Source organism: Actinomadura sp. WMMA1423 (assembly GCF_006547145.1).
Classification (GTDB): domain Bacteria; phylum Actinomycetota; class Actinomycetes; order Streptosporangiales; family Streptosporangiaceae; genus Spirillospora.
In genome coordinates this window covers 5,293,165-5,400,821 of record NZ_CP041244.1, presented here as the reverse complement: position 1 = coordinate 5,400,821, position 107,657 = coordinate 5,293,165, and the positions used below count along the sequence as shown (strand labels likewise).

The 107,657-nt window shown below is 71.8% G+C and carries 119 protein-coding genes, 2 tRNA genes, 1 other RNA gene and 2 pseudogenes (2 of these 124 only partly in view); 61 read left to right on the top strand and 63 right to left on the bottom strand.

Annotated features, from left to right (window positions below; all coding sequences use genetic code 11):
* The 5 genes from FKD65_RS46320 to FKD65_RS46315 all read left to right on the top strand — a co-directional run.
* Window positions 1-428: the 3' portion of an AAA family ATPase gene (locus FKD65_RS46320; protein ID WP_141579812.1), read on the top strand. The gene continues 2,323 nt to the left of window position 1, outside the view; the window shows 428 of its 2,751 coding nt (coding positions 2,324-2,751); its start codon lies beyond the left edge, outside the window; it ends in the stop codon at window positions 426-428.
* 150 nt (window positions 429-578) lie between these two features.
* Window positions 579-2,693: an MMPL family transporter gene (locus tag FKD65_RS25125; RefSeq protein WP_141579811.1), complete on the top strand. Its 2,115-nt coding sequence runs from the start codon at window positions 579-581 to the stop codon at window positions 2,691-2,693.
* Between the two features lie 119 nt (window positions 2,694-2,812).
* Window positions 2,813-3,484: a triacylglycerol lipase gene (locus FKD65_RS25120; RefSeq protein ID WP_240809589.1), complete on the top strand. Its 672-nt coding sequence runs from the start codon at window positions 2,813-2,815 to the stop codon at window positions 3,482-3,484.
* Between the two features lie 122 nt (window positions 3,485-3,606).
* Window positions 3,607-4,386 carry an N-acetylmuramoyl-L-alanine amidase gene (locus FKD65_RS25115; RefSeq protein ID WP_141579809.1) on the top strand — a complete coding sequence of 260 codons (780 nt, stop codon included), beginning with the start codon at window positions 3,607-3,609 and terminating at the stop codon, window positions 4,384-4,386.
* An 82-nt stretch (window positions 4,387-4,468) separates the two neighbouring features.
* Window positions 4,469-4,597 (top strand): hypothetical protein, encoded by a 129-nt coding sequence (locus tag FKD65_RS46315; RefSeq protein ID WP_302931549.1) that lies wholly within the window; start codon window positions 4,469-4,471, stop codon window positions 4,595-4,597.
* A 23-nt stretch (window positions 4,598-4,620) separates the two neighbouring features.
* Here the strand turns inward: FKD65_RS46315 and FKD65_RS25110 are convergent, their stop codons facing one another.
* The gene (locus tag FKD65_RS25110; RefSeq protein ID WP_141579808.1) at window positions 4,621-5,484 is read right to left on the bottom strand and encodes an alpha/beta fold hydrolase; all 864 of its coding nucleotides are present in this window, start codon (window positions 5,482-5,484) and stop codon (window positions 4,621-4,623) included.
* Window positions 5,485-5,541: 57 nt separating this feature from the next.
* Here FKD65_RS25110 and FKD65_RS25105 point away from each other — a divergent pair, with 57 nt between their 5' ends.
* The 3 genes from FKD65_RS25105 (at window position 5,542) to FKD65_RS25095 (ending at window position 10,929) form a co-directional block, all read left to right on the top strand.
* Window positions 5,542-7,491, top strand: a complete 1,950-nt coding sequence (locus tag FKD65_RS25105; protein ID WP_141579807.1) for an AfsR/SARP family transcriptional regulator — start codon at window positions 5,542-5,544, stop codon at window positions 7,489-7,491.
* A 196-nt stretch (window positions 7,492-7,687) separates the two neighbouring features.
* Complete coding sequence (locus FKD65_RS25100) at window positions 7,688-9,145, top strand: methionine--tRNA ligase (protein WP_141579806.1); 1,458 nt, start codon at window positions 7,688-7,690, stop codon at window positions 9,143-9,145.
* A gap of 125 nt (window positions 9,146-9,270) precedes the next feature.
* Window positions 9,271-10,929, top strand: a complete 1,659-nt coding sequence (locus FKD65_RS25095) for a catalase (RefSeq protein ID WP_141579805.1) — start codon at window positions 9,271-9,273, stop codon at window positions 10,927-10,929.
* Window positions 10,930-11,083: 154 nt separating this feature from the next.
* Here FKD65_RS25095 and FKD65_RS25090 read toward each other — a convergent pair whose 3' ends face one another.
* Both FKD65_RS25090 and FKD65_RS25085 read right to left on the bottom strand, forming a co-directional pair.
* Entirely contained in the window at window positions 11,084-11,536 is a 453-nt protein-coding gene (locus FKD65_RS25090) for a hypothetical protein (protein ID WP_141579804.1), read from the bottom strand.
* Between the two features lie 136 nt (window positions 11,537-11,672).
* Window positions 11,673-12,818: a pyridoxal-phosphate dependent enzyme gene (locus FKD65_RS25085; protein ID WP_141579803.1), complete on the bottom strand. Its 1,146-nt coding sequence runs from the start codon at window positions 12,816-12,818 to the stop codon at window positions 11,673-11,675.
* Between the two features lie 89 nt (window positions 12,819-12,907).
* On the opposite strand from FKD65_RS25085, the gene FKD65_RS25080 reads away from it, so the two are divergent.
* The 3 genes from FKD65_RS25080 to FKD65_RS44405 all read left to right on the top strand — a co-directional run bounded on the left by FKD65_RS25080 (window position 12,908) and on the right by FKD65_RS44405 (window position 14,420).
* Window positions 12,908-13,798 (top strand): LysR family transcriptional regulator, encoded by an 891-nt coding sequence (locus FKD65_RS25080; protein ID WP_141579802.1) that lies wholly within the window; start codon window positions 12,908-12,910, stop codon window positions 13,796-13,798.
* 175 nt (window positions 13,799-13,973) lie between these two features.
* Window positions 13,974-14,261 (top strand): hypothetical protein, encoded by a 288-nt coding sequence (locus FKD65_RS25075; RefSeq protein ID WP_141579801.1) that lies wholly within the window; start codon window positions 13,974-13,976, stop codon window positions 14,259-14,261.
* 15 nt (window positions 14,262-14,276) lie between these two features.
* Complete coding sequence (locus FKD65_RS44405) at window positions 14,277-14,420, top strand: hypothetical protein (RefSeq protein WP_168221177.1); 144 nt, start codon at window positions 14,277-14,279, stop codon at window positions 14,418-14,420.
* Between the two features lie 62 nt (window positions 14,421-14,482).
* On the opposite strand, the gene FKD65_RS25070 is transcribed toward FKD65_RS44405, so the two are convergent.
* Window positions 14,483-14,716, bottom strand: a complete 234-nt coding sequence (locus FKD65_RS25070) for a hypothetical protein (protein WP_141579800.1) — start codon at window positions 14,714-14,716, stop codon at window positions 14,483-14,485.
* A gap of 125 nt (window positions 14,717-14,841) precedes the next feature.
* On the opposite strand from FKD65_RS25070, the gene FKD65_RS25065 reads away from it, so the two are divergent.
* Both FKD65_RS25065 and FKD65_RS25060 read left to right on the top strand, forming a co-directional pair.
* On the top strand, window positions 14,842-15,615 hold the full coding sequence (locus FKD65_RS25065) for a MerR family transcriptional regulator (protein ID WP_240809588.1): 774 nt from the start codon (window positions 14,842-14,844) through the stop codon (window positions 15,613-15,615).
* 68 nt (window positions 15,616-15,683) lie between these two features.
* Window positions 15,684-16,583, top strand: a complete 900-nt coding sequence (locus FKD65_RS25060; RefSeq protein WP_141579799.1) for a serine hydrolase — start codon at window positions 15,684-15,686, stop codon at window positions 16,581-16,583.
* 19 nt (window positions 16,584-16,602) lie between these two features.
* Here the strand turns inward: FKD65_RS25060 and FKD65_RS25055 are convergent, their stop codons facing one another.
* Complete coding sequence (locus tag FKD65_RS25055; RefSeq protein WP_141579798.1) at window positions 16,603-17,088, bottom strand: MarR family winged helix-turn-helix transcriptional regulator; 486 nt, start codon at window positions 17,086-17,088, stop codon at window positions 16,603-16,605.
* A 61-nt stretch (window positions 17,089-17,149) separates the two neighbouring features.
* On the opposite strand from FKD65_RS25055, the gene FKD65_RS25050 reads away from it, so the two are divergent.
* The 3 genes from FKD65_RS25050 to FKD65_RS25040 all read left to right on the top strand — a co-directional run bounded on the left by FKD65_RS25050 (window position 17,150) and on the right by FKD65_RS25040 (window position 20,608).
* A complete protein-coding gene (locus FKD65_RS25050) occupies window positions 17,150-17,530 on the top strand; it encodes a hypothetical protein (RefSeq protein WP_168221176.1) in 381 nt (126 codons plus the stop codon).
* 447 nt (window positions 17,531-17,977) lie between these two features.
* The gene (locus FKD65_RS25045) at window positions 17,978-19,741 is read left to right on the top strand and encodes a prolyl oligopeptidase family serine peptidase (RefSeq protein ID WP_141579796.1); all 1,764 of its coding nucleotides are present in this window, start codon (window positions 17,978-17,980) and stop codon (window positions 19,739-19,741) included.
* Between the two features lie 126 nt (window positions 19,742-19,867).
* Window positions 19,868-20,608 (top strand): hypothetical protein, encoded by a 741-nt coding sequence (locus FKD65_RS25040; RefSeq protein ID WP_141579795.1) that lies wholly within the window; start codon window positions 19,868-19,870, stop codon window positions 20,606-20,608.
* Here FKD65_RS25040 and FKD65_RS25035 read toward each other — a convergent pair.
* Entirely contained in the window at window positions 20,586-21,254 is a 669-nt protein-coding gene (locus FKD65_RS25035; RefSeq protein ID WP_141579794.1) for a TetR/AcrR family transcriptional regulator, read from the bottom strand. The two genes, FKD65_RS25040 and FKD65_RS25035, sit on opposite strands and share 23 nt — an antisense overlap.
* A 92-nt stretch (window positions 21,255-21,346) precedes the next feature.
* On the opposite strand from FKD65_RS25035, the gene FKD65_RS25030 reads away from it, so the two are divergent.
* Window positions 21,347-21,766 (top strand): nuclear transport factor 2 family protein, encoded by a 420-nt coding sequence (locus FKD65_RS25030; protein WP_141579793.1) that lies wholly within the window; start codon window positions 21,347-21,349, stop codon window positions 21,764-21,766.
* On the opposite strand, the gene FKD65_RS25025 is transcribed toward FKD65_RS25030, so the two are convergent.
* Window positions 21,756-22,844, bottom strand: a complete 1,089-nt coding sequence (locus tag FKD65_RS25025) for an aspartate-semialdehyde dehydrogenase (RefSeq protein WP_141579792.1) — start codon at window positions 22,842-22,844, stop codon at window positions 21,756-21,758. The genes FKD65_RS25030 and FKD65_RS25025 overlap by 11 nt on opposite strands.
* 185 nt (window positions 22,845-23,029) lie before the next feature.
* The gene (locus FKD65_RS25020; RefSeq protein WP_141579791.1) at window positions 23,030-24,304 is read right to left on the bottom strand and encodes an aspartate kinase; all 1,275 of its coding nucleotides are present in this window, start codon (window positions 24,302-24,304) and stop codon (window positions 23,030-23,032) included.
* 395 nt (window positions 24,305-24,699) lie between these two features.
* Here FKD65_RS25020 and FKD65_RS25015 point away from each other — a divergent pair, with 395 nt between their 5' ends.
* Window positions 24,700-25,488 (top strand): hypothetical protein, encoded by a 789-nt coding sequence (locus FKD65_RS25015; protein ID WP_141579790.1) that lies wholly within the window; start codon window positions 24,700-24,702, stop codon window positions 25,486-25,488.
* A 150-nt stretch (window positions 25,489-25,638) separates the two neighbouring features.
* Here FKD65_RS25015 and FKD65_RS25010 read toward each other — a convergent pair whose 3' ends face one another.
* A complete protein-coding gene (locus FKD65_RS25010; RefSeq protein WP_141579789.1) occupies window positions 25,639-26,808 on the bottom strand; it encodes an NAD(P)/FAD-dependent oxidoreductase in 1,170 nt (389 codons plus the stop codon).
* 112 nt (window positions 26,809-26,920) lie between these two features.
* Here FKD65_RS25010 and FKD65_RS25005 point away from each other — a divergent pair, with 112 nt between their 5' ends.
* From FKD65_RS25005 to FKD65_RS24990, 4 genes are all read left to right on the top strand, one after another.
* The gene (locus tag FKD65_RS25005) at window positions 26,921-27,481 is read left to right on the top strand and encodes a TetR family transcriptional regulator (RefSeq protein WP_205718247.1); all 561 of its coding nucleotides are present in this window, start codon (window positions 26,921-26,923) and stop codon (window positions 27,479-27,481) included.
* An 86-nt stretch (window positions 27,482-27,567) separates the two neighbouring features.
* Window positions 27,568-28,113, top strand: coding sequence for an RNA polymerase sigma factor (locus FKD65_RS25000; RefSeq protein ID WP_168221175.1), 546 nt, complete (start codon window positions 27,568-27,570; stop codon window positions 28,111-28,113).
* A complete protein-coding gene (locus tag FKD65_RS24995) occupies window positions 28,110-29,075 on the top strand; it encodes a CU044_5270 family protein (protein WP_141579787.1) in 966 nt (321 codons plus the stop codon). The genes FKD65_RS25000 and FKD65_RS24995 overlap by 4 nt, the downstream gene beginning before the upstream one ends.
* A 408-nt stretch (window positions 29,076-29,483) precedes the next feature.
* Window positions 29,484-29,795: a hypothetical protein gene (locus FKD65_RS24990; protein WP_141579786.1), complete on the top strand. Its 312-nt coding sequence runs from the start codon at window positions 29,484-29,486 to the stop codon at window positions 29,793-29,795.
* Window positions 29,796-29,927: 132 nt separating this feature from the next.
* Here the strand turns inward: FKD65_RS24990 and FKD65_RS24985 are convergent, their stop codons facing one another.
* The 5 genes from FKD65_RS24985 to ffs form a co-directional block, all read right to left on the bottom strand.
* Window positions 29,928-30,485: a DUF5063 domain-containing protein gene (locus FKD65_RS24985; protein ID WP_141579785.1), complete on the bottom strand. Its 558-nt coding sequence runs from the start codon at window positions 30,483-30,485 to the stop codon at window positions 29,928-29,930.
* Window positions 30,478-31,077 (bottom strand): recombination mediator RecR, encoded by a 600-nt coding sequence (gene recR, locus FKD65_RS24980; protein WP_141579784.1) that lies wholly within the window; start codon window positions 31,075-31,077, stop codon window positions 30,478-30,480. Before recR ends, FKD65_RS24985 begins: the two co-directional genes overlap by 8 nt.
* A 43-nt stretch (window positions 31,078-31,120) precedes the next feature.
* Window positions 31,121-31,492, bottom strand: a complete 372-nt coding sequence (locus tag FKD65_RS24975; protein WP_141579783.1) for a YbaB/EbfC family nucleoid-associated protein — start codon at window positions 31,490-31,492, stop codon at window positions 31,121-31,123.
* Between the two features lie 161 nt (window positions 31,493-31,653).
* Complete coding sequence (locus FKD65_RS24970; protein WP_141579782.1) at window positions 31,654-33,990, bottom strand: DNA polymerase III subunit gamma and tau; 2,337 nt, start codon at window positions 33,988-33,990, stop codon at window positions 31,654-31,656.
* A gap of 86 nt (window positions 33,991-34,076) precedes the next feature.
* Window positions 34,077-34,172: signal recognition particle sRNA small type (gene ffs, locus FKD65_RS24965), an RNA gene on the bottom strand.
* 61 nt (window positions 34,173-34,233) lie between these two features.
* Between ffs and FKD65_RS24960 the strand changes: the two genes are divergently transcribed.
* Together FKD65_RS24960 and FKD65_RS24955 are read left to right on the top strand one after the other, a co-directional pair.
* Window positions 34,234-34,578 (top strand): DUF952 domain-containing protein, encoded by a 345-nt coding sequence (locus FKD65_RS24960; protein ID WP_141579781.1) that lies wholly within the window; start codon window positions 34,234-34,236, stop codon window positions 34,576-34,578.
* Window positions 34,579-34,588: 10 nt separating this feature from the next.
* Window positions 34,589-34,676: transfer RNA gene (locus FKD65_RS24955), tRNA-Ser, on the top strand.
* Window positions 34,677-34,729: 53 nt separating this feature from the next.
* On the opposite strand, the gene FKD65_RS24950 is transcribed toward FKD65_RS24955, so the two are convergent.
* Window positions 34,730-35,182, bottom strand: a complete 453-nt coding sequence (locus FKD65_RS24950) for an Lrp/AsnC family transcriptional regulator (protein WP_240809587.1) — start codon at window positions 35,180-35,182, stop codon at window positions 34,730-34,732.
* A gap of 653 nt (window positions 35,183-35,835) precedes the next feature.
* Here FKD65_RS24950 and FKD65_RS24940 point away from each other — a divergent pair.
* Window positions 35,836-36,144 (top strand): type II toxin-antitoxin system VapB family antitoxin, encoded by a 309-nt coding sequence (locus FKD65_RS24940; protein ID WP_141579780.1) that lies wholly within the window; start codon window positions 35,836-35,838, stop codon window positions 36,142-36,144.
* Here the strand turns inward: FKD65_RS24940 and FKD65_RS24935 are convergent, their stop codons facing one another.
* The 7 genes and pseudogenes from FKD65_RS24935 to upp form a co-directional block, all read right to left on the bottom strand.
* Complete coding sequence (locus FKD65_RS24935; protein WP_141579779.1) at window positions 36,145-37,398, bottom strand: MFS transporter; 1,254 nt, start codon at window positions 37,396-37,398, stop codon at window positions 36,145-36,147.
* A gap of 140 nt (window positions 37,399-37,538) precedes the next feature.
* The gene (locus tag FKD65_RS24930; RefSeq protein ID WP_141579778.1) at window positions 37,539-38,237 is read right to left on the bottom strand and encodes a FadR/GntR family transcriptional regulator; all 699 of its coding nucleotides are present in this window, start codon (window positions 38,235-38,237) and stop codon (window positions 37,539-37,541) included.
* A gap of 206 nt (window positions 38,238-38,443) precedes the next feature.
* Complete coding sequence (locus tag FKD65_RS24925; protein ID WP_141579777.1) at window positions 38,444-39,886, bottom strand: helix-turn-helix domain-containing protein; 1,443 nt, start codon at window positions 39,884-39,886, stop codon at window positions 38,444-38,446.
* Between the two features lie 693 nt (window positions 39,887-40,579).
* Window positions 40,580-41,089: pseudogene (locus FKD65_RS24920) on the bottom strand (PH domain-containing protein); the annotation flags it as partial.
* A gap of 9 nt (window positions 41,090-41,098) precedes the next feature.
* Window positions 41,099-41,257 carry a hypothetical protein gene (locus FKD65_RS44400; protein WP_168221174.1) on the bottom strand — a complete coding sequence of 53 codons (159 nt, stop codon included), beginning with the start codon at window positions 41,255-41,257 and terminating at the stop codon, window positions 41,099-41,101.
* A 101-nt stretch (window positions 41,258-41,358) separates the two neighbouring features.
* On the bottom strand, window positions 41,359-41,619 hold the full coding sequence (locus tag FKD65_RS24915; protein WP_141579775.1) for a hypothetical protein: 261 nt from the start codon (window positions 41,617-41,619) through the stop codon (window positions 41,359-41,361).
* Window positions 41,620-41,795: 176 nt separating this feature from the next.
* Window positions 41,796-42,434, bottom strand: a complete 639-nt coding sequence (upp, locus tag FKD65_RS24910; protein WP_141579774.1) for a uracil phosphoribosyltransferase — start codon at window positions 42,432-42,434, stop codon at window positions 41,796-41,798.
* Between the two features lie 77 nt (window positions 42,435-42,511).
* On the opposite strand from upp, the gene FKD65_RS24905 reads away from it, so the two are divergent.
* Window positions 42,512-42,841, top strand: a complete 330-nt coding sequence (locus tag FKD65_RS24905; protein ID WP_141579773.1) for a hypothetical protein — start codon at window positions 42,512-42,514, stop codon at window positions 42,839-42,841.
* A gap of 155 nt (window positions 42,842-42,996) precedes the next feature.
* The gene (locus FKD65_RS24900; protein ID WP_141579772.1) at window positions 42,997-43,482 is read left to right on the top strand and encodes a tRNA adenosine deaminase-associated protein; all 486 of its coding nucleotides are present in this window, start codon (window positions 42,997-42,999) and stop codon (window positions 43,480-43,482) included.
* Window positions 43,483-43,505: 23 nt separating this feature from the next.
* Here FKD65_RS24900 and FKD65_RS24895 read toward each other — a convergent pair whose 3' ends face one another.
* Window positions 43,506-44,825: an alkaline phosphatase family protein gene (locus tag FKD65_RS24895; protein WP_141579771.1), complete on the bottom strand. Its 1,320-nt coding sequence runs from the start codon at window positions 44,823-44,825 to the stop codon at window positions 43,506-43,508.
* A 184-nt stretch (window positions 44,826-45,009) separates the two neighbouring features.
* Between FKD65_RS24895 and FKD65_RS45045 the strand changes: the two genes are divergently transcribed.
* The 3 genes from FKD65_RS45045 to FKD65_RS24880 all read left to right on the top strand — a co-directional run bounded on the left by FKD65_RS45045 (window position 45,010) and on the right by FKD65_RS24880 (window position 46,020).
* Window positions 45,010-45,447, top strand: a complete 438-nt coding sequence (locus tag FKD65_RS45045) for a hypothetical protein (RefSeq protein WP_205718246.1) — start codon at window positions 45,010-45,012, stop codon at window positions 45,445-45,447.
* A gap of 37 nt (window positions 45,448-45,484) precedes the next feature.
* Window positions 45,485-45,922 (top strand): tRNA adenosine(34) deaminase TadA, encoded by a 438-nt coding sequence (gene tadA, locus FKD65_RS24885; protein WP_205718898.1) that lies wholly within the window; start codon window positions 45,485-45,487, stop codon window positions 45,920-45,922.
* 10 nt (window positions 45,923-45,932) lie between these two features.
* Window positions 45,933-46,020 (top strand) — tRNA-Ser (locus FKD65_RS24880).
* A 184-nt stretch (window positions 46,021-46,204) separates the two neighbouring features.
* Here the strand turns inward: FKD65_RS24880 and FKD65_RS24875 are convergent.
* The 3 genes from FKD65_RS24875 to FKD65_RS24865 all read right to left on the bottom strand — a co-directional run bounded on the left by FKD65_RS24875 (window position 46,205) and on the right by FKD65_RS24865 (window position 49,684).
* Window positions 46,205-47,773: a serine/threonine-protein kinase gene (locus FKD65_RS24875; protein WP_168221173.1), complete on the bottom strand. Its 1,569-nt coding sequence runs from the start codon at window positions 47,771-47,773 to the stop codon at window positions 46,205-46,207.
* 367 nt (window positions 47,774-48,140) lie between these two features.
* The gene (locus FKD65_RS24870; RefSeq protein WP_141579767.1) at window positions 48,141-49,019 is read right to left on the bottom strand and encodes an EamA family transporter; all 879 of its coding nucleotides are present in this window, start codon (window positions 49,017-49,019) and stop codon (window positions 48,141-48,143) included.
* Entirely contained in the window at window positions 49,019-49,684 is a 666-nt protein-coding gene (locus FKD65_RS24865) for a B3/4 domain-containing protein (RefSeq protein WP_141579766.1), read from the bottom strand. Before FKD65_RS24865 ends, FKD65_RS24870 begins: the two co-directional genes overlap by 1 nt.
* A gap of 171 nt (window positions 49,685-49,855) precedes the next feature.
* On the opposite strand from FKD65_RS24865, the gene FKD65_RS24860 reads away from it, so the two are divergent.
* On the top strand, window positions 49,856-50,419 hold the full coding sequence (locus FKD65_RS24860; protein WP_141579765.1) for a helix-turn-helix domain-containing protein: 564 nt from the start codon (window positions 49,856-49,858) through the stop codon (window positions 50,417-50,419).
* Between the two features lie 199 nt (window positions 50,420-50,618).
* Here the strand turns inward: FKD65_RS24860 and FKD65_RS24855 are convergent, their stop codons facing one another.
* Window positions 50,619-51,077: a helix-turn-helix domain-containing protein gene (locus FKD65_RS24855; RefSeq protein WP_141579764.1), complete on the bottom strand. Its 459-nt coding sequence runs from the start codon at window positions 51,075-51,077 to the stop codon at window positions 50,619-50,621.
* Window positions 51,078-51,163: 86 nt separating this feature from the next.
* On the opposite strand from FKD65_RS24855, the gene FKD65_RS24850 reads away from it, so the two are divergent.
* On the top strand, window positions 51,164-52,399 hold the full coding sequence (locus tag FKD65_RS24850; protein ID WP_141579763.1) for an MFS transporter: 1,236 nt from the start codon (window positions 51,164-51,166) through the stop codon (window positions 52,397-52,399).
* A 355-nt stretch (window positions 52,400-52,754) separates the two neighbouring features.
* Here the strand turns inward: FKD65_RS24850 and dnaN are convergent, their stop codons facing one another.
* From dnaN to FKD65_RS24835, 3 genes are all read right to left on the bottom strand, one after another.
* Complete coding sequence (dnaN, locus tag FKD65_RS24845; protein WP_141579762.1) at window positions 52,755-53,903, bottom strand: DNA polymerase III subunit beta; 1,149 nt, start codon at window positions 53,901-53,903, stop codon at window positions 52,755-52,757.
* A gap of 76 nt (window positions 53,904-53,979) precedes the next feature.
* Window positions 53,980-54,489 carry a methylated-DNA--[protein]-cysteine S-methyltransferase gene (locus tag FKD65_RS24840; RefSeq protein ID WP_141579761.1) on the bottom strand — a complete coding sequence of 170 codons (510 nt, stop codon included), beginning with the start codon at window positions 54,487-54,489 and terminating at the stop codon, window positions 53,980-53,982.
* Between the two features lie 10 nt (window positions 54,490-54,499).
* On the bottom strand, window positions 54,500-55,972 hold the full coding sequence (locus FKD65_RS24835) for an AlkA N-terminal domain-containing protein (protein WP_141587054.1): 1,473 nt from the start codon (window positions 55,970-55,972) through the stop codon (window positions 54,500-54,502).
* Window positions 55,973-56,150: 178 nt separating this feature from the next.
* Between FKD65_RS24835 and FKD65_RS24830 the strand changes: the two genes are divergently transcribed.
* Window positions 56,151-56,513, top strand: coding sequence for a nuclear transport factor 2 family protein (locus tag FKD65_RS24830; protein WP_141579760.1), 363 nt, complete (start codon window positions 56,151-56,153; stop codon window positions 56,511-56,513).
* Between the two features lie 90 nt (window positions 56,514-56,603).
* Here FKD65_RS24830 and FKD65_RS24825 read toward each other — a convergent pair whose 3' ends face one another.
* Window positions 56,604-57,359: an SDR family NAD(P)-dependent oxidoreductase gene (locus FKD65_RS24825; protein WP_141579759.1), complete on the bottom strand. Its 756-nt coding sequence runs from the start codon at window positions 57,357-57,359 to the stop codon at window positions 56,604-56,606.
* 8 nt (window positions 57,360-57,367) lie between these two features.
* The gene (locus FKD65_RS24820) at window positions 57,368-58,756 is read right to left on the bottom strand and encodes an MFS transporter (protein WP_141579758.1); all 1,389 of its coding nucleotides are present in this window, start codon (window positions 58,754-58,756) and stop codon (window positions 57,368-57,370) included.
* A 245-nt stretch (window positions 58,757-59,001) separates the two neighbouring features.
* Between FKD65_RS24820 and FKD65_RS24815 the strand changes: the two genes are divergently transcribed.
* Window positions 59,002-59,652, top strand: coding sequence for a DUF4097 family beta strand repeat-containing protein (locus FKD65_RS24815; RefSeq protein ID WP_205718245.1), 651 nt, complete (start codon window positions 59,002-59,004; stop codon window positions 59,650-59,652).
* 11 nt (window positions 59,653-59,663) lie between these two features.
* Here the strand turns inward: FKD65_RS24815 and FKD65_RS24810 are convergent, their stop codons facing one another.
* Window positions 59,664-61,310, bottom strand: a complete 1,647-nt coding sequence (locus FKD65_RS24810) for a serine/threonine-protein kinase (RefSeq protein WP_141579756.1) — start codon at window positions 61,308-61,310, stop codon at window positions 59,664-59,666.
* Window positions 61,311-61,385: 75 nt separating this feature from the next.
* Here FKD65_RS24810 and FKD65_RS24805 point away from each other — a divergent pair, with 75 nt between their 5' ends.
* Window positions 61,386-62,243, top strand: a complete 858-nt coding sequence (locus FKD65_RS24805; RefSeq protein WP_205718244.1) for a helix-turn-helix domain-containing protein — start codon at window positions 61,386-61,388, stop codon at window positions 62,241-62,243.
* Window positions 62,244-62,277: 34 nt separating this feature from the next.
* Here FKD65_RS24805 and FKD65_RS24800 read toward each other — a convergent pair whose 3' ends face one another.
* On the bottom strand, window positions 62,278-62,649 hold the full coding sequence (locus tag FKD65_RS24800) for a YrdB family protein (RefSeq protein WP_240809586.1): 372 nt from the start codon (window positions 62,647-62,649) through the stop codon (window positions 62,278-62,280).
* Between the two features lie 17 nt (window positions 62,650-62,666).
* Here FKD65_RS24800 and FKD65_RS24795 point away from each other — a divergent pair, with 17 nt between their 5' ends.
* Window positions 62,667-63,788, top strand: coding sequence for a class I SAM-dependent methyltransferase (locus FKD65_RS24795; RefSeq protein WP_240809585.1), 1,122 nt, complete (start codon window positions 62,667-62,669; stop codon window positions 63,786-63,788).
* A gap of 6 nt (window positions 63,789-63,794) precedes the next feature.
* On the opposite strand, the gene FKD65_RS24790 is transcribed toward FKD65_RS24795, so the two are convergent.
* Window positions 63,795-64,649: a helix-turn-helix transcriptional regulator gene (locus FKD65_RS24790; RefSeq protein ID WP_141579753.1), complete on the bottom strand. Its 855-nt coding sequence runs from the start codon at window positions 64,647-64,649 to the stop codon at window positions 63,795-63,797.
* Between the two features lie 148 nt (window positions 64,650-64,797).
* Between FKD65_RS24790 and FKD65_RS24785 the strand changes: the two genes are divergently transcribed.
* The 3 genes and pseudogenes from FKD65_RS24785 to FKD65_RS24780 all read left to right on the top strand — a co-directional run bounded on the left by FKD65_RS24785 (window position 64,798) and on the right by FKD65_RS24780 (window position 66,459).
* Window positions 64,798-65,574 carry an alpha/beta fold hydrolase gene (locus tag FKD65_RS24785; protein WP_141579752.1) on the top strand — a complete coding sequence of 259 codons (777 nt, stop codon included), beginning with the start codon at window positions 64,798-64,800 and terminating at the stop codon, window positions 65,572-65,574.
* An 83-nt stretch (window positions 65,575-65,657) separates the two neighbouring features.
* Window positions 65,658-65,762, top strand: a pseudogene (locus FKD65_RS46110) (short-chain dehydrogenase); the annotation flags it as partial.
* Between the two features lie 109 nt (window positions 65,763-65,871).
* A complete protein-coding gene (locus tag FKD65_RS24780; protein ID WP_254714466.1) occupies window positions 65,872-66,459 on the top strand; it encodes an SDR family NAD(P)-dependent oxidoreductase in 588 nt (195 codons plus the stop codon).
* On the opposite strand, the gene FKD65_RS24775 is transcribed toward FKD65_RS24780, so the two are convergent.
* Window positions 66,446-67,570, bottom strand: coding sequence for an epoxide hydrolase family protein (locus FKD65_RS24775; RefSeq protein WP_141579751.1), 1,125 nt, complete (start codon window positions 67,568-67,570; stop codon window positions 66,446-66,448). The genes FKD65_RS24780 and FKD65_RS24775 overlap by 14 nt on opposite strands.
* Window positions 67,563-67,946: a nuclear transport factor 2 family protein gene (locus FKD65_RS24770; RefSeq protein ID WP_141579750.1), complete on the bottom strand. Its 384-nt coding sequence runs from the start codon at window positions 67,944-67,946 to the stop codon at window positions 67,563-67,565. The genes FKD65_RS24775 and FKD65_RS24770 overlap by 8 nt, the downstream gene beginning before the upstream one ends.
* A gap of 87 nt (window positions 67,947-68,033) precedes the next feature.
* Between FKD65_RS24770 and FKD65_RS24765 the strand changes: the two genes are divergently transcribed.
* Window positions 68,034-68,498 carry a MarR family transcriptional regulator gene (locus tag FKD65_RS24765; RefSeq protein WP_141579749.1) on the top strand — a complete coding sequence of 155 codons (465 nt, stop codon included), beginning with the start codon at window positions 68,034-68,036 and terminating at the stop codon, window positions 68,496-68,498.
* Between the two features lie 62 nt (window positions 68,499-68,560).
* Window positions 68,561-69,079 (top strand): GNAT family N-acetyltransferase, encoded by a 519-nt coding sequence (locus tag FKD65_RS24760; RefSeq protein WP_205718243.1) that lies wholly within the window; start codon window positions 68,561-68,563, stop codon window positions 69,077-69,079.
* A gap of 14 nt (window positions 69,080-69,093) precedes the next feature.
* Here FKD65_RS24760 and FKD65_RS24755 read toward each other — a convergent pair whose 3' ends face one another.
* From FKD65_RS24755 to FKD65_RS44395, 3 genes are read right to left on the bottom strand one after another with little or no spacing between them, the layout of a single operon-like run.
* Window positions 69,094-69,435 carry a DUF6247 family protein gene (locus FKD65_RS24755; RefSeq protein WP_141579748.1) on the bottom strand — a complete coding sequence of 114 codons (342 nt, stop codon included), beginning with the start codon at window positions 69,433-69,435 and terminating at the stop codon, window positions 69,094-69,096.
* A complete protein-coding gene (locus FKD65_RS24750; protein WP_141579747.1) occupies window positions 69,432-69,659 on the bottom strand; it encodes a hypothetical protein in 228 nt (75 codons plus the stop codon). The genes FKD65_RS24755 and FKD65_RS24750 overlap by 4 nt, the downstream gene beginning before the upstream one ends.
* Complete coding sequence (locus tag FKD65_RS44395) at window positions 69,641-69,994, bottom strand: ATP-binding protein (RefSeq protein ID WP_168221172.1); 354 nt, start codon at window positions 69,992-69,994, stop codon at window positions 69,641-69,643. The genes FKD65_RS24750 and FKD65_RS44395 overlap by 19 nt, the downstream gene beginning before the upstream one ends.
* Before the next feature lie 157 nt (window positions 69,995-70,151).
* Between FKD65_RS44395 and FKD65_RS24740 the strand changes: the two genes are divergently transcribed.
* The 3 genes from FKD65_RS24740 to FKD65_RS24730 are packed head-to-tail and all read left to right on the top strand — an operon-like array spanning window position 70,152 to window position 71,365.
* Complete coding sequence (locus FKD65_RS24740; protein ID WP_141579745.1) at window positions 70,152-71,009, top strand: helix-turn-helix transcriptional regulator; 858 nt, start codon at window positions 70,152-70,154, stop codon at window positions 71,007-71,009.
* Window positions 70,957-71,133 (top strand): DUF397 domain-containing protein, encoded by a 177-nt coding sequence (locus FKD65_RS24735; RefSeq protein WP_141579744.1) that lies wholly within the window; start codon window positions 70,957-70,959, stop codon window positions 71,131-71,133. Before FKD65_RS24740 ends, FKD65_RS24735 begins: the two co-directional genes overlap by 53 nt.
* A gap of 46 nt (window positions 71,134-71,179) precedes the next feature.
* Window positions 71,180-71,365, top strand: coding sequence for a DUF397 domain-containing protein (locus FKD65_RS24730; RefSeq protein WP_141579743.1), 186 nt, complete (start codon window positions 71,180-71,182; stop codon window positions 71,363-71,365).
* A 95-nt stretch (window positions 71,366-71,460) separates the two neighbouring features.
* On the opposite strand, the gene FKD65_RS24725 is transcribed toward FKD65_RS24730, so the two are convergent.
* The 6 genes from FKD65_RS24725 to FKD65_RS24700 all read right to left on the bottom strand — a co-directional run bounded on the left by FKD65_RS24725 (window position 71,461) and on the right by FKD65_RS24700 (window position 77,694).
* Window positions 71,461-71,925, bottom strand: coding sequence for a tetratricopeptide repeat protein (locus FKD65_RS24725; protein WP_141579742.1), 465 nt, complete (start codon window positions 71,923-71,925; stop codon window positions 71,461-71,463).
* Between the two features lie 376 nt (window positions 71,926-72,301).
* Entirely contained in the window at window positions 72,302-73,387 is a 1,086-nt protein-coding gene (locus FKD65_RS24720; protein WP_141579741.1) for a hypothetical protein, read from the bottom strand.
* 263 nt (window positions 73,388-73,650) lie between these two features.
* Window positions 73,651-75,009 carry an alkaline phosphatase gene (gene phoA, locus FKD65_RS24715; protein ID WP_141579740.1) on the bottom strand — a complete coding sequence of 453 codons (1,359 nt, stop codon included), beginning with the start codon at window positions 75,007-75,009 and terminating at the stop codon, window positions 73,651-73,653.
* Window positions 75,010-75,314: 305 nt separating this feature from the next.
* Entirely contained in the window at window positions 75,315-76,145 is an 831-nt protein-coding gene (locus FKD65_RS24710; protein ID WP_141579739.1) for a hypothetical protein, read from the bottom strand.
* Window positions 76,142-76,645, bottom strand: a complete 504-nt coding sequence (locus FKD65_RS24705; protein WP_240809584.1) for a SigE family RNA polymerase sigma factor — start codon at window positions 76,643-76,645, stop codon at window positions 76,142-76,144. Before FKD65_RS24705 ends, FKD65_RS24710 begins: the two co-directional genes overlap by 4 nt.
* 101 nt (window positions 76,646-76,746) lie before the next feature.
* Window positions 76,747-77,694: a helix-turn-helix domain-containing protein gene (locus FKD65_RS24700; protein WP_240809583.1), complete on the bottom strand. Its 948-nt coding sequence runs from the start codon at window positions 77,692-77,694 to the stop codon at window positions 76,747-76,749.
* A 76-nt stretch (window positions 77,695-77,770) separates the two neighbouring features.
* Between FKD65_RS24700 and FKD65_RS24695 the strand changes: the two genes are divergently transcribed.
* Complete coding sequence (locus FKD65_RS24695; RefSeq protein ID WP_141579736.1) at window positions 77,771-78,160, top strand: cupin domain-containing protein; 390 nt, start codon at window positions 77,771-77,773, stop codon at window positions 78,158-78,160.
* A gap of 58 nt (window positions 78,161-78,218) precedes the next feature.
* Window positions 78,219-79,055 carry a class I SAM-dependent methyltransferase gene (locus tag FKD65_RS24690; RefSeq protein ID WP_205718241.1) on the top strand — a complete coding sequence of 279 codons (837 nt, stop codon included), beginning with the start codon at window positions 78,219-78,221 and terminating at the stop codon, window positions 79,053-79,055.
* 208 nt (window positions 79,056-79,263) lie between these two features.
* On the opposite strand, the gene FKD65_RS24685 is transcribed toward FKD65_RS24690, so the two are convergent.
* Window positions 79,264-80,172, bottom strand: a complete 909-nt coding sequence (locus FKD65_RS24685; RefSeq protein ID WP_141579735.1) for a LysR family transcriptional regulator — start codon at window positions 80,170-80,172, stop codon at window positions 79,264-79,266.
* A gap of 106 nt (window positions 80,173-80,278) precedes the next feature.
* Here FKD65_RS24685 and FKD65_RS24680 point away from each other — a divergent pair, with 106 nt between their 5' ends.
* Both FKD65_RS24680 and FKD65_RS24675 read left to right on the top strand, forming a co-directional pair.
* Window positions 80,279-80,662 (top strand): hypothetical protein, encoded by a 384-nt coding sequence (locus FKD65_RS24680; protein WP_141579734.1) that lies wholly within the window; start codon window positions 80,279-80,281, stop codon window positions 80,660-80,662.
* A gap of 237 nt (window positions 80,663-80,899) precedes the next feature.
* Window positions 80,900-81,331, top strand: coding sequence for a hypothetical protein (locus tag FKD65_RS24675; RefSeq protein WP_141579733.1), 432 nt, complete (start codon window positions 80,900-80,902; stop codon window positions 81,329-81,331).
* On the opposite strand, the gene FKD65_RS24670 is transcribed toward FKD65_RS24675, so the two are convergent.
* Together FKD65_RS24670 and FKD65_RS24665 are read right to left on the bottom strand one after the other, a co-directional pair.
* The gene (locus FKD65_RS24670; RefSeq protein ID WP_141579732.1) at window positions 81,328-81,753 is read right to left on the bottom strand and encodes an MmcQ/YjbR family DNA-binding protein; all 426 of its coding nucleotides are present in this window, start codon (window positions 81,751-81,753) and stop codon (window positions 81,328-81,330) included. The genes FKD65_RS24675 and FKD65_RS24670 overlap by 4 nt on opposite strands.
* A gap of 44 nt (window positions 81,754-81,797) precedes the next feature.
* Entirely contained in the window at window positions 81,798-82,190 is a 393-nt protein-coding gene (locus FKD65_RS24665) for a nuclear transport factor 2 family protein (protein ID WP_141579731.1), read from the bottom strand.
* Window positions 82,191-82,309: 119 nt separating this feature from the next.
* On the opposite strand from FKD65_RS24665, the gene FKD65_RS24660 reads away from it, so the two are divergent.
* Window positions 82,310-82,924 (top strand): PadR family transcriptional regulator, encoded by a 615-nt coding sequence (locus FKD65_RS24660; protein WP_168221171.1) that lies wholly within the window; start codon window positions 82,310-82,312, stop codon window positions 82,922-82,924.
* A 20-nt stretch (window positions 82,925-82,944) separates the two neighbouring features.
* Here FKD65_RS24660 and FKD65_RS24655 read toward each other — a convergent pair whose 3' ends face one another.
* Complete coding sequence (locus FKD65_RS24655) at window positions 82,945-83,589, bottom strand: TetR/AcrR family transcriptional regulator (RefSeq protein WP_141579730.1); 645 nt, start codon at window positions 83,587-83,589, stop codon at window positions 82,945-82,947.
* A gap of 80 nt (window positions 83,590-83,669) precedes the next feature.
* On the opposite strand from FKD65_RS24655, the gene FKD65_RS24650 reads away from it, so the two are divergent.
* The 3 genes from FKD65_RS24650 to FKD65_RS24640 all read left to right on the top strand — a co-directional run bounded on the left by FKD65_RS24650 (window position 83,670) and on the right by FKD65_RS24640 (window position 85,736).
* Window positions 83,670-84,557, top strand: coding sequence for an alpha/beta fold hydrolase (locus tag FKD65_RS24650; RefSeq protein ID WP_141579729.1), 888 nt, complete (start codon window positions 83,670-83,672; stop codon window positions 84,555-84,557).
* A gap of 272 nt (window positions 84,558-84,829) precedes the next feature.
* The gene (locus FKD65_RS24645; protein ID WP_141579728.1) at window positions 84,830-85,165 is read left to right on the top strand and encodes a hypothetical protein; all 336 of its coding nucleotides are present in this window, start codon (window positions 84,830-84,832) and stop codon (window positions 85,163-85,165) included.
* Entirely contained in the window at window positions 85,155-85,736 is a 582-nt protein-coding gene (locus FKD65_RS24640) for a carboxymuconolactone decarboxylase family protein (protein ID WP_141579727.1), read from the top strand. The genes FKD65_RS24645 and FKD65_RS24640 overlap by 11 nt, the downstream gene beginning before the upstream one ends.
* Before the next feature lie 18 nt (window positions 85,737-85,754).
* Here FKD65_RS24640 and FKD65_RS24635 read toward each other — a convergent pair whose 3' ends face one another.
* Window positions 85,755-86,156: a MerR family transcriptional regulator gene (locus FKD65_RS24635; RefSeq protein ID WP_141579726.1), complete on the bottom strand. Its 402-nt coding sequence runs from the start codon at window positions 86,154-86,156 to the stop codon at window positions 85,755-85,757.
* Window positions 86,157-86,205: 49 nt separating this feature from the next.
* On the opposite strand from FKD65_RS24635, the gene FKD65_RS24630 reads away from it, so the two are divergent.
* Entirely contained in the window at window positions 86,206-87,084 is an 879-nt protein-coding gene (locus FKD65_RS24630) for an NAD(P)-dependent oxidoreductase (protein WP_141579725.1), read from the top strand.
* Between the two features lie 109 nt (window positions 87,085-87,193).
* On the opposite strand, the gene dnaB is transcribed toward FKD65_RS24630, so the two are convergent.
* On the bottom strand, window positions 87,194-89,902 hold the full coding sequence (gene dnaB / locus FKD65_RS24625; protein WP_141579724.1) for a replicative DNA helicase: 2,709 nt from the start codon (window positions 89,900-89,902) through the stop codon (window positions 87,194-87,196).
* A 338-nt stretch (window positions 89,903-90,240) separates the two neighbouring features.
* On the opposite strand from dnaB, the gene FKD65_RS24620 reads away from it, so the two are divergent.
* The 3 genes from FKD65_RS24620 (at window position 90,241) to FKD65_RS24610 (ending at window position 93,031) form a co-directional block, all read left to right on the top strand.
* Window positions 90,241-91,566 carry an MATE family efflux transporter gene (locus FKD65_RS24620; RefSeq protein WP_141579723.1) on the top strand — a complete coding sequence of 442 codons (1,326 nt, stop codon included), beginning with the start codon at window positions 90,241-90,243 and terminating at the stop codon, window positions 91,564-91,566.
* Between the two features lie 313 nt (window positions 91,567-91,879).
* Window positions 91,880-92,083 carry a hypothetical protein gene (locus FKD65_RS24615; protein ID WP_141579722.1) on the top strand — a complete coding sequence of 68 codons (204 nt, stop codon included), beginning with the start codon at window positions 91,880-91,882 and terminating at the stop codon, window positions 92,081-92,083.
* A 759-nt stretch (window positions 92,084-92,842) separates the two neighbouring features.
* Window positions 92,843-93,031 carry a hypothetical protein gene (locus tag FKD65_RS24610; RefSeq protein WP_052357975.1) on the top strand — a complete coding sequence of 63 codons (189 nt, stop codon included), beginning with the start codon at window positions 92,843-92,845 and terminating at the stop codon, window positions 93,029-93,031.
* A 181-nt stretch (window positions 93,032-93,212) separates the two neighbouring features.
* On the opposite strand, the gene FKD65_RS24605 is transcribed toward FKD65_RS24610, so the two are convergent.
* The 7 genes from FKD65_RS24605 to FKD65_RS44390 form a co-directional block, all read right to left on the bottom strand.
* Window positions 93,213-94,100 carry a peptidoglycan recognition family protein gene (locus FKD65_RS24605; protein ID WP_240809582.1) on the bottom strand — a complete coding sequence of 296 codons (888 nt, stop codon included), beginning with the start codon at window positions 94,098-94,100 and terminating at the stop codon, window positions 93,213-93,215.
* 338 nt (window positions 94,101-94,438) lie between these two features.
* A complete protein-coding gene (locus FKD65_RS24600; RefSeq protein WP_141579721.1) occupies window positions 94,439-94,963 on the bottom strand; it encodes an ATP-binding protein in 525 nt (174 codons plus the stop codon).
* A gap of 337 nt (window positions 94,964-95,300) precedes the next feature.
* Window positions 95,301-95,747, bottom strand: coding sequence for a 50S ribosomal protein L9 (gene rplI, locus FKD65_RS24595; protein ID WP_141579720.1), 447 nt, complete (start codon window positions 95,745-95,747; stop codon window positions 95,301-95,303).
* Between the two features lie 18 nt (window positions 95,748-95,765).
* Window positions 95,766-96,002, bottom strand: a complete 237-nt coding sequence (gene rpsR, locus FKD65_RS24590; protein ID WP_019631633.1) for a 30S ribosomal protein S18 — start codon at window positions 96,000-96,002, stop codon at window positions 95,766-95,768.
* 76 nt (window positions 96,003-96,078) lie between these two features.
* Window positions 96,079-96,660, bottom strand: a complete 582-nt coding sequence (locus FKD65_RS24585) for a single-stranded DNA-binding protein (protein WP_141579719.1) — start codon at window positions 96,658-96,660, stop codon at window positions 96,079-96,081.
* Between the two features lie 37 nt (window positions 96,661-96,697).
* Window positions 96,698-96,988: a 30S ribosomal protein S6 gene (gene rpsF / locus FKD65_RS24580; RefSeq protein ID WP_141579718.1), complete on the bottom strand. Its 291-nt coding sequence runs from the start codon at window positions 96,986-96,988 to the stop codon at window positions 96,698-96,700.
* Between the two features lie 403 nt (window positions 96,989-97,391).
* Window positions 97,392-97,556, bottom strand: a complete 165-nt coding sequence (locus FKD65_RS44390; RefSeq protein WP_168221170.1) for a hypothetical protein — start codon at window positions 97,554-97,556, stop codon at window positions 97,392-97,394.
* A 219-nt stretch (window positions 97,557-97,775) separates the two neighbouring features.
* Between FKD65_RS44390 and FKD65_RS24575 the strand changes: the two genes are divergently transcribed.
* From FKD65_RS24575 to FKD65_RS24565, 3 genes are all read left to right on the top strand, one after another.
* Complete coding sequence (locus FKD65_RS24575; protein ID WP_141579717.1) at window positions 97,776-98,087, top strand: hypothetical protein; 312 nt, start codon at window positions 97,776-97,778, stop codon at window positions 98,085-98,087.
* A 55-nt stretch (window positions 98,088-98,142) separates the two neighbouring features.
* Window positions 98,143-98,910 carry a deoxyribonuclease IV gene (locus FKD65_RS24570; RefSeq protein ID WP_141579716.1) on the top strand — a complete coding sequence of 256 codons (768 nt, stop codon included), beginning with the start codon at window positions 98,143-98,145 and terminating at the stop codon, window positions 98,908-98,910.
* Window positions 98,911-99,093: 183 nt separating this feature from the next.
* Window positions 99,094-99,483, top strand: coding sequence for a DUF4190 domain-containing protein (locus FKD65_RS24565; RefSeq protein ID WP_141579715.1), 390 nt, complete (start codon window positions 99,094-99,096; stop codon window positions 99,481-99,483).
* A gap of 4 nt (window positions 99,484-99,487) precedes the next feature.
* On the opposite strand, the gene FKD65_RS24560 is transcribed toward FKD65_RS24565, so the two are convergent.
* On the bottom strand, window positions 99,488-99,955 hold the full coding sequence (locus FKD65_RS24560; protein WP_168221169.1) for a barstar family protein: 468 nt from the start codon (window positions 99,953-99,955) through the stop codon (window positions 99,488-99,490).
* A gap of 435 nt (window positions 99,956-100,390) precedes the next feature.
* Between FKD65_RS24560 and FKD65_RS24555 the strand changes: the two genes are divergently transcribed.
* Window positions 100,391-100,855: a hypothetical protein gene (locus tag FKD65_RS24555; RefSeq protein WP_141579713.1), complete on the top strand. Its 465-nt coding sequence runs from the start codon at window positions 100,391-100,393 to the stop codon at window positions 100,853-100,855.
* A 161-nt stretch (window positions 100,856-101,016) separates the two neighbouring features.
* Window positions 101,017-101,961 (top strand): MerR family transcriptional regulator, encoded by a 945-nt coding sequence (locus FKD65_RS24550; RefSeq protein WP_141579712.1) that lies wholly within the window; start codon window positions 101,017-101,019, stop codon window positions 101,959-101,961.
* Window positions 101,962-102,003: 42 nt separating this feature from the next.
* Here the strand turns inward: FKD65_RS24550 and FKD65_RS24545 are convergent, their stop codons facing one another.
* From FKD65_RS24545 to FKD65_RS24535, 3 genes are all read right to left on the bottom strand, one after another.
* Entirely contained in the window at window positions 102,004-103,413 is a 1,410-nt protein-coding gene (locus FKD65_RS24545) for a glycosyltransferase family 87 protein (RefSeq protein WP_141579711.1), read from the bottom strand.
* Window positions 103,414-103,536: 123 nt separating this feature from the next.
* Window positions 103,537-106,158: a transglycosylase domain-containing protein gene (locus tag FKD65_RS24540; RefSeq protein WP_302931548.1), complete on the bottom strand. Its 2,622-nt coding sequence runs from the start codon at window positions 106,156-106,158 to the stop codon at window positions 103,537-103,539.
* A 286-nt stretch (window positions 106,159-106,444) separates the two neighbouring features.
* Window positions 106,445-107,657, bottom strand: the final stretch of a protein-coding gene (locus FKD65_RS24535; protein ID WP_168221168.1) for a transglycosylase domain-containing protein. Its footprint extends 1,295 nt past the window's final position; the window shows 1,213 of its 2,508 coding nt (coding positions 1,296-2,508); its start codon lies beyond the right edge, outside the window — the gene reads right to left on this strand; its stop codon occupies window positions 106,445-106,447.

Here is a 107,657-nt window from a genome sequence, read left to right as displayed (position 1 = left end):
AGCTGCTCGGGCGGACGGGTGTGCGCGGCGAGTTGGCCCGCGCCCACCTCCTGTACGGCGAGTGGCTGCGCCGCGAGCGCCGCAGGCGGGACGCGCGCGAGGAGCTCAGGACCGCCCACGAGTCGTTCACCGTGATGGGGATGGAGGCCTTCGCCAAGCGGGCGGCCCGCGAGCTGGTGGCCACGGGTGAGAGCGTCCGCAGGCGCCCCGGTGAGGCCGCGAGCGAGCTCACGCCGCAGGAGGCGCAGATCGTCCGGCTCGTCCGGGAGGGCCTGACCAATCCGGAGATCGGGGCCCGGCTGTTCATCAGCCCGCGCACCGTCGAGTGGCACCTGCGCAAGACGTTCGGAAAGCTCGGCATCACCTCGCGCAAGCAGCTCCAGCGCGGCTCCGCCCCGGGCGGCCTCCTGGTCGAGGGCGAGCGCTGACGGGCGCCCCCTCCGAGGTCATGGGACGTGCAGCGATCGTCCAAGAACGCGCCGGTCACGACTAGCGCGCGAGGGGGGCGGCATGACTGCGGGTAGGTCCGTCGGCTTTCTGGGGGTTCTTTGGCTTCGGCTGCGCCGGTCGGCTCTGCGATGGCCCGCCTCGGGGCGTTCTGCGCGCGACACCCGGTGTGGGTGCTCGTGGCCTGGCTCGTGGTGGTGGTCGGGGCACTGGGCGGGCAGAAGGCCGTGCACGCCAAGTACGACGACGAGGTCAGCCTGCCGGAGACCCCGTCGGCCATCGGGGCGCACCTGCTCAGGACGACCGATCCGGCGGCCGCGTGGCCGACCGGGAAGGTCGTGTTCCACGTCGGCTCCGGCACGCTCGCCGACCACCGGGGGCCGATCGCCCGGACCATCGCCGATCTGAAGGCGCTGCCGCACGTCATCACCGCGTCGGGCCTCGTGACCAGCGCGGACGGCCGCACCGCCTACACGGTCGTGTCCTTCGACGTGGACCTGACGACCCTCGGGAACCCCTACACCCGCCGGCTGGACCAGGCCACCGAGCCCGCCCGCGCGGACGGTGTCGGTGTCGCGTACGGCGGCGGTCTGGACCAGGTCGTCCGGCCGCCGCCCGACCAGACCATAGGCGAGGTGGTCGGGTTCGGCTCCGCCCTGCTGGTCCTGCTCTTCATGTTCGGCAGCGTCCTAGCCGCCCTCCTGCCGGTCGGCAGCGCGCTCGTCGGGGTGGGGGCGGGCATCGGCATCCTCGGCATGATCGCGGGCGTGGTCACGTTCGGGACCTCGGCGTCGGGGCTGGCGATCATGATCGCGCTGGGCGTCGGGATCGACTACGCGCTGTTCCTGACCACGCGGTTCCGGCAGGACCTGATGGACGGCGGGAGCCCCCGGGAGGCGGCCGTGCGCGCCACCGCGACCGCCGGGCACGCGGTGCTGGTCGCGGCGATCACCGTGGCGGTGGCGCTGCTCAGCCTGTACGCGGCCGGGCTGACCTTCATCGGCAAGCTCGGCTTCGCGGGGGCCGTCGGGGTCGCCGTCGCGTCCGCCGCGGCCCTGACGCTGACCCCGGCCGCGCTGACGCTGCTCGGGCACCGCATCGACCGGTTCCGGGTGCGGCGACCCGTCGCCGAGTCCTCCGGCATGCGGGACGGCTGGCTCCGCTACGCCACCCTCGTCTCGCGGCACCCGTGGCCCTTCCTGGTCGCGGGGGCCGGGCTGCTGGCGCTGATGGCGGTGCCGCTGTTCTCGATCCGGCTGGGGCACGTCGACGAGGGGGCCGACCCGGTCGGCAGCACGACCCGCACGGCCTACGACTGGATCGCCGGCGCGAGCGGGCCGGGGTTCGGGCCCGGCGCGAACGGCACCTTCACCGTCGTGGTCGACGGGCGCCGCGCGACCGCGTCCACCGGGCAGATCACCGGGGACCTCGACCGCGCCCTCCGGGACACGCGGGGGGTCGCCTCCTTCACCCCGCCCGCGCCGGGCCTGGCCGGGAGGATCCTGGTCACGACCGTAACGCCGGCCACCGGTCCGCAGACCTCGGCGACCGGCGAGCTGTACACGGCGCTGACCGAGCGCACGCTGCCGGACGCCCTCGCCGGCACGGGCGCCAAGGCCTACGTCACCGGCGCCCTCGCGGGCCAGTTCGACTTCCGCGACACCGTCGAGGCCCGGTTGCCGATCATCATCGGGATCGTGCTCGTCGCGGCGTTCCTGCTGCTGATGGTCGTGTTCCGGAGCCTGCTGGTGCCGCTCAAGGCCGTCCTGCTCAACCTGCTCACGACCGCGGCGTCCTACGGCGCGCTGGTCGCGGCGTTCCAGTGGGGGTGGGGGGACGGGCTGCTCGGCCTGCCCGGGCCCGTGCCGATCGAGTCCTTCGTGCCGATGATGATGTTCGCCATCGTCTTCGGGCTGTCCATGGACTACGAGATCTTCCTGCTCTCCCGCATCGCGGAGGCGTGGAGGGTCTCCCGCGACAACACCGAGTCCGTCGGCGCGGGCCTCGCCATCACCGGGCGCGTCATCTCCAGCGCCGCGCTGATCATGACGCTGGTGTTCCTGGGCTTCACCGTGACGCCCGACGTGACCATCAAGATGCTCGCCGTGGGCCTGGCGTTCAGCGTCATCCTGGACGCGACGATCGTGCGGCTCGTGCTCGTCCCGTCGCTGATGGTCCTGGTGGGCGACGCCAACTGGTGGCTCCCCCGCCCCCTGGCCCGCTTCCTGCCGAACCTGGGCGCCTGACCGCGCCCCGGTGTCCGGCCCCGGCGCGGCCTGAGCGAAGGCCGGTGATTTCGCCGATGCCCGCCGGAACGGCGGGGTTCAGACTCCGGGCGATGGCTCGTCCCACCCCTGGAGGTTCCATGCGAAGGCTTCTCGGTTCCCTCGCCGCGTTGATCGCGGCGCTGGCGGCGTTCGGAGCCGGTCTCGCGCCGGCGCAGGCGGCTGGGCCGCGGCCGGTGGTGTTCGTGCACGGGTACACCGGCAACGCGTCCAACTGGGTCACCGCGATGTCGGTGTTCCGGGCCGCGGGCTACAGCAGCGACCAGCTGTTCGCCTACGAGTACAACTCCTACGGCGACAACAAGCAGAACGCGGCGGGGCTCGCGTCGTACGTGAACCAGGTGAAGTCGCGGACCGGGGCCTCCCAGGTCGACATCGTCAACCACTCCATGGGCGGCCTGGTCAGCCAGTACTACCTGAAGGTCCTGAACGGGAACCCGAACGTGGCGCACCTGGCGTCGATCGCGGGCGCCAACCACGGGACGACGTACGCCACCGCCTGCACGGTCTTCGAGACGTGCCGGCAGATGCTCCCCGGTTCGACGTTCATCCAGCAGATCAGCGCGGGGGACGAGACGCCCGGTAGCACGCAGTACGCCACCTGGTACTCGCCCTGCGACGGCATCATCATCCCCTACACCAGCACCCGCCTTGACGGCGCGAACAACCACTACGTGGCCTGCCAGACCCACCTCGGCTACCTGGCCGACGCGGTGGTCCTCGGCGTGATCGCCCAGTTCACCAAGAGCTGAGCACCGGCGCTGGTACCGGACAGAACGGGCGGGAGGGACGACCTCCCGCCCGTTCCGTTTAGCGCCACGGCGACGGGTGCAGGAAGTCCGGTGGAAGGCCGGAGTCGAGCGGAGGCGGACCTGTGGAGAAGCATGCGTGGAGGCCGCTGGCCGCCGGGCTGGTGTGCTTGGGACTGGTCACCTGCCACGGCTCGGCCGCCGCGAGCGGCGGGACCGCGCCGTCCGCGAAGGGCGGCTCCGGCGGGCTCGGGCTCCGCGGAAAGGTCATCGTGCTCGATCCCGGGCACAACGGGGGGAACGCGGCCCATCCGGAAGCGATCAACAGGAAGGTCTGGGTCGGGAACGGCTACAAGCCCTGCAACACGACCGGCACCGCCACCGGGAGCGGTTATGCCGAGCACGCCTTCACCTGGGACGTGTCGACCCGGCTGGCGAAGGCACTGAGGGCCAAGGGCGCCAAGGTGCGGTTGACGCGCGACGGGGACGCCGGGGTCGGGCCCTGCGTGAACGAGCGCGCGGCGATCGGGAACCGCGCCCGCGCCGACGCGGTGCTGTCGATCCACGGCGACGGGGCGCCGTCGTCCAAGCACGGGTTCCACGTCATCCTGCCGCTGCCCGTGGGCGAGAACAAAGGGATCGTCGGCCCGTCCGCCCGCCTGGGAACGGCGATCCGCGACGCCTACCGGGCAGGGACGGGCATACCCTTCGCGAATTACCTCGGCGAGGACGGCCTCGACCGGCGGAGCGATCTCGGCGGGCTGAACATGTCCACCGTCCCGGCCGTGTTCATCGAGTGCGGGAACATGAAGAACGCGGGGGACGCGGCCAGGATGTCGAGTGCCGCGTTCAGGCAGCGCATGGCCGAGTCCCTGGCGAGGGGCTTCGAGAAGTACCTCCGCTGAGTTTGCCCGCCGCTGGGATTGTCCGGGACGCCTCCGGCTAGGTCAGTCACGACGAAGCACACCGGACGAACGGACGATCGCCATGAGCCGAAGGCGTGGACGGAGCGCGTCGCCGCTCAACTGGGAACTCCTGCTGGGGCTGGTCGCGACCGGTTTCATCATCTACCTGTGGGTGTGGGCGGCGACGCAGGGCGGCCCGCCCTTCTGGTAGCGGCCGCCCGCACGTCTCGCCGTCTAGCGGTCCAGGAGCGCCCTGAGGTGTTTCGCCACCTCCGCGGGTGCCTCCTCCGCCATGAAGTGGCCGCAGGTGACGGTCTCGTGCCGGAGGTCGCCGGCCCAGGCCCCCCACACCCCGGCGGCGTCGTAGCCCAGGGCCGCGCCCCAGTCCTGCTGGAGGACGGTGACGGGCATCCGCAGGCGGTTCCCAGCGTCGCGGTCCGCCTGGTCGTGGTCAACGTCGACGCCCGCGGACGCGCGGTAGTCGGCGACGATCGAGGGGATCGCGGCGCGGCAGGCGTCCAGGTACGCGGCGCGGACGTCGGGCGGGATCGCGGAGGGGTCGTTCGCCCACATGTCGAGGAAGTGGCCGAAGAAGGCGTCCGGAGCCCCGGCGATCAACTGCTCGGGCAGGCCGGGCGGCTGCGCCATCAGGTACAGGTGGAAGCCCACGGCGGCCGAGACGCCGTGCATGACGTCCCACATGTCCAGGGTCGGCAGGACGTCCAGGCAGGCCAGACGGGTGATCGTCTCGGGGTGGTCGAGGCCGGCGCGGAACGCGACGAGCGCGCCGCGGTCGTGCCCGGCGAGGGCGAAGCGGTCGTGGCCGAGGGCCCGGGCCAGGGCGACGATGTCGGCGGCCATGGTCCGCTTGGAGTAGCCGTCGGACGGTTTGTCGCTCTCGCCGTACCCCCGCAGGTCGGGGACGACGACCGTGTGGTCGGCGGCGAGGTCGCGGGCGACGTGCCGCCACATCAGGTGGGTCTGCGGGAAGCCGTGCAGCAGGACGATCGGGGAGCCCGATCCGCCGACCGCCGCGTTGAGGGAAACGCCCTCCGCCACGGGGACGCGCCTGTAGTCGAAATCGCTGATCGTTGGCATGCCGTCCAGGCTGCCGCGCGCGGATGAGCATCCGATGAGCGCTATACCGTGGGGTGCGTGGAGGTCCTGTTCGGGGTGCTCGGGCCGGTGACCGCCTGGGACGGGGCCGGCGGCGCGATCGCACTCAAGGGGCCGCGGCACCGCGCCGTCCTGGCCCGTCTGATCATCGCGCGCGGCCGCGTGGTCCCGGTGTCCCGGATCGTGGACGACCTGTGGGCCGACCCGCCGCCGGACGCGGTCGGGGCCGTCCGCACCTTCGTGGCGGCCCTGCGGCGCGTCCTCGAACCGGACCGTGCGCCGCGGACGCCGCCCCGGCTGCTGGTCACCGAGGGGCCGGGCTACGCGCTGCGCGCCGGGCCGGACGCCGTGGACGCCTGGCGGTTCGAGCGGGTCGTGGCCTCGGACCGCCCGCCCGCCGAGCTGGCGGGCGCGCTGGACGAGGCGCTCGGCTGGTGGCGCGGGCCCGCCTACGCCGAGTTCGCCGACGAGCCGTGGGCGCGGGCGGAGCACTCCAGGCTGGCGGAGCTGCGGCTGCGCGCCGTCGAGCGGAGGGCCGAGGCCCGGCTCGCGCGGGGCCTGGCCGCCGAGGCGGTGCCTGACCTGGACGCGCACGTCGCCGAGCATCCCTGGCGCGAGGACGCGTGGCGTCTGCTGGCCCTGGCCCTGTACCGGGCGGGGCGCCAGGCTGACGCACTGGCCGTGCTCCAGCGGGCGCGCACCCTTCTGGTCGAGCAGATGGGGTTGGACCCCAGCCCGGCCCTGCGCCGCCTAGAGGAGGACATCCTCCGCCAGGCCGGCCACCTGGAGCCGTCCAAGGATGCTGCGTCGCGTGTGTGGGCGCAGGCGGCCGAGGCATACGACCGCACTGTGGCGTCCGGATCGCGCGCCCGGCTGGAGTCGACGGTCGGCCTCCTGCGGAACCTCGCGGTGACCGGCGCCGGCGGGCTGGAGGCGGCCCGCGAGCAGCGCCTCGCGGCGATCACGGCGGCGGAGGAGCTGGGCGACGCGGAGCTGACCGCCCGGGTGATCGGCGCGTTCGACGTCCCGGCGATCTGGACCCGGTCGGACGACCCGCGCCAGGCGGCCGGGGTGGTCGCGGCGGCGGAGCGCGCCCTCGCCGGGCTGCCGCACGGGCACGAGGCCGCGCGGGCCCGGCTCCTGGCCACGATCGCGCTGGAGTCGCGCGGCGCCCGGGACGACCGGGGACGCGAGGCGGCGCGGGAGGCGGAGCGGATCGCCCGCGACCTGGACGATCCGGCCCTGCTGGCCTTCGCGCTGAACGGCGCGTTCATGCAGGCGTTCGACCGGGCGTGGCTGGCGCCGCGCCGGGACGGGATCGGCGCCGAACTGGTGGATTTGGCGGAGCGGGGCGGCCTTTCGAGCTACGAGGTGCTCGGGCACCTCGTCCGGCTCCAGGCCCGCGGCGCGCTCGGAGACTTCGGCGCGGCCGACCGGCACGCGGCCGCCGCCGACCGCCTGGCCGAGCGGCACGAGCGTCCGCTGGTCGGGGTGTTCACGACGTGGTACCGGGCACTGCGGCTCACCGCGTCCGGCGGGGCGTCGTTCGAGGAGGCGGAGGCCGCCTACCGGCGCGCCGCCGGACACATGCGGGGGTGCGGGATGCCCGGCCTTGAGGGTGGTCTGCCACCGCTCGCCCTCCTCTGCCTGCGCGTTCAGCACGGGCGGCCCGCGCAGACCGAGCCCGCCGACTGGGGGCCGTACGAACCCTGGGCGCGTCCCTTGGTGCTACTGGCCCGCGGCCTTCACGGCGAGGCCGCCTCGGCGGTGCGGGACGTCCCCGACCCGCCTCGGGACCTCCTGCTAGAGGCCCTGTGGTGCCTCACCGCGCAGGCCGCCATCGCCGTCGACGACCGGGAGGCGATGCGGCGCGCGCACGCCGCCCTCGCCCCGGCCGCGGGTGAGCTTGCGGGCGCGCAGAGCGGGCTGCTCACCCTGGGCCCGGTCTCCCGCCACCTGGACGAACTCGCCGCCGCCCTCGGCGAATAACCCTCACGCAGGCGCCCGCCATTTTCGGATAACCGCCGAGCCTCGCCACCGTTCGTCGGTTAAGGTGGGCGCATGACGACTTCCAGTGGACAGGTGATGATGCCCCGCTCGCGGGGTCGCTGACGCTGGACGTTTCCGAGGCCCTGTGCGCGGGGCCTCTTTTCTTTTGGGGCTCCGTTCCCTTTCGGAGGTTCCCATGGACGTTTATCTCACCACGACCATTCCGTACGTCAACGCCCGCCCGCATCTGGGATTCGCGTTGGAGCTCGTCCAGGCTGACGTCCTCGCGCGGCACTTCCGACGGAGCGGGAAGGTCAGGCTCCAGGCGGGCACGGACGACAACTCGCTGAACAGTGTCCTCGCCGCAGAGGCCGCGGGCGTCGGCGTGCAGGAGTTCGTGGACGGCCTGGCTGAGGAGTTCGTCGGCCTGGCCGAGCCGCTGTCGCTGTCGTTCGACGACTTCATCCGCACCAGCCGGGACCCGAGGCATCCGGCGGGCGTCGAGCGGTTGTGGCGCGCCTGCGCCGAGTCGGGGGACCTGTACCGCCGCCATTATGAGGGCCTGTACTGCGTCGGCTGCGAGCAGTTCTACGCGGAGGCGGAACTGGTCGACGGCCGCTGTCCCGACCATCGGAGGGTCCCGCAGCGGATATCCGAGGAGAACTGGTTCTTCCGGCTCTCGCGGTACGCCGACCGGCTGCACGACCTGATCTCCTCCGGAAGGCTCCGGATCGAGCCCGCCGAACGGCGCAACGAGGTCCTCTCCTTCATCGCGGGCGGGCTGGAGGACTTCTCCGTCTCGCGGTCCACCGAACGCGCCCGGGGCTGGGGGATTCCAGTGCCCGGCGACCCCGGCCAGACCGTCTACGTGTGGTGGGACGCGCTGGGCAACTACGTCACGGCCCTCGGCTACGGGCACGACGGCGAGGACTACCGGCGGTGGTGGGCCGGGGACGCGCGCCGCGTCCACCTCGTCGGGAAGGGCGTCGTGAGGTTCCACGCCGTGTACTGGCCGGCGATGCTGCTGTCCGCCGGGCTGCCGCTGCCGGACGAGGTGCTCGTGCACGGCTACCTCACGGTCGGCGGACGGAAGATCAGCAAGTCCGCGGGCGTGACCGTCGACCCCGTGGAGCTGGTCCGGGAGTTCGGCGTGGACGCGGTGCGGTGGTGGCTGCTGCGGGAGGTCCCGAGGTCGGGCGACGCCGACTTCACCACCGAGCGGCTGGTCGCGCGGGCCGACGACGAGCTGGCCAACGGCCTCGGCAACCTCGTGCAGCGGGTCGTCTCCATGGTGCACCGGTACCGGGACGGGGTCGTCCCGGTCGGCGAGGTCCCCGAGCTCGCCGCGGTGTGCGAGGAGGCTCCGGCGTCCGTGGACGCGGCGCTGGCCGACTTCGACTTCCGCCGGGCGACCGGGGCGGTCTGGCAGGTCGTGGACGAGGCCAACCGCTTCGTCAACCGCGTCCGCCCATGGGAGCTCGCGAAGGCCGGCGATCCGCACCTGGACGCCGTCCTCGCCGGGCTGGTGGACGCCTGCCGGGCGGCCGGTGACCTGCTGGAACCGTTCCTTCCGGACGCGGCGGCCCGCGTCCGGCGGCAGTGCGCGGGCCGGCGGCTCCCCCGGCCGGAGCCGCTCTTCCCGCGCCTCCGCTGACCGGACGAGGGGCCCGGGGGCCGGTGAAGCCCCGGGCCCCTTTCGCAGCGTTTACCTGACGCGGACCTTCGCCATTCCCCCGCCGGGTACGGCGCCAGCGAGAACGACGAGAGGAGACAGGCGCCGTGACGGACGTTGCGCACTTGGGGCCACAGCCGGGGGACGACCGTCCGGTGCTGACCAACCGGCAGGGCCACCCGGTCTACGACAACCAGAACCAGCGGACGGTCGGCTCCCGCGGCCCGGCCACCCTGGAGAACTACCAGTTCCTGGAGAAGATCAGCCACTTCGACCGGGAGCGCATCCCGGAGCGGGTCGTCCACGCGCGCGGCGTGACGGCGTACGGGTTCTTCGAGTCGTACGGGAAGTGGGGCGACGAACCCGTCTCCGCCTACACCCGCGCCGCCCTGTTCCAGGGGGAGGGCAAGCGCACCCCGATCGCGCTGCGGTTCTCCACGGTCATCGGCGGGCGCGACTCGGCGGAGACGGCCCGCGACCCGCGCGGGTTCGCCATCAAGTTCTACACCGAGGAGGGCAACTGGGACCTCGTCGGCAACAACCTGGCGGTCTTCTTCATCAGGGACGCCATCAAGTTCCCCGACGTCATCCACGCGCTCAAGCCCGACCCGGTGACGTTCCGGCAGGAGCCGGCGCGCATCTTCGACTTCATGTCGCAGACGCCGGAGGCGATGCACATGCTCGTCAACCTGTTCAGCCCGCGCGGGATCCCGGCCGACTACCGGCACATGCAGGGCTTCGGCGTGAACACCTACAAGTGGGTGAACCAGGCGGGCGAGACCAAGCTCGTGAAGTACCACTGGATGCCGAAGCAGGGCGTGCGCAGCATGACGGCCGAGGACGCGGCGGCCGTGCAGGCCGGCGACCTCGGGCACGCGACGAAGGACCTGCAGGACGCCATCGACCGCGGCGACTTCCCGGAATGGGAGCTGGTCGTGCAGATGATGGACGACCACGAGCACCCGGAGCTGGACTTCGACCCCTTGGACGACACGAAGGTGTGGCCGGAGAACGACTTCCCGCCGAAGCCGGTCGGGCGGATCGTCCTCGACCGCAACGTGGAGGACGTCTTCGCCGAGAGCGAGCAGATCTCGTTCGGTACCGGCGTCCTGGTCGACGGCCTCGACTTCTCTGACGACAAGATGCTCGTCGGGCGGACGTTCTCCTACAGCGACACCCAGCGCCACCGCGTGGGTCCGAACTACCTCCAACTGCCCGTCAACCGAGCAAAGGGCGCCCACGTGCGGACGAACCAGCGCGACGGGCAGATGACCTACCACGTGGACGCCGCCGGGGCGAACCCGCACGTGAACTACGAGCCGTCCATCACCGGCGGTCTGCGCGAGGCCGAGTACCCGACGCACGACGAGCAGGGCCCGGAGATCACGGGACGGCTCACCCGCAAGCGCATCGCCCGCGCGAACGACTACGAGCAGGCGGGCCAGCGCTACCTGCTGATGGAGGAGTGGGAGCGCGACGACCTGGTGCGCAACTTCATCGAGCAGATCTCGCAGTGCGCGCGGGCCGTCCAGGAGCGCATGGTGTGGCACTTCCTGCTCGTCGAAGACGACCTCGGGCTGCGCGTCGGCGAGGGGCTCGGCATCGCGCCCGACGACGTCAGGCACGTCGGCCCGCTGCCCGGGCAGGACCTCACCGACGAGGACCAGCAGCGACTGAAGAACCTCGGCCAGAACGGCTCGCGGGACGTCGAGGGCCTGAAGATGACGCACTGCGTCTCCAACGAGAGAGCCGTCCGACGCCGCTGAGTTTCAACAGTCCCGGCCCACTTCGCTCGCCTAGCGGCTCGCTACGTGACCGTGCCTGGGCGAACGCGGCATCGCTTCGCGATCTGCCCGGTTCCGCTCGCCTCCGGCTTCGCTCCACCGGGCCGGTCACGCGTTCGCGCGCGTGGCCGAGGCGTTAGTTCTCGGAGACCAGGGTGTAGAAGCGGCAGACCGCGTCGCGGCGTCCGGCGCGGTGGTGGCCTTCGACGGCGGCCTGCACTATCCGGCACTCGGCGCTGAACGCCTTCTCCATGACGTCGATGTACTCGGCCGTGGGCGGGTAGAGGCGGGCGGCGGCGCCGGCCGTGCGGCGGATGAGGACGCGGGCGCCGGTGCGCAGCGCGGACTCGAAGTGGCGGAGGTCCTGCCCGGCGCGGGCCTCGCTGGCGCCGAGGGCGCGGAACGCGTCGAGGACGGCGCCGGTCTCGCGGGCGCCGGTGTAGGCGGCGAGGGCGTCCCGGACGAGGGCGAGGATCTCGCGCGGCCGCAGGTGCGTGTAGGCGGGGACGCGCTCGGCGATCTCACCGGCGACCTCGGCGGTGATCTCGTCGAGGCGGTCGGTGAGGAACTGGTCCAGAGTGGGCTGCACGACGCGTCCCCTCTCGTTGCTCGTCCCCGGTCGCGACCGGGAGCGTTGGCCGAGAGCACACCGATCCGGGCGGATGCGGTGAGGTTATGTTACCGACGCGTAGGTCGAATTCGCTGCCCCATTTCGCGAAATATCGTTAAGCGGGGTTGGCGGCCCGCCCCTCCGTGCTCAGGAGGACGATCGTGCCCCCGTGGGCGGACGCGAGGAGCGGGCGGCGGTCCGGTGCCAGGGCGGCGCGGACACCGGCGAGGGAGGCGGCACCGCAGGGCCCGGCCGGAACCCCGAGAGCGCCCAGGTCGCGCGCCGCATGGGCCGTGGACGCGTCGGTGACCGCCACGGCGGCGTCCAAGCCGGAGCGTAGGACGGGCCAGGCGAGAGTCGACGGGGTCGCGCAGTTCAGGCCCGCCATGGTGGTCGAGCCCGTCTCGACGGTCAAAGGCCTGTCGTGATGGAGGCTCGCCAATACGCATGGCGCGGCATCGGGTTCGACGGAGAGCAACGTAGGGGCGGGCCCTCTGGAGCGGTAGTGGGTCACAGCCGCCTGGGCCAACGACCCCACGCCCACTGGGATGGCTACAAGACCCGCTGGGGCGGCTCCAGCGTCAGCGAGTTGTTCGTCGATCTCGGTGAAGAGGGTGGAGTAGCCCTCGACGATCCACTGCGGCAGGCGCTCGTAACCGGGCCAGGCGGTGTCCTGGACGAGCAGCGCCGACGGATCGGACGCCGCGGCCCCGGCGGCGGTGCGCACCGCCTCGTCGTAGGGCGCCGGTACCTCGGTCACGGCCGCGCCCTCCGCCTTGATCGCGGTCACCGCGTCCGGGTGGACGCCGTGCGGGACGAAGACGTCCGCCGGAAGCCCCAGCAGCCGGGCCATCGCCGCGACCGCCCGGCCGTGGTTGCCGTCCGTCGCCGTGACGAGCCGGACGTCCGGCCGCAGGGAGCGCAGCCTCGCGAGGGACGCCTCGGCGGGCGCGAGGTCCAGGTGGTCGCAGAGTGCCCGGTACACGCCCCACGAGGCACCGAGGATCTTGAAGGCGGGCAGGCCGAGGCGCCTCGACTCGTCCTTGACGAACACCCGCCGGGCGCCGAGTTCGTCCGCCAGGGACGGCAGTTCCACGAGCGGCGTCGGGGCGTGGCCGGGGAGCGTCCTGTGGAAGGCGGCGACGTCGCGCGGCGCGGGCGGGCAGGTCCAGTCGCGCGGCGCGGGCGGGCAGGTCCAGTCGCGTGCCGCCGGGCGGGCGAACCAGGAGGAACGGGCTAGCGAGGCGGGGGCCGTGACCATGGCGAACACGGTGCCGCACGAACGTCCGATCGGTCCAGCAAAGGTTTCCGAGCAATAATCGTCACTTGAACCGATGAATGGAGGTGGCCATGCTGGATCTGCACCGGCTCCGGCTCCTGCGCGAGCTGAAGCACCGGGGGACGCTCGCCGCCGTCGCCGAGGCCCTCTCCTACAGCCCGTCCTCGATCTCGCAGCAGCTGTCGGTCCTGGAGAAGGAGGCCGGGGTGCCGCTGCTGGAGCCGGTGGGCCGCCGCGTCCGGCTGACGGCGCAGGCCGAGATCCTCGTCGCGCACACCGAGGCCGTGCTGGAGCGCCTCGAACGCGCGGAGGCCGACCTCGCCGCCTCCCTGCACGGCATCACGGGGGTGCTGCGGGTCGCCGCGTTCCAGACGGCCGCGCTCGCGCTCGTCCCGGACGCGCTCAGCGTGCTCCGCGACGCCCATCCGCGGCTCCGGATCGAGGTCACCCAGCGGGAGCCCGAGAGCGCCCTGCCCGCCCTGCCGGCCCGCGACTTCGACCTGGTGATCACCGAGGAGTACCCCGGCGACCCGAGCCCGCGCCCGGCGGGCGTCGACCACGAGGAGCTCGGGACGGACGAGATCCGCCTCGCCCTCCCGTCCCGCTCGCCGGACGCGGCCCTGCGCGACCTGGCGGAGACGCCGTGGGTGATGGAGCCGGAGGGCACGGCGTCGCGGCGGTGGGCGACGCGGCTGTGCCGGGAGGCCGGGTTCGAACCGGACGTGCGGTTCGAGTCGACGGACCTGCTGCTGCATCTGCGGCTGGTCGAGCGCGGCCACGCCGCCGCGCTGCTGCCGGGCCTGGTGTGGCAGGGCCGCCCGCCCGCGGTTCCGGTCGTCCGGCTGCCCGAGGAGCACCGGACGCGGCGCCTGTTCACCGCGTCCCGCCGCGGAGGCGGCTCGCACCCGGCCGTGCGCGCCTTCCGCGAAGCGCTCGCGGCCGGATTCCCGGGTGGGCCCTGAGCGGGTATCCACCCGGTAAGGAGCAGGTCAGCGACGTCCCCTGACGGCCTCCTAAGGGTCGGGCATGGGCAGAGAATCGGGGTTTTCCCCTATGGCGATGAATCCAGGCGGCAGGCAGAGTCGTACTCAGAGAGAAGGGTGACGAGGAAGTCTCCCGCCGGAAGAAGGCAGTTCGATGTCGACCACGCCGAGCCTCACCTCGATGACCGCGTCCGACCTCGCCGAGATCCTTTACGCCTCCCCGCTGCAGGAGTCCGACCACCCCTCCGCCGAGCAGGTCCGCACGGCGATCGACGACCGGCTCGGAGCCTGCGGCGGTGACATCTCCGCCTGGGTCGCCGCCGTCGCCCAGGAGGCCGGCGACCACCCGGAGGCGTTCCTGGCCCGGATGCGCTGGGCGCTCACCACCGTGTGCGAGGCCTACCCCGACCTGACCACGACGCCGGCCCGAGGCGCCGCCTGAACCCGGGAGGGACCCATGCGCTCACCGTTCGCCGACCGCCGAGAGGACATCCTCCCGCGCTCGCTCGCCGACCTGATCGCCTCCGAGCCGCCCCACCCGGCCGGCGAGACGCCCCGGCGCCGGCCGCGCCGCACCAGGACCGTCCGGCGCGGCACGTGACCGGCGCGGCACGTGGCCGGCGCGGCACGTGGCCGGCGCGGCACGTGACCGGCGCGCCGGGATCAGTGGCGCGACTTGGTCTTCTTGCTCGTCTTGTGCTTCGACGAGTGCTTCTTCTTGTGGCCGCCTCCGTCCGACTCCCACTCGTACCCGGGGGTGTTGTTCTCGCAGAAGCGGTCGCTGACCGTCGTGTCGGTCGCGTCGTGCTCGCACCAGCGGTCCTGACCGCAGGCGGTCAGCCCGAACGCGGCGACCAGGCCGGCGAGCGCGAGCGCCGCGGAACGGGTCTTCAACATCTTTGGCCTCTCCGGCAGGGGGCTTCGGTGACGACGGGGGATCTGACGTGCGCGAACGCGCGCCCGTTCCCTCGTCGCACGAGAGGTGACGTGGCCGGGACCGGCCGCGAACTATGCTGGCCGCCGTGAGCGATGAGCCGATGGAGGAACAGGGCGGCCAGTCCGGCGCCGGCGCCCGCGAGTACCGCATCGGCGAACTCGCCAAGGCTGCCGGGGTCCCGGTGCGGACCCTGCGGTACTACCAGGAGCGCAAGCTGCTCCCCCCGCCCCGCCGCGAGGGCCGCATCGGCCTGTACTCGGAGGACCACCTCGCCCGCCTCCGCATGATCGGGAACCTGCTGGACCGCGGGCACACCCTGGAGGGCATCCGCGAGCTGCTGGCGGCGTGGGAGCAGGGCCGCGACATCGGCACCGTCCTCGGCGTCGAGAAGGCGGTCACCACCCCGTGGTCGAACGAGGTGCCGGTGACGATGACGCTGGAGGAGCTGACCGCGCTGTTCCCCGGCGAGGTCGGTCCGGAGGCCGTCGAGCGGGCCGTCGAGCTCGGCCACGTCGAGGTGGACGGCGACCGCGTCACCCACTGGAGCCGCCGCCAGCTCGACGCGACGGTGACGCTCGTGCGGGCCGGGGTTCCGCTGGACGCCGTCCTCGCGGCCGGCCAGGAGCTCCAGCGCAGCATGGACGACCTCGCCGCGATGTTCGTCCGGCTGATCACGACGCACGTCGTCGGGCGCCTGGACGAGGCCGCCGACGACCGGCGCCTCGGGTCCCTCACCGAGACCATCGCCCGGCTGCGCCCGGGGGCCCAGGTCACGGTCGAGGCCGGCTTCGCGCGGGCCATGGACCGGCAGGTCCGCGCCGCCATCGACGAGCTGCTCGGCGGCCTGACCACTCCCTGAGCCGTTCTTTACGGGACGCGGGCCGGCGCGCGCCGCGCCCCCGGGCCCTTGATCCTTAGCTTGACCGTGTGTCACGATCCCTCGCCGCTCTGGCGCTCACGGCCGCGCTCCTTCCGGTCGCCCCACCCGCTCGGGCCGCCGCCCCGGACGGGCCGTGCTCGTCGTCCCGGTACCCGAAGGCCGCCGACCGGCTCGGCGCGCGCATCAGGCAGGCGCTGCGCGGCCGGACCGGAACCGAGTCCGTCGCCGTGTACGACCGCGTGCGGGGCATCCGCTGCGCCGTCGCGGCCGGACGGCACTACGACTCGGCGAGCGTCGTCAAGGTCACGATCCTGGGCGCGATGCTGCGCCGGGCGGTCGAGGAGAAGCGGCGGCTGACGGCGACCGAGAAGTCCCGGGCCCGCAGGATGATCACCGTCTCGGACAACGGCGCGGCGTCCGCCCTGTGGCGCTCGACGGGACGCGCCCGCATCGCGCGCTTCATCGACCGGGCCGGCATGACGCGGACCGAACTCGACCCCGGCGGCCGCTGGGGCCTCACCCAGATCACCGCGCACGACGAGCTCGAACTGCTGGGCCGGCTCACCGCGCCGAGCGAGCTCCTGCCGGCCAAGGCCCGCGCCTACGCGCTGAGGCTGATGAACGAGGTCGTCCCGGCGCAGCGATGGGGGACGCCCGCCGGACGTCCCCCCGGCGTGACCTGGCACGTGAAGAACGGCTGGCTGCCGCGCCCCGGAGGGCACTGGCGCGTCCACAGCATCGGCGGCTTCGACGGGCACGGCGAGGACTACATGATCGTGGTCCTCACCCAGGACACCCCGTCCATGGCCTACGGGATCACCACGATCGAGCGCGTCGCCCGCGCCGTCCACGGGACCCTGAACTCCTCGAAACGCCCGGCCGCCCCCGGAAGCCACCCGTCCAGGCCACGCGAGACCGCGAAGGGCCCCATACCGCCGGTCACCTGAGCGGCACGAGAGCCCGCCGCTAAGACTCGGTGTCCGGGCGCTCGCCGATGCTCTGCTCCAAGGCGGTCTCGTAGGCGCGCAGGGCCTTGAGGACCGTGGCGCGTTCGGCCGGGACGAGGTCGCGCATGACGCGCTCCCAGGCGGAGGCGCTGCCGGACAGCCATTGGCTGATCGGCGCGGCGTAGTCGGGGGCGATGGCGACGATGCGGCGGCGCCGGTCGGCGGGGTCGGCGGTGCGCTCCAGGACGCCCGGCCGCGACAGTTCGCTCACCATCAGGCTCACGGTAGTCGGGGCGACCTCCAACCGCGCGGCGAGTTCGTTGACGCTTGCCGGCCCGTCGTACTCCAGGTGGGCGAGCAGCGCGAGGTGGCGCGGCGCCAGGTCGAAGCCCTGGAGCGCCGGGGGGACGGGCAGGCGCTTGGCGCGGCCGACCAGGCGCGGCATGAGCAGCAGCAGGGCGCGGACGGCCTCGTCGACGGCCGGACCGTCCGGTTCGGTGGACATCGGCACCCTCCACAAGTACCTTTGAATCTAAAGTCTTTGTTTCCAAAGAGAACGGACGGCTGTGCCGCACCTGACCGCCCACGTGCCAGAAGACAAGCTGGCGGGCAACGAATCCGAGCTCGTCACCGCCTTCACCGAGGCGATCGTCGGCGTCTACGGCGAATGGGCCCGCGACCTGGCGACCGTCCACCTGTCCGGCGTCCCGGCGGGCCGCTTCGCCCAGGGCGGCAAGCCCGTGGACACGATCGTCTCACTGGTCATGGGCGTCCGCGCCGCCGCCTTCGACCGCCCCGACGCCCCCGAGATCATGGCCTCCCTCGCCGCCGCCCTCACCGACGCGACCACCGCCGTCCTCGGCGAGGACCTCCGCCCTGGCACCACGGTAGAACTCGTACCCTCCCCCCAGGAACACACCTTCGTGGCAGGCGCCCCCGCCCCCTGACCGGCGGAGGCATCGAGGGCGTGCGTCGCGGCCTTCGAGGCCCCCGAACACGCGGTCACAAGGCGATCGGCAAGGCCTGGACCCAGCAGTCGGGGACTTTCGGGGCGAGCTGAGGGCGTCGACCGGCTTGAAAAGGATCTCGACCGTCGTCTCGTGGTTTCGGCCCAGCCCGTCGTTACCGTCCACGCTGCGCAGGAGCAGCTGGCTGTGGCCGGCCGAGTAGGCCTCCATCCAGAAGCGGCGGTCGCTGCGGAAGAGCTCCGCGCCCGGCTGCATCTCATGGTCTCGGTACAGCCAAGTCCCATCGTTCATGAACATGAGGATCCCGACCAGGTGAAGCACCGGTCAACCTTGCTGGTGGCGTGCCCTGGCGGCGGTGCCCCTCCCACGAGATCTCCGGCCGGATATCCCCATGATCCTCCGGGGGTGCTCCGGGATACTGGGGGGATGGTCGACGACGAGCGCTGGAAGGCGCGTTTCCGGGCCGCCCGGATGAGCCTGCCCCGATGGGCGCGTGACGCCCCGAGCCGCAGCATCTACCGCTCGAACCTGAGCGGGACCTGGGAGGTCTACTCCTGGGACCGCGAGACGGGCGAGCAGCGCCAGGTGACCGACCGCCCCAACGGGACGTGGTACGGCACCATCGACCCGACCGGTGAATGGCTGTGGTGGTTCGCCGACACGGACGGGGACGAGTTCGGTGTGTGGAAGCGCGTCCCGTTCGGCGGCACCGAGGCCGCTCCGGCCGTCCCGGAGCTCGAGCCCTCCTATCCGGCCGGGCTGGCGCTCGGGCGCAGCGGTCTCGCCGTCATCGGCCGGACGACCGAGGCGGGCAACACCCTGCACCTCTGCCGGTCCGGGGTCGCACCGGAGGTCCTCTACCACCATGCCGAGGACGCCCACGTCGCCGGCCTCTCGCGGGACGAGTCGCTGATCGCGATCGGGCACAGCGAGCACGGCGACAGCCGCCACATGGCGCTCCGCGTCGTCCGGCAGGACGGCTCCCCGGTCGCCGACCTCTGGGACGGTCCGGGCAAGGGCGTCTACGGTGCCGGTTTCGCTCCTGTCGATGGCGATTCGCGGCTGCTGGTCAACCACGAGCGGCGCGGCCGGGACGAGATGCTCATCTGGGACCCGCTCGCCGGCACCGAGCAGGAGGTCGTCCTCGACCTGCCCGGCGAGATCGGTGCGAGCTGGTACCCGGACGGCGCGGCGCTGCTGATCTCCCACTCGCACGAGGCGCGCGACGAGCTCTACCGCTACGACCTGACCGACGGCGGGCTGACCAGGATCGACACGCCGCGCGGGGTGCTCGGCGGGGCGGACGTCCGGCCGGACGGGACGATCGAGTTCTCCTGGTCGTCGGCCGCCGAGCCGCCGGTGATCCGCTCGACGTCCGGCGCGGTGGTGCTCACCCCGCCCGGGCCCGCGGCGCCGCCGTCCGTCCCGGTCGAGGACGTGTGGGTGGACGGCCCCGCCGGGCGCATCCACGCGCTGGTCAGCAAGCCGGACGGCGACCGGCCCTTCCCGACCGTCTTCGACGTCCACGGCGGACCGACCGCGCAGGACGACGACTCGTTCGTCCCCACCGTGGCCGCCTGGGTCGACCACGGGTTCGCGGTCGTGCGCGTCAACTACCGGGGCTCCACCGGCTACGGTTCCGAATGGCGCGACGCGATCGAAGGGCGCGTCGGCCTCACCGAGCTGGAGGACATCAAGGCCGTCCGCGACTGGGCGGTGGAGTCGGGCCTCGCCGACCCGGAGCGGCTCGTCCTGACCGGCGGGTCGTGGGGCGGGTTCCTCACCCTGCTCGGCATCGGCACCCAGCCGGACGACTGGAGCGTCGCGGTCGCGGCCGTCCCCGTGGCCGACTACGTCGCCGCGTACGAGGACGAGATGGAGAGCCTCCAGGCGTTCGACCGGTCCCTGTTCGGCGGCTCACCGGACGACGTCCCGGAGCGGTACCGCGAGTCGTCCCCCATCACCTACGCCGCGCGGGTCAGGGCGCCGGTGCTGGTCCTGGCGGGGGAGAACGACCCGCGCTGCCCGATCCGGCAGATCGACAACTACCTGGGGAGGCTCGCCGAGCTGGGGCACCCGCACGAGGTGTACCGGTACGACGCGGGCCACGGCTCCCTCGTCGTCGAGGAGCGCATCACCCAGATGGCCGCCGAGATCGGTTTCGCCCGGAAACATCTCGGCATGTCGTGATCTTTCCCCGGGGCGGGCGGGCCGCCGCGCCCGTCCCGGGTTTACAAGATCGAGGCCTCGGGAATTCCTCGATCGGCCGCACGTACCACCGGCACCCCCCGACATCACCTATCGGGGGGACCACACATGCCACGGCCATGCAGCATCCACCGCGCCATGCCGTCCGAGCGCCGCCGGGCACCGGGCGCATCCCGCCACCCGGCGTTCCGCCTGGCCGCCGCGGCGGCGGCCCTGGCCATCGGCGCCGCCATGCTCGCGCTCGTCCCGCCCGGCACGCACGCCCGGGCGCACGCCTCCGCCGGCCCATCGCTCGCGGCCGACGCCGGGCCGCCGTCCCCGGCCAGGCGGCTGCTCACCCCGGCGGCGGCGTCCCCGCCCGAACGGGCCGCCAGGAGCGCCTTGTCCGCGGAGCGAAGACGCGGCGTCCCGCCACGGGACGTCCCGCCGGACCTGCCGGGTTCGCTCCGCCTGGACCACCAGTTCGCCGCGTACGCGCTGCACGCGAGCGGCATCGGCTGGCGGTCCTCCGGGCGCTGCTCCGACAGGACGGTGCGGACCTGCACCTCGTTCGAGGGCATCCGGTGGGGGACGATCCAGGCCCTGGTCGTCTTCGCGGCGGAGAGCGGCTGCGAGATCACCGTCACGGGCGGCACCGAGCACGGCCACGCGGGCGGAACCTACAGCCACGCGAACGGCTACAAGGCCGACATCGCGACCGGGGACTGCGTCGACCGGGCGATACGGCGCTACCCGTCCACCGGCGTGAGGGGCGACGGCGCGCGGCTCCACCGGTCCCCCGAGGGCGTCGTCTTCGCCCGCGAGAAGGACCACTGGGACATCACGGTCAGGCACGGACCTCGCGGATGATGCCCACCAGCTCGCGGGTCACGGACTTGAAGCCGGGGATCCGCGACATCGCGACCATGCGGTTGACCAGCGGGACCGTCCGCTCGACGAGCAGGTAGGTCTTGCGGCAGCCGGGCGAGTTGTCGTGCACCCAGTACAGCACGATGCCCATCGAGTAGATCCACAGCAGCTCGGGCAGTTCCGCCCGGAACTCCTTGTCGATCTTCAGGTCGGAGCCCTCGACGACCTCGCGGTAGATCGCCACGGCCGACTCGCGGGCGGGCCCGGACTCGGCGCTGAACGGGTTGAGCGGGCTGGTCGGCTCGGCCGCGAACTTGAAGAACTTCCCCGCGAACTCGTGGTAGGGGACCATCGTGTCGACCCGGGCCTTCAGGACGCCGAGCAGCCGGGGCGCGAACTCGGTCTCGGCCTCCAGGACGGCGCGGCAGGCGGCGACGTGCTCGTCCTGCAGCTCGTCGTAGTAGGCCTGGATCAGCTCTTCCTTGGACCCGAAGTAGTAGTAGGCGTTGCCGACCGAGACGCCCGCCTCCTTGGCGATCGCCCGCATCGTCGTCTGCTCGTACCCGCGCTCCCGGAACAGCCGCAGCGCCGTCTCGACGATCAGGGCGCGCGTCTGCTCGGACTTCACGGCCTTCGTCTCGGTCACGCATGCCACCCTAAGCCCGAGTACGGCCCGCCGCTCATGCCACGATCCGCCGCGCGCCGCAACCCGGCGCCCCGTATCGGTGTTCACGAGGCATGATCAACACTTTGGAAGCCCTCGAATGCTTCTACGCCGCGGAGGCGGACTACCTGGCCGCCGGCGGCCCCGGCAAGGGGGACTTCTCCGTGATGGCCGCCCATCTCGCCCCGGATGTCGTGATGTACCAGGCACCGAGCCTCCCCTACGGCGGGACGTGGCGCGGCCACGACGGCATGGAGCGCTTCATGGCCGTGATGAGCGGGCTGTGGTCGGATCTGACGTTCCGCGAGCAGCACTGCGCGGTGGACGGCGAGACGGTCGCGGTCCGCAACGAGTGCGTCTTCCGGGCCCGCGCGACCGGGCGGGAGGTGGAGACCTCCGTCCTGCAGTGGATCACGTTGCGGGACGGGCTGGTGAGCGAGTTCCGCCCGTTCTACCTGGACACCGCCGCGATCGTCGCGGCGCTCAGGGGGTGAGGTCGGCGGCGACGAGTTCGGCGATCTGGGCCGTGTTGAGCGCGGCGCCGTTGCGCAGGTTGTCGCCGCAGAGGAAGAGGTCGAGCGCCTTCGGGTCGTCCGGCGAGCGCCGCACCCGCCCCACCCAGACCGGATCGGTGCCGACGACGTCGGCGGGCGTCGGGAACTCCTGCGTCTCCGGGTTGTCGCAGAGGACGACGCCGGGCGACCCGGCGAGGACGGCCTGCGCCTCCCGCCGGTCGACCCGCTCCTCGAAGACCGCGTGGACCGACAGCGAGTGCGCCGTCACCACCGGGACGCGGACGCAGGTCGCCGTCACCCGCAGGTCGCGCAGGCCGAGCACCTTCCTCGACTCCTCGCGGATCTCCAGTTCCTCCGAGCTCCAGCCGCCGTCGCGGACCTCGCCCGCCCACGGCACCACGTTCATCGCCAGCGGCGCCGGGAACGGTCCGGCCTCGCCCACCGCGCAGCGCAGGTCGCCCGCGCGGTTGCCGAGCGTGCGGTCGCCGCCGACCTTCGCCAGCTGCTCGTGCAGCGTGCCGGCGCCCTTCAGCCCGATGCCCGACGCCGCCTGGTAGGACGAGACGACGAGCTCGCGCAACCCGTACCTGCGGTGCAGCGCCCCGACCACCATGATCATCGGCAGCGCGGTGCCACCGGGGCTCGCGACGATCCCGCGCGGCCGCCGGCGCGCCCGCTCCGGGTTCACCTCCGGGACGACGAGCGGCACGTCCGGCGCCATCCGGAACGCTCCGGAACCGTCGACGGCCACGGCGCCGCGCTTCGTCGCGACCGGGACCCACCGCGCGGCCACCGCCTCCGGCACGCAGAACATCGCGAGGTCGACGCCGTCGAACACCCCGGGTGCCAGCGGCGCGACCTCGACGTCCGCGCCGCGCAGCGGCAGCGCCCGCCCCGCCGACCGGGGCGAGGCGACGAGCCGGATCTCCCCGTACACGTCGCGGCGGGTGGACAGCAGGTCGAGCAGGACGGATCCGACGGCCCCCGTGGCCCCGACGACGGCGAGCGTCGGCCCGCCCGTCCCCCTGGTCGTCGCGCCGCGGGCATTCGGGGCCATGGTCGCACCCACCCTCTCGCCGTCGAGTCGTGTCCGCACGTCCACACCACTGAACTCCCACCGCGTGCGGCCGGTTCCCCAAAAGACCCTGCCACCGGCGGCGGGCGGCGTCAGCGTCACGCGCCACAGGACGAACACGACAAAGCGGGCCGCACGGATTCCGTGCGGCCCGCCGGGCGTCGGGGTCAGCGGCCGGTGCCGCCGTAGACGACGGCCTCGACCTGCTCGGCGTCCAGGTCGAACGCGCGGTGCGCGGCGGCGACCGCCGTGTCGATGTCGTCCTGGGCGACGACGACCGAGATCCGGATCTCCGAGGTCGAGATCATCTCGATGTTCACGCCGGCCTCGGCGATCGCGCTGAACAGCGACGCGGTGACGCCCGGGTGCGAGCGCATCCCCGCGCCGATCAGCGACACCTTGCCGATGCGGTCGTCGTAGCGGAGCGACTCGAAGCCGATCTTCTCCTTGAGCTTGTTCAGCGCGGTGAGCGCGCTCTGCCCGTCGGTGGACGGCAGCGTGAAGGAGATGTCGGTGCGCCCGGTCGACGCCGCCGAGACGTTCTGCACGATCATGTCGATGTTGATCTCGGCCTCGGACAGCACCGTGAAGATCGTGGCGGCCTCACCCACCTTGTCCGGCACGCCCACCACGGTGATCTTGGCCTCGCTCCGGTCGTGCGCGACGCCGGAGATGATCGCCTGCTCCATGTCCTGTCCTTCGATCTCGCTGCTGTCGACGACCCACGTGCCCACCTTCTGGCTGAACGAGGACCGCACATGGATCGGGATGTTGTAGCGGCGCGCGTACTCGACGCAGCGCAGATGCAGGATCTTCGCCCCGCTCGCCGCCATCTCCAGCATCTCCTCGTAGGAGATCTTCGGGATCTTGCGGGCGGCCTGCACGATGCGCGGGTCGGCGGTGAAGACGCCGTCGACGTCGGAGTAGATCTCGCAGACGTCGGCGTCCAGGGCCGCCGCGAGCGCGACGGCCGTGGTGTCGGACCCGCCGCGGCCGAGGGTCGTGATGTCCTTGGTCCCCTGCGAGACGCCCTGGAACCCGGCCACGATGCAGATCGAGCCGCCGTCCAGCGCGGTCCGGATCCGTCCCGGCGTCACGTCGATGATCTTGGCTTTGCCGTGCGAGCCGTCGGTGATCACACCGGCCTGGGAGCCGGTGAACGAGCGGGCCTCGTGGCCCAGGTTCGCGATGGCCATGGCCAGCAGCGCCATCGAGATCCGCTCGCCGGCGGTGAGCAGCATGTCCAGCTCACGGCCGGGCGGCAGGGGGCTGACCTGCTTGGCCATGTCGATGAGGTCATCCGTCGTGTCGCCCATGGCGGAGACCACGACGACCACGTCGTTGCCCGCCTTCTTCGTCGCGACGATGCGCTGGGCGACCCGCTTGACGCCTTCGGCGTCTGCGACGGAGGAGCCACCGTACTTCTGCACGACAAGAGCCACGGGTGGGCGCTCCTCGAATCGGGGTCAGGCGTTCTGCTCGTCGAGTCTACAGAGCCGCACACGATGGATCACGACCAGGTAACCCTCCCACCAGCACCAGCACACAACGGGCCCCCACGCTTACTTCGCCCGGCCTCCAGCCCGGCCGCCCCCGTCCAGGTACGAGGCGCCGATGTCGGTGATGTCCGTTCCGGCATGCCCGGGCTTTCTCAAGGGGAGGAGTCCGGACATGGGAGCCGGTCGGCAGGCTCCTGGAACGGCGGGCTCTTCACGGACGCGCCCGCCCGCATCACAAAGGCCATCGCCGAGCCGCGGACGCATGACGGCGCCTCGCTCCTGCCCGCAGGCGGGCCGCCGGATGTTCGTACCGGGTCCCGCCCAAAAGAGGGGATCCCATGGGGACAGCGAACGACGACGTTCACTGCGCCATGGCGCGTCATGTCGCCTTGGCCCTCTGGACGATGCCGGTGCTGGCCGCTCTCCTGAGCGTGCCGCTCGCCCTTGGGGTGGACGGGACGACAGGCGCCAAGATCGGCGTGGGCGCGGTGGCGATCCTCGTCTTCGCCGCCTCCTTCATGAGCGGCGGCGCGTTCGGCTTCCTCTTCGGGTTGCCCCGCGCGCGCCTCGTCGACCAGATGACCAGGGACGGCACCCGGCCGAGCGGCCACTTCCTGGCGAACGCGAACCTGGCCCGCATCTCCGACTGGGTCACGACCATCATCGTCGGCCTGACGCTGGTCAACCTGCGGTCCCTCGTGGGCTCGCTGGGACGGCTCGGCGCGAACCTCAAGGTCCCGCTGGGCAACGCGCCGTACTCCGCTGCGGCCGGAATCGCCCTCGTGCTGGTAGGGACGCCCGCCGGATTCCTGCTGGCGTTCCTGTGGACCACCATCCGCATGCGCGCGCTTCTGGAAGAACTCGATGAGGAGGGGCAGGAAGGTAAGGAAGTCGTCCCGGACCTGAAGAGCGAGACCCTCGCCAGGGCCGGGAGCATAGTCCGCTCCAAGGCGCCGGGCCTGCGAGGCGCGCCCCGGCGCCTCGTCACCCGGACCTTGCGCCGGTGGGACGGCAAGCTGCGCAAGTGGGGAGACGCGCTGCGCAAGCGGGACCGTGCCCATCCCCCCGTCCCGCCGGGGAAAGGGGCGTCGAAGCACGACCGCGATAACACGCCGCCCGCTGGGTGAGGGTGAGGGCACGCCGCCCGGACGTGGCGCGTCGTTCAGCCGTGGGCTCGGGCTCGCAACCGCCCGGCGAAGGCCCCCAGGTCGGCTTGCTCCCGGTCGGAGGTCTCGATCGTGTGCGGCCGCATCGTCACGTGGTGGGCATGGTGCCCGTCAGCGGCGGGCGGGGTCGGTGGACAGCTCGGAGAGGTTCATCGCCATCGCCCGGTGGACGGCGGGGATCCAGTCGAGGGTGCGCAGCAGGGTGTTGCGCATCCCGCGCAGCACCGGGCTGCCCGTGGTCGCGACGTGGGTCATCCTGTCGGTGAACGCGACGACCTGCTCGGCGATGGGGCGGCGCTCGGCCTCGTACTCGTCCAGCACGGAGTCGGGCGCGCCTTCGCCCAGGACGGCGGCGAGCTTGCCCGCGAGGTTGAGGGCGTCCTGGATACCGGTGTTCATGCCCTGCCCGCCCGCCGGGCTGTGGACGTGGGCGGAGTCGCCGGCCAGCAGGACGCGTCCCGCGCGGTAGTGCGCCGCCAGCCTGTGGTGGACGCGGAAACGGGAGCTCCACACGACGTCCTTGACCAGCGCCGGGTGCTGCCTGGGGCCGCGCGCGTCCAGGAGCGTCTGGACGTCGGCGGCGGTCGGGGTCTCGGGCGCCTCGTCGACCGTGGCGACGATGCGGTGCCGCCCGCCGGGCAGCGGCGCGACGACCGTGACGCCTTCCGCCGAGAAGAACAGCATGACCTCCTCGCTGCCGCCGGCCCAGTCCAGGTGGACGTCGGCGAGGACGAACGACTGCGGGTAGGCGTCCCCCTCGAAGGCGATCCCGGCGTGCTCGCGGACGGCGCTGTGCATCCCGTCCGTCCCGACCGCGTAGGCGGCGCGGATCCGGCCGCCGTCGGCCAGGGTGGCGGTCACCCCTTCTCCGTCCTGCTCCAGGCCCGTCACCTCGAACGGCCGGTGCACGAGGCCGCCCGCCTCCTTCAGCCGTCCGAGCAGGATCTCCTCGGTGACGTTCTGCGGGACGAGCAGCGTGTAGGGGAAGTCGGTCGGCAGGTCGCCGAACTCGACGGTGAGCAGGACGCGGTCCCGCTCCCGGACGGTGAAGCGCGGCACGATGATCCCGCGCTCGACCAGCGCGTCGGTCGCCTTGATCTCGCGCAGCGCCTCCAGCGTGCGGGCATGGACCACGGCCGCCCGGGAGGTGTTCGCGCCCTCCGCCGCCCGGTCCACCAGGACGGTGTCCACCCCCTTCTGCCGCAGCGACGCGGCGAGGGCGAGGCCCGCGGGACCCGCGCCGACCACGAGCACACCGGTGGACTCCGGAACAGCGTTCATGTTCACTCCCGTTGCCAATGCCCGTTTGCCAACAGTTGATGGCCAACTGATGTTGGAACTCTAGACCGTCATCCCCCTGTTTGCCAACGCTTGATGGCATATGTTGGCGGGCATGGCTTTCACCGAGCGTTCGGCGGCGACCCGGACGGCGATCCTGGACGCGGCCCGGCACCGGTTCGCCGAGGACGGCTACGAGCGCACGACGATCCGGGCGATCGCGGCGGACGCCGACATCGACCCGTCCATGGTCATCCGGTACTTCGGGAGCAAGGCCGAGCTCTACGCCGCGGCCTCGGCCATCGACCTCGCCGTCCCCGACCTCGGCGAGGCCGACGACGCGGCGGCCGCCTACATCCAGTCGTTCCTGGCCCGCTGGGAGGCCGCCGAGAACACCGCCGAGACCGTCCTGCTGCGCACGGCCCCCACCCATCCCGACGCGGCGGCCCGCGTCCAGGCCATCTTCGACAAGGAGATCGTCCCCGCCCTGGAGAAGGCCCTGCCGGACGACCCCGCCGTCCGCGAACGCGCCGCCCTGCTCCTGAGCCAGACTCTCGGCATCGCCTACGGCCGCTACCTGCTGGGCATCGAACCCCTGGCGTCCATGGACGTCCGCGAGATCGCCGCGATGGCCGCCCAGGCAGCCAAGGTCCCCCTCCACGCCCGCCGCGACTGAGGCGGCGCACTTTTCGATCAAGGTGTAGGCGAAGCGGCCCTGCCGGACATCTCTGGGCGACACCGACCCGAGAGAAGGGAGCCGGCGTGCCGGATCCAGACGGGGAGTTCACCCGGTTGTGGGACGCGCACTACGACGACGTGCTCAGGTACGCGGCGCGTCGGACCGACCACGACACGGCCCGGGACATCGCCGCGGAGACGTTCCTGGTCGCCTGGCGGCGCCGGGATGACATCCCGCCAGACCGCCCGTTCCCCTGGCTGCTGAACGTCGCCCGCAACGTCCTCGCCAACGAGATGCGGAGCCGCCGGCGGCGCACCCGGTTGTGGAACCGGCTGCGCGGCGACGGCCCGCACGCCCCGGCCGCCGACGAGGCGTCCGGGCTGGCCGAGGGCGGCCGCATCACCGCCGCGCTCGGCCGCCTGCCGGCCCGCGACCGCGAGGTCCTCCAGCTCGTCGGCTGGGACGGTCTCGACGCCCAGGCCGCGGCGACCGCGGCGGGGTGCTCGGTCAAGACGTTCTCCGTGCGCCTGCACCGCGCCCGGCGCCGCCTGACCGCCGCTCTCGCCGAGATCGACGCCGCCGACCGCCCCGCGCCCGCCGCCCATCTGCAGAGGAGCCCCCAGGCATGAACGACCTCCACGAAGTCCGCCGCATCATGGCCCCGGCCGACCCCTGCCCGCCCGGCGCCTTCGACGGCGCCGCCCACGACCCGGCCGGACGCGCCGCCTTCGAGCGGATCACCGCGTCGGCGGCCCGCCGCGGCGGGCCGTCCCGCCGGACGACGTTCCGCCTCGTCGCCGCGGGAGGCGTCGCCGGGGCGCTCATCGCAGGCACCGTCGTCGCCACGGGCGGCGGCGACGGCGGCCGGCACCCGGCGCCCGTGGCGGCGACGGAGGCGGAGCAGGTGCTGAACGTCGCCGCGACGTTCGCGCTGAAGCAGCCGTTCACCGCGCCGCGTTCCGACCAATGGGTCTACACCGAGACCATCTACCGGCGCAGCGCAGTCCCCGGCCGTAGCCAGGTCGTCAAGCCGGGGTCACCGCTGACGAAGCAGGTCGACCGGCAGTGGGTCCGAGCGGACGGCAGGCGCATGGCGGATTACGACCACGGCAAGCTCGTCACCTCCGCCACGGGCGGGGGGATGCCGCCGATCGACTACGCCACCGTCGCCAAGCTGCCCACCGACCCGGACGAAATGCTGAGCTGGGCCCTGAAGGCGGGATCGCCGCGCCCCCGTGACACGAGGGCGTTCCAGCTGCTCGGGTCACTGCTGCTGAACAACGGCGCGCTGCCCCCCGCCCAGACCGCCGCCGCCTACCGCGCGATGGCCAGGATCCCCGGCGTCACCGTGAACCGGAACGCCAAGGACGGGGCGGGGCACAAGGCGATCTCGGTCTCGTTCCTCATCGAGGGCTGGGCGAACGAGGAGGTGCTCCTGGACCCGTCCACCTACGCCTACCGGGGCCACCGCACCACCATCGCCCGTGATCAGACCATGCCGGACGGAGGACGCTTCCTGAAGGGCGCCGTCGAGAGCTGGTCCGTCCGCCTGGCCACGGGCGTCGTCGACCGCCCCGGCCAACGCCCCTGACATCCCCCAGACGAGGGTCGTCCGGTCAGTGCCCCGGACGACCCTCGCCCCTGTCCGGGCCGGTTCGGTCCTCCGCGTGACCGTGTCCTATAGCGGGCGCATCGAGTATGGGGTGCCCGATCCGGTCGCTAGGGCGATGCAGGATGAGGTCACTGGGGCGATCATCTGGGTGGACTGATGGAACCGCAGTATCTGGGTGAGCTCGCTGAGGCGCTGGTGACGCGGGGGTTGCTCTTCCGTAAGCGCTATGGGGCGTTCCCGGCCACTGTCGAGATCTTCCCGACGGACCACCCTTCGGTGGGGTCAGGCGTCTATGTAAAGGCAGGCGTTGGCGGGGTGCCGTGGTTCATCTCGGTCATCGGTGGTCCGCTGCGTCCTTGCCATGACCCGGTGGGGGCGGGTGAGGCGGTGACCGAGCTGATGGGAGAGCTGATGGGCGCGTTCGACGAGTTGCCGAGGGTTCGCCGGGGGCCGCTGCCGTCCCTGTACGCGGCGCTGAGGCGGCGGGCCCCGCAGATCGCGGCGGCGCGACCGGACGGCGGCGGATTACTGCACGTCTCCTACCGGGGGCAGGAGGCGCAGGTCGCCTGGGACGACGACCTCGAGCAGTACGCGTGGCGTCGCGGGGGGAGCGGGCAGATCGGCTCGGATGCCGAGAAGGCGGCCGAGCTGATCGCGTGGGCGCTGGGCGCGCGGACAGGGCCCGCCGCGTCCGGCTAGACGGGAAGGGTCCGGCCAGGCCGGGAGCGCGTTCGGATCAGGCGGGACGCGTTCGGGTCAGGCGGGGGCGCGGTCGCGGCAGATGGGAGCGCGGTCGCGGCATGGGAGCGCGGTCGAGGGGGCGTGGGCCGGTCAGGCTGGGGCGGCCTCTGTCGCTACTTCTGTGGCGACGCTCAGGCGGGCGTCGGCCACGAAGGCGTGCAGGGCGCGGAGCGCGGCGCCGGCGTGGTTGCCCCAGTGGTTGAAGTAGGAGTACTGCCACCACCAGAGGGCCTCCAGGGGACGGTCCTTGTTGTAGTGGCGGAGGCCATGGACGAGGTCGCTGGCGACGTCCACCAAGTCGTCCGACAGGCGGTAGGGGGTCGGCTCGGTGTCCTTGTAGGGATCGAAGACCTCGATGTAGTCGTCCATGGACTGGAGGCGCTCGGCCAGGCCCTGCCGGATCGAGTCGAGGTCGGGGTCGTCGCCCACCTCGGGCTCCCAGTTGTCCGGGAGGATCACGTCGGCGCTGGCACCGAGCTGCGCGCCGGCCAGGATGACCTGCGAAACCTCCAGCAGGAGCAGCGGGATGGTGTGCACCCCGCCATCGCCGCGGGCGACGGCCTCCAGGCCGTTCAGGTAGTTGTCGACGTGGCACGCCACGCGCTCGGCGAGGGCGTTCCAGTCCTGCGGGCTGTTGGTGTCAGACATCGAGCAGCCTCCGTCCTTCGAATGCGCGGCCCAGCGTGACCTCGTCGGCGTACTCGAGGTCGCCACCCACCGGCAGGCCGCTGGCCAGTCGGGTGACCGTGATGCCCATGGGCTTGACCAGCCGGGCGAGGTACGTCGCGGTGGCCTCGCCCTCCAGGTTGGGGTCGGTGGCGAGGATCAGCTCGGTCACCGTCCCGTCCGCGAGGCGCTGCATCAGCTCGCGGATGCGCAGGTCGTCCGGGCCGACGCCCTCGATCGGGCTGATCGCGCCGCCGAGCACGTGGTAGCGGCCGCGGAACTCGCGGGTCTTCTCGATCGCGACGACGTCCTTCGACTCCTCCACCACGCAGATGATGTGGGGGTCGCGGCGCGCGTCACGGCAGATCCGGCATTCCTCTTCTTCTGCGACGTTCCCGCAGGTTTTACAGAAGCGGACCTTGTCCTTGACCTCCTTGAGCGCCTTGCCGAGGCGCTCGACGTCGGCCGGATCGGCGGCGAGGAGATGGAAGGCGATCCGCTGCGCGCTCTTGGGGCCGACGCCGGGCAGCCTGCCCAGCTCGTCGATGAGGTTCTGAACCACCCCTTCGTACAACGGACCCCTCCTTTACTGGTCGTCTGCTGCTCGCGGCCCGGTTTCAGGCGCCGCCGAGGCCGGGGAAGCCGCCGGGGATGCCCCCGCCGCCGCCACCGAGGCCCTGGGCGAGCGGGCCCATCTTCTCCTGCTGGAGCTCCTGCGCCTCGCGGGCGGCGTCGCGGATCGCGGCCAGCACCAGGTCGGCGACCGTCTCCGCCGTGTCGGCCGGGTCGTCGGTGTCGATCGCCTTCGGGTCGATCGACAGGCCCGTGACCTCGCCCTGCCCGTTGACCTTCGCGGTGACGAGCCCGCCGCCGGAGGTCCCCGTCACCTCGGTCTCCGCGAGCTCGCGCTGGGCGTTGAAGAGCTGCTCCTGCATGGCCTGTGCCTGCTGGAGGAGTTCCTGCATGTTCAGCTGACCACCGGGTTCCACGGTGCACTCCCCATTCCGGCCCCCGAGGGCCTTCTCTCTGGCGCTCCGCCAGCCACCGGACGTGCGTCCCACGAGACTACGGGTTCACAGGCCGTTTCGGTAAGCGAGGAGCTCGGCACGCCATTTCGCAAGACGTCCGAGATGTCAGCCCCTCCGGCGGGCTAGTGCGCCGAGTTGTCGATCTCGCGGATGATCTGGCCGCCGAGCTCGCGCTGGATGAGCGCCATCCCGCTCATCTCGGCCTCGGTGCCGTCGGCGTCGGCGTCGCCCTCCGGGTCGACCTCGTCGCTCTCGTCCACGGGCTCGGGCGGCGGCGGGGGCTCGTCCGGCGGCGGGGGCGGGGGCTCCGGGGCCCGGTCCGCCCTGGGCGCGGACGGCTGCGCGGCGGGCTGGAAGAGCGGCCGCGGCTGCGGTGCCGGGTTCGGTGTGGCCGCCCCACCGAACCCCGCGCTAGGGCCCGGCCGGCCCCCCGGCGGTGGGCCGCCGGATCCTCCGCCCACGACGGTCTCGATCCGCCAGTCGACGCCCATCCGCTCCTTGAAGACCTCGCGCAGGACGGCGTCACGGCCGCCGTTGACGAAGCCGAGGCGGCGCCCCTCCGCGTCGAAGCCGAGCGTGAGGACCTTGCCGTCGAGCGACACCGGCTGGACCCCGGACATGATGACCATCCAGGTGGCGCGGCTCTTCTGCTTGACGGCCTCGACGACGTCGGGCCACAGGCGCTGGATGGTGGAGAAGTCCGCTCCTCCGGTCGCGCCGGCGGACGCCGGGGGTGCGGGCGCTCTGGAGGGTGCGGGCGGTGCGGTGGGCGCCGGTCGTGCGGAGGCCGCAGCCGGTGCGGCGGTGGGCTGGGCGGACGCGGGCGGTGCGGCGGTGGCCGGGTCGGACGCGGGCGGTGCGGTGGCCGGGGTGGCCGAGGTGGATCCGCGGTTATCCACAGAACCGGGTTCTGCGTTCGCCGTGGTGGGGTGGGGGTTGACACTGGAAGTGGGGTCGGCCCCCCGGGAGGGAGGGGACTGGGTTCCGGGGGTTTGCGAACCGGTGCCGTTCTGAGACGAGGTCGCCCCCGCCTGGCCCGGCGTTCCCTGCGCCGTGTCCCCTTGTCCGTAGGCGCCCGGCGCCGCCCCGTCAGGACCGGACGTCCCTTCGGTCGCACCGCCGTGCCCGGACGCTCCCCGCGCCGCGCCGTCCTGCCCCGAAGATCCTTGCCCGGAGCCGCCCCGCCCCGGCGCCTGCCCGGAAGCCGGAGCAGCGGACGCGAAGGCCTGCGCCAAACGGTCACCACCCTGGCCGCCGCCGGCCCCGGCCTGGCCGCCACCGCCGGCACCGAAGCCCCCCTGGGAGGCCTGGCGCTCCAGCCGGTCGAGGCGGGCGAACATGGACGCCTCGTCCTCATAGGCGGCCGGCAGAAGGATCCGGGCGCAGATCAGCTCCAGCAGCAGCCGCGGCGACGTGGCGCCGCGCATCTCGGTGAGGCCGGTGTGCAGCAGATCGGCGGCGCGGGTCAGCTCCCCGGGGCCCATCGAGGACGCCTGGCGCCGCATCTGCTCCAGCTCGTCGGGCGGGACGTTCAGCAGCCCGGTGCCCCCGGCCTCCGGGACGTTCGACAGGATCACCAGGTCGCGGACGCGCTCCAGCAGGTCGGCGGTGAAGCGTCGCGGGTCCTGGCCGCTCTCGATCACGCGGTCGACCGCGGCGAACACGGCGGCGCCGTCCCGGCCCGCGAAGGCCGCGATCACCTCGTCCAGCAGCGCGGAGTCGGTGTAGCCGAGCAGCGACACGGCCCGCGCGTACGTGATGCCCTTCTCGTCCGATCCGGCGAGGAGCTGGTCCAGGATCGACAGCGTGTCGCGCGCGGAACCCGCCCCGGCCCGCACGGCCAGCGGCAGCGCGGACGCCTCGTACGGCACGTCCTCGCTCCGCAGGATCTCCTCGACGAGATCTTGCAGGACGCCCGGCGGGATCAGGCGGAACGGGTAGTGGTGGGTCCGGGACCGGATCGTCCCGATGACCTTCTCCGGCTCCGTCGTCGCGAAGACGAACTTCAGGTGCGGCGGCGGCTCCTCGACGAGCTTCAGCAGCGCGTTGAAGCCCTCGCGGGTGACCATGTGCGCCTCGTCGATGATGTACACCTTGAAGCGCGCCGAGACCGGGGCGAAGAAGGCCCGTTCCCGCAGGTCGCGGGCGTCGTCCACACCACCGTGGGACGCGGCGTCGATCTCGATCACGTCGATGTGCCCGGTGCCGGACGGCCCGAGCGCGACGCACGAGTCGCACTTGCCGCACGGGTCGGGGGTCGGCCCCTGCTCGCAGTTCAGCGAGCGGGCGAGGATCCGGGCGCTGGACGTCTTGCCGCACCCGCGCGGCCCGCTGAACAGGTACGCGTGGTTGATCCGGCCGTTGCGCAGCGCCTGCTGGAGGGGCTCTGCGACGTGCTCCTGCCCCTTCAGCTCGGCGAACGTCGCTGGCCGGTACTTGCGGTACAGAGCCAGACTCATCGGGGGTCCGCCCTCCCTCGAGAAGCAGAGCGTCAGAAAGCGCCGTGTCGCCGTGGACCGGTCAAAGCGGACCGGTCGCCGTCAAACCAAGGGACCCCCCGCACACCCGCCAGAGCCTGCTTATCCTTGCTGCCTTCCGGCCCTGGGGAGGTTCACAGGGTGACGCCGTGCGAGGGGTCTTGCCCAAAGTCTATGGCATCCCCGACCCAGGATCGCCACGCTTTCCGGCGTAGTCTCCGCCCCATGCCCGCCTCTCCCCAGGACACGCTCCTGCACATCGCCGAACGAACCCGCTGGGAATCCGCCCGGAGCACGGGCGTGGCGTACGCCATGTCCACCCTGGGCCGGACCATTGACGAGGAGGGCTTCATCCACTGCTCGTCCGACATGGCCCAAGTGGAGGGCGTCCTAGGCCGCTTCTACGGCGCCGTCCCCCGCGAGGACCTGGTCCTGCTGGTGATCGACGTGTCCCGCCTCGACGCGCCCGTCCGCTATGAACCAGCCGGGGACGAGATGTTCCCCCACGTCTACGGACCGCTCCCGGTCGGCGCCGTAATTGAGGTCAGGTCACTCCCCGAGAACCGGTAGGATTCCCCGTGGAGGATTCGCCTAGTGGCCTAGGGCGCACGCTTGGAAAGCGTGTTGCGTGCAAGCGCTCGCGAGTTCGAATCTCGCATCCTCCGCCACACCGAGGCCGGTGCCCGACGCGGGCACCGGCCTTTCGCGTGTCCGGACACGCTCACTGGCCCAGGGGGGAGATCGGGCGCTCGAAGAAGGTCTCCAGGACGACGGTCGCCTTCGTGCCGTTGACGCCCTGGATCTCGTAGAGGCGCCGCAGGACGTCCTGGAGACGGCTGGTGGTCGACGTGCGGACCTTGACGAGGACGGACGCGCTGCCCGCGACCACGTGGGCCTCCTGGACCTCCGGTATGGCGGCGAACTCGGCCGCGCGGTCGCCCATCCAGACCGAGGAGTCGATCAGGGCGAAGGCCAGCACGCCCTGCCCGAGCGCGGCCGGCTCCACGTCCACGCTCGTCCGCAGGATGACGCCGCGCTCGCGCATCTTCCGGACGCGTTCGTGGACGGCTCCGGCCGACAGGCCGACCGCCGTACCGAGCGCGGCGTAGGACCGGGTGGCGTCCTGCTGGAGGAGCTCCAGCAACCGACGATCGATGTCATCCACGTTCTTCACGAGATGACTGTATCGCGTACGATCATCCGGAAGTTGTCATGAACAGTATTCAGTCAGAGCGGTTCGAGGGAGAACCATGCCCAAGGAATCGGTCGACGGGGCATACGAGGTTCTGGACGACCGCTTCCGCACCGGACGTTGCCGCCACGGCGACCAGCACCTCGAAGGCCTCCACTCGGGCTCCCGCTTGGCGGACCGCGCCGCGCAGGCTGCGATCATGAAGATCGGCATCGCGGCGGGGGCCACGGCCGACATCGACTCGGTGGAGCCCTTGCGGCCGGGGATGCTCGAACATCATCGCGACGCGATCGGAGCGCTCCTCCGGGCACAGGGTCGTCGCGGTCGGGGAGGGCGGCCGGGGGGTCAGGTCCCCGTGCGGGCGGTGCCGGCAGGTGCTCCTCGACTACTTCCCGTCCATCCTCGTCATCGTCGGCATGGGCGGTGGCCTGCGCGCCGTGCCCGTGGCCGAGTTGCTCCCCGCCGCCTACACATGGTCCGACCATGAGGAGTGAACCGCGCCGCCCCGGAGGACCGGCATTTAGTCACGGGCGGGTTGACCTGGGCGGTAACTGGTTTACCGGATCCGCCAAGTGGAGTGACGCATGTTGTTGAGCTGCCTTCTCCGCGCACTTGCGAGCCCTTAGACTCGAAGGGTGATCTTCAAGGCGGTGGGTGAGGGAAGGCCCTATCCGGAGCACGGTCTCTCGTCCCGGGACTGGGCCAAGCTCCCTCCTCGGCAGGTCCGCCTCGACCAGCTCATCAGCACCAAGCGGGAGATGGACCTCCAGTCGCTGCTGTCGAAGGACTCCACCTTCTACGGCGACCTGTTCCCCCACGTGGTCCAGTGGAAGGGCGAGCTCTACCTGGAGGACGGTCTGCACCGGGCGCTCCGGGCGGCGCTGCACCAGCGGCAGGTCCTGCACGCGCGCGTCCTCGACCTGGACGCCGTCGACATCTCCTGATCAGCGGGTGCGGGCGGGCTCGGGCGCCGGGAGCGCCTTCGGCTCGACCAGCGGCGCCGGCTCCGCCGGGTGGACGAAGCCGGGGCGCGCGGCCAGCAGGCCCACGACGACCTCGGGTACCACCAGGGCGAGCAGCAGGGCCACCGGAACGTTCCAGCCGCCCGTGGCCTCGTGCAGGACGCCGACCGCGAACGGGCCGGCCGCGGCGAGGAGGTAACCGCCCGTCTGCGCCATCCCGGACAGGGCCGCGGCCACCGAGGGGCTCGGTGAGCGGAGGCTGAGCAGCGTGAAGGCCAGCGGGAACGCGCTGCCGGTGCCGATGCCGAGGATCACGACCCACGCCCATCCGGCGGACGGGGCGAGCAGCAGGCCGACCAGGCCGACCACCATCGTGGCCGCGACGGCGACGACGAGGGGGCGCTGGTCGCGCAGGCGGGCGGCGAACACCGGGACGACGAAGCCCAGCGGGATCCCGACGATCAGCATCGTGGAGACCATCATCCCGGCGGTCGCGGCCGGCCGGCCCGCGTCCTGCATGATCTCCGGCAGCCACGACATGAGCACGTAGAACATCAGCGACGCCAGGCCCATGAACGCGGCGACGGACCAGGCGGTCGGGGAGCGCAGCAGCGATCCACCGGCGCGCGGGGCGGTGACCGGGGCCGTCGGGGCGCGGCGGCCCCGCACGGCGAGCGGGCCCCACACGAGCGCGGCGACCGTCGACGGGACGGCCCAGACGGCGAGCGCGAGGCGCCAGCCGCCCGCCTCGGCCAGCGGCACCGCGAGCCCGGCGGCGATCGCGCCGCTGGCCGCCATGAGCATCATCGCGAGCCCGGTCAGCGAGCCGAGGCGGGTCGGGAACGCGCGCTTGATCACGGCCGGCATGAGGACGTTGCCCATCGCGATCCCCGCCCCGGCGAGGACCGTTCCAAAGAACAGCGACACGGGGGACTGGAGCACCCGCAGCACGATGCCCGTCGTGATCATGATGAGGGAGCCCGCGATGACGGTCTCGGTGCCGAACCGCCGCGCGACGGGCGGCGCGACGGCCGCGAAGACGCCGAGGCACAGCACCGGGAGGGTGGTGAGGACGCCGGCCTCCGCGCCGGACAGCCCGAAAGCCTCCCGCAGGTCGCCGAGCACCGGCGAGATCCCCGTGATCGCGGCGCGCAGGTTGATCGTCAGCAGCACCAGGCCGATGAGCGACCACACGGCCGCGGCCCGGGAAACCGGAGTCGTCGTTGAGCTGTCCATGTCACCTTCGTCGTTCTGTCGCTCCGAGCGCGGGTTCAGCCGCGCCCGGCGTCTGGTTCTGCTGCGTCCGGTGCCATGCCCTGCCGGTCGCCGGGCACCACGGCGACCGCCCACGCGGTGGGCGTGCTCGTGCTCTCGCGCTAGGACTCCTGCGGAGCCGTCCGAGAAGTGGGGAGGGTCGAGGCGAGGATCTGGTCGAGGCAGGCATGGGTCGCCCGGGTCGCGGCGTCGGCGTCGCCCGCCTCGATGGCCGCGGCGATGGGGCCGTGCGGGACGTCGGCGTGTTCGAGAAGGCTCCCGGCCGCGCCGATGCTGGCCCGCAGCGCGGCGCTGAAGTCGCGGTACAGGTCGGTCAGGACGCGGTTGTGGGTGGCCTCGACGACGGCGGTGTGGAATTCGAGGTCAGCCTCGACGAACGCCGAGTGCTCCCCCGCCGCCCATGCCGCGTCCCGGCGCGCCAGGGCGACCGCGATGGCGGCGATGTCGGCCTCCGTGCGGCGGGTGGCGGCGAGCCTGGCCGCCTCGACCTCGAGTCCCCGCCGGACCTCGAGGATCTCGACGAGCTCCGCGGTCTCCAGCCGCCGCCGGACGGCCCCGGACAGCTCGCTCGTCGCGCGGACGTACGTCCCGTCGCCCTGGCGGCTCTCCAGGAGCCCCGCGTGGGTCAGCGCCCGCACTGCCTCCCGGACGGTGTTGCGCCCGACGCCGAGCGTCTCCGACAGCACCGGCTCCGGCGGGATCTTGGCGCCCACCGGCCAGCCGCCCCCGGTGATCTCGCCCCTGAGCTGGTCGATCACCTGGTCGACCAGCGACGACCGCCGTGCCGTCCGCAACGTCACCCGAACCTCCAGTCAACCAGTCATCCCATGTCTGGATGATACGACATCGGCGGACCCTCCTTTATTCCGCCCCCGTCGTCCGGCTCGCGGCGACGCCCGATCCCGGACGTCGACCATCGCTCAGGCCCCCGGTTCAGACGCCGTGCCCCCGACAACGCGACGAGGCGGCACGCGCCGACGCGGCCGCCTCGTCTTCGCCGGAGGATCTAGTGCCGGGCGGTCACCGGGACTCGGTTGAAGACCGACAGCCCCGCCGCCTCCAGGGCCTGGCGGTAGGCGGTGGCGGCGTTCTCGGACGATCCGGTCAGTTCGTAGAGTTCGCCGAGCTCCCGGTAGAGGTGCGCCGCGGGACGGCCCTCGGGGAGGGTCGCCAGCTGCTCCGAGGCGGCGCGAAGGACGACCTCGGCGGCCGAGGTGTTGCCCTGGGCGACCCGAGCGCGGGCCAGGACGAGGCGGGCCAGAACGGTCTTCTGGGTCCGGACGCCCATCTCGTCCGCGGGCTGGGGCGCCATGGTGCGGTCGCTCGTGGGAGCGGCGAGGGCCATGCCCGTGTCGAGGAACTGCTCGAGCGCGGCGATGGCCTCGTCCAGTTCGCCGATGAGGACTAGCGCGCGGGCCTTGGCGATGGTGCTCTCGGTGGAGTCGGCGTCGTCGAGGCCGGTCGCGTCCTCGAGGAGGACGAGCGCTTCCTGGGCGGCCTCGCGGGTGCCCTCCTGGCGCGGACGCTCGAAGCCGTACTCACCGGCCGGGGCCACGTCCGGCGGCGCGGCGGCCGAGAACGGCTTGACGCCCCTGAGCAGGGCCTTGGCCCCGGCGAGCGCGAGGCGCGCCTCGGCGTTCCTCGGGGTCGCGTCCGTGCGCGCGGCGAGCGCCTGGTCGGCGAAGTAGAGGGAGTCCCCGACGCCGCCCTCTTCCAGGGCGCGCATGCTGGCCCGCTGGTAGTGGACGCTCAACGGCTCGGCATCGTCGTTCCCCTCGGGGTGGAGGAGGCGGCGTCCGAGCTCGTGGGCGCGGGCGGGGTCGGAGCGATCCACATAGGCCAGCAGCAGGACGCGCCCGGCCTCGGTGTACTCGTGGCCGGCGCGGAGGCCGAGCTGCTCGAGCCGCTCGAGGGCGCGCTCACCGAGCGCGATGGCCTGCCCCAGGTCGCCGACGGCGTGGTAGCTGCGGGCCAGCGCGATCACCGGGGGCAGCCAGCTGGCCCGGCCGGGGTCGCGCTCCGCCTGCTCGCGCAGCTCCTCGAACAGGGCGATCGCGCGGTCGGTGCGGCCCAGCTCCTCCAGGGCGCGGGCGCGGCCCCAGCGGGCGCGGCCCGTGAGGTCCGGGTCGTCGCTGCGGGCGATCACGTCCTCGAACCCGGCCTCGGCCGTGGCCGGGTCGCCGCGCAGCAGGGCCAGATGCGCGTGGCGCTCCCGCACCTCCAGATGGGCGCGCTGTTCCGGCTCGACGCCCTCGGCGAGGTACTCGGGAGTGCAGCCGAGGCGCTCGGCCAGCATGCGCAGGACGGTCGGCGTCGGCGTGCGCTTGCCCGACTCGATCAGGGAGATGTAGCTGTCGGAAAGGTCGTGACCGGCGAGCTGTGCCTGCGACAAGCGTCTGGTCAGCCGCAGGTTGCGGACACGTTCGCCGACGTTGCCTGGACCCGGCATGTGGACTCACTTAGCGGAAGTAAACAGGCGGCTGGGGTGCCGACATGATTGCACATTGCGGGTTATCGCACATCGAGAGCAAGGAAGCGGCAGATGACGGACCGGCCGGAAAGGCCCGCGCGCACGTGTGCCGCGGGCGGGTTCGCCGGTTCGCGCCGGCGGCCCCTCCCGTCGATCGCGACGTCTGTCACCCGGCCGACGTTATCCGACCATCCGCCCAAGATCGCGGAGACCGCCGATATTGATCAGCCCGCCGCGCTTTCCGGCCACTACCGGCCGGTCGGCCGCCTTGCGCCGCACGGTGGGGCCGCCCGTGGGCTCGCCCCGGCGCCACCGCGGTCGGGCCCGGCGAGACCGTCCGGCGGGACGACCAGGGGCGTCACCGGCCGGCGACGGTGCCTCCGGACGCGCGGTAGATGGCGTGTCCGGCGTCGACCTGCATGATCTCAGATAGCTCCGGCGACCCTCCGGCCGCCCTCCCCTCACCGGTCGCGGAGCGGCGCTCCGGGCACGGCGGTCCCATGCCGGGTGATCACTGGGGACGGTGCCGCGCTAGACCTCGGCGTCCGAGCCGTCGTCCTTGGGCATCGGGGTGGTCGGAGCGTCCGGCGCGTCGGCGGTGGGGACGTCCTCCGATGGACGGGGCCGGCGCGGCGGCGGGGGCGGGGGCAGCTTCTCCTCGGGCGCCGGGTTCTTGTTGGGGAAGATCATCTCGCAGACTTCGAGGTAGAGCTGCTCGGGGTAGGGCAGGAAGTCGACGTTCGTGAGCGCCTGGTCCTGGCCGGCGGACTCCAGGACGAACTCCCCGTAGCCGAGCATGCGGCCCGCGATCGTCCGCTTGAAGCTCATGTCGGTGACCTTGGCCAGCGGCATCATCGCGACCTTGCGGGTGATGAGCCCGGTGGTGAGCAGCATCCGCTGGTTGGTGATGACGAAGTAGTCGACCGACCACTCCGCGACCCGCCACACGAACCAGGCGAGCAGGATCAGCCAGCCCCACCAGACCCAGCTGAAGACCGCGCCGCCGCTCTCGGCGAGCGTCTGGCTCAGCAGCCCGGCGAGGATGAGGCCGCCGAGCAGGAGCCCGACCGGGACCATCAGCACGGCGGGATGCCGCCGGACCGTGATCACCTGGTTCTCGTGGGGGAGGAGGTACTTGTTGACGGACGCCGGCGCGGAGTCGCCGGGGGTGACGAGCCTCATGCCGGGGCCTCAGGCGAGCGAGTTGACGAAGGTGGCGACGGAGCCGGCGGCCGACGAGAGGCCGGATGCCGCGGTCTCCAGCGATCGGGCCGCGCCGTCCGGCTGCGTGATGACGTAGAACGCCACGAAAGCCGCGGCGGCCCACGTGATGTACTTCTTGGCCGGCACGGCTGCCTCCCGGAGCGTTGACCCACGGACCCCGGTTTCAGTTTCGCACAGCCCGCACCGGCGGCAAAGCAGCGCGTCGTCGCGCGGCGCGGCCCTGGCGGCTAGGGCGCGTTGTCGAGCGACGAGCGGCGCGCCTTGCGCCGCTTCTCCGCCGCCACCGTCGCCAGCACCTCCAGGTGCCGGCGCGCGATCCGCTCGACGAGGTCGGGCGGCGCCGATCCGGTGACCTCCTCGGCGCCGTAGCGCGCGGCGGAGACGCACCGTTCCACCGTGTCGGCGCCGTGGACCTCGCGGAACTCCTCGGTGAGCCTTTCCCCTATGTCGGTGTAGCGCGGAAGGTCGCCATCCCCTGGGTGAGCCATCATGTGTCCCCGAAGCTCGCTCGCGCCGCCCGGTCCGTGACGGTCCCCTGTGCCGGGACGGCGGAGGGGAACGCGCGCTCGCGTTCCGTAAAGGTGGTGGTACCCCCCTGCCGTCCGGAACGAACATCGCAGGTCACCTTGGGTTCGAGCCGGACGAGGGACCTCTGGCGGGAGGGTCAGACGACTCCGTAGAGCCGGTCCCCCGCGTCGCCGAGGCCGGGCATGATGAAGCCCTGCTCATTGAGGTGGGAGTCGATCGCGGCCGTGACCACCTTGATGGGGGCCGAGATGTCAGAGAACGCCTGCTCCAGGTACTTCAGCCCCTCGGGGGCGGCGAGGAGGCAGAGCGCCGTGACGTCGTCGGCGCCGCGCTCGAACAGCAGCCGGATGGCGGCGGCGAGCGTCCCGCCGGTCGCGAGCATCGGGTCGAGGACGTAGCACTGCCGCCCGGACAGGTCGTCCGGCAGCCGCGTCGCGTAGGTCTGGGCCTGCAGCGAGCCCTCGTCGCGGACCATCCCGAGGAAGCCGACCTCGGCGGTGGGCAGCAGCCGCGTCATCCCGTCCAGCATGCCGAGGCCGGCGCGCAGGATCGGCACCACGAGCGGCTTCGGGCTGGCGAGCTGGACGCCCCGCGCCGGGACCAGCGGGGTCTCCACCGTGACCTCGGTGACCCTGACGTCGCGGGTCGCCTCGTAGGCGAGCAGGGTGACCAGCTCGTCGGCCAGGCGGCGGAAGGTGGGGGAGTCGGTGCGGGTGTCCCGCAGCGTGGTGAGCTTGTGCGCGACGAGCGGGTGGTCGACGGCGAGGGTCTGCATGCGATCACCGTAGCCCACCTGGCCGGGCGCTCCGGGGCGACAGGATAGGACGCCGCTGAGCTGGGCAGGATGGCCATATGAACAGCGAGAGCGATCAGCAGCCGAGCGGCCGCTCTTGGGCCCGGGACAGCGCGCCCGATCCGCCCGCGCCCGCCTCGGCTCCCCGCACCGAGCCCCCGCCCCCCGACCCCGCGGTGACCGATGTCACAGCCGGGGACGCCCCCTCACGGCCCGGGCCCCAGGGCGACATCTCCCCCGAGCAGGTGCGCGAGCACCTGCGCCGCAGGGCCGTCTTCCTGCGCGAACTGGCCGAGGCGCGCGAGCTGCGCCGCCGGGTGACCCCGCACCGGTCGCGCCGGGCGCGGATCCACGCGGCACTTCGCCGGCGCACGTTCCGCATCAACTGATCCAGATCGGTTAGGTTCATGCCGCCGGGCACCGGAATCCGGCGCTGACTCCCGGCGTCACCGCCGGGTGCGGCGGCGAGTTTGGTGGTGGGGCACGCGAGTGCGCGCCGCATCTGCGACCATGCCCTGGCAGGAGACGGGCCGGTGGGGTGGAAATGACGGATGTGGACGCGACGGACTTCGCCGTCGTGGTGTACCGGGAAGACGAGAGCTGGGAGGCCGAGATCCTCCCGGTGGCGCTGACCGAGGACCTCGCGGGGCTGGTCCATGCCCTGCGCCAGCAGCCGAGCCTGGGCGGCACGGTCGGGCTGGTCTCGGTCGGCGACGACTTCTTCGTCGCGATCCGCCTGCTCGGCGACGAGGTCATGGTGTTCCTGTCGGACGTCACCGCCTCGGTCGACTGGCCGCTCGCCCGCCAGGTCCTCGACTTCCTGGACATCCCGATCCCCGACGAGGAGGAGCTCGACCAGGTCCTCCCGGTCGGTGACATGTCGATCTTCGCCGATCTCGGCCTGGACGAGATGGAGCTCGGCGCGATCTCCGGCGACCTGGAGCTCTACCCCGACGAGATGCTGCTCAGCATCGCCGGGCGCATCGGTTTCGCCCCGGCCTTCGAGCGCGCCCTCGACACCGTCTCCTAGAACCGGCGCCGATCCCTGAGCGCTCAGCGGGGGAAGCCGTTCCGGCGCGCGTAGGCGTTCAGGCCCGCCCAGTCGTCCCCGGTGTGGCTGTGCTGCGGGTCCAGGCATCCGAGGCTGATCGGCCGCCTGGCGTCGTAGCGGGGCGCGCGCGGGTCGGGTGGATCGGCGAAGTTCAGCACCTCGGCGATGTTGCGCGCCTCGGCGTCCCGCACGGTCAGCGGCTCCAGGCCCCAGCGCCACTCGATCGCCTTCAGGACGGACGTGTGGTCGTACACCTCGTGCGCGACGGCCCCGCGCCGCGCCCGCGGGGAGATCAGCAGGCACGGGACGCGGAATCCGCGCAGGCCGGTGCCGAGGTCGGGCCGCGGGTCGGGGCCCTCCGGCGGCGGGACGTGGTCGAAGAAGCCGCCCCACTCGTCGTAGTTGATCACGAAGAGGGTGCGGGGCCAGTTCGGGGAGGTGACGAGCGCGGTGTAGACCTCGTTGAGGAACGCCTGCCCGAAGCGGATGTCGGCGAGCGGGTGCTCGTCCTCGGACATGCCGGGCAGGAAGAGCTCGCCGAGGAAGCCGGGCTCGACGAAGCTGACCGCGGGCAGCCGGCCGTTGCGGGCGTCGCTGCGGAACTCCGCGATGTTGCGGCTGATGTCGAGGTGCCGCAGGCCCCACAGCGCGGTGAACGGGACGTCGCTGAAGTAGTACCGGCAGGAGACGCCCTTGGCCTTGAGCCGGTCCCAGATGGTGGTGGTCTCGGAGATCGTCAGCGAGTTGGAGATCCGGTCGGTCTGCCCGGCGTGCTGGAAGATCCGGTTGGGGAACGTGGAGGACATGACCGCGGGGAAGTAGCGGTCGCAGACCGTCCAGTCGAGGGCGGCGTGCCCGTGGAAGCCGAGGTCGGGGCCCTCGTAGTAGCCGATGGAGAACACGTCGTTGTCGTCGGCGCGCAGCCATCCGTCGCACTCGCCGCCGTTGTACTCGGTTCTGCCGCCCTGGTAGGAGTGGTCGGGGTCGCTGAAGCCGCAGCCCCACGGCACCTTCAGGTGGTGGGTGTCGTGCGCGTTGCCGTCGGCGTCGGTGAAGGTGAGCCCGGCCTGGCGGCCGTCCGCGCCGGGCAGCCAGCCCATGTAGTGGTCGAACGACCGGTTCTCCATCATCACGACGACGATGTGGTCGATGCCCGACTCCCCCGGATCGGGGAGCTCGGAGACCGGGGCGCGCTTGGCCGCGGCCAGTTCCGCCGCGTGCGCCTGGGCGGAGGACCCTCCGGCGGCGCCCGCCGCGATGACCGCCGCGGCACCCGCCGTCCCCGCGAGGAAGCCGCGTCTGGTCAGTTCGTCCGCACCCATGGCACTCCTCCCGGGATGGCAACCGCTGAGCAGTATGCGGAGCCTTGTGACGCGGGGGAAGAACGCGGGGCGTCCGCCACCGGACAAGAACGCGAAGTTTGTTCACAACCTCCTCCGGGCACCCGGCCGCCGATTCCCGCGCAGGGGGTGTGACCGGGCCGACCTCGTGGGCCACAATGAGCACGTGTCCTACTTCGCCGCCGTGTTCGCGCAGACCCCCCAGGGCTGGGTCGGGACCGAGGCCGTTCTCGCCGAGGCGGAGAACGTCGACGACGTGACCGACCTGATGCGGGAGGCCGCCGTCGAGACCTACGGCGACCCGGTCGTGCTGCTGGCCGAGCAGGACGACGACTGGTTCGCGATCGTCCGGCTCGACCGCGACGACGAGCCCCGCGCCTACGTCTCCGCCGTCCGCGAGGACGGGCTCGGCTCCCTGTTCCAGCAGCTCGTCGGCGAGGTGCCGGACGGCGATGCCGCCGGCGAGGCGGCCATCCTGGAGGACCTCGGAGTCGACGCCAAGCGGCTCGGCGACCTCGGCGAGCGCGCCCTTCCCGGCGACGCGCTCCTCTCCGTCGCCGAGCAGGCCGGGTTCGGCGAGGAGTTCGACCGCCTCCGTGACTGACGCGCGCGATCCGGTCGTCGAGCGGTTCCGCCCGGCGATGCTCCGGGCGCTGGAGGAGGCCCGCGGGGCCGCCGAGGACGGGGAGATCCCGGTCGGCGCCGTCGTCCTGGACGCGTCCGGCGAGATCATCGGAACGGGCCGCAACGAGCGCGAGCGGACCGCCGACCCCACCGGCCACGCGGAGATCGTCGCGATGCGGCGCGCGGCGGCGGCCCTCGGCGGGTGGCGGCTGTCCGGCTGCACGCTCGTCGTGACGCTGGAGCCGTGCACGATGTGCGCCGGGGCGTCGGTCCAGGCGCGGCTGGACCGCGTCGTCTACGGCGCGGTCGACCCGAAGGCGGGCGCGGTCGGGTCGCTCTGGGACGTCGTCCGCGACCGGCGGCTCAACCACCGCCCCGAGGTGATCGCCGAGGTCATGGCCGCCGAGTGCGCCGCCCCGCTAATCGAGTTCTTCGCGCGCCGCAGAGTCGGGTAGGCTCTCCCGCGGTGGTGTCGCCTAGTGGACGAGGGCGCACGCCTCGAAAGCGTGTGAAGTGCAAGCTTCCGTGGGTTCGAATCCCACCACCACCGCCATCCATCTGGCCGTGCATCCGGCCGGACGCGCTGAGGGGCGGGACCGCGGTCCCGCCCCTCAGCGCTTTTCCGTCGTCGGCGTGGTCCGCGGGCTCGGTCCGGCCGGTCGCCACCCGCGCGGCTTCGTCCCCCGTCGACTCTCGAGGAGATGACGGCGCCCGTAAAGGCGGGACCTGTGCTCTGATCAGTGCGCCGATCCCTTGACAAGTGCCGTTGCGAGCCGTCTGGCGTAGGCGATTTCGTTCTGCGCGGTGATGTTGGGGTCTTCTCTGTCACTGATGCTGATGTCAGCCGTGAGATTGTCGACGCGGAAGATCAGTCGCGGCTCATAGAAGAAGGACGGGGGATCGGTGAAGTGCCCCTCGTCCCCTATTCCGGTGAAGACGTCGCCCCCGCGTTCGCTCATCACGGCCCTGTGCGCGTTGTCGGCCCCCGTAGACCAGTTCTTACTGCTGTAGCGCCTGAACTGAACGGTGACGCTCCCCCGGTCCGCGAAGTCCTGGGGCGAGATCGACCAGGTGCACTCCTGCGAGTCCCTGGTCCCTTGCGGGCTCTTCGTCGCCGAGACCTCCGCGTTCACAATGCTGGGCGTCGGGAGGCGACCGCAGGCGGGGGGCGTGGAGAACCTTCCGTCGTCCGCCCATAGACCCTTGGAGTTCTGCAACAGGAACCAGGCGCCCGTGAGCACGGCGACGATCCCGGCGGCTGCGGGGAGCAAGAGCCTCAGGGAGATCCGCGAGGCCTGACCCTGGCCGATCGTGGGGAATGCCAGCGCCGGCGGGGTCTCCACGACCGCCCCCGTCCCGAGGCGCGGGGGCGGAGGAGATGGCGGGGGCAGAACGGGCCCCGAGACCCCTGTCCGCGCCGGAAGCGGTGCCTGCCCCGGAAGCGGTGCCTGCCCGGGAACCGACGGCAGCGCCTCCGGCCGGGGCGCGGGAACGGGACGGAGCCGCTCGGCGACGGCGCGGGCGTCCTGCGGCCGGTCGCGCGGGTCCTTGGCCAGCAGCGCGTGCACGAGCTCGTCGAGGTCTCCGGGGACGTCCGGACGTAGATCGCGCGGCCTCGGCGGATCGGTGAGAACGATCTCCCGGAGCAGTGCGCGAAAACTCTCCTCGTTGTACGGCTTCCGGCCGGTGAGCAGCGCGAACAGAACTCCGCCGAGCGCGTACAGGTCGGTCTGCGGCGTGGGGTCGTGCCCCTTGTCGAACTGCTCGGGCGCCATGTACGCGGGCGTCCCGAGGATCGCGCTGCCCGTCAGTTCCGTGACCTGGTCGGCGTACCAGGCGATTCCGAAGTCCATGACGGTCACCCGGTCACCGGGACGGACCATCACGTTGGCGGGCTTGACGTCGCGGTGCACCACACCCTGCTCGTGGGCCGCGTGCAGCGCGTCGGCGATCCCCACCGCCAGCCGCCTCGCCCGGTCGACCGGCAGCCCGTGCGGGTGGCGCTTCAGCAGCGCGGACAGATCGTCCCCGTCCAGGAGCTCCATCACCAGGAACAGCAGCCGCTCGTCCTCGCCGGCGTCGTGGACGACGACGATCCCCGGATGGCGGAGCCGGGCCATGATCTCCGCCTCCCGGCGGAACCGGCCGGTCAACCGGAGGTCGGCCTCCGCCGGCGCCGTGAGGATCTTGACGGCGACCGGACGGCCGAGCCGCTCGTCCAGGCCGCGCCATACCTCGCCCATTCCGCCGCGCCCCAGCAGTGAGTCGAGCCGGTACCTGTCCGCCAATCTCAGCCCGGTCCGCACTGATCCTCCCCGACCGTCGACAGGCATCCGGTCATGCTTACACCGCTGGACGTCCCTTTTGCCAGAGATCGCCGGACTGTCGCGCCTTTCGTGAAGTCCAGCGGACTCCGGCGTCCTTGTAATGGCGAATCGCCGGTGGCCGGGTCGCAAGGCGGGGAGAAGGCGGCGGAGCCGCGAAAGCCCCGACCGGCCGTCGGAGTCGCTGTCGAGGCCCGTGTCGCGGACGCAGGGCGGCCCCCAACGAGATGCACGCGGGCGAACTCATCAATGGCGGCCCTCGAACGCGTCCAGAACAAGCTTTCCGCCGGGAGAGGCCGTTAGGCGAACAGGCCGGAACCGTCCCCGCCCGGAAACGGGCCCGGGACTGTCAGCCGACCGTGACCAGGGCGACACCGGCCACGGCGACGGCCATGCCCACGCGCTGGACGGCCCGCAGTCGCTCGCTGTAGGCGACCCTCGCCAGCAGGACGGTGATCGCCGGGTAGAGGGACGTCAGGACGGCGGCGAGGCTGAGCATGCCGCTGTGGACCGCGATGAAGTACAGGACGTTCGCCCCCGCGTCCAGGCTGCCGGACAGCAGCGCCAGAACGATCAGCGTCCGCCCTGACAGCCTCGGGCCGGCGCCGGTGCCGCGGACCGCCAGGACCAGCAGCACCACGGCCACGATGGCGACGTTGCCGAGGCGGGCGCCGACGATCGGCCACAGCCCGGTGCCGTCCCCGGCCTGCTTCAGCAGGATGAAGAACACACCGAAGCACGTACCGGAGACGCCTGCCATGAGCGGGCCCGAGTCCAGCGGCCGGCGCCGCCCGCCGGTGCCCGCCCCGGCCTCCTCCTCGCCGCCGGCCTCCATGCTGACCAGGCCGATCGCGACGAGGCAGAGCAGGACACCGAGCAGGACGGAGGCGTCGAGCCGCTCGCCCTGGGCGACGCCCACGGCGACCGGGAGCACCGCCGCGGCCAGCGCCGACACCGGAGCGACCACGCTCATCGGGCCGCGCGCGAGGGCTCGGTAGAACGCGATCAGCCCGCCGCCGCCGCAGACGCCGGCCGCGAAACCCCAGGCCATCGGCACCGGGCTCGGGTGCCCGCCGGTGAGCAGCGCCGACACCAGCACGACCGCCAGACCGATCGGGACGCACCAGGTCAGCGCCCTGATCGCGGTCGACCCGCGGGTGACGGTGCCGCCGAGGAAGTCGGCGACCCCGTAGGCGAGCGCGGCGGACAGCGCGAGAACCGTGACCATCACCGTCCGCCGATCAGCCTGGTCCCGATCCGGACCCCGGGCGAGACGGTCCGCAGCCGCTCCGCGAGCCGGTCGCCGGCCTCGGCCAGCCTGTCCAGCGGGTACGGCTCCAGGCGCTCGAGCAGGAACAGGCCGTTCTTGGTGTCCTCGGTCAGGCGCGTCCGGACGCACTGGCGCCAGTTCCACCGCCGGCAGGTGACGCCCTGGTCGTCCCGCCAGACGACCTCGCCGGGGTTCGGGTGCTCGACTGCGGGCTCGCCGCCGGCGACCACGTCGAACGGCTCGTCGCCGGTGGCCCTGACCAGCCGCGCCGCGCCCTGGTAGGCGTCCATGTCCTCGCCGCCGATGGGCAGCGCGTACTCGACGCTCACCGCGTTGTAGGCGTCCACGACCCGGTTGATGGAGGGGAGCGCGTCGGCGCGGCGCAGCAGCGCGTCCACCGAAGGGCGGGTCCGCTGCGGTTTGGCACCGAACGCCCGGTAGGCCTCGCGCCAGGCCTCGACGTGCGGGTCCCCCGCGTCCGCCGCCTGCCCGGCCTCGGCCAGCCATCCCTCGCCGACCTCGTCGCTCGGACCGTTCCCCAGCCCCTCGGCGGTCATGACGAGCACGGCGAAGTCGGGACGCAGCTCCCGCACGGCCTCGTCCACCTCGACCCGCTCCAGCATTCCGCACCCTCCGAACGGTCACTTTAATGACATCGAAGTATCATCATACCGACCGTCAGGGGTCGTCCCAAGTCGTTTCAACGTCCGGTCACCCGGATTTCAGCCCGCCGGTGCGCCCCGGACGTGCGGGAGACTGGGGGCGGCGGACCGGAGCGAGCGGCTGGAGGGCGCTTGGGCGGGCAGGAGGCGATCGGCGAGGCCGTGGCGCGGACGGTGCGTGCGCTGCGGGCCGGGCACGGATGGAGCCTGGACGAGCTCGCCGGACGCGCCGGGGTGAGCAAGGGCGTGCTGGTCGGGCTGGAGCAGGGGCGGGGCAACCCGAACCTGGGCACGCTGATCCGGATCTCCGACGCCCTCGGGGTGGCGCTGACCCGGCTCGTCCAGGTGGAGGAGGAGCCCCCGGTGCGCCTGTTCCGGCCGGAGCGGCACGTCGTCCTGTGGCAGGGCGAGCACGGCGGGACGGGCACGCTGCTGGCCGGCAGCGATCCGCGGCCGTCGCTGGAGCTGTGGAACTGGGTGCTCCAGCCCGGCGAGACGCGCGAGAGCGACGCCCACGTCCCGGGCACCAAGGAGATCGTGTACGTCCAGGAGGGCACGCTGACACTGGGCGTGGACGGCCGCACGGACCTCGTCGAAGCGGGCGCCGCCGCCGTGTTCGCGGGTGACCGCCCCCACTCCTACGGGAACGCGGGCGAGCGGGAGGTCAGCTTCGTCCTGGCCGTCCTCGACCTCTGACAACGATCATGTGAGTGGCGGTTCAGGCGACGCGCCGGGCCCTGCCCCTCTGACAGAGATGACGCGGGGAAGCACCCCCCGGCGCGGTCAGCCCGTCCGCCGCGAGGCCGGATAGCGCACCCGCTTCTGCGGGGCGCCGTGCCGAAGCGAGCGGCGAGGCCGGCGCTCAAGGCCGTCCTCGCGGGCGCCGACCCAGGGGTCATGCGGGTCGGCGCACCGAGGTCGTATCGCTCGTCAGGGGCGATCCGTTCGCGGCCGCGGGCACGAGCTCGGGTACGCGGGCCCCATCGCCGTCGACCAGGACCGAGTGCGGCTCGTCCGCCTCGAAGGCGTGGCGCTCCCCCCACTGCCGCAGCGTGACGATCACGGGGAACAGGTCCTTGCCCGCGTCGGTGAGCGCGTAGAGCCTCCGCCTGCCCGACGGGGCGTCGACCTGGGCGAGCAGGCCGTGGGCGGTCAGCTTGCGGAGCCGGTCGGTGAGGATGTTGCGGGCGATTCCGGTGCGCTGCTGGAAGTCGGTGAACGAGCGGGCGCCGTCCATCGCGTCGCGCACGATGAGCAGGCTCCACCGGTCGCCGACCAGATCGACCGTGCGGGCGACCGGGCAGGTCGGGTCCGTCCACGCCTGGTCCTGCCGGTCGCCCGCGTCGCGCGCCATCACTCCTCCAATGAGTTGCGTATCGAAACCATTCTGGCCTACCCTCCGATCAGTTTCAAAATGAAACCAAATGGGGGTGTCCATCCATGACCCGAAGGACGAGGCTGCTGCTCGCGGCGGTGTGCGGCGTCGCGGTGGCGAGCGTCTACGCCGGGCAGCCGGTGCTGGCGCCGATGGGCCGCGACCTGGGCGTTCCGGTCGGCTCCCTTGGCCGGCTCGTGGCCGCCGGCCAGCTCGGCTATCTCGCAGGCCTGGTGCTGCTGGTGCCGTTGGGCGACATGCTCGACCGCAGGCGCCTGATCGCCGCGCACCTCGCCCTGGTGGCCGCCGGGGCGGCGACCACCGCGGCGGCCCCGGCCGCCTGGGCGGCGTTCCCCGGTCTGGCGGCCGCGGGCATGTTCGCGGTGGTGGTGCAGACCGCCGTCGCGTACACCGCGTCGGTCTCCCCGCCTGCCGAACGCGGGCGCAACCTCGGCATCGTGACCTCGGGCGTGGTGATCGGCATCCTGGGCGCGCGGATCGTGGCGGGAGTCCTCGCGGACCTGTGGGGATGGCGGAGCATCTACCTGGCCCTGGCGCTCCTCGCCGCCCTGCTCGCCGTGCTCACCCTCATCCTGCTGCCCGCCGACGCGCGCCCGGACGCGGCCCGGTACGGGCAGGTGCTCCGGTCCTTCGGCGGGCTGTTCGCGCAACCGGTGTTCCTCAGCCGCGGGCTGATCGCGTTCTTCCTGTTCGCCTCGTTCGGCACCCTGTGGAGCGGCATGGCCCTGCCGCTGGCCGGTGCGCCATGGCACCTCAATGAAGCGCAGATCGGGCTCTTCGGCATCGCCGGCCTCGCCGGGGCCCTCGGCGCCGCCCGGTCCGGACGCTGGGGCGACGCCGGGCACGCCCACCGGGTCACCGGCATCGCGCTCGTCGTGCTGCTCGCCTCCTGGGCGGCGGTCGGGCAGCTCCCGTGGTCGCTGCCGCTGCTGATCCTCGGCGTCGTCCTGCTCGACTTCGCCGTCCAGGCCGTGCACGTGAGCAACCAGCACACGCTGGCCACCGCCTACCCCGACCGCACCAGCACGACCATCGGGGCCTACATGGTCTTCTACTCCCTCGGCTCCGCCCTGGGAGCGACAGCGACCACGGCCCTGTTCGACGCCACCGGCTGGACGGGCCCCACCCTCCTAGGCGCCGTCCTCACCCTCTGCGCCCTGGCAACCTGGGCGCTCTCCAGCCCCCGCACGACAGGCAACGCCCCCGTCACCCCGAGCCCGGCCAGGCAAAACACCCCCGCCCGCGCGACCAGAACGTACGCAAAGACGGACTGCAAGTGAAGCCCGACCATGCGCACCCCCGGGACATGCGTGAAGGCGGGACATGCGTGAAGGCGGGAGCGGATGGAGACGTCCGCGCCACGCGTGATCGCCTTGGCGGGTGTCGGCGAGGATGCGGGCGCGACGACGACCCCGACGGTGAAGCCCGACTCCTGCGGGCACCAGGTCAGCTCGCGGGAGGCACGGGGCGGGCGTGACCGCGGGGCGGGGGGGACGACATCCCATCAGCGATCAACAGCCCCTGACCACCGGTGAAGGCACGCTCTGACCTCAGGACTCGAAGTCCAGGTGGCGGAAGTGCTCACTCACCTACCAGGCACCGAGTCTGCCTGAACGGCAACCCCGGCACTTCCCATTAGGTGGTGAGGCGGACGGGCATGGCCAGGTAGCGGTAGCCGGTGTCGGCGCCTTCGGGGGCGGAGTCCTCGTCGTCCTTCTTGTCGGGGATGGCGGTGAGGAGGGCGGCCTTGGTGGGGCCGGAGCATTCGAGGCGGGCGTACTCGGTGTCGATGCCCGCGAGGCCGTCCAGCAGGTACTGGGGGGCGAACGCGATGTCGATGTCGTCGCCGTCGAGGCGGGCGCCGAGGCTCTCGTTGGCGCGGGCGGAGTCGCCGGTGGCGGCGCGGACGCGGACCTCGTCGGCGGTGAAGGCCAGCCGGACCGGGGTTCCGCGCTCGGTGACGAGGGCGGCCCGCTTGATCGCCTCGACGAACGGGGCGACGCGGATCTCGGCGACCGACGTCCAGGTGCCGGTGAGCCGCGACCGGTAGTTGATGTACTGGTCGTCGAGGAGGCGGCTGGTCATGCTGCGGCCGCCGCCGGAGATGCCGATGAGGGTGTCGGCGGTGCCGCCGAGGCCGATGGAGACGTCCGCGCCGCGCTTGATCGCCTTGGCGGTGTCGGCGAGGGTGCGGGCGGGGACGACGACCCCGGCGGTGAAGCCCGGGTCCTGCGGGAACCAGGTCAGCTCGCGGGCGGCGATGCGGTAGCGGTCGGTGCAGGCGAGCCACATCGTGTCGCCCTCGATGTCGACGCGGACGCCGGTGAGCATGGGCAGGGTGTCGTCGCGCCCGGCGGCTGGGGTGACCTGCGCGACGGCGGCGGCGAACAGGTCGCCGGGGACGGTGCCGGCCTGGGCGGGCGGCTCGGGGAGGGTGGGGTAGTCCTCGACGGGGAGCGTGAGGAGGCCGAACTCGGCGGGGCCGCAGCGGACGACGACCTCGGAGCCCTTGGTGAAGACCTCGACGGGCTGGTTCGGGAGGTTGCGCACGATGTCGGACAGCAGCCGCCCCGGCACCAGGGCGCGGCCCGGTTCCGCCACGGCCGCCTCGTCGGTGGCGCGGGCGGACACCTCGTAGTCGAACGCGGCGAGGGTGAGCGCGCCCTGCTCGGTGACCTCGATGAGCATGCCCGCGAGGACGGGGAGCGCGGGACGCGCCGGCAGCGTCCGCGCGGCCCACGCCACCGCGTCGGCGAACGGCTGGCGGTCGACTCGGAACTCCACCTCGATCAGCCCTTCTCAGGTCGGGACGGCCATCACGAGCACGGTAGCCCGGCCCTCCGACATTCCGGCGCGCGGGTCAGAAGAGCACGTTCTCCGAGGCGCTGATCCCGCGTTCGAAGTCGAGGAGGCGGCGCTTGCGGTCGAGGCCGCCGCCGTAGCCGGTGAGGGAGCCGGTCGAGCCGATGACGCGGTGGCAGGGGACGATCACGCCGACCGGGTTGCGCCCGTTGGCCAGGCCGACCGCGCGGGAGGCGGTGGGGCTGCCGATCTCGACGGCGAGTTCGCCGTAGGTGACGGTCCGGCCGTACGGGATCTCCTGGAGCGCCGCCCAGACGCGCTTCTGGAAAGGCGTCCCGTGGAGGCGGAGCGGCAGGTCGAACTCGGTCAGTTCCCCTGCGAAGTACGCCTTGAGCTGTTCGGCGACGGACGCGAAGGGTTCGTCTGCGGGGTCGCCGGGTGCACCGAAGGTCTCCTCGAGCGGGCGGTGGCGCTGCATCTCCATGTAGAGGCCGGACAGGGCGCCGTCGGTGGCGACCAGGGTGAGCGGCCCTACGGGGCTTTCTATGACGACGTGCGTAGGTTCCACGGCGGGTCCTTCAGTTCGCGGGAAGCAGGTTGATGGGATGGTCGAGGACGGCCCACAGGTACTGGACGGCGTAGGCGCGCCAGGGTCGCCATTGTGCGGCGCGCCGGGTGAGCGCCGCAGGCGTGGCGGGGAGGTCGAGCGTCGCGGCGGCTGCCCGGATGCCCAGGTCTCCGGGGATGAACGCGTCCGGGTCGCCTAGGGCGCGCATGGCGATGCTCTCGATGGTCCACGGCCCGAAGCCGGGGAGGGCCGACAAGCGCGCGCGGGCCTCGTCCCAGTCGCTCCCCACGCCTAGGTCGATCTCCCCTTTCGCGAGGGCGTCGACAAGGGTCATGAGGGTGGTGCGGCGGGTCTTGGGGAAGGCGAGGGCCTCCGGGTCGAGTTCGGCAAGGGCGGTGGGGGTCGGGAAGAGGTGTGTCAGCCCGCCGCCTGGGTCGTCTATGGGGTCGCCGTAGGCGGTGACCAGGCGCGCCGCATGGGTGCGAGCGGCCGCCGTCGACACCTGCTGGCCCAGGACGGCACGGACGGCGAACTCGGGCGCGTCCACAGTGCGGGGCACGCGCCGCCCAGGAGCCTTGCCGATGAGCGGAGCGAGCACGGGGTCGGTGCGGAGCAGGTCGTCCACGGCGACGGGATCGGCGTCGAGGTCGAGCATCCAGCGGCAGCGGCTGATGGCTATGGGGAGGTCGCGCAGGTCGCTGAGGACGAGCGTGCAGGCGACGTGGTCCGGCTGGGGCCGCAGGGTGGCGATGCCGTGTCCGTGGGGCAGCCGCATGGCGCGGCGGAACGCGCCGTCCCGCCACTCCTCGACGCCCGGGACGGCGGTGGCGGCGAGGTGCCCGAACAGGTTGTCGGGGCACAGCGGGGCCCGGAACGGAAGCCGCAGCGACAGCGAACCGGACCCGGCCGGCGGGTGCCCCTTGGCCACGCGGTCGCGCAGCGCGGACGGGGTGAGGGCGAACACCTCGCGGACGGTGTCGTTGAAGGAGCGGATGCTGGCGAAGCCCGCCGCGAACGCCACATCGCCCATGGGGAGGGCCGTCGTCTCGATGAGGAGCCGCGCCGTCTGCGCGCGCTGGGCCCGTGCCAGGGCGAGCGGGCCCGCGCCCAGTTCGGCGTTGAGCTGGCGCTCGATCTGGCGTGTGCTGTAGCCGAGCCGTGCGGCGAGGCCGGGGACGCCCTCCCGGTCGACGACGCCGTCCCCGATAAGGCGCATGGCCCGCGCCACGACGTCTGCGCGGTGGTTCCACTCCGGGGATCCCGGGGACGTGTCCGGGCGGCACCGCTTGCAGGCCCGGAACCCGGCCTGCTGGGCGGCGGCGGCGCTCGGGTAGAAGCGCATGTTCTCCGGCTTGGGCGGCACCACGGGGCAGCTCGGACGGCAGTAGATCCCGGTGGTCACGACCCCGGTGAAGAACCATCCGTCGAAGCGGGCGTCCTTCGACTGGACGGCCCGCACGCACCTCTCCACGTCCTCGTGCATGCCTCCAGCATCACCGATGGTCAGGGGGATCCACTGGCGGAAATCCGACATCATCGTCGCGGTCCAGGTCAGCGGAGGCGCGGGCATGACCTCCCAGGTAATCGATCTTCCGTCGCGGACCCGGCAGCGTGGTGGTCATCGGGGCGACGAACCCGAACGATCAGACGGGAGTCATGACATGAGCGATGTGCAGCAGCGGGTCGAGCGCTACCTGGCCGTGTGGAACGAGACCGACCCGGCCGCGCGGCGCGCCGCGATCGACGAGCTGTGGACGGAGAACCCTGTCTACGTCGACCCGCTCGGCGTCGCCGAGGGCCGGGACGCGATCGACGCGTTCGTCGGCGGCGCGCAGCAGCAGTTCCCCGGCCTGGTGTTCCGCGCGGCGGGGACGGTGGACGCCCACCACAACGTGGCCCGCTTCACCTGGGAGCTCGGGCCCGAGGGCGGAGAGGCGCTCGTGGTCGGCTTCGACGTGGCGACGTTCGACGACGAGGGCCGGTTCGACCGGGTGACCGGGTTCCTCGACAAGGTGCCGTCCTGACCCCTGGCCTGCATGGCGGGGGGCGCGTGCCGGACGCCCGCGACGTCCGGCACGCTCTGTTCGCACCTTGCCGCAGCCCTGCCGCGGCGTTCAGAGTTGCCGCAGCGCTCCCCCGTCCACGGCCCATTCGGCGCCGGTGACCTGGGCGGCCAGCGGCGACAGCAGGAAAACGATGACCCGTGCGACGTCCTGGGGCGTCCCAAGGCGTCCCGTAGGAAGCCGCCGCTCGTCCTGAACGAATCGTTGGATCGCCTCCTCAACCGGTAGGCCGTACTGGTCGGCCAGTTGGTCGGCGAACCCTCCCGGCTCGTCCCAGAGGCGCGTACGTGTGGGACCGGGCGCGACGACGTTGGAGCGGATCCCGCAGGGGCCGAACTCCCCCGCCAGCGTCTTGGACACCGACAGCAGCGCCGTCTTGGACGCCGCATAGTCGACCAGCGGCGTATCAGGGAACCGGGCGGCCTCGCTGGACACGTGCACGATGCTCCCGGCCCCCTGGTCGATCAGCGCAGGCAGCGCGGCGCGGGCCATGCGCACGGCCGCGTGCAGGTTCAGCTCGAACGTCGCGTGCCATTGGGCGTCGGTGACGTCGAGGAACCCGATTCGGGATTCCAGGGCGCCGGCGTTGTTGACGAGGCCGTCCAGGCGCCCGTGCCGCTCCAGCGCGACGTCCACGACGCGTTGGGCCGCCTCGGGGCGGGTGAGGTCGGCGGCCACGTCGACGGGGGAGCGCGCCACCCGGACGGTATGGGCGCCCTCGCGGGCCAGGAGGGCGGCGGTCGCCTCGCCGATCCCGGCGGACGCGCCGGTCACGATGTAGACCCTGCCTTCGAGTTCGAGGTCCATGGCGTCTCCTAGGAGCGGCGCAGGAACGACCCGGCGAGGGCCGCGCCCGAGAGGACGATCACGACGTTCACGGCCGTCGCCGTGTGGACGCCGCCGAGGACGGACGCGTTCGCGGTGGCCACGGCGCTCATCACGGGGATGCCGAGAGTGATCGCGACCTGCTGCGTCATCGTGGCGAGCCCGGTCGCGAGGCCCTGCTCGCCGTCCGGCAGCCCGGACGTCGCGATCCCCATGAACGCGACGATCGCGACGAGGTTCCCGAATCCCCCGATCGCCGTGGCGGCGAGCAGCAGGCCGAGGCCGCCGCGCGACTCCCCGAGGCCCAGCAGCGCGGCGGTCGCGGCGGCCTGCAGGACCAGCCCGGACACGAGCGTCACCCGGCCGCCGAACCGCCCCATGATCCGGGGCGCGGCGACGCCTCCGGCGAACGTCCCGGCGCCGAGGACGCCGAGCGCCAGCCCGGTGGCCAGCGGCGAGAAGTCCAGGACCCGCTGGAGGTAGAGCGTCATCAGGAACACCAGGGACGTCTCCGTGGCGAACGCGACGAACCCGCCCACGTTGCCCCAGGTGACGGTGCGCCGGGTGAGGACGCTCAGCGGCGCGAGCGGGGCCGGCGAGCGCCGCTCGACCAGCACGAAGGCGGCAAGCAGCACTGCACCGCCGGCCAGCGTGCCGAGGGCGGCGGGGGAGCCCCAGCCGGCCGATCCGGCGGAGGTGATCCCGTAGACGAGGGCGAGGAGGCCGCCGGTCACGGTCACAGCGCCCGGAACGTCCAGCCTCGCCCCGTCGCGGGACCGGCTCTCCGCGACCACGGCGGGCGTGACCGCGAAGATCAGCACCGCCACCGGGACGTTGACCAGGAAGGCCCAGCGCCAGCTCAGCAGGTCGGTGAGCAGGCCGCCGAGGATCGCGCCGACGGTGAACCCGGCCGACATCAGCGCGCCGCTGAGCCCGAGCGCCCGCGTCCGCAGCGGCCCCTCCGGGAACGACGTGGTGAGCAGGGAAAGGGCGGCCGGGGTCGCGATCGCGGTGGCCAGGCCCTGGAGGACGCGTCCGGTGAGCAGCACCGCGGGCGAGGTGGCCAGCCCGCCGACCAGCGAGCCCACGGCCAGGAGGGCCATGCCCAGCAGCAGCATCCGGCGCCGTCCGGCCAGGTCGGCCACGCGGCCGAACAGCAGCGTGAACCCGGCGGCGGGCAGGGCGAACGCCGTGGCGATCCACTGGAGCTCGTCCAGGCCGAAGCCCAGGCCTCGGCCGACGACGGGCAGCGCCACGTTCAGGATGGAGAAGTCGATGGCGAGCATGAACTGCGCGCCGAGTAGGAGGGTCAGAACCAGCTTGTGCCGTGACGCCATCCGCTCTGGGGGAGCGGACACGGCGGTGGTGAGTGCGGTCATGGCAGAGACCCTCGTCGCACTGGCCGCGCCTACCCAGTCCCCGCGCGTTCGTACCACTCCCGGTGGCAGGCTCAGCGACCTTGGAGGGAGAACCAACCTGGCTCCCTGGCGTGACGGCCGTCCGGCACGGGCCTCCTTAGGCTCAACAGCGTTCAGCCAGACCGACCAGGAGGAATCCCTTGCGTGGCAAGCTTTCTGCCCTCGCCCTAGCCGCGGTCAGCGTGACCGCCCTCAGCGCATGCGACGTGGCATTCGCTTCCACCTACGAGGACGACGCCAAGCTGGCGGGCAAAATCACCGCCGTGAAGCTGGACGACATCGGATCGGGCGGTGTGACGCTGCACGGTGGCGCGTCGAAGACGTCCCTGCACCGGACCCTCAAATATCGGGGTGACAAGCCGGCCGGGCCGACGCACCGCATCGAGAACGGCGTCCTGATGCTGCGCGGCTGCGGCTCTCGCTGCTCGGTGAACTACACGCTCGAACTCCCGGCGGGCCTCCCCGTCTCCGGGAGCACCTCGAACGGCTCGATCGCGCTGTCCAAGGTGGGTGCGGTGGACGTCACCACCCATTCGGGTTCCGTCCAGCTGGACGGGGTCGCGGGTCCGGTCAAGGCCAGGACGTCCAACGGCAAGATCCGGGGGAGCGGCATCAAGGGCGGCGTCGAGGCCGAGACGTCCAACGGCTCGATCACCCTGGCGCCCGGTTCGCCGCAGAACGTCCGCGCGAAGACGTCCAACGGCGACATCACGCTGACGATGCCGCAGGGGCACTACCGCGTCAGCGCCAACAGCAGCAACGGCGACCGCAAGCTCGGCATCCAGGACGACTCGTCCGCCCGGTACCTGCTCGACCTGAGCACCAGCAACGGCGACATCACCACCGGAATCGCCTGACCCGAGGACGGTCAGGTCAGCGCGTTCAGACGGGTTACGGCGTACTGCCGCATCTTCTCGTCGTGCAAGGAGTCGGCGACGTCGCGAGCCCGCTCGTACATGGCGATGGCATCGCCCTTAGCGCCGATGTCGCGGAGGCACCCGGCGAGCTTGCACAGCGTCCATCCCTCCATGAGCCGATCCCCCTTCCGGGTGGCGACGCCCAGTGCGGCTTCGAGGGCGTCCTTGGCGCGGTCGCGCTTCCCGCGCCCTCGGGCGGACTCGCCGAGGTCGTACCAGACCCAGCCGGCGCGGCGGAGGTCACCGGCCGCCTCCGCGGCATGGGCGGCGTCCAGGAACAGGGACTCGGCCATCTCAGGATCATTCAGCTTCAACAGGGCGCGTGCCTGCCCCACCAGGGCCTCGACATGGATCTCCGGGTGGTCGAGGGAGGCGGTCACGCCCTCGTTGTAGAGGTCATTGGCGACCTCGGCGTCGCCACGCGCCAGTGCGAGTCCGCCGAGATTGCACAGATTCCATGCCCGGAGCACGGTGTCGCCGACCTCCTCGGCGGCGGCGAGCGCCGCGGCGAACGCCTCTCCGGCCGGCCCGTCCTCCCCGCGGTGGCGCAGGCAGACGCCGAGACCGTCCAGCGCCCAGCCCTCGTCCCGGCGGGCCCCGACGGCGGCGGACGCGTCCCGGGCCCGCTCGAACACGCCCTCGGCGCGGTCGAGCCTGCCCGAGGAGCGGGCGGCGTGCGCCTGGTCCAGCAGGCTGCTCGCCGCCAGAACGCGGTCCCCGGCCGCGGCGGCGATCGCGTGCAGGCCGAACGCGATGCCCTCCGCGCGGGCGTGCTCGTGCGCGGCGCGCGCGTCCGCGTACGCCGCCTGGAGCTGCTCCACCTGCGGGCGGCGGCTCACGGCCTCGCGGAGCGACCGGACGGACGGCCGGTCCGCCGGGTCCTTGGCGAGCGCCCGGCGGACGACGTCGCGCAGCCAGCCGGGAACGCCGCTGAGATCGGGCTCCATGTTGAAGATCTGGCTGATGATCGCCGGCGCCGAGTCCGCGGGGAAGCAGGGCCGGCCGGTCGCGGCGTAGGCCATGACGGCACCCCAGCCGAAGACGTCCGCCGCCCCGGTCGGCTTCCTGTCCTCCAGTACCTCGGGCGCGATGTAGCGCAGGGTGCCGACCGGCCTGGTCGTGATGCGGGTGCTGTCGACGTGGTGGGCGACGCCGAGGTCGATGAGCACCGGCTCCCCGCCCGCGATGACGATGTTGGCCGGTTTGACGTCCCGGTGGACGAGCCCGGCTCCGTGGACGGCGTCGAGGGCCTGCGCAAGCCCGAGCCCCAACCGGCCGAGGTCCTGCGACGCGAGCGGTCCGTCGGCCATGACCGCGTCCAGGGACCGCCCCTGGACGTACTCGGTGACCAGGTAGGGGGTCGGGCCCGCGAGGTCGGCGTCCACGAACGCGGCGACGTTGGGGGCCGCGACCTTGCGGAGCGCGGCGACCTCCCGCTCGAACCTGCGGCGCCCGTCCTCGCTCTGGCCGGCGAGCCGGTTCATCGTCTTCACCGCGACGATCCGCCCGTCCGGTGCGCGTCCCAGATGGACGGCCCCCATGCCGCCCTCACCCAGTTCGCACAGCAGCTCGTACGGCCCGAACCGTCGTGGGTACATCCGGCCCCCCGCCACATGCCAGGACAAGTGGGGACAACGGTAACGCGCGAGGCGGCCCCGGATAGCCTCGGCGGCATGGCGCGCAACGGCGAGCTTGGCGAGTTCCTGAAGTCGCGGCGGGCGCGGCTGCGTCCCGAGGACGCCGGCCTCCCCTCCTACGGGACACGGCGCCGCGTCCCCGGGTTGCGGCGCGAGGAGCTGGCGCAGCTGGCCGGGGTCAGCGTCGCGTACTACATCAGGCTGGAGCAGGGCACGGCCGACGGCGTGTCCACCGAGGTCCTGGACGCGATCTCGCGGGCGCTGCGGCTGGACGGCGACGAGCACGTCCACCTGCACCGGCTCGCGCACCCGCCGCGCCGCGCGCCCGTCACCGCGCCTCCCCGCCTGCGGGCCCCGCTCCAGCACCTGCTCGACTCGTTCACGCACGCGCCCGCCTACGTCGTCGGGCACTACACGAACGTGGTGGCGTGGAACCGGCTCACCGCGGCCGTGTTCGTCGACCTGGCGAACGTCCCGCCGGACGAGCGGACCTGGTCCCACCAGATCCACCTGAACGCCGACTACAAGGCACGGCTCGGCGACAACTGGCGGACGGTGGCCCGCCGCAACGCCGCGTACCTGCGGTTCCGCTCCGGCCAGGATCCGGACGACCCGCACCTGCGCGCGGTCATCGACTGCCTGCGGGAGCGGAGCCCGGAGTTCGGCCGCCTGTGGTCGGCCCACCACGTCACGGACCTGACGCACGGCGAGGCCCGCATCGACCACCCCGAAGTGGGACGGCTGGTCCTGCCGTTCGAGACCCTGCACCTGCCCGGCGACCCCGACCTCAGCCGCCTCATGCTCTACGCGGCCGAACCGGGCTCCCCCTCAGAAACGGCCCTGCGCGAGCTGGCAGAGACCTCCGCCCACCTCGCCAGCGCCGACCTCGCCTAACGCGGCATGGCGACCGCTTACTGGAAGTACTGGCTCATTGGGCGGCCGTCCGAAAGTGGGCGTCGCGGTCGGCCGTGGCCAGGGCCGTGTTGAGCAGGGCCACCACCGCGAAGGCGATGCCCGCCGCAGGGTGACCGACGCCGCAGAGGGCAAGCGCTCCCGCACTGAATACGGCGGCCTTCACCAGCAGGACGAGCGGCAGCGCGATTTTGAACCGGGCCCGTGGCGCGGCGAACATCCCCCACAGGACGATCGCGGCGGCCGGGGCTCCGAGGCCGAGGACGATGTCGACCAGCAGGTTCCCGCTCGCCGTGAAGCCCCACCACGCGAGGGCGGCGATGGCGACCAGTTCCAGCAGGAAGGCGAGGCCTTCGTTAAGGGCGTGCAATGCCCCGGGTAGACGCACGCCGATACGGTACTCCTGTGGACGAGATCTCCTGGCAGGAGGACGGCCGGGACCATCGCGTCCGCTGGCGGTCGGAGAGCGGCGCGCCGCCGCCCCGCCGTGTGGTGGTCGCCGACGACGAGACGCGCGCGGACGACGCCTACCGCCTGGCCTGCGAAGGAACGGCGCTGCTGTGGCGCGGCGACTTCCAGAACGCGCGGCAGCTCCTCAAGGCCATGGCGCGCCGGATCGACCGTCCGCCACGGCGACGTAGGAACAAGCCCGGACCGGAGAAGGCGCAGGCTTTCCACCTCTACCGGCAGGCACGCGCCCAGCGCGCGCGGACGCTCGGCATGCTGCTCATACCGTTCGACCCCGGTCATGTGATTCCGCTACGGCGGGCACCGAACGTCCAGGACGCCTGCACGGAGGCCTACGGGCCGGACGACCAGTCCTACGTCGCCTCATTGCGTGAACTGCTCGGCCTTGTCGGTGCCCACGAATGGCGCGAGAAGGGCGTTCCGATCCCCGCGCTGGGCGGGGACCTCATCCACCCGCACTACGGCGTCTTCTCGCCCATCAGGGGCGAATACGTGGACCTGGTGAGCGAGGCACCGCTCCCGTCTACGAAGACGGCGTTCGACATAGGGACTGGTACGGGCGTCCTAGCGGCGGTCCTGGCTCTTCGTGGGGTCGAGCGTGTCGTCGCCACAGACCAGGATCCGCGCGCGCTGGCCTGCGCCCAAGAGAACGTCGACCGGCTGGGGGTGAACGTCGAGGTCGTCCAAGCCGACCTCTTCCCGGACGGACGCGCCGGTCTGGCGGTCTGCAATCCCCCGTGGGTTCCGGCCAAGCCGAGCACGCCGCTGGAGCACGCCGTCTACGACCCGGGCAGCCGCATGCTGCGGGGATTCCTGTCCGGCCTGGCCGACCACCTGGAACCGGGCGGGGAGGGCTGGCTGATCCTGTCCGACCTGGCCGAGCACCTGGGGCTCCGCACCCGTGACGAGCTCCTGGAGATGATCGCCTCATCCGGCCTGCGGGTCGCGGGCAGGCTCGACACCGCGCCGCGCCATCCGCGCGCGGCCGACCCCGACGACCCTCTCCACGCGGCCCGCGCCGCCGAGACCACCTCCCTCTGGCGGCTCACGGCGGGGTGACGGCGGTCAGACGTGGCTGCGGTGCGCGGTCTCGGGGCCGATGACGCGCAGCAGGTCGAGGGCCTCGATGCTGTCGGTGCCGGGCGGCGGCGTGAAGACGAAGAGCCGCTGGTCCTCGGCGGGGGTCAGCAGCGCCTCGGTGTCGAACTCGATGAGCCCGACCTCCGGGTGCACGACCTTCATCCGGCTGGTGCGCGGGACGGCGACCTCGTGCTTGTCCCAGAGCCGGGTGAACTCGGCGCTGGCCGCGTGCAGCCGCTGGACCAGCGCGGACGCGGCGGCGTCGTTGCCCCGGCGCGCGACGGCCGCCCGCAGGCCGGCGACGTGCCGGCGGCCGTGCCGCTCGTGCTCCTCCTCCGGGTAGGCCTCCCGGACGAACGGGTCGGCGAACCACCGCCACACGATGTTGCGATCGGGCTCGTCCACCGTGCAGACGCACCCGAAGAGGGTCTCGGAGAGGGCGTTCTGCGCCAGCAGGTCGCCGAGGTCGCCGATGATCTGCGCCGGCGTCTCGTGCAGCCGGTCCAGCAGGTAGAGCATGCTCGGCCGGACGTACTCGCCCGCCAGCGGCCCGGCGGGCGGCCGGTGCCCGGCGAGGACGTACAGATGGTCGCGCTCGTCGATCGTCAGGCGCAGCGCGCGGGCGAGCGCGCCGAGCAGCTGGGTGGACGGCTGCGGGCTCCGGGCCTGCTCGAGGCGCATGTAGTAGTCCGCCGACATCCCCGCGAGCTGCGAGACCTCCTCCCGGCGCAGCCCCGGCGTGCGGCGCCGGGGGCCCGCCGTCAGCCCGACCTCCTGCGGGCGGAGCCGCTCGCGGGAGCGGCGGAGGAAGTCGGCGAGCTCCTTGCGGTCCATCTCCATGTCCCCATGATTCCGCGCCGGCCCGGATGTCCGAAGAGCTGAGACTGGGACCGCTTGTCCTAGCCAGAACGGTCCGCTCCTCATCGCGGCCCGGCGCTGGAAGCGTCGATGACGTCCGGAAACGGCATCGACCGAAGGGACGGCCCCCATGCCGAAGCTCACCGTTGGAAACACCACCGTCTCCTACCGCGCGGAGGGGTCGGGGCCCGCCCTCGTCCTCGTCCACGGCGTCGGGCCCGGCTCCTCCATGTGGGACCTGATGCTCGACCGGTTCACCGACCACCGCACCGTCCTCCTGCCCGACCTGGGCGGGAGCGACCTCGCCGAGGACGACGGCTCTCCGCTGGCCGTCGAGGCGCTCGCCGAGCAGGTCGGCGCCGTGATCGAGGACGCCGGGGCGGGCCCCGCCGACGTGGTCGGGTTCTCGCTCGGCGCGCCGACCGCGGCGGCGGCCGCCGCGCTCCGCCCGGACCTCGTCCGGCGGCTGGTGACCGTTGCGGGGCTTTCCCACGGGGGCGACGAGTACATCCAGCAGCACATGACCCTCTGGCTCGGCCTGGCCGGCGCCCCGGACAGTTTCGGGCGTTTCGCCACGCTCACCGCGCTCAGCCGCACGTTCCTCAACCAGATCGGGCACGACGCGGTCGAGCAGCAGCACGCGTTCATGGGCCGGCCGGAGGACCGGCTGCGGCAGATCGAGCTGGTCAAGCGGCTCGACATCCGGCCGCTGCTGCCCCGGATCACGGCGCCCACGCTGGTGATCGGGGCGACCCGCGACCAGACGGTCCCCGTGGAGAACCACCGGGAGCTGTTCGCGGGCATCGACGGCAGCGAGTACACCGAGCTCGACACCGGCCACGTCGTCATGGCGGAGCAGTCCGACGAGTTCGTCAAGCTCGTCCGGGACTTCCTCGACCGCCCCTGACCCGTACGCGGGGGCCGCTCAGCCGGGTACTCCGGACACCGGGCTGGGCGGACCCTGGTCACCGGGCGCGCGCACCGAGCACCATGGGGAACATGCGTCCCATCGATCAGCAGACCATCCTCATCACGGGGGCGACCGACGGGCTCGGCCGCGCCCTCGCCGCCGAACTGGCCGCCGAAGGCGCCACGATCCTCGTCCACGGGCGGGACGACCGGCGCGGCGAGGCGACCCTCAAGGAGATCGGCGGCAGGGCCTCCTGGTACCGGGGCCGACCTTTCGTCGCTGGCCGAGACCCGCGTGCTCGCCGAGGCCGTCCGCGCCGACCACCCCCGGCTGGACGTGCTCGTCAACAACGCGGGCATCGGCCGCGACGGCCCGCGCGAGGAGAGCGCGGACGGCCACGAGCTGACGTTCCAGGTGAACTACCTGTCCGGCTACCTGCTGACCCGGCTCCTGCTCCCCACCCTGATCGCCTCGGCGCCGGCGCGGATCGTCAACGTCAGCAGCCTCGGCCAGCAGGCCATCGACTTCGACGACGTGATGCTCACCCGCGGGTACGACGGGCTGCGGGCCTACCGCCAGAGCAAGCTCGCCCAGATCCTGTTCACGATCGACCTCGCCGCCGAGCTGGCCGGGACGGGTGTCACCGCGAACGCCCTGCATCCGGCCACCTACATGCCGACGAAGATGGTGACCACCTCGCCGATCAGCACACTGGAGGAGGGCGTCCGCGCGACCCACCGCCTCGTCACCGATCCCGCCCTGGACGACGTGTCCGGCCGATTCTTCAACGGACTCCGGGAGGCGCGCGCGGACGCCCAGGCCTACGACGCCGACGCCCGCGCCCGTCTCAAGGCACTCTCGGACGAGCTCACCTCCCCCTGACGCGGCGGAAGAACGCCTGGACATCGGGGGTGAGCAGCTCCGGTGCCTCGACGGCCGGGAAGTGGCCGCCGCGGTCGAACTCCGTCCAGTGGACGACGTCGTAGACGCCCTCCACGCGGCGCCGCACCGGCCGGACGAGATCGTGCGCGAACACCGCGATCCCGACCGGAACGGGGCACGGGACGGGCGGACCGCCACGCTCGGCGTTCGCCCTGTGCAGCCGCGACGAGGACCCTGCCGTGCCGGTGAGCCAGTAGAGCATCACCGTCGTCAGCAGGCGGTCGTCGTCGACGCCGCTCGCGGGGTCCGTCCATTCGGTGACCTTGTCCGCGATCCAGGCGAGCTGGCCGACGGGGGAGTCGGTCAACCCGTACGCGACGGTCTGGGGACGGGTCGACTGAATCTGCCAGTAGCCGGCGGGGTTCGCCAGGTACTCCCTCTGGCTCACCAGCCGTTCCTTGTCGTCCGGCGACAGTTCGTCGTCGTCGCCTGGGGGCGACCCCATGTAGTTGAAGTGGACGCCCACGACGTGGTCAGACGCCACCGCTCCCAACGCGTTCGAGATGGGCCAGCCCCAGTCGCCGCCCTGCGCGCCGTAGTGCTCGTAGCCGAGCCGTTCCATCAGCGTGGCCCATGCCCGCGCGATGCGGTTCACGTCCCATCCGGCCTCGTGTGTGGGGCCGGACAGGGTGAACCCCGGAAGGGACGGGATCACGAGGTGGAACGCGTCCGCCGGGTCGCCGCCGTGCGCGCGGGGGTCGGTGAGCGGCCCGATCACGTCCAGGAAGTCGGCGACCGTGCTGGGCCATCCGTGCGTGATGATCAGCGGCAGCGCGTCCGGCTCGGGTGAGCGGACGTGCAGGAAGTGGATGTCCGCCCCGTCGATCTCGGTCGTGAACTGCGGGAACGCGTTGAGCCTCGCCTCCTGCGCCCGCCAGTCGAAGGTCGTCCGCCACCGCTCGGCCAGCTCCTTCACGCGGGCGAGCGGGATGCCGTGGTCCCAGCCGATGCCGGGCAGCTCGTCCGGCCACCGCGTGCGGTCCAGCCGCGCTGCGAGGTCGTCGAGGTCGGCCTGCGGGAACTCCAGGCGGAACGGCGTGATCTCAGACATTCGGGGCCTCCCAGATCGGACGGGCCTCGATCCGCGTGAGGCGCCAGCCGTCCCCCGTCCGGGCGGCGCGCAGCTCGTAGCGCTCGCCGAGCATGCGCAGGCCCTCCTCGCGGGCGAAGACCACCATGAGGTTCGCGCTGATCGCGGCCCGGTCGCCGTCCACGTCGATGAGCGGGTCGGTGATGAAGTGCTGGGTCGGCACGGTGTGGTTCTTGCGCGCCTGCGCGACTAGGGCGTCGGCCCCCTTCGCGACGCCGCCCAGGGTGTGGGCCTCGGCGTCCTCGGTGAAGATGCCCCGCCCGCCGTCGGGGCTCTTGTCGTCCAGCCACCGCCCCAGGCGGCTGACGAGCGCGGACAGTTCGGAACGGTCGTCCATGTCTCCTCATTTCATTGGCTGCGCCAACATTGGTGAGACCAACATAGATGATTGTTGGCCTCACCAACAACCCCTAGACTGATCCGCATGATGACGTCCGACGCCCGGACGCCCGCGCGGCTCCGGCGCACCCCGAGCTGGTTGATCAACCTGGTGTCGGCGCAGAGCCACCGCCTGGTCTCCGAGGGATTCACCGCGGCCGGCGCACGCGGGTACCACTACCGGCTGCTCGCCGCCCTGGACGAGTACGGCCCGTCCAGCCAGGCCGACCTCGGCCGCCGCGCGGGCATCGACCGCAGCGACGTGGTCGCCGCGGTGAACGAGCTGGCCGCGAAGAACATGGTCGACCGCTCCCCCGACCCGTCCGACCGGCGCCGCAACGTCATCACGCTCACCCCCGAGGGCTCCCGCCACCTGGCGGAACTGGACGAGGTCGTTATCCGCATCCAGGACGACCTGCTCGCCCCGCTCTCACCGGACGAACGCACCCGGCTCGCCGACCTGCTGGCCCGCGTCGCCGACCACCACGCCGAGAACCGCCGCTCCGGATAATCGCTGGTGATAGTTGGACAATCCAACCTAGAGTGGCGTGTCCCCCGACCGAGGAGCCGCCCATGCCGCCTGCCGTCCGCTTCGCCGAGCTGCCGACCACCGCGATGAAAGCCCTGCTGGAGGACGACCTGGAGGGCGCCGGCGCGGTCGCCGGGGTGCCCCTCACCGACTACTTCACCACCGACGAGGCGAAGCACCTGTGGCGCTTCCGCCTCGCCCAACTCGACCGCGACCCGTCCCACGCGCCCTGGATCGTCCGGGCCGCCGTCACCGAGCCGGAAGGCGTGGTCGTCGGCCACGCGGGCTTCCACGGCGCCCCCGACGAGAACGGGACCGTCGTGATCGCCTACTCCGTGGACCCGGCGCACCGCCGCAAGGGCTACGCCCGCGCGATGCTCACCGCCCTCCTGGACCGCGCCGCCGCCGAACCGTCCGTCAGGACCGTCCGCGCCACGATCAGCCCCGACAACGAGGCGTCCCTGGCGACCATCGCAGGCCAGGGCTTCACCCACGTCGGCGAGCAGTGGGACGAGGAAGACGGCCGCGAATTGATCTACGACCGCCCCGCCCGCCCCCGTTAGGCCCCGGCCGTGGTTCACCGACCTCCGGCGGCCCGCTCGACCCTCCGCCGCCACCAGGCGCCCGCCTCCACACGCGACATACCGAGGTGCTGGGCGATGAAGTCTTCGACCGGGACGGTGGGAGCCCCGTCGCGGATCTCCCGAATCCGGGCTGTGACTTCGTCGCCGGACGGACGCCGCGCCCGCGCCCGGATACTCCACACGCCCAGAAACCGCTGGAGGGCGGCGTAACCGGTCCCGCTCTCCACGGCCGCGGAGGCGAGCTTCCTGTACTGGGCGAGAAAGTAGGCCCGCTCCTCCTCGGGAAGCCGCCGCAAGAGGACCTGCGGGTCTTGCGCCGCGCCGGTGTCGGTCACTTGCCCTCCTTCAGTAGGGCGGTGGCCCGGCGCGCGGCCTTCGGGTCGGCGACGACGAGCATGCCGAGCAGCGTGTCGGCGTCCGAGGCCGAGACGCGCCGGGTCGCCTCCCAGCCACCGCGCTCGTCCCGCGCGATCACCCATCCGGGAAAGAGATGCCGGAGCAGCAGCAAGGTGACGGAGTCATCCGTCCGCAGGCGTCGGCTCAGTGAAGCTTGGCCCACGTGGCCTTCCCCCCTTCATTGAGCGGACGGACGCCCCACTCCCGCACCAGCTCCGTCAAGAGGACGAGCCCCCGGCCAGACGTCGCGTCGGCGTCCTCCGGCTGCACCACCGGACGTCCCTCCCCGGCGTCCCACACCTCCACGACCACCGCCCCGTCGCCCTCGTCGCGGAACACCCGCACAACGATCGGCCCCTCCCCGTGCCGGAAGGCGTTGGTGACCAGCTCGCACACCACGAGCCGCGCCACGTGGTCGTCCTCGATCCCCCACTCCACGAACCGCTCGGCCACAAACCCCCGCGCCAGCCGCGGAGCCCACTCATTCGCCTCCAACACGAGCGGTGGAACCTCGCAACCCACTGCACTCCGCATCGCAACCACCTCTGACCTCGGGTGAGATGTGTGAACTGCGACACAGCGTCTCGCCGCGAAGCTATCTTGGCTTGCGTACGCAGAGCACTCGCAACAACACGGAACGCAAGGAACGTCGTTCATGGCCACCAACGCGTCACCCGACCCCAAGGACGGGATGTGGGCGTTCATCGCCTACTACTTACGCTTCTGCCGCAACCAGCGAGAACTCTCCGGGGACGCGACAGGGCGCATCATCAACGCGAGCAAGGCGACTGTTTCGCGCATCGAGAACGGCATCGACCGCCTGGACGCCCCACGCGCCGCCCTCCTGGACAAGGCGTGGGACACCGGCGGGGTCTTCGCCCTCCTGGTCTGGTACGCCAGCATCGGCCACAACCCCCAGTGGCTCGCCCAACTTTCCACGTTCGAACAGCGTGGGCGCTTCATCCGCATCTTCGAACCGCTCCTCATCTCCGGCTTGCTCCAGACGGAGGACTACGCCCGAGCGCTACTGACGGGGGGAGGTATGGCCGACCCCGAACCGTTCGTCGCTGAACGGATAGAACGGCAGAGCGTTCTCGACCGAGCGTTCGTCATGGTGCTGTTGAGCGAAGCCACGTTGCGCTGGCCGGTAGGGAGCCATCGGATCATGCGTGAGCAACTTGCTCACCTGCTTAAAGTGGCGGAACGCCCGAACGTCGTACTCCACGTGATCCCGCAGACATTCGAAACCGGCGCCTATCCCGGCCTGGACGGCGGGCTGAAACTTGTCACTGGGGACGACTTCGGCGAAGTGGCTTACACAGAGTCACTCGGCGGTGGACGGCTCGTATCCTCCCCAGTGGAGGTTGCGGAGTACGCGATACTCTTTGCCAGGATCAGCGCGAAAGCTCTACCCGAAAACCGGTCCGCGGAAATGATCACTAAAGCTATGGAGGCGTTCAGTGACGACGACGTGGCGCAAGAGCAGTCACAGCGGCACCCAGGGCGGGAGTGACTGCGTGGAGGTCGGCCGCCTCCCCGAGACCATCGCGTTTCGCGATTCCAAAGACCCCGATGCCCCCAACCTGCACCTCACCCCCCACGGCTTCCGCACCCTCCTCACGAACCTCAAGCGTTAACCCCCGCTGCCCCGGCCCCCTCGGGGGTCGGGGCGATGGAGCCGAGATGACGCAGAATGCGTGGCGGAAAAGCAGTTACAGCAGCTCGCAGGGCGATAATTGTGTTGAGCTGGTCGGCCTCGGCGAAGCCGTGGGCATCCGCGATTCCAAGGCACCGGACGAGCCCGAGCTCCTCCTCACACGAGAGACCTTCCGCGCCCTGATCGCGAACCTCAAGCATTACCGCTGGTAGCCCATGGCTTCTGGTGAGTCCGCCACCATGCGCTCGTTCTCTCGGCGTGGGAGACCGCCTCCGGTGAGCCGGTGTCGACAGTTTCCGTGGCGCAGTCAGATGGCCTCCCCCAACTGTTCAGCCACCCGCTCCAGCCCCTTTTTGATGAGCTGCCCGTACTCGTCGTCGCCCAGCGCACCGATCCCGGCCCGCGCTTGCCGTAGATGCTCACAGGCGCGATCATGATCGCCCAGCTTGCGATAACATTCACTCAGGTTCAAGTGCAACGACGGATACAGCCCGGCCACTGAAAGCGTTACCCCGGCTTGGGCCACCCGTTCGTCAGTGACCAGACCGACGGCGGCAAGCGCTCGCAGATCCCACACCAACTCCTGCCGCACATCGTCCTGCACATCCGCCATCGAGTGAGCAAGGACGCAAACATGCAGCGGGTCGCCCTGCTCGCCGCCGATGTCGTCCCAGATCTGCGCGAACAAGTCGCGAGCGGCTTCACGTTGACCTCGGTGGTGATGCAACTCCACCCCCTGACCGATCCGGGTCATCGTTGGGTCGCCGGTCATCAGCGGCTCCTTCACCGTCGCGTTTCGCCGTCAGCCTATTGGCCTGACGTAACTTAGCGATCTTGCCCGCAGTCTGGAGAACGTCTTCGAGCGGAACGTGCGTACATCGTCGGCGTGATACTGGGCGTCCTCGCGAGTAGGCGACCAAGAGCGAGCGGCGGCGAGGCAGGCGATCCGGGCACGGAGGGCGCCGTCCGCACCGTCGTCCGCGATGATCGGCGGCTGCTGAGCTGAGTCAGCCCGGTAGTCACCGCCTGGAACCTGCAACGCAGGCGTCCGGAGCGCGAATCCCAACGGGGGAGCCAGAGCTTGAAGGTGAGCGATCCGGTGTCGGGCACGCTCTCCATGTGATCGGTCACGACGGGGCTCCTGGTTCTCAGCAAGAGTGATCGATGTCGAGGACGCCCACCTCGTTGCCACGGACGAACAGCACGTACGTGTACTCGGTCTCGTCGTCCTCCGTGGGATCCGTCGGCGGCCACTCTGTGGGCAGGTAGCCGTTGACCGTTACGAGTGCGCCGTCCAGGCGTTGTTCGATGACGTCGACCAGGTCGTCTACGAGGTGAGGCACCAGGTGGTCGGACGGGATCTCGGGCATCTCGTCGATGTCGTCCCATGAGCCGTCCCAGAGGTCGATGCGGGAGAGCCGGGCAGCGGTGTTGTAGAGCGACGCTCGCAGCTCGGGGAACGTGGTCGGGCGGAACGTCGGTTCTTCGTCGGCGTACTCCTCGGCGTCCTCGCGGGTGGCCGACCAGTAGCGAGCGGCGGCGGCGAGGCTGTCGTCCCCTGTCTCGCTCTCGGGAAGCCTGCCGATCCGGAACCGGAAGTCCACCGGGTTGTTGTTGTTCACCATGAGGTGGTCGCTCAGAAGCGTGGCGAGGCAGGCGATCCGGGTACGGAGGGCGCCGTCCGCACCGTCGTCCGCGATGATCGGCGGCTGCCGCACCGCCGCCGCGGGCTCCAGGGTGATCCGCACCGTGCTTCCGTTGTAGTCGCGGTGCAGAAGGTGCAGGGCCGGGTCGTCGTCGGTCGTGGCGAGGCGAAGCAGGTCGCCGTACTGGCCCGCCGCCTCGTCCACCAGATACCGCACCAACGACATGCGGCGCGCGTCCTGGACGTGGGCCGCCTCGGTGATGAGCGAGACCAGTTCCTCGGGCGGTACCGAGCGGTCGTCCCTGGACGTCGTGCCGGTGTACTGAACCGCGTCCGAGACCTTCGGCAGGCCGGCAAGCGCGGCGAGCCGCTCGGGCGGAGCCGGCCATGGCTCGGCGCGGGGGTCGCCGGTCTTGCCGAGCACGAGCGTCGACGCCCACCCGGGTGCGGATTCCGGTGTCCACGCGGCGAGCAGCCAGAGGGCCGAGACGAGCAGCCACTGGGGGTTCGACGGGTCACGACCGTCCGGCCGGTCCGCCGGATCCGGCTGCCAGTGCCACGCGTCGGTGAAGGCCGTGGCCATCTCCACCCAGACCACCTCCGTTACGGCTCGTGCGTCGACTCCCGCGCGACCCGACCGCCGCCACGGACCCCGGGGTGACCGTATCCAAGGACACCGTCACTCCGGTCAGCGCCGAGGCCCGTCCGTGACGACGATCCGGGTGCCAGTGCCGGTCGAGGGGTATCGTCCGCGGCCCCTCGTCCTTCGGTCCCAACGGACAAGGCCGGTCACGCGGGCGTGACCGGCCTTGGTTCGGGCGCGAACGATGGTCCCGTCCCCCGCGTCCGGAGTTACCGGACGTCGAGGGCGCGGGTGATGGTGCGGAACAGGTCGGTCTGGTCGGTCACGCCGAGGACGCCGGCGGCCTGCGGGCCCCTGGCGGCGATCCGGACCTGGGTACCGGTGTGCTCCTGGGACTGGCCCGGGGTGTTGGTCGCGTAGTTGATCTTCATGGGGGCACCGTCCGCGGTGATCAGCGTGGCGGTCTGGCCCGGGCTCTGGGCCTCCAGCGGGATGATCTGGCTGGTGTGGCCGTGGTCGGCGGTCACGACCACCAGGGTGCCCGGGTTCCGGCGGGCGAAGTCGAGCGAGGCCTTCACCGCCTTGTCGAACTCGGCCGTCTCACCGATCTGGCCACAGGGGTCGGCGGCGTGGTCGCGCTTGTCGATGGACGCGCCCTCGATCTGCAGGAAGAAGCCCTTGCGGCTGTGCTTGGTCTGCGCGTCCAGCAGACCGATGGCCTTGGACGCCATGCCCGACAGGTGCGGGCCCCCGAAGGCGGCGTTCGGCGTGCACTTGGCCGGGTCGGTGCCGCCGACCTTGGCCGCCGGACCGGTCCACTCCTGCGGCATGTTGCCGTCCGCGAACAGTCCCAGCAGCTTGCCGCCGGGCTTGGCCGCGTTCAGCCCGCCCTCGTCGGTGACGACCGTGTACCCGGCGGCCTTCGCCTGGTCGATCACGGTCTTGCCGGCGAAGGGCCCCGCCTTGACCGTCTGCGCGAAGCGGGCCTTGCCGCCGCCCAGGTACAGGTCGGCGCCCGTCTGCACCTGCTGCTCGGCGATCGAGCCCGGCCCGCCGTTGACCTTGTCCTGCACGGGGCACTTGGCCATGTCGGCCGGGCCCTGGCAGCCGCGGTCCGCGACGTGCGCGGTCAGCACCGCCGGGGTGGCGTCGCCGAGTTCGGCCGTGGACACGTCACCGGTCCGCAGGCCGGCGCGCTTGGCCAGTTCCAGGACGGTCGGGACCGGCTTGCCGTCCGGCGTGACCGAGATGGCCCCGTTGTAGGTCTTGTGACCGGTGGCCCAGCCGGTGCCGCTGGCCGCCGAGTCGGTCACGTAGTCGATCTGGCGCGGGTCGTCCTTGTTGACCGCGTACGTGGTGTACGCGCCGGTCAGGGGCAGCGTGTCCATGGCGAGCCGCCCGGCGGCGCCCTTGATGTAGTTGCGGGCGACGGTGATCTCCGAGTCGCCCATGCCGTCACCGATCAACAGGATGACGTTGCGCGCCTTGCCGCCCTGCACCGCGTGGCGGACCTCCTGGGTCCGGTCGCCGCCGGACGCGTCCGCGAGCCCCGAACCGAGCGCGGCGGCCACCGCCCCCGTGGTGAGCACGACCGCGGCCGTCCGCCGTATCTTCGCAGCCGAATTCATAGGGCTGACCTCCTGGCTCATCGTGAGTGACAAACAGGGACAGAGCACCAGGTCAAGGTGAGGTCGACGCCCCGCCGATCAAGACGAACACCTGAACAGTCGGCGAACGGTGGCGGGACGCCCTCGGCGGCGCCTCGCACCAGGCAGGCGGCGCACCCGTGCTGAGGTTCGCTGGAACGGTGACCCAGGGAAGACGTCTCACGATTCGGGGTGCCGCTGTGGGGGCCGGTCGCCTGTGCCGGGGCACGCGTCGAAGGCGGCCCCGGCATCCGGGCCGGGGCCGCCCTTCGACCGGATGAACCCGCCTACAGGGGCGGACGCGTCACATTCACCGGCGTCCCGTAGTCGGAGAACTCGATGACCGAGGTGATGCGGACGAGGTCCCGGCCGGCTTTCCCCGCATCCGTGCTGGGGACGCTCGTCTGCACCATCTTCTGGATCTTGGGGACGGCGCCCCCGACCGTCACCGACCCCGAGACCCGCATCCCGCCCAGCGGACCTGCGGGGTTACCCACACTGGAGAAGTCGTAGGTTTGCACCGCCGCCGGCCCGTCACCCGTCTGGCGTGAGGGTGCCGAGTTGTCGAACACCAGCAGCAGCCGCAGCATATGCAGGACATTGGCGCTCAGTTCCTGCGGGCCGAGGGGATCGCGGGTCGACGAAGGGTCGATCTTGTGCCAGGTCTTTCCGCGCAGCACATAGCGCTCATCACCGAGGAAGCGCTGCTCCATCGGCGCCGCCCCCGGGCCGCGCAGGTAGCCCCGCCGGTTGGGGGCGTCAAAGGCACCCTGATAGGTCTCCACGGTTTCGCCCCGGCCGCGCGAGGTCAGCGTCCGGGTTAGTTTCACGTGGAACGTCGTACGCGTGGTGGCCTCGGTCGCCGCTGCCAGGGTGACGTCGCTGCCGCGTCCCGTGGTGATAGTGCGTCCACCGTCGTCCCCGGGGACGAGGTTCCCGCCGATGGTGGCGGCGGCCACGACCAGCGCGACCGCGCCGGTCCCGAGCGCTCCGGCGCCCGAGCGGCGCATGCGCCTGGCGCGCCGGCCGCGATGCACCAGGGTCTCGATCGGCGCTTCGGGGATCGGGCGCTCGTCGGTCGCCGACCGCAGCATCCGGGTCAGCCGGTCCTCGCTCATCGTGTGATCTCCTCGGTCTGCGGGAGGGCGAGTATCGAACGGAGCCGTTTCATCGCCCGGGAGTGCTGGCTCTTGACGGTGCCGACGGAGCATCCGAGAACGTCGGCGGTCGCCGCCTCCGTGAGGTCGGCGTAATGCCGCAGGACGACGATGGCGCGCTGCTGGCGAGGCAGGGCGAGCAGCGCCCGGCGCAGCTCGTCGTCCGGTTCACGCGGGGAACTGGAGCGCGCGTCGTGCCGCTCGGGGGCGTCGGTCAGCAGCTCCCGCCGCCTGCGACGCCACCAGCTGACGTTGCCGTTGACCAGCATCCGCTTCAGGTAGGCGTCCGGGTCGCCGTCGGCCACCCGGCGCCAGCGCACGTAGAGCTTCACCAGGCAGTCCTGGAGGAGCTCCTCGGCGCGGTGGACGTCACCGGTCAGCAGCGTCGCCAGGCCGTAATGGCGTTTCCACGCGGCGGCCGCGAACGTGGCGTAAGCGGTTTCCTGCGTCGGTTGACTCACGTGCATTGAACGCCGCAGGGCGCGCGGATGGTTGGCAGGTCCGGTCGGCGAATCCGCGGGCATGATCTCGCTCCGACTCGTGCGGGGCGGAGCGCCGCGGCTCAGACCGCGGCGTTCGACGCGGCGAAGCGGGCCCGGTAGGCGGACGGGCTGAGGCCGGTCTGGCGGCGTAGCCGGGTGCGCAGGTTGGCGGAGGTGCCGAGGCCACTGGCGCGGGCGACGGCCTCCAACCGGAGCTCGCCTTTCTCGATGAGCCCGCACGCGAGCGCGACCCGCTCGGCGTTGAGCCAGGCCAGCGGGGTCGTGCCGAGCTCGGCCTGGAAGCGGCGGTGCAGGGTGGCGGTACTGGTCGCGGCGCGGGCGGCCAGGTCGGCGACGGTCAGCGGCCGATCGAGCCGTTCCCGCGCCCAGGCCAGAACGGGCGCGAGCGAGGTGTCCGGGATCGCGGGGACGGGACGTTCGACGAACTGCCGCTGGCCGCCGTCGCGGTGCCCGGCGAAGACCAGGCGGCGGCCGACCGCGTTGGCGATCTCCGCACCGTGGTCGCGGCGCACGATGTGCAGGCACAGGTCGAGCGCGGCGGCGCTGCCGGCGGCGGTCAGCACGTCCCCGTCGTCCACGAACAGCACGTCGGGTTCGAGCCGAACCGCCGGGAAGCGGGACCGGAAGAGATCGGCCCAGCGCCAGTGGGTGGTCGCGGGGCGGCCGTCGAGCACACCGGCGGCCGCGAGAGCGAACGCGCCGGTACAGAAGCTCACGAGCCGGACGCCCCGGGCGGCGGCCTGCCGGATCGCGGAGAGGACCGCCTCATCGGGCGTGTTCTCGGGGTCGGGACGATTAGGAACGATCACGGTGTCGGCCGTCTCGACCGCCTCCAACCCGGCGATCCCCGACATCGTGAACATCCCCGCGTGCATCACGACCGGGCCGGGCGCGCAGAGCGCGAAGTCGTACCAGGGGATGCCCAGCTCGGGCCGGCGCAGGCCGAACAGCTCGGTCGCGACGCCCATCTCGAACGGGTTCGAGCCCCTGTCGACGATCATCACCACGCGATGCGAGGATCCTTGCGGCATATGCGATTCCTAGCACTCACGCCGGGCCGCGGCCACCCGCAACAGTGGACGGATGAACGAACCGATCGATCTGCACTCGGCGCTTGCCTCCTTCTCCGACCTCTGGAGCCCGCGCATCGTCTCGCAGGTGAACGACTACGACGTCCGCGTCGCCAAGGTCGCCGGTGACCACGTCTGGCACGTCCACGACAACACCGACGAGTTCTTCCTGGTACTCGACGGCGAATTCACCATCGCGCTCCGCGACGGGACGGGGGAACGCGACGTGACATTGTCCAAGGGCTCCGTGTTCGTCGTCCCCCGAGGTGTGGAGCACAAGCCGTCCGCCCCGGGCGGTGCGTCGATCCTCATGTTCGAGCCGACCGGGACGTCGAGCGTCGGCGACCGGCACGACGACGTCCCGGACCATGTCGACGCGACCATCGGGCGACCGCTCGCCTAGACGCGGCGGTGGAACGCCTTCCTGGAGGGCGGTCGACGACGGGCGTATCGTGTGGTCGGTGGGGCACGACCCGGAGGTGTGGGCTGCCGGCGACGCCTATGAGGCGTACGTCGGCCGGTGGAGTCGCTCCGTCGCGCGGGAATTCGTGCGGTGGCTGGACGTCTCGGTGGGCGGCTACTGGCTGGACGCCGGATGCGGCACCGGAGCGTTGACGGCGGCCGTGCTGGAACTGGCCGACCCCGCCCAGGTCGTCGGTGTGGATCCCGCCGAAGGCTTCATCGCCCATGCTCGGACCCGGATGGACGACGCACGGGCGGAGTTCCGCGTGGGGGACGCGCAGTCACTGCCGTTGCCCGATGGCCGGTTCGACGCCGTGGTCAGCGGACTCGCGCTCAACTTCGTCCCCGATCCCCGTCGCGCCGCGGCCGAGTTCGCGCGGGTCGCCGCTCCGGGCGGCGTGGCCGCCGCCTACGTCTGGGACTATGCCGAAGGCATGGCGATGCTGCGGTACTTCTGGGACGCCGCCGCATCCCTGGACCCCGCCGCAGCCGAGCGGGACGAGGGCCGCCGCTTCCCGCTGTGCAGTCCTGAGCAGCTCGCCCGGCTGTGGACGGAAGCCGGCTTCGCCGAGGTCACGGTAGGAGCGATCGAGTTGCCCACCGTGTTCGCCGATTTCGGCGACTACTGGCAACCGTTCCTGGGCGGGCAGGGCCCGGCTCCCGGGTACGTCATGTCCCTGACGGACGAGCACCGTGATGCCCTGCGCGACCTGCTGCGCGACCGCCTGCCCGCCCGCCCGGACGGCTCCATCCCGCTGACGGCCAAGGCCTGGGCGGTACGAGGGCGGAAGGGGACCGGGCCATCCCGCTCCGGCAGCCCCTCCGACTCCGTATGAGCCATGCGGCGGATCGCCCGCCCGGCCATTCGTCCAGCGCGGATGTCCAACGAAGATCCCCGTGGTGGTTTCCGGTGCGTCGCCCCGATTGGCGCCCGCAGAAGAGCGTCATGCCGCAAATCAACCGACCCGGTGGCGCGGTCGCCTGGGCGGTCCGGAGTGATGCCTCCGGCCACGACCATGCCGCCGACACCCGTTCAGTGCCTGCTCAGTCAGCCTCCGGGACGGTCGAGGGCAGGAGGCGGCGGTGCGCCATGGCGAGGAAGGCGCGGCCCGCCGGGCTTGCGTGGTGCGGACGGGCGGCGAGGATGATCCGGCGCTCCAGCGACGGGTGGGCGAGCGGCACCCGGGCGAGCGCGGGCGGCCCCTGGAGTGCGGACCGCGGAAGGATCGCCAGGCCGATCCGCTGAAGGACGAGCTGGCGGACGAGGCTGAGGTCGCGGGTCTCGGCGACCACGTTCGGGACGAATCCGGCGTGCTGGCAGGCGGCCTCGATGTTGGTGCGCAGCTTGCCGCTGCGGGGCGCGGTCACCAGAGGCTCGTCCCGCAGGTCGCGGAGCGTCAGCGAATCCCGGGCGGCGAAGGGGTGGTCGGGGTGCAGGGCGACCACGACGTCCTCGCGGGCGATCACGTGCGGGGTCATCTCGGCGCCGAGCGGGGCGTCGGCGGGGCCCTGGCCGATGACGGCCGCGTCGAGTTCGCCGGTGGCCAGGGCGGCGAGCAGGCCGTCCGTCTCGTCCTCGCGGAGGGTGAGGCGGATCCGCGGATGGCGGCGGTGGAAGGCGCCCAGCAGCGCGAGCACCCGCCGGTCGGGCAGCGGCTGCACCAGGCCGACCGCGAGGCTGCCGGTGAGCAGGCCCGACAGCGCCGCGATCGACTCCTTCGCGTTGGCGGCCTCGGCGAGCATGGCGCGGGCGTGCGGCAGCAGCGCCTCCCCGGCGGCGGTCAGCGCGACCGAGCGCCGGTCGCGCCGGAACAGGGCCTCCCCGACCTCGGCCTCCAGCCTGCGGATCTGCTGGCTGATCGCGGGCTGGGCCACCTGGACCCGCTCGGCCGCGCGGGTGAAGTGGCGCTCCTCCGCCACCGCGACGAAGTACCCGAGCTGCCTCAGTTCCATAAGCGAACGATATTACAGAGAGCACAAGCCTGTCTTGGACTTATTACCGGTGGTCGCCGTAGCGTCGGTGACGTCGAACGAAACGACCGGAAAGCGAGGAACGGCCATGGGCAAGGCGATAGTGGCGGAGGTCAGGACCCGCAACGGCGCGACCGAGGCGCCCGGAGATCTCAGGCCCGGTCCTGCCCCCGTCAGCGCCCCGGCGGGGAACCCTCCGGTCCGGGTCCGGCTGGCGATGACCCTCGCGGCGTGGGCGGTGGCGTTCGCCGTGGTCATTGCGCTGCTCGCGCTTTTCGGCGACCTGCTCGCCGCACTGCCGATGGCCGGCCGCGCCGCGGTCATCAGCGGCGTCCTCGTCACTCTCATGGTCAACCTGGTCATGCCCAGGCTCGCCCCCGTGGTCAACCGGTGGGTCGGCGCGGGCCGCCCGAGGACGGCCCCGGCGGGCAGTACGGTCGCGCACTCCGACCAGGGCGCCGTCCACCCCTGAGCTCCGTCGCCGAGGATGCTCGGTGCCGGCCGGGGGGGGGCTCGCCGACGGCGTCGCCCACCGCCCCTTGGCCGGCGAAGGTCAGCTGGCGGCATTCAAGCAGCAGGCATCGGCCGGGTCGGTCGGCATTCCTTCGTTGGTTGTCCGGTGGCGGGGAAGAATGCGAGCGACACCGGAGGCGGCCGGGTGAGGCCCGGCCCGCGTTCGACCTCGGCCACGGGAACCGGAGGAGATGCGATGACGACGATGCCGAAGCCGGCTTTGGCAGCGCTGGACGTTCTGATCGGCGAGTGGACGGCCGAGGTCCCGCAGTTCGGCGAGGGGCAGGGAAGGGTGACCGTCGACCGGCTGGAAGACGGCGCCTTCCTGCGGATCCGGTCGCGGCCCCCGGCGCCCGCGCCCGCGGCCGTCCAGCTCGTCGGGCCCGACGATTCGTCCGGCGTGTACACCGTCCTGTACTACGACTCGCGCGGCGTGTCCCGCGTCTACCGGATGACGCTCGACGGCGACGTCTGGAAGATGTGGCGCGAGGCCCCCGGATTCGACCAGCGCTTCACCGGGACGATCAGCGCCGACGGCCGCACGATCCAGGCCTTCTGGGAGAAGTCCCTGGACAACGAGACCTGGGAGCACGACTTCGACATCATCTACACGAAGGCCGCCGGCTAGGGCTCGCCGGGATGGTCGCGCAGCCAGACCTCCGCGCGCCTGCGCGACGCCTGCGAGAGCCATGCGTCCTGCACGACCTCGGTGAGTTCCCGCAGCGTGAGCTCACCGAGGCGGCTCGCCCTCAGCAGCACCGAGCGGTGGCCGTCGAAGTGCGGGGTGGTGAAGAACGGTGACGACGCGTCCTGCACGAGGGCCTGCTTGTCGGACTCCGAAGGCACCCAGAACACGATCACGTCCGGGTAGCGCTCGCCCGTCGCGGGGTCGAACGCGTCCGGGCGAGGGGTCCGGAAGAACACGAACGACTTGCGTCCCACCTGGTAGACGGGGTTACCGCCCTTGCCGTACTCGACCGTCACATGCGGCATTCCCTGCGCCAGCTCGTGCACGTCCTCGACCCGGGCGGGACGGTCGTCTGCCTGCATGCCCGCAGCGTACGCCGTGATCGTCGGCGGTGTCGGCGAAGCGGTCAGGAGCTGAGGGCCTCGCGCTCGATCCGCTCGAACTGCGCGGCCATCGCCTCGGCCAGGGCGTTGGCCCCCGACAGCGGCCGCACCATCACGGTCAGGTCGTCGATCAGCCCCTCCTCGTCGAGGTGGAGGAAGTCGCACCCGTGCACCTGCCGGCCGTTCACGGTCGCCTCGAACATGAGCGCGTGGTCGCGGCCGTCCACGCTGACGATCTCCCGGACGTAGCGGAGGTCCTGGAACACCCGCCCGGCGCCCCGCACGATCGCGGCCGTGATCGCCTTCCCGTGGTACGGCTTGAACGCGACCGGGCTGGTGAACACCGCGTCGTCGGCCAGCAGCCCTTCGATCGCCTCCGCGTCACCGGCCTCCACCGCCCGCCTGAACGGATGCATGCGACACCCCCCGAAATGGACAACTTGTTGAGTAGGTGCAAATTACACTAGCCATGGCGTGGGAGATCGTCCACCGGTCGGGGGCGTGGCGACGATCACGGGCCGATACGCTCGGAACCATGTCGTTGCGGAACGCGGTTCTGGCCACGCTTCTGGAAGGCGAAGCGTCCGGGTACGACCTGTCCAAGAGCTTCGACGCCGGGGTCGCCAATTTCTGGATGGCCACACCCCAGCAGCTCTACCGGGAGCTGGAGAAGATGGCCGGCGAGGGTCTGATCCAGGCGCGCGTCGTCCAGCAGGAACGCCGTCCCAACAAGCGCCTCTTCTCCCTCACCGAGACCGGGCGCCGCGCCCTGCACGAGTTCACCGCCAGGCCCCCGCGCCCCGGCGCGATGCGCGAGGAGCTGATGGTCCAGGTCCAGGCGGTGGACGCGGGGGACGTCGAGGCCGTCATGACCGCCCTCCGCGAGCGCCGCATCTGGGCCGAATCCAAGATCGCCCGCTTCGAGCGGCTCCAGGCCCGCTTCCTGGACGGCCGCACCGAGGAGGAGTACCTCGCGACCGCCGACCGGATCGGTCCCTACCTCACCCTGATGCGCGGCCTGGCGTTCGAACGCGAGAACCTCCGCTGGTGCGAGGACACCCTGACCATCCTCGACCGCCGCATCGCCGCGCGCCCCCTCGAAGGGCGCGGCCGGACCACGCCGGAGACCGATCGCGGCCGGGCGTCGTAGCCGGGACCCCTCCCGGCAGGTCAGTTCGGGTTTGGGTTCGTTGCGTCGAGCCCGGCGAGGAGGATCTCCAAGCCGGAGCGGAACTCGGTTCGAGGGTCGCCAGCGGCCGCGTGGGCTATCTCGACCAGCCGGGGGAACCGCTCAGCCGGAAGGGCGGCCATCCGCGCGGTGACGGCGCCGGCGTCCTGGCCCGCCGTCGCGAGGGGACCTTCGAGTTCGGCCTGGACGATTCCGGCGATGAAACCGGAGACCACACGGAAGGCGGCCAGCAGCTCGGCACCGGATCGTCCGCTGTCGGCAAGGGCCTGCAACAGGGCTTCGGTGGGGGCGAGCGCGTCTTCGTCGAGGCTGCGCGTGGTGAGGACGAGAGGGATCGCGTCGGGGTGCGCGCGCACCGCCCGCCAGATGGCCTCGGCGATCGCCTCCACCCGCGTCCGCCAGTCGCCCGGAGTCTCGTCGGGCCAGCGGACCCGGGTCATGACCGCGCCGGTGACGAGGCGTTCGAGCCCTTCCCGGCCGTCGACGTAGTTGTAGATGGTCATCGGGCCCGTGCCGAGCCGGGCGGACAGGGCGCGCATGGTCAGCCCGGCCAGGCCCTCCTGGTCGATCAACTCCAGGGCCGCGTCCTGCAACTGCCGATGGGTGAACCTGCGCGGTGCCGGCATGGACTCTCCCCTTGTTTACGTACAAGGTACGTGTTTAACTCTCTCTCGTTCACGTACAACGTACTTGATGGGGAACGCGCATGACGACACGCACCTCCTTCACCTCCGGTGGCGATCAGTGCGCCGCCTGGCTCACCGTCCCCGACGGTTCCGGGCCGCATCCGACCGTCGTGCTGGTGCACGGCGGCGGCGCGACGCACGAGATGATGCTCGGCCAGTACGAGAAGTGGTTCTCCGAGGCGGGCCTGGCCGTGCTGGCCTTCGACTTTCGCCATCTGGGCGAATCGGGCGGCCGGCCGCGCCAGTTGGTCAGCGCGCGCCGGTACGCGCGGGACATCGACGCGGCGCTGGAGTTCGCCCGCACACGGCCGGAGCTGGACGCCGGGCGGGTCGCGCTGTGGGGGACCTCGTTCGGCGCCAGCCACGTACTCGCCGCGGCCGCCCGGCAGCCCGGACTGTCGGCAGCGGTGGTGCAGTGTCCGGTGCTGAGCGGCCGCGCCATCGCGCTGCGCGCCGGGCCGCGGCACCTCGCCCGGTTCACCGTCCCGATCGCCTCCGACCTGGTGCGCGCCGCACTGCGGCTGCCGCGGCGGTACGTCCCACTGGTCGGGCCTCCCGGCGAACTGGCCTTCGTCAACCAGCCGGGCGCCCTCGAGGGATGGCGGTCGGTGTGCCCGCCGGGTTACGAGTTCGACAACCGCGTCACCGCCGCCTCCGGCCTGGGAATGCTCTTCTACAACGCGTCGGCCCGCGCGGCCCGCGTGCGCTGCCCTCTGCTGGTGTGCCAGAGCGACCGGGAGAACCTGATCGACACCGCGATCGCGGAGAGGGCCGCGGCGGCGGCGCCGCGGGGCGAACTCAGGCACTACGACGCCGACCACTTCACCGTCTACCACCCCCCGCTGGTCGAAAAGCTCGTAGCCGACCAGATCGACTTCCTCACCACCCACCTGCGGCCCCGGTCATGACGCGCGAGGACGCATCGCTGACGGCCTGCTGCAAGGACGGCACGGCGGCCGCATCGCCCTCGGCGCCCCCAGACTGACCGGCGGTCTACTTCGCCGACGCCGGAGATCGGAAGAGCTGGGCGTTGGTGGGCAGGTGGAGGACCTCGGCGACCGGAACGCGCCGAGCGGCATGCGATACGGCTCCAGTGGACGTTTGCGGCTGCATGTCGTGTTCCGGGGGGCGCCGATCGTCTTGTTCGTGAGGAGCGGAACCGGCCGCGGAGGAGGATGCCATGTCGGGTGAGGACGGCAAGCGAGCGGGGCACCGGGCCCTGGTGGATCGCGTGCTGAACGGAGAGGGAAGGGCATCGGCCGAACTGCGTGCGCGTGCCTTCGGGGACGACGGCCTCCCCCCGCCCCTGGACTCGTTGATCGGCAAGGTCGTCGAGAGTCCGGCGCAGGTCACCGAAGCGGATCTGAGTGCGGCGAAGGCGTCGGGCTGTACCGAGGACCAGGTGTTCGAGCTGGTGGTCTGCGCTGCGGTCGGCCACTCCGACCGGCTGTACGAGGCCGGACTGGCGGCCCTTGCAGAAGCGACCGGCGAAGGGAGGCCGGACCGTGCGTCTTGAGATCCTCAACGACGGCTACGGCCGCGGAACCAAGCTGCTGTTCGCGCTCATCCGGCTGTTCTCCCGGCACCCGGTGCCGGACGCGGCCAAGCTGGTCTTCTACCGGCCCGACTTCTACGGCGCCCGGGCCAAGGCTTTCACCCACGAGGCGATGCGCGGGCCGTCCGGATGGTCGGTGGGCGACCGGGAGTTGATGGCGGCCTACGTGTCCAAGGTGAACGGATCCGCGTTCTGCGTCGCCGCGCACACCGCGACCGCAAGCCTGGCGTACCAGGACGAGTCGGCGGTCGCGGCCGCGCTGGCCGACCTGGACTCGGCCCCCATCGGTGAGCCGCTGCGGGCGACGCTGCGGATGCTCAGCAAGCTGACCCGGGACGGAGAGGTCGGCGCGGGCGACATGCGGGACGTGCTGGCCGCCGGCGCGTCACCGCGGCAGGTCGAGGACGCGCTGGCGGTCTGCGCCGCCTTCGACATCACCGCCCGCCTCGCCGACGCCTTCGGATTCGAGCCGCTCACCCCCGAGGGCTTCGAAGCCGGAGCCAAGTACCTGCTCAAGCGGGGCTACCGGTAACTCGTGGCCCCCGGAAACTCAGGCGGGGACGGGCTCCGTGCAGGCGGAGGGCGGGCGGCCCTCACCACCGGTTCGCTCGGCCGCATCGATGTAGCCGGCGAGAGCGCCGCGGGATCGGGCGAGCCTCTCCATCTGGTCGTCGAGGCGCCGCAACCGCGTCCGCATCGCCGCCAGCAGTTCCGGACACCCCAGCAGGTCCGGGGCCTCCCCGGCCGCGCAGGGCAGCAGGTACGCGATGTCCTCGGAGGACAGGCCCGCGTCGAGCAGATGCCGGATCTGCTTGACCCGCACCACGGCGCCCTCGCCGTACTCGCGGTAACCGTTCGCGCCGCGCTCCGCCTCCAGCAGCCCCTGCGTCTCGTAGTAACGCAGCTGGTGGGCCTTGGTGCCCGTCCGGCGGCTCAGCTCTCCGATCCGCATCGCATCCTCACTTGACCTTCAGACCGGTATCAACGTTGACGATGCTGCCATGAGCGACAACACCGACATCCCCGTGGCCATTCTCGGACTCGGCCTGATGGGCCGGGCACTCGCCAGCGCGTTCCTGAAGGCCGGGCATCCCACGACCGTGTGGAACCGCACTCCCTCCAAGGCCGACCGGTCGGCGGCCGAAGGCGCACGACCGGCGGCGACGGCCGGCGACGCGCTCAAGGCCGGCCCCCTGACGATCGTCTGCCTCACCGACTACGAGGCCGTCCACGAGGTGCTCGACCCCTGTGAACTGGACGGCATGACGCTGGTCAACCTGACCTCGGGCAGTTCAGCCCAGGCCCGCGAAACCGCCCGATGGGCGGAGCGGCGCGGCGCCCGCTACCTGGACGGCGCCATCATGGCCGTCCCGCCGGCCATCGGGACCGCCGAAGCCGCGATCCTCTACAGCGGGCCGCGACCGGACTTCGAAGCGCACGAGGCGGTACTCGGCGTGCTCGGCAGCGCCACCCACCTCGGCGCGGACCCTGGGCTGGCGTCTCTCTACGACGTGGCCGGACTCGCGATGATGTGGAGCGTCCTGAACGCCTGGCTCCAGGGCACCGCCCTGCTCGGCACGGCCGGTGTGGACGCCGCGGCGTACGCGCCGTTCGCGCAGCAGATCGCCGCCGTCGTGGCGGGATGGCTCCCCGGCTATGCCGAACAGATCGACCGGGACTCCTTCCCCGCCGAGGTGTCTGCCCTGGAGACCGATGCGCGAGCGATGACCCACCTCATCGAGGAGAGCGAGGCGGCAGGCGTCAACGCCGAACTCCCGATGCTGTTCAAAGCGATGGCCGACCGCGCCCTCGCCGCGGGCCACGGCCAGGACCAGTACCCCGTCCTGATCAAGGAGTTCACCACCCCCCGCACCCCCTGATCCCCGCCGAGCACCTCGCCCGCCCCGATTTCAGGGGCGGGCCGGGTCTCCTTCGCCACCGAGGGCATCGGGTTGCGCCGAGGCGAGCGGAACGTGCTGCGGACGCGGGTTACTGGGCCATGTCCACGAAGCGGCTGTAGTGGCCCTGGAAGGCGACCGTGACGGTGGCGGTGGGGCCGTTCCGGTGCTTGGCCACGATCAGGTCGGCCTCGCCGGCGCGCGGGGACTCCTTCTCGTAGGCGTCCTCGCGGTGCAGAAGGATCACCATGTCCGCATCCTGCTCGATACTGCCCGATTCGCGCAGGTCGGACACCATGGGCTTCTTGTCCGTCCGCTGTTCGGGGCCTCGGTTGAGCTGGGAGAGCGCGATGACCGGGACGCCCAGTTCCTTGGCCAGGAGCTTCAGCGAGCGGGAGAACTCCGAGACCTCGACCTGGCGGCTCTCCACGCGCTTGCCCGAGGTCATCAGCTGCAGGTAGTCGATGATCACCAGGCGCAGGTCGTGCTGCTGCTTCAGGCGGCGGCACTTCGCGCGGATCTCCATCATCGACATGTTCGGCGAGTCGTCGATGAACAGCGGCGCCTCGGCGACCTCGCTCATGCGCCGGGCGAGGCGCGTCCAGTCCTCGTCCTGCATGGTGCCGGAGCGCATCGCGTGCAGCGCCACCCGCGCCTCGGCGGACAGCAGCCGCATCGTGATCTCGTTGCGGCCCATCTCCAGGCTGAAGAAGGCCGAGGTCAGGCCGTGCTTGATGGACGCGGCGCGAGCGAAGTCGAGGGCGAGCGTCGAGTTGTGCGTGGGGATGCAGGACCGCCCCGCCAGGTACATGTGGTCGTCGTTGTCGACCTGCACGCACCGCACCGGCACGCTCTCCACCGGCCGCACGTCGACGATGTGGCGAACCCGCGCGCCGGGGTGGACACCCGCCCGCTGCCGGGCCGCCTTGCGCGGCAGCCGGAACACCGTCTCGGAAGGGATGATGCCGAGCTGCCAGAGGTCCTCTCCGGCGGGGTCGGCGGTCATCGCGAGGTCATGGCCGAGGCTGAGCAGCAACTCGCGCAGGTCGCCCGCGAGCCGGGCGGACGGGACGGCGACGTCGACGCGTCCGTCCAGGGAGACGTGCCCGCGGACATCGAGCAGCCCGGCCAGCAGCGCCCGTCGTTGAGCGATGGAAGCGCGCAGGTACCGGGCCGGGATGTGCTTGCCCCCAAGCAGGTCGAGCGAGGCGAGCCGCTCGCGTGCGCCGGCTAGGAGGTGGCAGCCGAAGACGGCCTCGGCGGTGGTCTCCTGGCCGGTCTCCTTCAACTGGTCGATGACGGCACCGTCAAGGCAGGTGATGCGGGCCTCGTCTTCGTCTCCGGCGCCGAGCCATGCGCCGAGGACGTAGGGGTCGAGCGGCAGTTCGGCCTCGGGCAGGTCGAACGCGGCGGCGAACTCCACCATGCGGTGACCGTCGTCCCTGGTCAGCGCTTCGAGGATCTGCTCGGTCGTCTCGATGCGGCGGATGGGTGGGACGGCTTCGCGGACGGCCTCGCTCGCGTACGGCGCGCCTGCGCCGGGGAGGCCTGCGGCGTCCCCCCGGAGCGGTGCACTTGAGGGCGCTCCGCCGCCAGGGCTCGTGCGCGAGGCCTTGGCGGTGGTGATGTGCTCTGCCGCCGAGAAGGGAACGGGGACGGGTCCGCTACCGCGCGAGACGGCGGCGTGCGTCCGCCGCGGCGGGGCGGGGTGCGCGTCAGCGACGAGGCGGACCGTGCGCGGGCCGGGTCTGCCGCCTCGCCCGGCGGCGGCACGAGGCCGATGACCTGCCGGAGCGCTCCGGCCTTGGAGTTCCGCGATCGCGCGGCCGGCTTCATCGGCATCCTCCGTACCGGCGGCCTGCCCTGTGGCCGGTCGCGGGGCGGGAGGGCGGGCCGCGTCGCGGGGCTCGGCAGCGGCGGTGGTGCGCCACTGGTGTCGGGCGTCGGCGACGATGACCTCTCCGTCGGAGAACTCGATCTCGTAGCAAGGGCGGCCGTACATGACCTCTGTCGCGGCGACGACGCGCGTCGGCTTGCCGTCCGCTCCGATCAGGTGGTCGCCAACGGACACTTCGCCCATGGTGGTCCACCCAGAGGGGGTCGGAAGGGGCGTGTCCAGACTGGTCGCCTTGCCCATCGCGGGGCGGGCGGCGACCACTACCATCTGGCCGGGGTGCAGGCCGTTGGTCAGGGCGTCGAGGTCGGCGAAGCCGGTGGGGCAGCCGACCATCTGGCCGCCGCGGCTGCCGATCGCCTCGATCTCGTCCAGCGCCCCGGGCATGATCTCGCTCAGCGCGACGTAGTCCTCGCCGGCGCGCTTCTCGGCGATGGCGAAGACCTCGGCCTGGGCGCGGTCGAGGACCTCGTCGGCGTCGGCGCCGTCGGCGGCGTAGCCCATCTGGACGATGCGGGTGCCGGTCTCGACCAGGCGGCGCAGGATCGCGCGCTCGTGGACGATCTTGGCGTAGTACCCGGCGTTCGCCGCCGTGGGCACCAGGGAGATCAGCGTGTGCAGGTAGGGGGCGCCGCCGATGCGGCCGATCTCGCCGTTCTTGGTGAGCTCGCCCGCGACGGTGACGGCGTCGGCGGGGTCGCCCCGGCCGTAGAGGTCGAGGACGACGTCGTAGATGATCTGGTGGGCCGGGCGGTAGAAGTCGGGGGTGCGCAGGAGCTCCACGACCTCGGCGATGGCGTCCTGGGAGAGGAGCATGCCGCCGAGCACGCCCTGCTCGGCCGAGATGTCGTGCGGGGGGGTGCGCTCGAACTCATGCTCCTGCGGCCCGATATCCGCAACGCTCACCGCCACACCCCCTTCATCCTGGCCCGCCGGCGGCCCCGTCCGCCCATCGCCGACCGTTCACCCCACGTCTATCTGACGCGTCCGACATTCTCCCGACCCCGCGCCGCCGCGAGCAAAGCGCGCTGTGGACGAGCCTGTGGACGGCCTGTGCAGACACGCGGGGCAGGTTGTGCACGACCTGTGGACAACTCTGTGGATTGCCGGGGGACGGGATGAGCGGCAGGCCTCTGAACTGCGATAACTTCATCCACCGGGTGTGCGGGAAAGAAAGTCGCCCGGTCGGCGAGATGTAAGGCTTTAACTTTGTTTGATTATTACACGCTGGTAGCCTCGGCGCGGTGACGACTCCCCGGCGGCTCGCGTCCGCGCACGACCGCGAGATCCTGCGCCTCGCCGTGCCGGCCTTCGGCGCGCTCGTCGCGGAGCCCCTGTTCCTCCTGTCGGACTCGGCGATCGTCGGACATCTCGGAACCGCCCAGCTCGGCGGGCTCGGAGTCGCCGGGCAGGCCCTGAACACGCTCGTCTACCTCTGCGTCTTCCTCGCCTACGGGACGACCGCGGGCGTGGCGCGCCAGGCCGGGGCGGGCGACCTGCGGGGGGCGATCCGGCAGGGCATCGACGGGATGTGGCTCGCGGTCGCCATCGGCGCCGTGCTGATCGCGGTGGGCTGGCCCCTGATCCCCTGGATCGTGGACGCATTCGGCGCGTCCCCGGGCGTCGCGCCCTACGCCGGGACGTACCTGCGCGTCAGCCTGTTCGGCATCCCGTCGATGCTGGTCGTCCTCGCTGGGACGGGTGTGCTGCGCGGTCTCCAAGACACGCGCACCCCGCTGCTCGTGTCGATCGGCGGCTTCTCCCTGAACCTGCTGCTCAACGTCGTCTTCGTGATCGTGCTGGGGTGGGGGATCGCCGGATCCGCGTGGGGCACCGTCCTCGCGCAGACCGGCAGCGCCGCCGTGTACGTCGCGGTGGTGCTGCGCGCGGCCCGCCGGCACGGGGCCCGGGTACGTCCCGACCTGGACGGGTTGCGCACCTCCGCGACGGCGGGGTTCGGGCTGCTCGTCCGGACGGCGGCGCTGCGCGTCGTCCTCATCGTCGGGACGTCGATCGCGGCGCGCATGGGGGATCCGGAGATCGCCGCGTACCAGGTCGGGTTCCAGGTGTGGACGCTGCTGGCGTTCGCGCTCGACGCCATCGCGATCGCCGGCCAGGCCATCACCGGCCGCTACCTGGGCGCGTCCGACATCACGGGCACGCGGGCCGTCACGCGCCGGATGGTGTGGTGGGGCGTCGGCTGCGGTGTCGTGTTCGGACTCGCCATCCTCGTGGTCCGGCCGTGGCTGCCCGCCCTGTTCACCTCCGACGGCGACGTCCGGGACCTCCTGCTCGCCTCGCTGCTCGTCGTGGCGGTGCTGCAACCGGTCGCCGGTGTGGTCTTCGTCCTGGACGGCATCCTGATCGGGGCGGGCGACGGCGCCTACCTCGCCGTGACGACCCTGGTCGCGACGGCCGTCTTCCTGCCCGCCGCGATCGCCGTCCACCGGACGGAGGCGGGCCTGGTCGGCCTCTGGTTCGCGATCGGCCTGTGGATGCTCACCCGGATGATCACGCTGGGCCTGCGGGCCCGCGGCGACCGCTGGATGGTCACCGGCGCCGTCCGCTGATCCCGGAAAGCCGGCCCGATACCGAAATGCTCGCCGTCCTCCGGACATGCGGAGGTAGACGTCGAGCAGGAGGTATCCCCTTGTCATCGAAGAAGACGGCCCTGGGAATCGGTCTCGCGCTCACGCTGACCGGGATGGCGGCGCCGACCGCGGGCCGCGCCCACGCCGATCCTCGTCCCGCGCGGCCGCAGGACGCCCGCGCCACCCCCGGGACGGTTATCGCGCGACGCGGATCCACGGTGAACGGCCCCGGCCGGTCCGTTCGCTCGCGGCGGCACGGATCGCGAGTCTCGCCCTCCGCGCGCAGGCCGTCATGACCCGGGACGCCTCCACCGGAGCCAGCCCGTACGTGTACGGCCTCGCCAGCCTCATCGAAGGGCGCCTGGACGAGCCCTTCGCCCGCCCCATCCGGACGAGCGATCTCGCGGCCGTCAGCACCAGGTACGGCGCTGAAGGCCGCCCGGCCTGCGGCGGCGGGCACGTCGGCGTCGACTGGGGCGACGTCGGCATCGGCTAGTGGGTGGGCGTCGGCTCGCTGCCCACGACCCGTACCGAGTACTTCACCCCGGGCTTCACCCGCCGCGCGCCGGGAAGTACGCCCAGGACTGGAACATCGGGCCGTTCGCGCCCGGCGGCGCCATGGCCATCTGGTCGACCGCCGGTGCCGAGCCGTCCCTTGCGGTCCCGATGCTCTCGACCTGGGACAGCCGGAGCGTGCTCGCGCCCTACGCCGGGACGACCGGCAGCTCGGTGCTCCGGGACGCCCAGGGCCGTGTCGTCCAACGGAGCGAGGAGCCGGGGGCGGCCTACGACTGGCCGGCACCGCCACCCGGTGACTACTCGCTGCCCCTGGACGCGACCCGGAAGGCGTGTCCTGGTCGGACCACACCTCGAAGCACCACACCGTGGTCCGCTTCACGGTGCGCGACGGTGAGCCGATGCCGCTGCCGGGATCCGCGTCCGCACTCCGCTGAACGAGCAGAACCGCGCGCGGCCCGGCGCCCGGCAGCCGATCACGCTGAACGTTCCCGGCTCGACCGCGGTCCCTTCGCTGCGGGCCTCGTTCGACGACGGCCGGGCGTGGCGGAAGGTCGGCGTCCGCAGGGCCGGGGCGAACTGGACGGCAATGATCAGCAACCCGCCATCCGGGCAGGTCTCCCTCCGCATGGCCGTCCCCGGCCTCGTCGACCAGACCGTGATCGGCGCGTACACGATCGGTTAGTTCCGTTTCCCGGATCGCCCCCGCCCCGCCGGCCACTCCCGCTACTATTCGAACATGTGTTCCACACACGGCGAGCGGATGGCCCGGCTGACTCAGGCGATCGACGACCTGGCGGCGGAGGGCCTCGCCGGTCTGCCCCCCGAGACCCTGGTCGAACGGGTGGCGGGCATCTGGTCGCTCGTCGAGGGCATCGACCCCGAGATCGCCCGCCGCCGCACCCGCTACACGACCCCCGAGACCTAGCTGTGTTTACTCAGTCCCGGCCCACTCCGCTCGCCTGGCGGCTCGCTACGTGACCGTGCCTGGGCGAACGCGGCATCGCTTCGCGATCCGCCCGGCTCCGCTCGCCTCCGGCCTCGCTCCACCGGGCAGGTCACGCGTTCGCGCGCGTGGTTACGGCCACTTCTCGACAGGCCCTGACGGCTCAGCCCAGGTCATCCAGGGACGGCAGCAGGGGTGGCAGGATCGACCCGCCGTCGTAGTCGTTCTGCCCGCCGGGGTTCTGGTCGGTGGGGTACTCCCCGTCAGGGTTCTGGCCCGTCGAGTTGTGGCTCGACGTGGCCTCCAGGCGGGAGGCCACCGAGCGCCGCAACTCGGGCAGCCGCGCGTAGAGGACGTCGCCGGGGCACGAGGTCTTGTTGAAGTCGCGGTGTCCGACGATGGCTCTGGACGGGTCGAGGTCGTACTTCCTGCACAGCCAGACGCACACCTCGACCAGCGACCTCCAAAGGGCGCCGGGCACCCGGCTGGTCATGTAGGTGCCCTCGTTCTCGATGCCGATCGTGTGCCGGTTGTGATGCAGGACCTGGGCCCCGACGGCGAGGTCGCCCGCCCCGATGGCCCGCAGGCTCCGGTTGCGACCCTCCATCACGATGCCGCCGCGGCTGATCGTGAGCTGCTGGCCCGCGTCATCCCAGCCGTTGCGCTCCATGTGGATGTTCTGGATGGAACGCGAGAGGGCGAACGCCTGGGCGAGCGAGCGGCCTCGGGAGTTCGGCGTGGCCGTGTGGTGCACGATGATGTGGTCCGGCGCCTCGTCGATGACCTTGGCCGGGTGTCTGGGCGGCCTGGCCTTCCACTGCGCCCGCGTGTACACGCGCGGAGCGTCGGACGTGAACAGCACGTGGTCGCCGGCTCCGCGGTACGGCCCCGCGGCAAGCTCTTCCGCCATGGCCTCATTCTGGCCGCAGGTCCCGAGGGGGAGCATCTCCAGCAGCCCGGCCCCCATGACGCCACCGATCAGCATCCGGCGCGTCACGGCCCTGCTCCCGCAATGCCGCTCGTCCGCGCCCTCCCCCGACTGCGCGATCACCACCGCCCCCTTGTCCGCCCCGCGAGATCGCGGTCACGGAACGTGATCACCGCAAAGTCGATCAGCCAAACACACCGCGGGTTCACGGACGTTTCACGGGAAACCCAAACATCAGCGCCCCCGGCTGCCGGGGGCGCCGCCACCGCGCCGTCGGGCGGTGTCGGTGGACGTCGCACATGCCGACGAAGGAGCGCAACGCAGGTGATCGAGAGCTGATCACCTCGCAGCCCAGGCCCCGCCCCAGGCGGGGCCGCTCTCGTCCAGGGTCTGTCCGGCGGAACTTTCCGGGCTTGACGCTCCTGGCACGGTTGCGTTGCTGGCCGGCTTCAAGGTTGGTCTCACGCGAGGGATGGCCACCGGTCGGCGGCCCACTCCAGCCATCCTGGCCATCCAGGAGGCGGACCTCCTACCTCATGTCCATCGAGTTCTGTGGTGTCGGGCTCTTCGAACAGCGTTCTCCAGTGCAGGAGGTCTGCGTCGCTCATCACGAAGGTCTGATCAGGGGTGGTCGCCTGGCGATGTGCGATCCGAGCACGCTGGGTCTCATGGTCCACTGGCACGTACACGAGTTGACAGGATGCGCCCACATACATGACCAACCAGCGGATCGCGGACCTCTCGTCACGAGACCAGCATCCGAAATCCAGGACCACGTTCGTGCCCAGCTTCAGTGCCTCCAGACCGAGCCAGAGCAGCCGTCCTTCCAACACATCGCGCTTCCCGGCCGGCTGCGGATCGCCGAACAGCGGGCGCATCCACTCATCCGGCGTCAGCCGCAGCGCGGTGTGCTCCTCAGCCAACTGTCGAGCTCTTGTGGTCTTTCCGGCCCCGGGCAAGCCGACTGTCATGAACAACGTCGTCACGCCGAGATCTTGCCACGAAGGCCAAGTGATCAAGGATTGAGCCAGGGTCGATCGAAGCCGCGGTGACGGTGCGGCCGCAGACATAGGCGGGACGGTCGGCCCGCCGATCCTTTGTGCGGCTCCGCCAGTTGCCTCTCCTCGATTCAGGCCGCCTTCCCCTAATCCGGAAGAGACGCGCTCCGTGCGGATCGGCGTCAGGGGCGCTTTCGAGAGGGGAGTCGCGGGGGCAGGGCCTCCGCGACCCCGGGAGCAGATCCGAAGCAGGGTCCCGGTACTGCGGGAACACGACGACGACCCCCGGCCCTGGACGGGCTCGGGGGTCGTCGGGTGGTGCGTGTCAGGCCTCGAGGACGTTGACGTCGATCGTGGCGTTGACGTCGCTGTGCAGGCGCACGCTGACCCGGTGGGTGCCGACGGTCTTGATCGGGTTGCCGATCTCGATGCGGCGGCGGTCCAGGTCAGGGCCGTCGGCGGCGCGGACCGCCTCGGCGATGTCGGCGGCGGTGACGGCGCCGAACAGGCGTCCGTTGCTGCCGGTGCGGGTGCGCAGCGTGACGCGCAGGCCGCCGAGGCGGTCGGCGACTTCACGGGCGTGCTCGACGGTCGCGATCTCGCGGGCGGAACGCGCCTTCTTGATCGAGTCGACCTGCTTCTCGGCACCCCGGGTCCACTTGATCGCGAACCCGCGCGGGACGAGGTAGTTGCGGCCGTAGCCGTCGCGGACGTCGATGACGTCGCCGGGCTCGCCGAGCCCGGAGACCTGCTGGGTCAGGATGAGCTTCATGATCGTTTACCCCCTGCCTCAGCGCGCGGTGCTGGTGTACGGCAGCAGCGCCATCTCACGGGCGTTCTTGATCGCCGTGGCGACGTCCCGCTGGTGCTGGGTGCAGTTGCCGGTCACCCGCCGGGCACGGATCTTGCCGCGGTCGGAGATGAACTTCCGCAGCAGGCCCGTGTCCTTGTAGTCGACGTAGGAGATCTTCTCCTGGCAGAAAACGCAAACCTTCTTCTTCGGCTTGCGGGGAGGTGGCTTCGCCATCGTGGTGCTCCTTTGGGAGAGCCCCGCTCACGCGGGAATGGACGTGTGGTTGTTGTCGCTTGGTCGTGCCGGAGGCCTAGAAGGGCGGGTCGTCGGAGAATCCTCCGCCGCCACCGCCGCCGCCGGTGGCCCAGGGGTCGTCGGGCGGGGCGCCGCCCTGCTGGCCGCCGAAGCCGCCGCCCTGCTGCTGGCCGCCGCCGCCGAAACCGCCGCCGCCCTGACCGCCGCCGCCGAAGCCGCCGCCGCCCTGGCCGCCACCGCCGCCGAAGCCGCCGCCACCGCCGCCGCCCTGCCGCTGGGTCTTGTTGACCTTGGCGGTGGCGTTGCGCAGCGACGGGCCGACCTCGTCGACCTCGACCTCGAAGACGGTGCGCTTCTCACCCTCGCGGGTCTCGTAGGAGCGCTGCTTGAGGCGTCCCTGCACGATCACCCGCATGCCGCGCTGCAGGGTCTCGGCCACGTTCTCGGCGGCCTGCCGCCAGACGTTGCAGGTCAGGAAGAGCGCCTCCCCGTCCTTCCAGTCGCCCGACTGGCGGTCGAAGAACCGCGGGGTCGAGGCGAGGCGGAAGGACGCGACCGCCTGGCCGCTCGGGGTGAAGCGCAGATTCGGGTCCTCGACGAGGTTCCCGACGATCGTGATTACGGTGTCGCCTGCCATGGGGCTCGCTCCGGCTGCTGTGAGGGCTGAGCCTGGCTCAGTGGACCTCGGGGCGGATGACCTTGGTACGGAGGATGGACTCGCTCAGGTTGAGCTGACGGTCGAGCTCCTTGACCGTGGCAGGCTCAGCCGACAGGTCGACCACCGCGTAGATGCCTTCGGACTTCTTCTGGATCTCGTACGCCAGGCGCCGGCGGCCCCAGACGTCGACCTTCTCCACGCTGCCGCCGCCGTCCTTGACGACCTTCAGGAACGGGTCGAGCGCCGCGCCCGCGGTGCGCTCGTCGATGGCGGGGTCGAGGATGGTCATGAGTTCGTAACGACGCATGCTGTGTCCCTACCTCCTCTGGACTGGTGCGGTCACGGTCTCTCCGTGACAGGAGGGCTCTTGCGTCCACCGCGGCGGCGCCGGCCCGGATCGCCGGGCGGACCTGCCGCGAGACCGATACAGGCTACCAACACTGGCGCGCGCACAAGCCCGTTCCCGCAGCGGAGGGACGGCGGCCGGTGTCATCGGACGGCCTCGGAGTCGCCTCGGCAACGCGCGCGAACGCGTGACCGGCCCGGTGGAGCGAAGCCGGAGGCGAGCGGAGCCGGGCGGATCGCGAAGCGATGCCGCGTTCGCCCAGGCACGGTCACGTAGCGAGCCGCTAGGCGAGCGGAGTGGGCCGGGACTGCCAGAAACACAGCCGCCAGGCGAGCGGAGTGGGCCGGGACTGTTGAAAACACGCCTAGTGCCGTGCCTTGGGTTGGGCGGTCCGGGTACAGCGGCGGCGTTCCAGTTCGGCCATGATGTCCGCCATGCGGGCTCGCATGCGGGCGGCCTGGGTCGTCAGCATCGACAGCTCCTCGACGAGCTCCGCGTCACCGATGAGCCCCAACTCCGCTTGCTTCACGGTCTGCACCTCCTGCCTCTCCCCCCGCTTCCCCTCGGGGGCGGACCCGAGCGGTGTTCTCGAATCCGTGTTCGACCGTACCGGGTGCCGCCGACATTCCGCGCCGCCCCCCGATTGATCCTCGTCCCGGCTGGGCATTCCTTTACCCGCATGGTCCGTCCGGTCCCGCGCTCACCGTGCGGCGCGCGGCGCGGGAGTCTGAGCTGGAGGTGGATCCCGATGTCCCAGCAGGCGACCGGCGGTGACGCGCGGCAGCGCGGCGTCCGCGCCCAGAGCGAGGCCGGGCCGCACCGGCGGCAGGACGTGCTGGCGGTGGTCGCGCTCACGCTCGGCGTCGCGGCGCTCGTCCTCGGCTGGATCCCGGCGGCCCACTTCGCCGGCGCGCTTCTCGGCGTGATCGGCCTGCCGGTCGCCCTGTACTCCCAGATGATCTCCGCGACGACGAACGAGCGGTGGCTGAACGTGATCGGGATGATCACCGCGTTCGTCGGCGCCGGCTTCGCGCTGAGCCACGGAGGCTTCTCCATCTGACCGCGAGCTCGGGGAACCGCCCGTCCTGTCGCAGGGCGCGGCTAGTCTCGTGAGCATGCGCATCGGAGCCCACGTCGACCAGACCAACCCGCTCGACAACGCCCGCGCGGTCGGCGCCGACGTCGTCCAGTTCTTCCTCGGCGATCCGCAGGGGTGGAAGAAGCCGGTCCTGCCCGAGGGCGTCGAGGCGCTGGCGGGCTCCGGGGTGGACGTGTACGTGCACGCCCCGTACACGATCAACGTGGCGACGTCCAACAACCGGATCCGGATCCCGAGCCGCAAGAACCTCACCCAGCAGTTGGAGGCGGCCGCGTCGATCGGTGCGAAGGCGCTGATCGTGCACGGCGGGCACGTCCTGAAGGACGACGACCCGGAGACCGGCTTCGAGAACTGGCGCAAGGTGTTCGAGCGGGTCGAATGTCCCATTCCGGTCTACATCGAGAACACCGCCGGCGGCGGGAACGCGATGGCGCGCAAGTTCGACCGGATCGCGCGGCTGTGGGAGGTGCTGTCGGGGGTCCCGGGCCTCGATTCCAAGCTCGGTTTCTGCCTCGACACCTGCCACGCGCACGCGGCGGGGGAGGAACTCGTCGACGCCGTCGACCGGATCAAGGCCATAACCGGCCGCATCGACCTGGTGCACTGCAACGACAGCCGCGACTCGTTCGGGTCGGGGGCCGACCGGCACGCCAACCTGGGCAGCGGCAGCATCGACACCGAGCTCATCCTCGGCGTGGTGCGGGCGGCGGGCGCCCCGGTCGTGGTGGAGACGCCCGCCGAGGGCCAGGCCGACGACATTTCGTGGTTGCGCTCGAAGCTCTGATTAAGCAGAGTCGGATCGTCGCCGGTGTCGGGGAACCGCGGTGGCGGGCGCGGCATCTAAACGCGCGTAGGCCCACCCTGACGACAAAGTCCGAAGATCACGTCACACTGGCATAATCCGGAACCAGCCCTCAGCGCACGCGTGCTCTCTCCGGCGGCGGGCGCGCGAACGATCGGGAAGCACATGGCACAGCCCCCCTACGACCCGTACGGCTACGGAGCGCAGGACCCCTACGCCCAGTCCTACTCGCAGCAGCCCGCGGTCCAGCACCACTACTACGGGTCCTCGCCCGCCCCGGCCGTCGCGCCGACCAACGGGATGGCGACCGCGTCGCTGGTGTGCGGGCTCATCGGCTTCCTCGCCTGCGGTCTGACGTCGATCCTGGCGATCATCTTCGGGCACGTCTCGCTGAACCAGATCAAGCGGACGCGCGAGGGCGGCCACGGCATGGCCGTCGCCGGGCTCGTGCTCGGCTACATCGTCTCCGCGGGATGGCTGATCTTCTGGATCTTCTACATCGGCCTGTGGGCGATGATCGTGGGCAGCGGCGCCACGTCCGGCAGCACGTACTGACCTTTCAGACGATCCGGGGCACGCCCGCCACCTCCACGCCGACGCTCGACATCAGCACGGTCATGGGGGTGGGGGTGGCCCGCCACACCTTCACCGCCCCGGCGAAGACGTCCAGCACGGCGCGCAGCGACGCCGGGTCCGTGTCGGCCAGTTCGGCCCACGACTCGTAGAGCACCATGTACCCGTGTTTCGCGGGCGTCCACGACAGGTCCTTGAGGTACCCGCCGAGATCGGCCCAGCCGGTTCCCGCTCCCTCGGGCGGCTCGAACACGCCGGCGCACAGCCGCAGGAACGCCTCCTGCGTCCGCGCGCGGCGTCCATCGAGGTAGAAGCCCCGCCAGCCGGCCTCCTCGGCCCGCCCGACCCAGCTCGTGTCCCCGACCGCGCCCGGCACCGGCGGCGCCCGCCACTGGTAGACGCCCGGCTCCAGCCGTCCGGCGAGCAACTCGGTCAGTGCCTGGTCCGCGTTCACATCGCCTCCCGGTTGTCCTGCGTTTCCGCTGGTCCGCCGATTCCAGGGGCCGGTCGTCCCCGACCCGCCGCCTTCCGTTCCCCCGAACAAGCCACGGAACCTCTGATAACGGCAGATTTCAGGCCATAGTCACACCCCCTCCGCAGCGGAGCGAGGCGTCGGCCCTCCTCCCACGGCGGCATTCCTTTTACGGCCGGTGCGCACGGCGGTACGGCCTGCACGGCGGTACGGCCTGCACGGCGGTACGGCCTGCACGGCGGTACGGCCTGCACGGCCTGCACGGCCTGCACGGCGGTGGTCATCGTTCCCAGTTCACCGAGTCGACGTCCTTGACGAGTCTCTCGATGTTTCCTTATTCTCTCTTTTAAAGAGATACTCCTGAGACGAGTAGCTCTTGGAGCGAGGTAGTTGCCCGATTCCGAGAGGAACACTGAGATGAACACCGCGCCCACCGCCGAAGCCGTGACCCGCGTCCAGGCCCACTACGAGAACGTCAAGAAGCTCGGCCACTGGACGACCGGCCGCCGCTTCGAGGTCCGCGCCCGCCGCGGCCTGGTCGTGCTGGACCTGCGCTCGCCGCGGATCCCGGACGGCGACATCGAGATCGAGGTCGGCCTCGACCACTCGATGGTGAAGCTGCTCGTCCCGCAGGACGCCCGGATCGACCACTGGAACCTGCGCTACACCGGCCGCGGCCGCGTCAAGGACTGGACGGGCGAGAACGGCGACGGCCGCACGATCCGCGTCGTCGGCGAGATCCGGCACGGGGAGGTCCGCGTCCACCGCGGCGGCGTCGCCACCCTGTCCGCGATGCTCTCGCGCGAGTTCGTCCAGGACGTCCGCCGCGCCCGCCGTGAGGGGACGACCCCCACCGTCGCCGATCCCGCCTACGAGGACTGAGCCCGGTCCCTGAGACCCCGGGGAACACCCGAAGGCCCGTCCTGGCGTCCCCGCCCGGACGGGCCTTCTCCCGCCCGCGCCTTCGGTGGTGCACGGTCTTGTGAGAGCGTGCGAAGTCCGGGGTTGAGTCTCCAGCGGCTGGAGGCCTCAAGGTGAGGGGCATGGACGGCGACACCACGTACACGATCGGCGAGCTGGCGCGCCGCACCGGGCTCTCGGTGCGGACGATCCGGTTCTACTCCGACGCCGGTGTCGTCCCGCCCACCCGCCGTACCGAGGCCGGCTACCGGCTCTACGACGCGGACGCCGCCGCGCGCCTGGACCTGGTGCGCACGCTGCGGGACCTCGGCGTCGACCTCGCCACCGTCCAGCGCGTGCTGGACCGGGAGGTCGGCGTCGGGCAGGTCGCGGCGGCGCACGCGGACGCGCTCGACGTGCAGATCCGTACGCTCAGGCTGCGCCGGGCCGTGCTGCGGGCGGTGGCGAAACGAGGATCCACCCCGGAGGAGATCGAGATCATGCACAAGCTCGCCCGGCTGTCCGACGAGGAGCGGCGCCGGATCATCACCGACTTCATCGACGAGACCTTCGCCGGACTCGACCTGCATCCCGGCTTCGCGGAGAAGATGCGCGCCGCGCTGCCGGAACTGCCCGACGACCCCGCGCCCGAGCAGGTCGACGCCTGGGTCGAGCTCGCCGAGCTGGTCGGCGATCCCGACTACCGGGCCGCGGTGCGGCGGATGGCCGAGTTCCAGGCGGCCGAGGTCGCGAAGGGGACCGTCCCGGACGACTTCGCAGCCCTCGGCGACCTGACCCGGCAGAAGGCGGAGCAGGCAGTCGCGGACGGAATCGAGCCCGGCTCGGACGCGGCCCGTCCCGTCGTCGACGAACTGGTCCGCGCCTACGCCGACGCTTGGGGCGCGGCCGACGACACCGCATTCAGGCGCGACCTGCTGCGCCGGCTGGAGGTCGGCACCGACCGCCGCGCCGAGCGGTACTGGCAGCTGCTCGCCGTCATCAACGGATGGCCCGTCCCGCCGACGCTGACGCCGCTGTTCCAGTGGTTCATCGACGCGCTGCGGCAGCGAGTCGGAGACGGCGGCTGACCGGAAGGCGAGGCCGGGCAAGGCTTCGGCAAGGGCAGGGCCTCAGGACGGCAAGGGCACGCTGGTGTGGTGGTCGCCGCGCCGGCGTGCCAGCGCCACCACGTCGGGCGCGCCGTCGAGGACACCGCCCGCCGGGTCGTCGTCCCCGTCCGTTCGGACGATGTCGCGGGACGGGGCCAGGACGTCCCGCACCACCAGCCCCGCCAGCACGAGGACGGTCACGAAGCGGGCGAGCAGCGCCAGCGTGTAGACGTCCTTGCTGATCCCGCCGTCCGGGGCGTCCAGGCTCATGATCGCCGACAGCGTCCCGGACAGGTCGGCGCCCTGCGTCTGGGCGGACACCGACAGCAGGTACCACCAGATGCCGAAGAAGTAAGCGATCTCGCCGAGCTGCCAGGCGACGAACGCGGGCAGCTTCGGGCGGGCCAGCACCGCGAGCGGCAGCAGCCACAGCACGTACTGGGGCGACCAGACCTTGTTCGGCAGCATGAACGCGACCAGCACGAGGAACATCAGCTGCGGCAGACGGGGGCGGCGCGGCGCGGCCACGGCCAGCACGGCGATCCCGGCGGCGAGGACGAGGAACGTTCCCGTGCCGATCAGGTTGAGCAGGTCTGTGTCGGAGGAGGGCTCCTGCAGCCCGTGGTCCTGGAGCACGAAGAAGATCGAGCCCCAGTCGACGCCGCGCTTCTGACTGAAGGTGTAGAACTCCTTCCAGCCGTCCCACGCGAAGAGCATCACGGGCAGGTTCACGGCCAGCCATCCGGCGGCGGTTCCCGCGAGCATCCGGCCCATGGCGCGCCACTGCCCGGCCCGGACGCACAGCAGGACGAGCGGTCCGAGGAACAGCAGCGGATAGAACTTCGCCGCGATCGCCAGCCCGAGGAGGGCGCCCGCCAGGGCCGGCCGGCGCGCCGACCAGGCGGCCAGCGCCAGCGCCGACAGCGCCACGGCCAGCAGGTCCCAGTTGATGTAGGCGGTGAGCAGCAGCGCTGGGGACAGCGCCACCATTAGGCCGGTGCGCAGCGAGCGCCGCCCGGCCGCGTACGCGGTGGCGAGGACGGCGACGACCGCGAGGACGGCGAGGAGCAGGACGGTGACGTTGTAGAACGCGAGCCCGCGCGAGTCGTCCCCGAACGGCTTGACCAGCCACGCGACCAGCTGCATGAAGCCGCCGCTCAGCACCGGGTACTCGACGTAGTGGATGTCGGATCCGGTGAAGGTGTCGAAGTACGGGATCTTCCCGTCGCTGAGACCGCGCACGTAGTAGAGCGGATAGACGTCGGTGTAGCAGGCGTTCGAAGTCGTCTTGAGGAAGTCGAACCGCACCGACGCGCACGGCTGCTTCTGCAGCCAGCCGAGAGCGCACACCAGGGCGGTGAGGCCCGCCAGCACCGGCGCGAGGCGCATCAGCCGTCCGGGAGCGTCCGTCCCGTCACTGTCGGCGGGCATCCCGAGCCTCTCCGTAGACGACGACATGGACAGCAAGCCTATTGGCCCCGGGGACGCGCGCGACCGGAAACGCGACGGCCCGGAGCCGCCGGGGCTCCGGGCCGTCACGTCGTGGACGCGCCGTCAGTTGGGGGCGGGCGGGTCGTTCTCCTTACGGCAGGCCGGGTCGTTCCGGTGCTCGGGTTTCGCGCACCACCAGGTCTTGTCGCCGTTCGGAGGAATGTTGGGGTTGCAGCCGATCGGCATGTTGTACTGGTTGCACGGCACGTCTCCCGAACCCGGCGGGGTGACGGTCGGCGTGTCCGTCGGCTTCGGCGTCTCCGACTTGCAGCCGGTCGGCGGGTTCTGCTGCCCCGGCTGGCAGGTCGGCGTGTTGGTCGGTGTCGGGGTCGCGGACGGTGTCGGCTGCGGCTTCGCCTTGGCCCACGGAGCGACCTGGCCGCCGTTCACCGGCGGCGGGAACTGCTTGATCTCCTTGCCCTCGAGGGCCTTCAGCATGAAGGTCCTGAACAGCTCGGCCGGGACCGTACCACCGTAGACCTGGCTGTAGCTGCCGACGCCGATCAGCGACTTGCGGTTGCCGTTCTTGTCCTGCCGCCACATCGCCGCCGACGTCGCGAGTTCCGGCGTGTAGCCGACGAACCAGGCCGACTTGTTCTGGTCGGTGGTACCGGTCTTGCCGGCGACCGGGCGGGAGCCGAGGCTCGCGCGCTTACCGGTACCGCTGGTGACGACCGCCTGCATCGCGTTCGTGGCGTCCGCCGCGACGCCCTCGTCGAACGCCTTGGTGGGCTTCTGCCAGGGCAGCTTGTCCAGCGGCTTGTTGCGGTTGTTGACGACGGTGTTGCCCTTGTTGTCGGTGATCTTGGCGATCACGTGGGCCTGCCGGTGCTTGCCGCCCGCCGCGAACGTCGAGTACACCGAGGCCATCGTGACCGGGGTCGCGTCGATGACGCCCAGCGGCAGCGACGTGAAGGTGTCCTTGAGCCCCGGGGACTTCTCCGGGATGCCCATCTTCTTGGCCATCTCCACGACGTTGGACAGCTGGACCTTCTGCCCCAGGTCCACGTACGCCGTGTTGATCGACATCGCCGTCATCTGCTTGAGGTTGTAGACGCCGTTCTCGGAGCGGTCGTCGTTGGTGAAGGAGGAACCGGCGATCGTCCGCTTGTAGCTGCCGTCCATCGTCGTCTTGAGGCTGATGCCCTGGTCGAGCGCCGTGGCGAGCACGATCGGCTTGAACGACGATCCCGGCTGGACCATGCCCTGGAACGAGTTGTCGAACTGCTGCTTGCGGTAGTCGGTACCGCCATAGGCCGCCACCACGCCGCCGGTGTCAGGGTCGACCGCCGCGAGCCCGAACTGGATGTCCTTCCCCAGCCCGTTCTGCTTGCGGATCTGCGCGACGGCCTTGTTGGTGTAGTTCTGAAGGTCCTTGTTGAACGTGGTGGTGATCTTCAGACCGCCGGTCTCCAGCTTCCGCTCGTCGATGCCGAGCGACTTCAGCTCGTTGAGGACGCGGTCCTGGAGGTAGCCGGAGTTCGGGTCGTCCGGGACGTCGCTCCAGTTCTTCTGCGTCTGGGGGAACTTCGCCTGGGCGCGCTTGCCCGAGTCGAGCCAGCCCTTCTCGACCATGCCGTCGAGGACGTAGTTCCAACGGTTGATCAGTGCCCGCTTCGCCGGGTTGGACTCGGGTCCGTAGGTGGCGAAGTAGCCCGGTCGCTGGATCATGGCCGCGAGCATCGCGGCCTCCGACTCGTTGATCTTGGTGACGGGCTTGTGGAAGTAGGCGCGGGACGCCGCCTGGACGCCGTAGGCGTGCCGCCCGAACGGGACGGTGTTCAGGTACAGCTCCAGAACCCGCTTCTTGTCCATCTCCTTGCCCATCCGGATGGAGATGAGGATTTCCTTGAACTTGCGGCTGAACGTGCGGTCCTGGCTGAGGTTCGCGTAGTAGTTGCGGGCCAGCTGCTGGGTGATCGTCGAGGCGCCCGCGACCTCGCCGCCCGTCCCGGCCCGGTACATCGCGCCCACGATGCCCATCGGCGAGATGCCCGGCTCGTGCCAGAAGTTGCGGTCCTCCGCGGCGAGGACGGCGTCCTGGACGTGTTTCGGCACCTTGGTCAGCGCGATGTTCTCGCGGTGGGTGCCGATACGGGCCAGCGGCGACCCGTCCGCGTAGGTGATCACAGACTCCTGGGCCTCGGCGGCCGCCTGCGTCTCACTCGGGATCGGGGTGTTGGCGTAGGCGATGAAGACGAGCGTCGCCATTCCGAGGATCAGCACGCTGACGACGGCGACGGTGATCTTCCAGTTGGGGATGTAGCGCTTCCAACCGGTCTTCTGGTTCGCCTCGTCGACGTGCTTGCGCTCGCGGCGACCGCCGCCGCGGCCGCCACGGCCTCCCCGTCCCTCGTCACCCCAGAAGCCGTCGTCACCGCCGCCGCCACCGGAACCACCGCGTCCGCCGCCCGGGCCCCCGGGACCGCCGGGGCCACCGGGCCCCCCGGGACCGCCAGGCCCCCCAGGTCCGCCGGGGCCGCCGGGGCCGCCCGGGCCGCGCCGCATCGGACGGCCGCCGCCGCCGGACGGCATGGCCGCGGGAGCGCCGCGGCGCCGGGTGCCGCCTGGGGCGCCCGTCCGCGGGGGCCCGCCCGCTCGTCCGCCCGGCCTGCCGCCGGGGCGCGGTGCCCGGCCCGGCGTCGGCGAGCCGCCCGGCCCGCCGCGCTGCCCGCCCGAGGGCATGCCCGAAGAGCCGGGGCGGGGGGAGCCCCGCCGGCCAGAGCCCTCTCCGAAATCCGGTCCGTATCGGCTTGGGTTACTCACGCGGCCTCATCAACTGGGGGACGGCTGTGCGTCGTCCGAGCGTACTGCGCCTCCGGTGCGGAAGGGGCCGCTGAGGCAAGGCTCACCTTCATCGGGACGGTTCGACGCACGCGGTCAGGGACGCCGGCGTGCGGCAGTTCGCAAGGATGCTCCATGTCACACCCCTATCTCCAGTGGACGGTTCGGTTCGGGAGGGCCGGCCGGTTCATTCGGGCGGCCTGGTCAGCAGTTTCAGAGGGCTGAGGCTCTCGCTCTGGGGCTGGGCTCCCCGGCCGCCCCTGCGCCCGCGGCAGGCGGGGTCGCCCTGGTGGAGCTGGCACCACCACCGCGGCGGCGGGTTGCTCGGCGGCTTGTTCGGGTCGCAGTCGCCGTTCTGGAACGGGGCCTGGCACGGCGGCTTGTCGCCCTGGTCGCCGCCGTTGCCGTCCTGGCAGCGCGGGTCGAACTTGCCGACCGGGGTGTTGCACCACGGCGGCTTGCCGTCCTCTTCCTTCTTCTTCTCCGGCGGCTTGGCCCACTTCTGCTCGATCCCGCCCCACGCGGGCGGCGGGAACGCCTGCGGGTCCATCCCCTGCACCGCGTTCGACATGTAGGAGCGCCAGATGCGGGCGGGGATCGTGCCGCCCTCCACCTCGCCGATCCCCGGCAGGATGACCGACTTCTTCTTGCCGTCCGGTCCGAGCGCGTCGTTGTAGATCGTCACCGCGGTCGACATCTGCGGGACGTACCCGACGAACCACGAGGAGACGTTGCGGTCGGTGGTACCGGTCTTGCCCGCGGCCTCCCGCCCGTCCGGCAGCGCCGCCGCCGTCGCGGTCCCGCTCTTGACGACCTGCTGCATCGCGTACGTCGCGTCCGCGGCGACCTTCGGGCTGAAGACCCGCCGCTTCTCGTAGGTGGGCCGCAGCCGCACCGTCTTGCCGTCCGACTTCTTGACCACGCGGATCACGTGCGGCTGGTGGTACATCCCGCCGTTGGCGAAGACCGCGTACCCCGCCGCCTGCTCGATCGGCCGGATGTTGTTGACGCCGAGCGCGAGGTTCAGGCAGCACTTGTGCGGTTCCAGCAGGTCGGACGCGATGCCGGCGTCCTCCTCGGTCTTCATCGCCTCCTCGATGCCGACCTTGCCCATCAGCTGGATGAACGCGGTGTTGACCGAGTCCTTCGTCGCGGTGATCAGGTTGATCGCCGGGCCGACGTCGTGGCTGTTCCGGATGACCACAGCTCCGTGGGTGCCCTTGGGCACCACGCTGCCGTCCGGGCCGATCGGCGTGTTCGAGCGTCCCTCGACGAGGCTCTTCAGGCTGTAGTTCTGCTTCAGCGCCGTGGCGAGCACGTACGGCTTCATCGCCGACCCGGCCTGCGCCGAGCCCTGCCACACGTTGTCGAAGGACTGGTCCAGGTAGTCGGGGCCGCCG

What these genes read in the sequence shown, in the direction of transcription:
- FKD65_RS24855 (WP_141579764.1), bottom strand. Translation starts at nt 51,077, where the DNA reads ATGGCGCGCGACGCGGGCGACCGGCAGGACCAGGCGTGGACGGACCCG.
- FKD65_RS24770 (WP_141579750.1), bottom strand. Translation starts at nt 67,946, where the DNA reads ATGGACGACCGTTCCGAACTGTCCGCGCTCGTCAGCCGCCTGGGGCGG.
- tadA (WP_205718898.1), top strand. Translation starts at nt 45,485, where the DNA reads ATGCTCCGGGCGCTGGAGGAGGCCCGCGGGGCCGCCGAGGACGGGGAG.
- FKD65_RS44405 (WP_168221177.1), top strand. Translation starts at nt 14,277, where the DNA reads ATGCGCTCACCGTTCGCCGACCGCCGAGAGGACATCCTCCCGCGCTCG.
- FKD65_RS25005 (WP_205718247.1), top strand. Translation starts at nt 26,921, where the DNA reads ATGGCTTTCACCGAGCGTTCGGCGGCGACCCGGACGGCGATCCTGGAC.
- FKD65_RS25010 (WP_141579789.1), bottom strand. Translation starts at nt 26,808, where the DNA reads ATGAACGCTGTTCCGGAGTCCACCGGTGTGCTCGTGGTCGGCGCGGGT.
- FKD65_RS24915 (WP_141579775.1), bottom strand. Translation starts at nt 41,619, where the DNA reads ATGGCTCACCCAGGGGATGGCGACCTTCCGCGCTACACCGACATAGGG.
- FKD65_RS25030 (WP_141579793.1), top strand. Translation starts at nt 21,347, where the DNA reads ATGATCAACACTTTGGAAGCCCTCGAATGCTTCTACGCCGCGGAGGCG.
- rpsF (WP_141579718.1), bottom strand. Translation starts at nt 96,988, where the DNA reads ATGCGTCGTTACGAACTCATGACCATCCTCGACCCCGCCATCGACGAG.
- FKD65_RS24650 (WP_141579729.1), top strand. Translation starts at nt 83,670, where the DNA reads ATGACGACACGCACCTCCTTCACCTCCGGTGGCGATCAGTGCGCCGCC.
- FKD65_RS24565 (WP_141579715.1), top strand. Translation starts at nt 99,094, where the DNA reads ATGGCACAGCCCCCCTACGACCCGTACGGCTACGGAGCGCAGGACCCC.
- FKD65_RS24635 (WP_141579726.1), bottom strand. Translation starts at nt 86,156, where the DNA reads ATGCGGATCGGAGAGCTGAGCCGCCGGACGGGCACCAAGGCCCACCAG.
- upp (WP_141579774.1), bottom strand. Translation starts at nt 42,434, where the DNA reads ATGCAGACCCTCGCCGTCGACCACCCGCTCGTCGCGCACAAGCTCACC.
- FKD65_RS24870 (WP_141579767.1), bottom strand. Translation starts at nt 49,019, where the DNA reads ATGGTCACGGTTCTCGCGCTGTCCGCCGCGCTCGCCTACGGGGTCGCC.
- FKD65_RS24810 (WP_141579756.1), bottom strand. Translation starts at nt 61,310, where the DNA reads ATGTACCCACGACGGTTCGGGCCGTACGAGCTGCTGTGCGAACTGGGT.
- FKD65_RS24790 (WP_141579753.1), bottom strand. Translation starts at nt 64,649, where the DNA reads ATGGAGATGGACCGCAAGGAGCTCGCCGACTTCCTCCGCCGCTCCCGC.
- FKD65_RS24850 (WP_141579763.1), top strand. Translation starts at nt 51,164, where the DNA reads ATGACCCGAAGGACGAGGCTGCTGCTCGCGGCGGTGTGCGGCGTCGCG.
- FKD65_RS24675 (WP_141579733.1), top strand. Translation starts at nt 80,900, where the DNA reads ATGACGACGATGCCGAAGCCGGCTTTGGCAGCGCTGGACGTTCTGATC.
- FKD65_RS25075 (WP_141579801.1), top strand. Translation starts at nt 13,974, where the DNA reads ATGTCGACCACGCCGAGCCTCACCTCGATGACCGCGTCCGACCTCGCC.
- rplI (WP_141579720.1), bottom strand. Translation starts at nt 95,747, where the DNA reads ATGAAGCTCATCCTGACCCAGCAGGTCTCCGGGCTCGGCGAGCCCGGC.
- FKD65_RS24655 (WP_141579730.1), bottom strand. Translation starts at nt 83,589, where the DNA reads ATGCCGGCACCGCGCAGGTTCACCCATCGGCAGTTGCAGGACGCGGCC.
- rpsR (WP_019631633.1), bottom strand. Translation starts at nt 96,002, where the DNA reads ATGGCGAAGCCACCTCCCCGCAAGCCGAAGAAGAAGGTTTGCGTTTTC.
- FKD65_RS24725 (WP_141579742.1), bottom strand. Translation starts at nt 71,925, where the DNA reads ATGACCGGCGACCCAACGATGACCCGGATCGGTCAGGGGGTGGAGTTG.
- FKD65_RS25055 (WP_141579798.1), bottom strand. Translation starts at nt 17,088, where the DNA reads ATGTCCACCGAACCGGACGGTCCGGCCGTCGACGAGGCCGTCCGCGCC.
- FKD65_RS24775 (WP_141579751.1), bottom strand. Translation starts at nt 67,570, where the DNA reads ATGTCTGAGATCACGCCGTTCCGCCTGGAGTTCCCGCAGGCCGACCTC.
- FKD65_RS24695 (WP_141579736.1), top strand. Translation starts at nt 77,771, where the DNA reads ATGAACGAACCGATCGATCTGCACTCGGCGCTTGCCTCCTTCTCCGAC.
- FKD65_RS24760 (WP_205718243.1), top strand. Translation starts at nt 68,561, where the DNA reads ATGCCGCCTGCCGTCCGCTTCGCCGAGCTGCCGACCACCGCGATGAAA.
- FKD65_RS24925 (WP_141579777.1), bottom strand. Translation starts at nt 39,886, where the DNA reads ATGCCGGGTCCAGGCAACGTCGGCGAACGTGTCCGCAACCTGCGGCTG.
- FKD65_RS25120 (WP_240809589.1), top strand. Translation starts at nt 2,813, where the DNA reads ATGCGAAGGCTTCTCGGTTCCCTCGCCGCGTTGATCGCGGCGCTGGCG.
- FKD65_RS24660 (WP_168221171.1), top strand. Translation starts at nt 82,310, where the DNA reads ATGTCGTTGCGGAACGCGGTTCTGGCCACGCTTCTGGAAGGCGAAGCG.
- FKD65_RS25070 (WP_141579800.1), bottom strand. Translation starts at nt 14,716, where the DNA reads ATGTTGAAGACCCGTTCCGCGGCGCTCGCGCTCGCCGGCCTGGTCGCC.
- FKD65_RS24830 (WP_141579760.1), top strand. Translation starts at nt 56,151, where the DNA reads ATGAGCGATGTGCAGCAGCGGGTCGAGCGCTACCTGGCCGTGTGGAAC.
- FKD65_RS24820 (WP_141579758.1), bottom strand. Translation starts at nt 58,756, where the DNA reads ATGACCGCACTCACCACCGCCGTGTCCGCTCCCCCAGAGCGGATGGCG.
- FKD65_RS24900 (WP_141579772.1), top strand. Translation starts at nt 42,997, where the DNA reads ATGACGGATGTGGACGCGACGGACTTCGCCGTCGTGGTGTACCGGGAA.
- FKD65_RS24835 (WP_141587054.1), bottom strand. Translation starts at nt 55,972, where the DNA reads ATGCACGAGGACGTGGAGAGGTGCGTGCGGGCCGTCCAGTCGAAGGAC.
- FKD65_RS24970 (WP_141579782.1), bottom strand. Translation starts at nt 33,990, where the DNA reads ATGAGTCTGGCTCTGTACCGCAAGTACCGGCCAGCGACGTTCGCCGAG.
- FKD65_RS24570 (WP_141579716.1), top strand. Translation starts at nt 98,143, where the DNA reads ATGCGCATCGGAGCCCACGTCGACCAGACCAACCCGCTCGACAACGCC.
- FKD65_RS24665 (WP_141579731.1), bottom strand. Translation starts at nt 82,190, where the DNA reads ATGCATCCGTTCAGGCGGGCGGTGGAGGCCGGTGACGCGGAGGCGATC.
- FKD65_RS24710 (WP_141579739.1), bottom strand. Translation starts at nt 76,145, where the DNA reads ATGAGCGAGGACCGGCTGACCCGGATGCTGCGGTCGGCGACCGACGAG.
- FKD65_RS24740 (WP_141579745.1), top strand. Translation starts at nt 70,152, where the DNA reads ATGGCCACCAACGCGTCACCCGACCCCAAGGACGGGATGTGGGCGTTC.
- FKD65_RS25100 (WP_141579806.1), top strand. Translation starts at nt 7,688, where the DNA reads ATGGACGTTTATCTCACCACGACCATTCCGTACGTCAACGCCCGCCCG.
- FKD65_RS46315 (WP_302931549.1), top strand. Translation starts at nt 4,469, where the DNA reads ATGAGCCGAAGGCGTGGACGGAGCGCGTCGCCGCTCAACTGGGAACTC.
- FKD65_RS25045 (WP_141579796.1), top strand. Translation starts at nt 17,978, where the DNA reads ATGGTCGACGACGAGCGCTGGAAGGCGCGTTTCCGGGCCGCCCGGATG.
- FKD65_RS24730 (WP_141579743.1), top strand. Translation starts at nt 71,180, where the DNA reads ATGACGCAGAATGCGTGGCGGAAAAGCAGTTACAGCAGCTCGCAGGGC.
- FKD65_RS24540 (WP_302931548.1), bottom strand. Translation starts at nt 106,158, where the DNA reads ATGCCCTCGGGCGGGCAGCGCGGCGGGCCGGGCGGCTCGCCGACGCCG.
- FKD65_RS24555 (WP_141579713.1), top strand. Translation starts at nt 100,391, where the DNA reads ATGAACACCGCGCCCACCGCCGAAGCCGTGACCCGCGTCCAGGCCCAC.
- FKD65_RS24685 (WP_141579735.1), bottom strand. Translation starts at nt 80,172, where the DNA reads ATGGAACTGAGGCAGCTCGGGTACTTCGTCGCGGTGGCGGAGGAGCGC.
- FKD65_RS25085 (WP_141579803.1), bottom strand. Translation starts at nt 12,818, where the DNA reads ATGGTCACGGCCCCCGCCTCGCTAGCCCGTTCCTCCTGGTTCGCCCGC.
- FKD65_RS24615 (WP_141579722.1), top strand. Translation starts at nt 91,880, where the DNA reads ATGACCCGGGACGCCTCCACCGGAGCCAGCCCGTACGTGTACGGCCTC.
- FKD65_RS24905 (WP_141579773.1), top strand. Translation starts at nt 42,512, where the DNA reads ATGAACAGCGAGAGCGATCAGCAGCCGAGCGGCCGCTCTTGGGCCCGG.
- FKD65_RS24995 (WP_141579787.1), top strand. Translation starts at nt 28,110, where the DNA reads ATGAACGACCTCCACGAAGTCCGCCGCATCATGGCCCCGGCCGACCCC.
- FKD65_RS24895 (WP_141579771.1), bottom strand. Translation starts at nt 44,825, where the DNA reads ATGGGTGCGGACGAACTGACCAGACGCGGCTTCCTCGCGGGGACGGCG.
- FKD65_RS24935 (WP_141579779.1), bottom strand. Translation starts at nt 37,398, where the DNA reads ATGGACAGCTCAACGACGACTCCGGTTTCCCGGGCCGCGGCCGTGTGG.
- phoA (WP_141579740.1), bottom strand. Translation starts at nt 75,009, where the DNA reads ATGAATTCGGCTGCGAAGATACGGCGGACGGCCGCGGTCGTGCTCACC.
- FKD65_RS24825 (WP_141579759.1), bottom strand. Translation starts at nt 57,359, where the DNA reads ATGGACCTCGAACTCGAAGGCAGGGTCTACATCGTGACCGGCGCGTCC.
- FKD65_RS24765 (WP_141579749.1), top strand. Translation starts at nt 68,034, where the DNA reads ATGATGACGTCCGACGCCCGGACGCCCGCGCGGCTCCGGCGCACCCCG.
- FKD65_RS25125 (WP_141579811.1), top strand. Translation starts at nt 579, where the DNA reads ATGGCCCGCCTCGGGGCGTTCTGCGCGCGACACCCGGTGTGGGTGCTC.
- FKD65_RS24545 (WP_141579711.1), bottom strand. Translation starts at nt 103,413, where the DNA reads ATGCCCGCCGACAGTGACGGGACGGACGCTCCCGGACGGCTGATGCGC.
- FKD65_RS25025 (WP_141579792.1), bottom strand. Translation starts at nt 22,844, where the DNA reads ATGGCCCCGAATGCCCGCGGCGCGACGACCAGGGGGACGGGCGGGCCG.
- FKD65_RS24550 (WP_141579712.1), top strand. Translation starts at nt 101,017, where the DNA reads ATGGACGGCGACACCACGTACACGATCGGCGAGCTGGCGCGCCGCACC.
- FKD65_RS24585 (WP_141579719.1), bottom strand. Translation starts at nt 96,660, where the DNA reads ATGGCAGGCGACACCGTAATCACGATCGTCGGGAACCTCGTCGAGGAC.
- FKD65_RS24960 (WP_141579781.1), top strand. Translation starts at nt 34,234, where the DNA reads ATGCCCGCCTCTCCCCAGGACACGCTCCTGCACATCGCCGAACGAACC.
- FKD65_RS24985 (WP_141579785.1), bottom strand. Translation starts at nt 30,485, where the DNA reads ATGTCTGACACCAACAGCCCGCAGGACTGGAACGCCCTCGCCGAGCGC.
- FKD65_RS25110 (WP_141579808.1), bottom strand. Translation starts at nt 5,484, where the DNA reads ATGCCAACGATCAGCGATTTCGACTACAGGCGCGTCCCCGTGGCGGAG.
- FKD65_RS25040 (WP_141579795.1), top strand. Translation starts at nt 19,868, where the DNA reads ATGCCACGGCCATGCAGCATCCACCGCGCCATGCCGTCCGAGCGCCGC.
- FKD65_RS24575 (WP_141579717.1), top strand. Translation starts at nt 97,776, where the DNA reads ATGTCCCAGCAGGCGACCGGCGGTGACGCGCGGCAGCGCGGCGTCCGC.
- FKD65_RS24785 (WP_141579752.1), top strand. Translation starts at nt 64,798, where the DNA reads ATGCCGAAGCTCACCGTTGGAAACACCACCGTCTCCTACCGCGCGGAG.
- FKD65_RS24610 (WP_052357975.1), top strand. Translation starts at nt 92,843, where the DNA reads ATGTGTTCCACACACGGCGAGCGGATGGCCCGGCTGACTCAGGCGATC.
- FKD65_RS24670 (WP_141579732.1), bottom strand. Translation starts at nt 81,753, where the DNA reads ATGCAGGCAGACGACCGTCCCGCCCGGGTCGAGGACGTGCACGAGCTG.
- FKD65_RS24805 (WP_205718244.1), top strand. Translation starts at nt 61,386, where the DNA reads ATGGCGCGCAACGGCGAGCTTGGCGAGTTCCTGAAGTCGCGGCGGGCG.
- FKD65_RS25015 (WP_141579790.1), top strand. Translation starts at nt 24,700, where the DNA reads ATGGGGACAGCGAACGACGACGTTCACTGCGCCATGGCGCGTCATGTC.
- FKD65_RS24645 (WP_141579728.1), top strand. Translation starts at nt 84,830, where the DNA reads ATGTCGGGTGAGGACGGCAAGCGAGCGGGGCACCGGGCCCTGGTGGAT.
- FKD65_RS25080 (WP_141579802.1), top strand. Translation starts at nt 12,908, where the DNA reads ATGCTGGATCTGCACCGGCTCCGGCTCCTGCGCGAGCTGAAGCACCGG.
- FKD65_RS24630 (WP_141579725.1), top strand. Translation starts at nt 86,206, where the DNA reads ATGAGCGACAACACCGACATCCCCGTGGCCATTCTCGGACTCGGCCTG.
- FKD65_RS24865 (WP_141579766.1), bottom strand. Translation starts at nt 49,684, where the DNA reads ATGCTGGAGCGGGTCGAGGTGGACGAGGCCGTGCGGGAGCTGCGTCCC.
- FKD65_RS24680 (WP_141579734.1), top strand. Translation starts at nt 80,279, where the DNA reads ATGGGCAAGGCGATAGTGGCGGAGGTCAGGACCCGCAACGGCGCGACC.